Below are 111,393 nucleotides of genomic sequence, written 5' to 3' on the forward strand. Positions count from 1 at the left end.
TTGAAACCTCCTATTTTATTCAGAAGTCTCATACCTTCACTTGATAACCGGAAATCCAAAACCTCTTCGATCGAAATCTAAAGGCCTGGCTTCTCTCATTATCTGATCGAACCCCACACCGATGTCTTTCGACAAAGGTCTTGGAGTTCCGGCTATCGAAGGTGGGTTTCCCCATTCGGAAATCCATGGATCAAAGCTTCTTCGCAGCTCCCCACGGCTTATCGCAGCGTAGCACGTCCTTCATCGCCTCTCAGCGCCAAGGCATCCACCGAACACCCTTAAGGCACTTGATTGCTCTCATTATCAATGTCCACACACTCGGCAGAATGTTGTCTGCATAATTGCCTTGCGGCGCGCGCCCTCGATGAACGCTATATGCAGCCGGACATTGACTAGAAAGACCAGCTTGCTTCGTAAGATCGTTCCGATAGCGAGGCGGTCAAGCTTCGCTAAAAGGATCATTTACAACTCGCTCGTCTCTCAACGCAGCCTTGTGAGCTACCCTGGAAGACGCACGAGCGCCGAAATGATCCGGAGATAATGAAGTCTCGCGCAGATATTCTCTGCACGATCCAACTCGGATCGATCTCCTCTTTACGATGTAAGAAATCACGCAACTTGCTGTCTATCCAGACTAGCAAGATGCGAAGTGATGTTTCGCGGACGATTTAGGTGCACGATCAGTCGATGATCAAACCATCTGGTGGAGCCAGACGGGATCGAACCGACGACCTCATGCTTGCAAAGCACGCGCTCTCCCAGCTGAGCTATGGCCCCGTAACCAGAAGACGAATGCTCGCTCGATGAAAGTGGTGGGCCTGGGAAGACTTGAACTTCCGACCTCACGCTTATCAAGCGCGCGCTCTAACCAACTGAGCTACAAGCCCTAACGCTATCCTCTCAAGGACTAGGGGCATGCTCGCGTGCAGCCGGCGACCAGCGCCGAATGCAATCGCACAGCGCAGCCCCGGCGCGTGTTCGTCCGCGAAGAAAGAGAAACGTAGACGGCGAAATCCCGCCAATGGAGCTCAACGATCTGGCGATCTGTTGGCCCCTGATGTTTCTAAAACGATCCGATAGTGAGCGTGAGCTCTCTGAAGGATCATCCTTAGAAAGGAGGTGATCCAGCCGCAGGTTCCCCTACGGCTACCTTGTTACGACTTCACCCCAGTCGCTGACCCTACCGTGGCCGGCCGCCTCCCTTGCGGGTTAGCGCACCGTCTTCAGGTAAAACCAACTCCCATGGTGTGACGGGCGGTGTGTACAAGGCCCGGGAACGTATTCACCGTGGCGTGCTGATCCACGATTACTAGCGATTCCAACTTCATGGGCTCGAGTTGCAGAGCCCAATCCGAACTGAGACGGCTTTTTGAGATTTGCTAGGGGTTGCCCCTTCGCTTCCCATTGTCACCGCCATTGTAGCACGTGTGTAGCCCAGCCCGTAAGGGCCATGAGGACTTGACGTCATCCCCACCTTCCTCGCGGCTTATCACCGGCAGTCTCCTTAGAGTGCTCAACTAAATGGTAGCAACTAAGGACGGGGGTTGCGCTCGTTGCGGGACTTAACCCAACATCTCACGACACGAGCTGACGACAGCCATGCAGCACCTGTGTTCCAGGCTCCGAAGAGAAGGTCACATCTCTGCGACCGGTCCTGGACATGTCAAGGGCTGGTAAGGTTCTGCGCGTTGCGTCGAATTAAACCACATGCTCCACCGCTTGTGCGGGCCCCCGTCAATTCCTTTGAGTTTTAATCTTGCGACCGTACTCCCCAGGCGGAATGCTTAAAGCGTTAGCTGCGCCACTAGTGAGTAAACCCACTAACGGCTGGCATTCATCGTTTACGGCGTGGACTACCAGGGTATCTAATCCTGTTTGCTCCCCACGCTTTCGTGCCTCAGCGTCAGTATCGGGCCAGTGAGCCGCCTTCGCCACTGGTGTTCTTGCGAATATCTACGAATTTCACCTCTACACTCGCAGTTCCACTCACCTCTCCCGAACTCAAGATCTTCAGTATCAAAGGCAGTTCTGGAGTTGAGCTCCAGGATTTCACCCCTGACTTAAAGACCCGCCTACGCACCCTTTACGCCCAGTGATTCCGAGCAACGCTAGCCCCCTTCGTATTACCGCGGCTGCTGGCACGAAGTTAGCCGGGGCTTATTCTTGCGGTACCGTCATTATCTTCCCGCACAAAAGAGCTTTACAACCCTAGGGCCTTCATCACTCACGCGGCATGGCTGGATCAGGGTTGCCCCCATTGTCCAATATTCCCCACTGCTGCCTCCCGTAGGAGTTTGGGCCGTGTCTCAGTCCCAATGTGGCTGATCATCCTCTCAGACCAGCTACTGATCGTCGCCTTGGTAGGCCATTACCCTACCAACTAGCTAATCAGACGCGGGCCGATCTTTCGGCGATAAATCTTTCCCCGTAAGGGCTTATCCGGTATTAGCACAAGTTTCCCTGTGTTGTTCCGAACCAAAAGGTACGTTCCCACGCGTTACTCACCCGTCTGCCGCTGACGTATTGCTACGCCCGCTCGACTTGCATGTGTTAAGCCTGCCGCCAGCGTTCGCTCTGAGCCAGGATCAAACTCTCAAGTTGGACTTGAACTTTGAACCGGCTGATCACAACGTTTGACGAGGTCCCACCATTTTTCATCAACCGAAGTCGACGAGCTGCCTGCGATTCACATCGCTGGCAACGATGGTGTAACCTTTGAAACGTGTACCGCCGAAGTCTTTCGTCCGGTCTCGATCAGAAAAGCCGAAGCTTTTCAGAAGCGAGACCCGCAAGGACTCCGCCGTCCACGTTTCTCTTTCTTCATCTTCACTTGTCAAACAGCCCGGGACCGGAGAGGCCCCAACCTTCCTGGGAGGAAGGGTTCCGACACCCTTACCGACGATGAATGAACTCCAACCGATTTGTGTCGGCTGTTGTGCACTCAACAAGGTGAGGAGCATCAGTGGCGCGTTCGCTCGCCTTGGTCAGTGACCCGGCGGCGCCGCGCTCAGTGGTCGGGTTATAGGCCCCACCCATCGGGATTGTCAACGGCCATTGTCAACAAATCGTCGCACGCCGAAAACCGTTGTGCATTGCGGAAAAAGTCCGGTGTTTTCCGAGGCTTACACGACGCGCGCTTTCGCCTCGGGCGACGCGTTCGGAGAAAATCCGGAAAAAAAGTTTGGTCCGCGAGAGAAAAAAATTGGGGTTCCGAAGGGGTCCCAAGCAGCCCTCCCGGCGGCAGCGCTCGCCCTGGCCCGATCGGGAAACTTTTTCAGGATTTGGCGCCGTACTAGAGCCACAATCCCGCGGCGTTCTGGTATGACACAAGCTTGAATCGTTGGATGCCTGTGGGGGCTGCCGGCGGTTTGCACTGGTCAAGGGGAGGCGATCTGAAAGATGCAGCTGCCTTCCCGGGACATTCGAGAGACATCGAAAGACTTTCATCCGCTTCGCTGTTCGTGAGCTCGGCCGGCCCCTTGAGGGCTTTCTGGCCGACGAGCGTCTTCAGGCGGCGCGCCTTGGTCCGAAGATCCCCCTTGAAGAGGGCGAGGTCGGCAAGGCGCGAGAACAGGCTTCGCGCATGTCGGTGATATTGGGGGACTTGGGTTGAACCATAGGGCGTCACGCGGGGGTTATGGGCGTGAGACCGGGATCATTGATCTCGGCCACGAGCCGCCGCTTTCCGTCGATGGTTCCGAAGCTGCCGTCATCGATCGCCGTCGCGTCTCCGTACAGTGGTTCAGCGGCACGATTCTGACCGGACTCTGCGGCGCGGCCTTGATCGGCGGCGCCGTTTTCGCATCTCTCGACGGCGAGATGACCTTTGCCAAGGTGCCGGAGCGCGTCGAAGGCGCGCTGCGCGGCGCATTCGGTGCGGCAGATCGCGCCGCTACGCTGCACAAGAGCGACCGCCTGCCGCCGCCCAACGAATCCACCGCCTCGCGCAACATCGTGCGTGTCTCCACCGTTGCCCGCGTCGGCAACCGCGACGTGATGCGGGTACGCCCCTTCGTCCGGATCGCCGGCAATCTGTCGATGACGACGAGCGATCTGTCGGCGAAGATTCCGCCGTTCAACGCCCAGCGCATGCTGACCGACGTCGGGTCCGATCCGAAGACCGCATCGGACGACCCGAACAATCCCGAAGCCGTCGAACCCGACGCCGAGGTCTCCTTCGTCACCAAGGACCTGTCGCCGGTGCTGCCGAAGGCCAAGATTTCCGCGGTGGTGGCGCTCGACGATATCCTGATGCGGGTGCGGGATGCCGCCAACTGGCGCGGCAATGGCGGGGTGCGCTACGCCGCGCTCGCCAACGCCACGGCCGACGTTTCTGGCGCGACCGGCCAGTCCGACATGAAGATGGCCTACGCCACCGAGGCGTCGACGTCCGATCCTTACGCCGGCTTCGAGACGCGCGTGGTGCCGGAAAACGTCACGCTGCTGCCGAAGACCAAGGAACAGATCACCGGCGGCAATCCCAATGGCGAGCGCGTTCACGTCGTGAAGAAGGGCGACAACGTCGCTTCCGCGCTGCGCGATCTCGGCGCGACGCCCGAAGAGATCAAGGCGATCGTCGCGATGCTCGGCCCGCGAGGCCGCGACGGCGGCCTGAAGGAAGGTGAGAAGCTGCGCATCCTGATGGCGCCGGCAAGCCCGGGCGCAAGGCTGCAGCCCTACCGCGTCGTCGTCGCCAACGACACCATGGTCGAGGCGATCGCGGCGCTGTCCGATCTCGGCAAATACGTCGCGGTCGACGTCTCCAGCATGAACACCATCGCCGACGCCACGACAAACGCCAACAGCGACGACGATGACGAAGACGATGGCACTGGCGTGCGGCTCTACCAGAGCATCTACGAGACCGCGATGCGCAACAAGGTGCCGATGCCGGTCATCGACGACATGATCAAGATCTACTCCTACGACGTCGATTTCCAGCGCAAGGTGCAGCCGGGCGATTCCTTCGACGTCTTCTACGCCGGCGAGGACGAAGGCGTGACGGCGACCGACAAGAGCGAGGTGCTGTTCGCCTCCCTCACGGTCGGGGGCGAGACCAAGAAATACTACCGCTTCCAGAGCCCCGATGACGGCGTCGTCGACTACTATGACGAGACCGGCAAGAGCGCGAAGAAGTTTCTGGTCCGCAAGCCCGTCAACACTGCCATCATGCGGTCCGGTTTCGGCGGTCGCCGCCATCCGATCTTCGGCATCGTGAGGATGCACACCGGCGTCGACTGGGCCACCGCCTACGGCACGCCGATTTTCGCGGCCGGCAACGGCGTGATCGAGAGAGCCCAGCTCGAGGGCGGCTACGGCAAATATGTCCGCATCAAGCATAACAACGGCTACGAGACGGGCTATGGCCACATGTCGGCCTTTGCCAAGGGCATGGAAGCGGGCAAGAAGGTGCGGCAGGGCCAGGTGATCGGCTTCGTCGGTTCGACCGGCGCGTCGACCGGACCCCACGTCCATTACGAAATCCTGGTCAACGGCCGCTTCGTCGACCCGCTACGCGTCAAGCTGCCGCGCGGTCGCTCGCTCGAAGGGCCGATCATGGCGGGCTTCGAGAAGGAGCGCGACCGCATCGAGGCGATGATGAGCAACCGCTCCAGCGGCATCGCGCGCATCTCGGATGCGACCGGCGGCCCGCTCCAGGTCACTAATCGCTAAGTCACCAACCGGTAATTTTCTCCGGACCCGGCCTTTTCACGGCCAGGTTCCGTCCTACCTCCCCAATTGCGGAACTGATCGGCGGCGTCTCGATTGACCCGCGCGACCTGTTTGAGCCGTTAAGCAGAGGAGGACCAACCATGCGCCTCTCACGCGACGACGTCACAAAGGCCGTCAGCGGGGCTGACGACGTCACCATTGCCCAGATCATCGGAACCGGCGCGACCATCGACGAGCTCGCCGAAGCCCAGGCCTGGCTCGCCAATGACGAGCCCATGATCAACGACCTGCGGCCGCTGGCCCATGGCCGCGTGCGCGAGCTGGTGGATATCCTCTCCGAGCTTGACGAGGGCGGCGACGAGGATGACGCGGCCGATTCAGGTCCCGCTCCCGCGATCAGCTAGAGCGGCCGAATAATTCACCCCGGAGAGGAGGCCTCTTCCGGGGTGCATGTTGTACCTGACGAACGCGAAAATCAGTTCAGCTTGCGCTTCGGCACCGGCGCCTCGAACTGAGCGATCTCGGCCGTCTGCGCCGCCTTGCCGTTGAAGGTCAGCACGTTGCCCTCGGTGGAGATCGCAACGGTGTCGCCGTCCTTCACGTCGCCGGCCAGGATCATCTCGGCGAGCGGATCCTGGAGATAGCGCTGGATCACCCGCTTCAGCGGCCTTGCGCCGTAAGCCGGATCCCAGCCCTTGGCAGCGAGCCAGTCGCGGCCTGCGCCATCCAGCGTCAGCGCGATCTTGCGATCGGTGAGCAGCTTCTGGAGTCGCGCGAACTGGATCTCGACGATCCGGCCCATCTCGCTCTTCTGCAAGCGATGGAACAGGATGATCTCGTCGACGCGGTTCAGGAATTCGGGGCGGAAATGTCCCCGCACCATTCCCATCACCTGCTCACGCACGGCGGATGTATCTTCGCCCTCGGGTTGATTCACCAGGAACTCCGATCCGAGATTCGAGGTCATGATGATCAGCGTGTTACGGAAATCGACGGTACGGCCCTGGCCATCGGTCAGGCGGCCGTCGTCGAGCACCTGCAACAGGACGTTGAAGACGTCCGGATGCGCTTTCTCGATCTCGTCGAACAGCACCACCTGGTAGGGCCGGCGCCGCACCGCTTCGGTGAGCGCGCCGCCCTCGTCATAGCCGACATAGCCCGGAGGCGCGCCGATCAGGCGCGAGACCGAGTGCTTCTCCATGTATTCGGACATGTCGAGGCGGACCATCGCGGTCTCGTCGTTGAACAGGTACTCGGCGAGCGCCTTGGTCAGCTCGGTCTTGCCGACGCCGGTGGGGCCTAAGAACATGAACGAGCCGATCGGCCGGTTCGGATCCTGCAAGCCCGCACGCGAGCGGCGTACCGCGGTCGCGACCGCGTGCACGGCCTCGCTCTGGCCGACGACGCGCCTGCCGAGCGCCTCCTCCATCTTGAGGAGCTTTTCCTTTTCGCCCTCCAGCATCTTGTCGACGGGCACGCCGGTCCAGCGCGAGACCACTTGCGCGATGTGGTTGGCGGTGACCGCCTCCTCCATCATCTCACCAGAACCTTCGCGCGCCTCGATATCGGCGAGCTTCTTCTCCAGCTCAGGGATCCGGCCATAGGCCAGCTCGCCCGCCTTCTGGAATTCGCCGCGCCGCTGCGCATTGGCAAGCTCAACGCGCAGGGCATCGAGCTCGGCCTTGAGCTTCTGGGCGTTGGAGAGCTTGTTCTTCTCCGCGCTCCAGCGCGCCGTCAGCGCCGCCGATTTCTCCTCGAGATCGGCGAGCTCCTTCTCCAGTGCCTGGAGGCGCGTCTTGGAGCCGAGATCACTTTCCTTCTTCAGCGCCTCCTGCTCGATCTTGAGCCGGATGATCTCGCGATCCAGCGAATCCAGCTCTTCGGGCTTGGAATCGACCTGCATCTTCAGCCGCGCCGCGGCCTCGTCCATGAGGTCGATCGCCTTGTCGGGCAGGAAGCGGTCGGTGATGTAGCGGTTGGACAGCGTCGTCGCCGCCACCAGCGCGGAATCGGTGATCCGCACGCCGTGGTGCTGCTCGTACTTGTCCTTCAGCCCGCGCAGGATCGAGATGGTGTCCTCGACCGAGGGCTCGCTGACGAAGATCGGCTGGAAGCGCCGCGCCAGCGCCGCATCCTTCTCGACGTGCTTCTGGTACTCATCGAGCGTGGTCGCGCCGATGCAATGCAACTCGCCGCGGGCAAGCGCCGGCTTGAGCAGGTTGGACGCATCCATCGCGCCGTCGGCCTTGCCGGCGCCGATCAGCGTGTGCATCTCGTCGATGAACAGGATGAAGGTGCCTTCGGTCGCGGTCACCTCCTGGAGCACGGCCTTCAGCCGCTCCTCGAACTCGCCGCGGTATTTCGCGCCGGCAATCAGCGCGCCGAGGTCGAGCGAGAGCAGCTTCTTGTCCTTGAGGCTTTCCGGCACGTCACCGTTGACGATGCGCAGCGCCAGGCCCTCGACGATGGCGGTCTTGCCGACGCCGGGCTCGCCGATCAGCACGGGATTGTTCTTGGTGCGGCGGGAGAGCACCTGGATGGTACGGCGGATCTCCTCGTCGCGGCCGATCACCGGATCGAGCTTGCCGTCGCGCGCGGCCTGGGTCAGATCGCGGGCGTATTTCTTCAGCGCGTCATAGGCGTTCTCGGCGGTCGCGCTGTCGGCCGTACGGCCCTTGCGCAGCGCCTCGATCGCGGCGTTGAGGTTTTGCGGGGTGACGCCGCCCTTGTTCAGGATCGTGCCGGCCTCGCTGGACTTCTCCAACGCGAGCCCGAGCAGCAGGCGCTCGACCGTGACGAAGCTGTCGCCGGCCTTCTCGCCGGCCTTTTCGGCAGCATCAAAGGTGCGCGCAAGCTCGGGCGCGAGATAAATCTGCCCGGCGCCGCCGCCAGAAACCTTCGGCACCTTGTTCAGGGCGTCCTCGGTCGCCTTCAGAATCGCACGGGAATTGCCGCCGGCGCGGTCGATCAGACCGGCAGCCAGGCCCTCATTGTCGTCGAGGAGAACCTTCAGGAGGTGGAGAGTCGAAAATTGCTGGTGCCCCTCGCGCACAGCGAGCGACTGTGCGGACTGGATGAAGCCCCTGGAGCGTTCGGTGTATTTTTCAATGTTCATCTTGTCTTTCCCTCGGCCTGCCCCTGGAGCCCTCAAAGGCACTCCAAACGGCATCTTCATTGGGTTTCCGCTGGCCGCATTGACGTTCCTCAACCAGCAGCGGTCGTTAGCAGCCGACGCTGGCGCCGGCCTGACGCAGATGTGGGAACCAAGTCACGGGAACGGAAGAGGCTTCTTCACAAATTCGTGCACGAACCGGCCATCTTGGCGGCAGCAGGTGGAATCCCTTAACTTGTCACCATGATTGCCGAGCCGACTGCCGAGATCACCGGCCTTTACCGCTATCCGGTCAAAGGCCTTACGCCCGAGCCCCTGCCCCGCGTCGCCTTGCGGGTCGGACAGACCCTGCCGGCCGACCGCCGCTACGCCATCGAGAACGGCCCGAGCGGGTTCGATCCGGAGGCGCCGCAATGGATGCCCAAGACCCAGTTCCTGATGCTGATGCGCAATGAGCGGCTGGCGGCCCTGCATAGCCGGTTCGACGACGCGACCAATCTTCTGGCCATCCGCAAGGACGGCCAGGTCGTCGCGAGCGGCGACCTGGAGACCGCGAGCGGGCGCGCCGCCATCGAGAGCTACTTCACGGGGAATTTCCAGAGCGAGCTGCGGGGCCCGCCAAAAGTGCTGTCGGGACGCGACCACAGCTTCTCGGACGTCGCCCGCAAGGTCGTCTCCATCATCAATCTCGGCAGCGTCCGCGCCATCGAAGAGATGCTCGGCGGCGCCGCCGTGAATCCCCTGCGCTTCCGCGCCAATCTCTACCTCCAGGGCTGGCCGGCCTGGCACGAGCTCGACCTCGTCGGCCAGACACTTGCGATCGGCGCGGCGCGGCTGAAAATCGTCAAGCGCATCGTCCGATGCGCGGCCACCAATGTCGATCCGGAGACGGCGATACGCGACCTCGAGATTCCACCCACGATCATGCGCCACCTCGGCCACATGGATTGCGGCATCTATGGCGAGGTGATCGCGGGAGGCGAGGTCGGCGTTGGCGATCAGGTTGCGATGGAAGAGCCGGTCCCGGCGTGAGCTGCGGTATGGTGGGCAAAGGCGCGAAGCGCCGTGCCCACCATCACTCCACGCGAGCAGAAGTGGTGGGCACGCTTCGCTTTGCCCACCCTACAACTTCGTCGCTTCTCAGTTCGGCATCACATACGCGTAGATTCGCCCGCGCGAGATCGGTGCCTCGCGGACGCGATTGCCGTTGTTGCCGGAGATCATGATCGGATTGCCCTGCGCGTCGATGCCGGTGATGATGCCGACATGGCCGCCGCGGCGGCCGCGCGACATGACCGCAATCGCGCCGACCTGCGGGCCGGAGACGCGCGTTCCGTAATGCGCGAACGAGCTCGCCATGTCGGAGCCGGAGCCCTGATGGCCGGTATGCTGCAGCACCATGTTCATGAAGCGCGCACACCACAGGCTGCCGCGCCCGGTCGGATTGCCGCCGAGATAGCGGCGCGCTTCCGAGACGAGGCCCGAGCCTCCACCGAAGCCGCCTGCCACGGCCGCGGCATTGGCGCTCTGATCATAGCTGGCCTGCGTATCCATGAAGCCGTTCGCCTGCAATTGCGCGGCGCCGCGCTCGAAGCGCGATGAGCCTGCGTGGCGATAGTGATGATGCCTGCCCGCATGGTGCGCAGCGTGATGCACGTGAGCGTGCCGCTCTGCGCTGTGACGATGAGACCGTGCTGATGCTGGAGAGACAGATGCGGCGAACGCCGCGGAGAAGAGAGCCAGCGCGATGACGTGACGCAGCCGGCCGAACGCAAACAACTCAAACATTCTTCATCCTTCGTTGACACCCCCAATTTCCCATCGGCCCGTGCGGTGGCCGACATCCGCGGGCTTATCAGAATCCTGATGTGGCGAGATCAAGACACGTCGACAGAGATTTTGCGCACCGGTTAACGGGTGTTAGAACCTTCATGCGTGAAATGCAGAACGGCATTCCAATGCCGCAACAGTGCGGGGAGGATTTCTATGCCTTACGCGACAACCAAGGACGATTGCCGCCTCTACTTCGAGGAAGCAGGCCACGGCACGCCGATCATCTTCCTGCACGAATTCGCGGCCGACTGCACCAATTGGGAGCCGCAGATGCGCTATTTCTCGCGCGGCCACCGCTGCATCAGCTATTCGGCGCGGGGCTATACGCCGTCGGACGTGCCCGCGTCAGCCGACGTCTACACCTACAAGCACTTCACCACTGACGCGCTCGCGGTGCTCGACCATCTCGGCATCGACAAGGCACATCTCGTCGGGCTTTCGATGGGCGCCTATTCGTCGCTTCAGATCGGATTGAACGCGCCACAGCGTGCGCTCTCGATGACGCTCGCCGGCGTCGGCTCCGGCTCGGAGCTCGACAATCTCGAAGCCTGGCGCAAGCAGTGCCGCGCCAATGCCGAGCAGTTCGAGACCCTGGGCGCCGCGGAAGTTGCGAAAGTCACGCGCGAGGCGCCGAGCCGGATTCCCTTCCTGGTCAAGGACCCGCGCGGCCACGCCGATTTCTATGCCGCACTCGCGCGGCACGATTCCAAGGGCTCGGCCAACACCATGCGCGGCTTCCAGGGCGGTCGCCCCTCGATCTACACCATGACGGATGCGATCAGAGGCGTTGCCACGCCCGCGCTGATCATCTGCGGCGACGAGGACGACCCGTGCATCTCGCCGAGCCTGTTCCTGAAGAAGCATCTGCCTGCCGCGGGGCTCGCGATGTTTCCGAAGTCCGGCCACGTGCTCAATCTCGAGGAGCCCGCGCTGTTCAACGAGACGGTGGCGCGGTTCATCACGCTGGTGGAGGCGGGACGCTGGCCGGTGCGCGATCCGAGGTCGGTTGCTGCTAATTAGTTTGCTGTCGTTCCGGGGCGCTCGAAGAGCGAACCCGGAACCTCGAGATTCTCAGGTGCGCAATTGCGCACCACAGTTCGATGCTTCGCATCGCCCCGGAATGACGCCAGAGGCGTCACTTCCCGCCGCCGCGGCTCAGCAGAAACACGCCCTGCTCGCCGAACAGATTCCACACCCACCATGGCAATCGCAGCCGCAGCGGGCGGCCGTAGAGATCGAGCGCTTCGGCGCGCTCCATCTTGACGCCGATCTCGTCGCAGAGCTGGACGAAATCCTTGATGGTGCAGAAATGGATATTGGCGGTGTCGTACCAGGTCGCCGGCAGATTCTCCGTGCGCGGCATGTGGCCGCCGATCAGGAGCTGCAAGCGCATCTTCCAGTAGCCGAAGTTCGGGAACGACACGATGGCGCGGTGGCCAATGCGCAGAAGATTTTCCAGCACCACCTTCGGCTGCCGCGTCGCCTGGAGCGTCTGCGACAGGATGACGTAGTCGAAGGCGTCGTCGGGATAGTTGATGAGGTCGGTGTCGGCATCGCCCTGCACCACCGCAAGGCCCTTGGCGACGCAGCGGTTGACGCCCTCGCGCGACAGCTCGATGCCGCGGCCGTCGATGCCGCGGGTCTCCAGAAGCTGAAGCAGATCGCCGTCGCCGCAGCCGACGTCGAGCACTTTCGAGCCGCGCCTGACCATCTCCGCGACCAGCAGATGATCGGCGCGGTAGTGACCTCCCTGCTCAGCCGCAAGGCCGTCGAGTGGCAGAACTTCCTGCACGGACATTCTAGCCGCCTTTGCCGTTGAGCCCGCGCGCCTTGCCTGCCGATTGCAGGAAGGCGCGGGAGATATCGAAGAATTCGGGGACGTCGAGCAGGAAGGCGTCGTGGCCGCGATCGGTCTCGATCTCGGCGAACGACACCCGCGCGCTCGACGCGTTGAGCGCGTGCACCAGCGCGCGCGATTCCGCGGTCGGGAACAGCCAGTCGCTGGTGAAGGACACCACGCAGAAGCGTGTCTTGACGCCGGCGAACGCCTTCGCCAGCACGCCGTCATGGTCGCCGGCGATGTCGAAATAATCCATCGCCCGCGTCAGATAGAGATAGCTGTTGGCATCGAAACGCTCGACGAAGGACGAGCCCTGGTAGCGCAGATAGCTCTCGACCTGGAAATCGGCATCGAACGAAAACGTCGGCAGCTCGCGGTCCTGCATGCGCCGGCCGAACTTGCGGTGCAGCGCTGCATCCGAGAGATAGGTGATGTGCGCAGCCATCCGCGCCACCGCGAGCCCGCGATGCGGATGGATGCCGTGATCGGTATAGCGACCGTTCTGCCAGTCGGGATCGGCCATCACGGCCTGGCGGCCGAGCTCGTGGAAGGCGATGTTCTGCGCGGAGTGCCGCGTCGAGCAGGCGATCGCGAGCGCGGAGAACACGCGCTCGGGATAGGCCGCGGTCCATTGCAGCACCTGCATGCCGCCCATCGAGCCGCCGACCGCCGCAAACAGCGTGTCGATGCCGAGGCGATCGATCAGCATCGCCTGCGCGCGCACCATGTCGGGGATGGTGATGATGGGAAAATCCAGGCCCCACACCTTGCCCGTCGCCGGATTGAGCGAGGCGGGTCCCGTCGAGCCCATGCAGCCGCCGATCACGTTGGCGCAGATGATGAAGTAGTGTTGAGGATCAAGGGGTCGGCCGGGCCCAACCAAGGTCTCCCACCATCCGGGCTTGCCGGTGACGGGGTGCACATTCGCGACATGCTGGTCGCCGGTCAGCGCATGGCAGATCAGCACGGCGTTGGAACGCTCGGCATTGAGCTCGCCATAGGTCTGGTAGGCGATCTGGAACGGGCTGAGGTCGATACCGCAATCGAGCGACAACGGCTGCTCGGCGCCGAAATACGCAACCTCGGAGCTCGGATGATCTGCCTCGTGCGAGCGCTCTTCGGCGATCGCGGGGCTCGGTACTGACGTGACGGCAACCATCTGACCATCGACCTCGTTGGCGACGGCTCTCAAGCCGCCGCTGACATCAGGCCATGAAAAACCCGGCCTGAACGATAGGTTCGGCCGGGATCGGATGCGTCCCCGGCCTGTTTAGCGAGTTTTTTAACGTGGCTGCAAGCCGGCCGGCTCAAATGACCACGGAACAGGCAAAAGTTAGTGGCTTAAGCGGTTTTCGTCAAGCCGAGGCCGCGGGTTAACCAAATGAGGCCTTGCGAAGTCAGGCCAAATGACCGTCATTTCTCTTTGCTTTCGGCGTCCATCCTGCCTAATCAAGACCCATAGTGCCCGCGGATCCGGCTCAGCCGATCCGCCTTTCACGAGCCCCTGACAGACTGACAGATATGTCCCAGCGTCCGCCCGCGCCACCGTCGTTGCAGGAATTGCGCAAGGAGATCGATGCGATCGACGAGGACGTGCATCGCCTTTTGATGCAGCGCGGCGACATCATCGATCGCCTGATTCAGGCGAAGCAGACGCAGGAGGTCGGCTCGGCTTTCCGGCCGGCGCGCGAGGCCAGCATGATGCGCCGCCTCGTCGAGCGCCATCGCGGCATCCTGCCGCTCGACACCATCGAGAGCATCTGGCGCGTCATCATCTCGACCTTCACTTATGTGCAGGCGCCGTTCTCGGTGCATGCCGACGTCTCGGTCGGCGAGTCCGCGATGCGGGATTCGGCGCGATTTCATTTCGGCTTCACCACGCCCTATGTGCCGCATTTCAGCGCACAGGCCGCCGTCGAGGCGCTGGCGAAATCGAAGGGTGATTTGGCTCTGGTCTCGGCGATCTCGAGCCGCACGCCATGGTGGAGCGAACTCGAGGCCGAGGGCGCGCCGAAAATCATCGCGCGGCTGCCGTTCCTCGAGCGCGCCGACCATCCGGCCGCGCTGCCCGTCTTCGTGATCTCGCGGGTTGCCGACGACGCCATGGTCACGGAGGTCCAGACCTGGAGCGTGCGCGTGTCTGGCTGGAACGCCGACACGGCGAGGGCGCTGGCGCCGCTGGCCGACATCGTCGCGGTGCCCGATACCGCCTTCGACGGCGCTGCGCTGTTGGTGTCGGAGACCGGCATCGGCTTCGAGAAGATCAAAATCGCCCTGATCCGGGCCGGCGCCTCGGTCCGCTCGTCGGCTCTCGTCGGCGGCCACGCAACACGCTATACGGTGCCCCCGAACGGGTCGGCCAAATCTGATGTGAAGGCTTAAGGCCACCCGCATCCTTTCCGGAGTAGACGATGTCCCGCCCCGTGCCGAATCCCGGCATTCTCGATATTGCGCCCTACACGCCCGGCAAGAGCCCGGTGCCGGAGCCGGGCCGCAAGGTGTTCAAGCTGTCGGCGAACGAGACGCCGTTCGGGCCCTCGCCGAAGGCGATCGAGGCCTTCACGCATGTGGCGACGCATCTGGAGGACTATCCGGAAGGCACCTCGCGCGTGCTGCGCGAAGCGATCGGCCGCACCTATGGCCTCGATCCCGACCGCATCATCTGCGGCGCCGGCTCGGACGAGATCCTCAATCTGCTCGCCCACACCTATCTCAGCCAGGGCGACGAAGCGATCTCCACCACCCACGGCTTCCTGGTCTACCCGATCGCGACCATGGCGAACGGCGCCAGGAACATCGTGGCGGCGGAAGCGAACTTCACCGCCGACGTCGATGCTATTCTCAAAGCGGTGACGCCGCGCACCAAGCTCGTCTGGCTCGCCAACCCCAACAACCCGACCGGCACCTACCTGCCGTTCGACGAGGTCAAGCGCCTGCGCGCCGGCCTGCCATCGCACATCCTTCTGGTGCTCGACGCCGCCTATTGCGACTACGTATCGCGTAACGACTACGAAATGGGGATCGAGCTGGTCGCGACCACCGAGAACACGGTGGTGACCCACACCTTCTCCAAGATCCACGGCCTCGCCGCGCTCCGTATCGGCTGGATGTTCGGACCTGCGCATATCATCGATGCCGTCAACCGCATTCGCGGCCCGTTCAACGTTTCGACGCCGGCGATGTATGCCGCGGTCGCCGCGATCGAGGACACCGCGCATCAGCAGATGTCGAAGCAGTTCACCGAGACCTGGCGCAACTGGCTGACCGAGGAGATCGGCAAGCTCGGGCTGAAGGTCACGCCGAGCGTTGCCAACTTCGTGCTGATCCATTTCCCGACCGACAAGGGCAAGACCTCGGATGATGCCGACGCCTTCCTGACCAAGCGGGGACTGGTGCTGCGGGCGCTGAAGAATTACGGCCTGCCCCATTCGCTGCGCATGACCATCGGCACCGAGGAGGCCAATCGCCTCGTGGTCGAGGGCCTGCGCGACTTCATGGGCGGCGGCAAATGAGCGTGGCCCCGCATTTCCAGCGCGTCGCGCTGATCGGCTTCGGCCTGATCGGCGGCTCGATCGCGCGTGCCGCAAAACTCCAGGGCCTGGCGTCCGAGATCGTCACCACCGCGCGCTCGGAGAAGACGCGGGCCCGCGTCGCCGAGCTCGGCATCGTCGACCACGTGGTCGCGACCAATGTCGAGGCCGTGAAGGACGCCGACCTCGTCATCCTCTGCATTCCCGTCGGCGCCTGCGGCCCCGTGGCGCAGGAGATCGCTGCGCATCTGAAGCCGGGCGCGATCATCTCCGACGTCGGCTCGGTGAAGGGCGCGATCGTCAGGGACATGGCGCCGCATCTGCCGCAGGGCATTCACTTTGTACCCGCGCATCCGGTGGCGGGCACCGAGCATTCGGGCCCGGATTCCGGCTTCGCCGAGCTGTTCATCAATCGCTGGTGCATCCTCACGCCACCGGAGGGCGTCGACGCAGCCGCCGTCGATCGCTTGCGCGCGTTCTGGGCCGCGCTCGGCGCCAAGGTCGAGATCATGACGCCGGATCATCATGATCTCGTGCTCGCGATCACCAGCCATCTGCCGCATCTGATCGCATACACCATCGTCGGCACCGCCGATGAGCTGCAACAGGTGACGGAGTCCGAGGTGATCAAGTTCTCCGCCGGCGGCTTTCGCGACTTCACGCGCATCGCGGCGTCCGATCCGACGATGTGGCGCGACGTATTCCTCGCCAACAAGGAGGCCGTGCTGGAGATGCTCGGCACCTTCAACGAGGACCTCGCAAAACTCACGCGCGCGATCCGCCGCGGCGACGGCGAAGCGTTGTTCGACCACTTCACCCGCACCCGCGCCATCCGCCGCGGCATCGTCGAGATCGGCCAGGATTCGGCGGCGCCTGATTTCGGCCGCCAGCATCCGCCGCTGACGAAGCAGTAATTTTTCGCTGCGTCATTCCGGGGCGACGCGTTAGCGTCGAACCTGGAATCCAGAGATTGTGGCACAAGATTCCGGGTTCGCGCTCCGCGCGCCCCGGAATGACGGGGAAATCAATACAGCGGCGGGAGCTGCGCGACCTTCAGCGCGCCGAGCATCACCGCGCCATCGGCGAAGCGAAGCGGGAAGCTGCGCGCCTTCTTGCCTTCCAGCGTGCTTTCGGTGCCGAGCGCGTTGATGCCGGCGGCGACGCCGACATTGGCGTTCTGCTTCACGACCTTGCCGAGACCGGGAATGGCGCGGTCGAGCGCACCGAAGAGGTTGTTGAGGTCCTGCGACTTCACGCCCGGCGCGACGCGGTCCAGCGTTGCCTGCGGCACGCCCTCTTCCAGCATCTTGTCGATGCCGAGCGCTGGGATCACGCGCTCGAGGCCGGTCACCGTCATCTGCAATTCGCCGTCGAGGCGGCCGTTCGGCGAGATGCCAAGCGTGCCGGCCGCGACCGCGATCATCTCGCCCTGCTGAATGCGCGACTGTACGATCTCGATATGGCCGCCGGCGGCCTGGAGCTCGCGGAAACGCTGCGGCCACGGCTTTGGCGCAAAATCCTTCAGCCCCGAGATCTTCGAACGCACGTCCGCTTCGAACGGCTCCGCGAGCAGCGGATGCACGCCCTGGATGCTGCCTTGCGCGATCTGCAGCACGGTTTCGATGATGGGATTGTCGCGCGAGGATCCCTCGGCGAGGCGTCCGTGCAGCTCGACCTGCCTGGCCTTTGCAACCGGCACCTGCACCGAGCCGTCGACGCGGTTGATGGCGGGATCGTCGAACACGATCGAGGCGCGATCCGGCACGGCCGGCAAGCCGACCACGCTGCTGCGACCCTTGCTCCAGTTCACGACGAAGGACGTCTGCGTGACGCCGTCGGTCAGCGTCGCCGGCGCGGTGAATTCGGCGATCACAAGCTTGGGATCATAGACCTGGGCAACGACCAGAATGTTGTCGAGCTTGGCCGTGAACGGCGTCTTGCTCGCGGTCTGCGAGACCAGCGATACGCTGGCGCCGGAGCACTGCACCTCGAAGCGGAACGGGAAGCCGGCGATCGAGCGCCTGGCGCAATCATAGATGCGGCCCGACTTGGCCTCCTGGGCGCGCCAGGCGTCGGCCGCCACTTCGGCCTGGGAAGCGGCATAGAACCAGAAGCCGCTCCAGGCGACGGCCAGAATCAGGAGGAGGACGGGCGCGATGAAAAGCCCCCAGCCGGAGCGTCGCCTGGCGGCAATGGTCATATCGGACATGCGGCGACCCTTTGACCCCAGATGATGGCAAATGTAAGCGAGGTCGGCTTACGGCAAAAGGTGGAGAATTCGCTTCGCCTGGGCGGCGGGGTCTGGTAGCGGTGCCAAACATGTCCGAAATCACCCTCCCCTCCGTCACGATGGCCGCCGGCGACCTCTGGGTGTTCGGCTATGGCTCGCTGATGTGGCGGCCGGGCTTCGAATTCGAGGAGCGCCTGCCGGCGCGCCTCGTCGGCGAGCATCGCGCGCTCTGCGTCTATTCCTTCGTCCATCGCGGCACGCCGGAGAAGCCGGGCCTCGTGCTCGGGCTCGACCGCGGCGGCGCCTGTCGCGGCATCGCCTTCCGCGTCGCGGCAAAGAACCGCGCCGATGTGGTCTCCTATTTGCGCGAGCGCGAGCAGGTCACCTCGGTCTATCGCGAGGTGATGCGCTCGGTGTGGCTCGAGAACGATGCGCGGCAGCGCGTCAGCGCGCTCTCCTACGTCGTCGACCGCGGCCACGTGCAATATGCGGGACGCCTGTCGCTTGCCGAGCAGCACCGCCACGTGCTGCAAGGCCATGGTCAGTCCGGCGCCAACCGCGACTATGTCACCGCGACGGTGAAGGCGATCGAGGCCGAAGGTTTTCGCGATACGCAGCTGCATCAGCTTGCGGCTCTCCTGCACAACGATGCGCACTCCCTGCATGATCCGGCTCCGAGCAGCGAGCAAGACGAGCGCTAGCTGCTTGAAGCCACGTAGCTCGGCGCACTGCCAATGAGCTGCTCCTGCTCCTTCCGTCCGGCTTCGACGATGCGCCCCGTGGCCTCCTCGATCGCGCCGCGCACGCGCGCGATGTACTCGTCCTTCGGCAGGCCCGGCGGCAGCGGATCCAGGAATTCCACCACCAGCGTGCCGGGGTAGCGCATGAAGGTACGGCGCGGCCAGAACAGGCCGGAGTTGAGCGCGATCGGCAGGCACGGCACACCGCAGGCCGAATAGATCTGGGCAAAGCCCGTCTTGTAGTCGGGCGGCGCGCCCGGCGCGCGGCGGGTACCTTCCGGGAAGATCACCAGCTGGCGGCCGGAGCGCACCGCATCGCGTGCCCGCCGCGTCATGTCCAGGAGCGCCTTGACGCCGGCGCGGCGATCGATCGCGATCATGCCGGTCTTGCCCAGGAACTGGCCGAACACCGGAATGTGCATGAGCTGGCGCTTGAGGATGAAGATCGGGCGGTCGAAGAAGCGCAGCAGCGCGAATGTCTCCCAGAAGGACTGATGCTTCGCAGCGATCACCAGCGGCCCCGTCGGGATCTTCTCCACGCCTCTGAATTCCACCTTGATGTTGCAGATCGCCCGCATCAGGAACAGCGTCGAGTTCGCCCACCATGCGGCGACCGTCAGCGTCGCGCGGGGCGACATCAGGAAGGTCGGCAGCGCGATGATCGCCAAGAACACCAGGACGGCGTAGAACAGCACGTTGAAAACGAGCGAACGCAGGAAGAGCAAGAACATCAATGATCCTAGTTGGCCTGTGCGGTAGCGGGCCGTTTCGGCTGCACGCCTGAAGGCTGCTCCGACACTTCCGGCGAAAGGTCAATCCCGAAATCCTCGAGCCGCACGCGCAGCTCGGCGGCAATATATTTGACATACTCCGACAACAAGAGCCGTAGCGTCGAAGACGAAGTCCACCACGGCTCCTCGCGCCACTTGTCGCCGACCACCGCAAACGGGATCAGCGCAATCTCCGGCATCGCGTGCGAGAACTCCACCAGCGCGCGCGGCATGTGATAGTTCGAGGTCACCACGATCAACGACTTGAAGCCGCGCTCGTGCGCCCAGCGCCGCGTCTCCGCGGCATTGCCGCGGGTCGAGACGGCATAGCGGTCGAGATCGACGCAGCAGCGCATGTAGGACTGGTTCTCCGGCAGCGTCCGCGAGATATCGCTGACCGTGGAGGTCGGGTGCACGCCGGAGATCAGGAGCCTTTGGCCGTAGCCCGCAGCGAGCAGCTCCATCGCATCCGACACCCGTGACGATCCGCCGGTCAGAACCACGATGCCGTCGGCCTTGCGGTCCGGCGCGAGCTCGGCGCCGCGCATCTGCGACAGGAACGCAACGAACCCCGCCGCCGCGCCGACGAAGGCGACCGCGAGCGTCGACACGAGGGCCGCACGCAGCCAGCCGTGCGGCAAGTTCGGCGATCGATCGGCGGTCGGCGAGGTCATATGATGTGGTGATCCCTTCCCCTGGCAATTTTAGGACGTTTTTCGATGAAGTGGAGTCCGGTTTGACGCGCAGCGCCCTATTCGACGTCGTTCAGCGTCGCGAACAGCGTCTGGCGCGACGCCACCGCGGTGATCGCGCCGATCAGGACCGCCTGCACCGCGAGCACGACGTAGCCGGATGGCCGCAGCGAGAAAGTGCCTAGCAGGGCGGCGAACTGGTCGCCGACCGGCGTGCCGGAAAACCAGCCGGCGATCGACTCGGAGAAGCCGAACACCAGCATGGCGATGCCGCCGCCGATCACCCCGCCTTCGAGGCCGAGGCGGAGGAAATGCCGCAGGAAGCGGTTGGCGATGTAGCGATCGCCGGCGCCGACGAAATGCAGGACCTCGACGATCGGGCGATTGGCGGCCATGGCACCGCGCGTCGCGAACGACACTGAGATGATGGTCGCGACGATGACGAGCGCGAGGATGCCGAGGCCGGCGAGCACGGTGGCGTTGGTCATCGAACGCATGCGCTCGATCCAGGCGCGGTGATCGTCGACGCTCGCGCTTGGCGCGACCTGCGCCACCCGGCTGCGCAGGGCGGCGAGATCGAGCGCCGTGCCCGGCTGCACGCGGGCGATGATCATGCGCGGCACCGGAAGATCGTCCATCGACAGGCCGGTGCCGAGCCAGGGCTCGAGCAGCTTGCCGGATTCGTCCTTGCTGAACGGCTTGACCTCGACGATGCCCGGCTGGGCGCGCATCGCTTCCGTCACAGCAGTGGTGTCGCGCTCGATGTCGCGTCCGGCCTGGGGACGGACCTGGATGGTGATTTCGCTCGCGACGTCCGACTGCCATTCGGCCGCCGACGCACTCACCAGCAGCACCGTGCCCGTGGTCATCGAGGCAAGGAAGGTCATGATTGCGACGACCGCGACCAGCGCGCGGCCATGGATCGAGGCGCGCGGCACGATCGGCGACATGTTGCGCGCCCTGGCCGGGACCTGCGGACGCTCCTGTCCGAGGTCGACGAAGACGCCGCGCTCGTCGGTGCTATTCATAGACGTGCAGTCGTCCCTGGTGCAGCACGAGCCGGCGCGCCTCGTACTGGTCCATCAATCCGATATCGTGGGTCGCGATGATCACGGCGGTGCCGGACTTGTTCAACTCGATGAAGAGCCGCAGCAGGCGCCGACCGAGCGTCGGATCGACGCTGCCGGTCGGCTCGTCCGCAAGCAGGAGTTGCGGCCGCGAGATCACCGCGCGCGCGATCGCCGCGCGCTGCTTCTCGCCGCCCGACAGGATCGGCGGCAGCGCGTCCATGCGCTCGCCCAGGCCCACCCAGCGCAGGAGATCGATGACCTCCTTGCGGTAGCTGGATTCGCTGCGGCCCATCACACGGAACGGCAGCGCGACGTTCTCGTAGGTCGTCATGTGGTCGAGCAGGCGAAAGTCCTGGAGCACGATGCCGATGCGCTTGCGCAGGTCGGCGATCTCGTCCTTGCCGAGCAGCGAGATGTCGTGGCCGAACAGATTGACGAGGCCGCGCGTCGGCCGATGCGACAGGAACAAGAGGCGCAGCAGCGACGTCTTGCCGGCGCCGGACGGGCCGGTGAGGAATTGGAAGGAGTGCGCCGGGATCTGGAAGCTCAGGTCGCGCAGAATCTCCGGCCCCAGACCGTAACGCAATCCGACATTTTCGAACCGAACCAAGCTCAGCTCCGTTCGAGGTGGGGCGCGGCGCACGCCGCAAAGCTCTGCCGCACGCGATGAAAGCGTTGTGCGGCCGTTATGGTTTCCGATTCGTTAACGGTCGCCTTGTAGCATCGAAAGAGCCCGGTTCCGCTACGGCTGGGTCATCGCCGAGGCTGGTCCATGCACATCGTATGCCCCCATTGTACGACATCCTACGCCATCAAGCTCGCAAGCCTTGGGGCGAATGGGCGCACGGTGCGCTGCTCCCGCTGCAAGGAGACCTGGGTGGCGCGGCCCGAGGATGCCGTCGAGGAGGTGCAGGAGAAAGCCAACGCGCCGGCCATGGCTGCGGCGAGCCAGCCCGAGGACCAGTCCGACATCGCGGAGCAGTGGAACACCTACGCCCGGGAGGATGCCGCCGCTACGCCGGTGGTCGACAGCCCCTCGATCGCCAGTGACTGGCCCACCGAGGACACCAGGGACGACGACTGGTCGGAGGCAGAGGCCACCGACGAATTGGCCGGAGAGCCGCACCAATCCTGGTTCCGCGGGTTGTTCCGCCGCCGCGCCCGGGTCGCCCGTCCGGTGAGCCGGCCGCCGCGAAGATCCTATTTCGGCCTGCCGACCGCCTGCGCTGCCATGGGCGCGCTGGCCGTTGCGCTGGTGGTCTGGCGCGCAGACATGGTCCGGCTGCTGCCGCAGACCGCGGCGTTCTACAAGATGGCCGGCATGGATGTGAATCTGCGCGGCCTCGCCTTTAGGGACGTCAAGGTCACTTCGGAGACCGTGGACAGCAAGCAGGTGCTGGTGATCGAAGGCGCGATCGTCGGCGAGACCAGGAAGGCGGTCGACATCCCCCGCCTGCGCTTCTCCGTGCGTGACGCGCAGGGCGCCGAGATCTACGCCTGGAACGCGGTGCTGGAGCAGACCGTGCTGCATCCCGGCGAGCGCGCCTTCTTCAAGTCGCGCCTCGCCTCGCCGCCACCTGAAGGCCGCAATATCGATATTCGTTTCTTCAACCGGCGTGACATCGCCGGCGGCAGCGCGTAACCGGCTGCCCGCTGCCGCAAAGGTTTGGCCCGATGCCAAAGGTGCTGATCGCCGATGACGAGGAGTCCATGCGGACGCTGGTGGCGCGTGCCATCGCAATGGACGGCCACCAGACAGTCACCGCGCAGGACGGCGCCGAGGCGCTGGAGATCTTGACGCGCGAGGATGGCGCCTTCGACCTCCTGCTCACCGACATCCAGATGCCCGTGATGGACGGCATCGCGCTCGCACTCTCGGCCGCGCGCGATTTTCCGGACCTCACGATCTTGCTGATGACCGGCTTTGCCGACCAGCGCGAGCGCGCGTCGAACCTGAATGCGCTGGTGCATGACGTGGTGACGAAGCCGTTTTCGGTGGCGGATATCCGCACCGCAGTCGCCGACGCGCTCGCGGCGAAGAAGAGGTAGCTGCGGCGAGCCCGCAACATCCTCGACGCAGTGACACGAGTCCGGTCCCACACATACGGTGTCGTCCTGAAGGCCAGGACCCATACCGCGTGATGTGTCCGTCGGGGATCGCTAGCAGTACCGGACGACGGGTCTTCGCCAAACTACTCCCTGGGGTAATCGCGACGAGCGTAGGCGCTCGCGCGGGGGTCCTGGCCTTCGCCAGGACGACCTTGGGGGAGACATCGCGCGTCAATATACCGAGCATACCCAGCGCGGCTGGTGAGGCCCGATCGCCTCAAAAATCCTTCAGCAGCCGCTCGAGATAGTCGAGCTCGAGCTGCGGACGGGACGGATCGCCCAGGCGGCGGCGGAGCTCTTCGAGGATGCGGCGGGCGCGCTGGACGTCGATCTCGCCGGGGATCTTCACCGTGTAGTCGTCGCTGAACTCGCGGCCGTGCAAGGGACGGCCGAGCGGGTCGGTCTGGTTACCGCCGCTCTGCTGCCGGCCGGCACGATTGCCGGGGCCGTCGCCCTGACCGTCGCCGTCGCCCTGCTGCATGGCTTCGGCCATCTTCTGCGCGCCCTTGCGCAGCGCGTCGAGCGCCTTGCCTTGCGAGTCCACGGCGCCGTCGGCATTGCCTTCGCCGAGCTTGGAGCCGGCATCGCCCATGGCGTTGTCGGCGGTATCGAGACCGCCGTCATCATCGCCCTGGTCGGCATCATCATCGCCGCCCTGGCCCTGCTGGCCCGGTTGTCCCTGCTCGCCTTGCTGACCCTTTTGGCCTTTCTGACCCTTCTGACCCTTTTGGCCGTTCTGCGCGAGCCCGCGCTTCTGAAGCTCCTCCTGGAGCTTCTTCAAGCGGTCGCGCAGCGCCTGCTGGTCCTGCTGCAGGTCGGACATCGACTGATCGCCCTGCTGGCCCTGCTTGCCGCGCATGCGGTCGCGCCGGGAATCCTGGCCCTGCTTGAAGGTCTTGTCGCGCAACTGCTGCTGCTTGCGGATCATGTCGCCGAGCTCGTTGAGCGCCTGCTCCATGTCGCTGTCGCCGCTCTGGCCCGGCTGCGCCATTTGAAGACCCTCCAGCATCTGCTGGAGCTGGTCGAGCAACTGTTTCGCCGCATCCTTGTCGCCGGAGCGCGACAGGCGCTCCATGCGGTCGATCATGTTGTTGAGATCCTGCTGGCGCATGATCTTCGTGTTGGGATCAAGCGGACGGGCGAGCTGCTGCGGGTTGTTGCGGAACTGCTCGGCGAGCTGGCGCATGAAATTGTCCAGCGCCTGGCGCAGATCCTGGGTGAGCTTCTTGATCTCCTCGTCGCTCGCACCGCGCTCCAGCGCCTGCTTGAGCGCGTCCTGCGCCGCGCGCAGCGCCTTGTCGACATCGGTGATGTTGCCGTCCTCGATCGTCACTGCAAGCGCCCAGAGGCTCGCAACGACGTCGCGCAGCGCATCGTCGGTGCGAGCAGCCTCCAGCTGCCTCGCGATGTTGTAGAGGCCGAGATATTGCCCGGTCTCGGGCGTGAACAATTCCGGCGCAATCATCAGCGCATCGAGCGCGGCATAGACGTCGGAGTTCTTGTTGCCGTCGAGCGCCAGGATGCGACGCTGCTCGATCAGCGCGCGCGCCAGCGGCTTGGTGAAGAGGCGCTCGGGCAAACGCATGTTGAAGGGTTCGCTCTTCGCCTCATTGCCTGCCTCGTCCTTGGCAGTCAGCGTCAGCGTGACGTCGGCGCCGGCATAGGGATCCTCGCTGAGGTCCTTGACGGTCTGGCCGAGGCCGTTGCGGGTGCGCGCGTTCGGCAGCACCAGTGCGAATTGCGGCGGCTGGAACAACGGCCGCGACGCGGCCTTCTCGTCGGACTTCTGAGCGTCTGACGGACGCACGGCGAATTGCGCCTGGGCGCCGGTGACGCCGTAATCGTCCTCGATCTTGTAGGACAGCTGCAGCGCGCCTCTGGCCTGACGCTCGGGATCCTTGGCCAGCGAAATCGTCGGCGGCCGGTCGGGCGTTGCGGCGAACCTCCATTGCGGCTGGCCGGAGGGCGCGCGGACATGCGCGGTGCCGTCGCTCGCGATGGCAAAATGCTTCTCGTTGGTGCCCTTCGGAGCCTGCTCGTTCGGCGCAACTTCCTTGAGGCCGCCGGAGACCACGACATCGAGGCTGCCGCCGGAGGAGCGCACGATCAGCGTCGAGCCGGCGGGAACGGCGAGCGGGCCGCTCGCGGGAAGTGCGGCGGCCTCCTTGTTGGCGGCCGACAGGATGATCGGCGGCTTGGAGGTGTAGACCGGCGGGGTGACCCAGGCGTCGACGCGAATATTCGTCGGCGCCAGCACGCCATTCCAGTCGAAGGCGGCGCCCATGCGCATGGCGCGCTCGTCGCCGGCGGCGAAGAAGGTCGCAACCAGCATCACCATCACCAGGGCGCGCAACGCCCAGGGATCGTGGATCGCGAGCCGCGGATGCGGCAATCCGGCGCGGATGCGCTTGAGCGAGGCCAGCGTGCGCTCGCGCTGCGCCTGCCACAGCGCCTGTGCGACCGGATCCTGCGTGCTCAGGGTGTCGGTGAGCGTCGTCGCGGGCCGGTGGCGGATGCCGGACCCATTGTCCAGGCGGCTCAGGCTCTGCTCGCGGCTCGGCCAGCGGAAGCGAATCAGCGGGAACAGGGCGGCGAGCGCCGCGACGGCAAACAGGCCGAGCCCGACCGCGCGGGCGATGAAGGGCAGCGCCAGCCACAGGCCAGCCCAGGATACCACGAGAAACAGCCCGACAACGGTCGAAAACCGCGCCAGATGCGGCCAGGCGCGCTCCCAGGCGATCGCATATGTGGCCCGCTTGAGGGCCTGCGCCAGCTTGAGCCGCGACAGGGCGTTGCCATCGCGGATCGGGTCTGACGGGTCGGGGGTGACGCCGTTCAATCAGCTCTCCAGGTTGCCCGGTACGACAGCCTAGCACAACGGCAGCACTGAGGCACCCGTTCCTCTACGGGATCCCGCACCCAAGCGGTGCATAACACGAAGGCGTGACTGGTTGTGTTCGTCACCGTAGGTTTCGGTCGCAAATCCTTCAAGGCAAGACACGAGGAACGCCATGGACAAGAAGATGCACGACAAGGGGCTGGAAGTTCGCAAAGCGGTACTGGGCGAGGCCTATGTCAACAATGCCCTGAAGAACGTCGACGACTTCAACCGGCCGTTCCAGGAGATGCTCAACGAATATTGCTGGGGCACGGTGTGGGGTCGCGAGGAGCTGCCGCGCAAGACCCGCAGCATGCTCAACATCGCGATGATCGCGATTCTCAACCGCCAGCACGAGTTCCGCGCGCACCTGAAGGGCGCGCTGACCAACGGCGTCACCCGCGACGAAATCCGCGAGATCCTGATGCAGGTCGCGATCTACGGCGGCATGCCGGCCGCGGTCGACAGCTTTCGGATCGCGCGCGAGGTGTTTGCGGAGATTGACGGCAAGACGTGAGGGACACCACCGTCTCTCCTCCGTCGTTGAGTGACGCAACCCCACCTCCCCAACGCCGTCCTGGCGAAAGCCAAGAGGTGGATTCGGACCCATAGCCACCGGCAGACGCGGTTACGGGCACTCGGAGTTACTACGTCGCGCCACAACTCCTCCCTGGGGTAATGGGTCCTGGCTTTCGCCAGGACGACCTCGGAGAACGTGGCGCGCTTCCGTCCATCACCCACAACAACAAGCACAAGGAAACACCATGGACATCGGATTCATCGGGCTGGGAAACATGGGGTTTCCGATGGCGCGGCGGCTGATCGAGGCGGGGCATCGGCTCGTTGCGTTCGATACGCGGAAAGAGGTCCTCGATACGCTGGTTGCGCGTGGCGCCACCGCGGCGACGTCGCCGAAGGATGTCGCCGACCAGGTCGAGACGGTGATGGCGAGCCTGCCGTCGCTGCAGGCCTCGCTCGAGGTCGCAACCGGTGCGAATGGCGTGATCGACGGCAAGCGCGTCAAACGCTTCGTTGATCTGTCGACCGTCGGCTCGCAGATGGCGGTGAGGATTCACGGCCTGCTGGCGACGCGCAACATCGTGCAGATCGACAGCCCGGTCTCCGGCGGCGTCGCCGGCGCCGAGAAAGGCACGCTGGCCGTGATGGCGTCCGGACCTAGGCGCGAGTTCGACACGATCAAGGCCGCGCTCGACGTGATCGGAAAGGTGTTCTTCATCGGCGAGAAGCCGGGCGCGGCGCAGACCATGAAGCTCGCCAACAACTTTCTCTCGGCGACCGCGATCGTCGCGACATCGGAAGCGGTGGTGATGGGCGTGAAGGCCGGGCTCGATCCGGCCGTGATGATCGACGTCATCAATGCGGGCTCGGGCATGAACACCGCGAGCCGCGACAAGTTTCCGCGTTCGGTCCTGCCGCGCAGCTTCGACTTCGGCTTCGCGACGGGGCTGATGGTGAAGGACGTGCGGCTGGCGCTGGAGGAGATGAAGCAGCTCGGCCTGTCGATGGAGGTCGCGGATGCGGTCGGGCGTCTCTGGGAGACCGTGATCAGCGAGGAAGGCGCGGGTTCGGACTTCACCGCGGCGATCAAGCCGATCGAGAAGCGAGCCGGGGTGGTGGTCGGCGGGAAGACATAGCCTTCGCGGCGATCGCGCGAGTCCCGCAGATTTGCCCGACGCGCCAAACGGTTCCGCCGAGCGACCGTGCGTGAGGCCGACAACCCCGGGCTACTTTGCATGGGGTTGTTTTGCGGCTTTTCGCTACGACAGCCTCACAGCCACGGCGCGGGCGTGTCCATGGCGATGAGCTGCTCGACATCGATGCGGGGACGCACCACCGCATACTGGTCACCCCTCACCAGCACCTCCGGCACCAGCGGCCGTGTATTGTACGTGCCGGCCTGCACGGCGCCGTAGGCGCCGGCGGTCATGATGGCGAGGAGGTCGCCCGGCTTCGGCGTCGGCAGCGTGCGGTCGAGCGCGAGGTAGTCGCCGGTCTCGCAGACCGGGCCGACGACGTCGGCCAGGATCGTCGGCGCGCCTGCAGCGGGCTGCGTAACCGGCAGGATGTCGTGATGGGCTTCATACAGCGTCGGACGGATCAGGTCGTTCATCGCGGCGTCGATGATGACGAAGTTCTTGCCGTCGCCGTGCTTCACGTAGATCACCCTGGTGACCAGGATGCCGGCATTGCCGACGATCATGCGGCCCGGCTCGAACATCAGCGTGCAGCCGAGGTTGTGCGTGATGCGCCTGACCATGGCGGCATAGGCGTCGGGCGCAGGCGGCGCCTCGCGGTCCATGTAGTAGGGAATGCCGAGGCCACCGCCGAAATCGACATGCGAGATGTTGTGGCCGTCGGCGCGCAGCGCCTGAACGAATTCGGCGAGGATGCGGAACGCGATCTCCATCTTGGAGAGATCGGTGATCTGGCTGCCGATATGCACGTCGGTGCCGGTCACCTGAATCCCCGGAAGCTTGGCGGCGCGCGCATAGACCTCGCGGGCGTGGACGATCGGGATGCCGAACTTGTTCTCGGACTTGCCGGTGGAGATTTTGGCGTGCGTGCCGGCATCGACGTCCGGATTGACGCGCACGGAGATGCGCGCGGTCTTGCCCATCTCGCTGGCGAGCCGCGACAGCAGCTCGAGCTCGGGCTCGGATTCGACGTTGATGCAAAGGAGGTCGGCGGCGAGCGCCGCGCGCAGCTCGGTCTCGGTCTTGCCGACGCCGGAGAACAGGATCTTGCTCGCCGGAATGCCGGCCGCGAGCGCGCGCTTCAACTCGCCGCCCGAGACCACGTCGGCGCCGGCGCCGAGCTTGGCCAGGGTGCGCAGCACCGACTGGTTGGAGTTCGCCTTCATGGCGTAGCAGACCAGCACCTTCTCGCCGGCGAAAGCATCCGTGAAGACGCGGTAGTGCCGCTCGAGGGTTGCGGTCGAATAGCAATAGAAAGGCGTGCCGACGGTCGCGGCGAGATCGGAAAGGTTCACCGCTTCGGCGTGCAGGACGCCGTTGCGATAGTCGAAATGGTTCATGGTGTTCGCTCAGTCATCCCGGCTCATCTGCCGGGCTTTTCGTCCAGCAGCGGGTCGAGGACAAACGATTTCTTCTTGCCCTTGGTGGCGGCGGGCGCGGCATCCGCGCCGTAGGTGGGATTGAACACGCTCGGCGTCTTCTGGGCCTCGGTCTCCGTGTCGGTGGGAGCCGGGGCGACATTCGCCGTGGACGCGTTGGAGGCGGTCGGCGGCAGATCGAGCGGCCCCTTGCGGCCGCAACCGGCCAGCGCCAGCGCGCTCAGGCTCAAGACAATGATGGCCCACCCCGAACCGGTCGGGCGAAACTTTAACGTCACGACGAGATCCCCACTACGCGGGCCGCACCATACAGAGATTGGCTCGCTCTGGCGAGAGCCGGATGACCATGAAAAACAAGCGAAATTTTGCCCTCAACGCGATTTTCGCTCTTTTTCCAACCGCTTCGCCCAGGCCTTGGCCTGCGCCGTCACGTTCTTCGGCGCCGTGCCGCCAAAGCTGGTGCGGCTCTTTACCGACGATTCGACCGAAAGCACGCCGAGCACATCCTTGGTGATCTTTGGCTCGATCGCCTGCATCTCCTTGAGCGGAAGCTCATGGAGCGCGACGCCGTCGCCCGCGGCCTTTGCCACGATCCGGCCGGTGACGTGATGGGCCTCGCGGAACGGCATCTTCAGCGTGCGCACCAGCCAGTCGGCAAGATCAGTCGCGGTGGCATAGCCCTCGCCCGCAGCAAGCCTCATCTTGGCTTCATCCGGCACGAGATCGCGGACCATGCCGGTCATGGCGCGGATCGCGAGCGATAGCGCGGCAAAGCCCTCCATCGCGCCCTGCTTGTCCTCCTGCATGTCCTTTTGATAGGCGAGCGGCAGGCCCTTCATCACGATCAGGAGGCCGTTGAGCGCGCCGATGACGCGGCCCGTCTTGGCGCGCACGAGCTCGGCTGCGTCAGGATTGCGCTTCTGCGGCATGATCGAGGAGCCGGTCGTGAACTTGTCGCTGAGGCGGATGAGGCCCACCAGCGGCGAGGTCCAGATCACGATTTCTTCCGCAAAGCGCGACATGTGCACGGCGCAGATCGAGGCCGCCGACAGCGTCTCCAGCACGAAGTCGCGGTCGGAGACCGCATCGAGCGAATTCGCCATCGGCCGGTCGAAGAGAAGTGCTTTCGCAGTGGCGTGGCGGTCGATCGGGAACGAGGTACCGGCGAGCGCTGCAGCACCCAGCGGCGATTCATTCAGCCGCTTGCGGGCATCCTGAAAGCGGCCGCGATCGCGTCCGGCCATCTCGACATAGGCGAGCAGGTGGTGGCCGAACGTGACGGGCTGCGCGGTCTGCAAGTGCGTGAAGCCGGGCATCACGGTCCCGGCATGTTCCAGCGCGCGTTCCACCAGCGCCTGCTGGAACGCAGCGAGCGCAGCGTCCGTCTCGTCGATGATGTCGCGGACGAACAGGCGGAAGTCGGTCGCGACCTGGTCGTTGCGCGAGCGCGCGGTGTGCAGGCGGCCGGCGGCGGGGCCGATCAGCTCGGACAGGCGGCTCTCGACATTCATATGGATGTCCTCGAGCGCGCGCTTGAACGTGAAGCCGCCCTTGCCGATCTCTGACAAAATCGTGTCTAGACCCTTGCCGATATTTTTCGCATCAGAGGCCGTGATGATGCCCTGCGTGGCGAGCATCGCGGCATGGGCCTTGGACGCGGCAATGTCCTGGGCGAAGAGGTGACGATCGACGTCGATGGAGACGTTGATTTCCTCCATGATCTCGTCGGGACGTTCCGAGAACCGGCCGCCCCACATCTTGTTGCTCATGATCCCCTGCTCACGCCTTGCTTCTAGCTGCGCGGCCTGTGCCGCACGTTTGCTGACTGCTGCCAGCCGTATTAAGAGGCCCCTGATAGCCATATCTGCGACCGGATGACAAACGATATGCTCGACCCCAACGACATGCTCGACCAACGGAAAGCGCGGGCGGCCACGCGCCGGATCCCCCTCGTGATCGCCACCGTGGCGGTCGGGGGCCTGGTCGGCTTTGCGGCGCTGTACGGGTTGGGCCTGAAGCGGGGGCCGGCGGGCGATCCGGCCTGCCGCGCCGCGGTCCAGACCGCCAGCAGGATCGCCCCGCTCGCCCATGGCGAGGTGGCGGCGCTGACCATGGCGACGGCGCCGTTAAAACTGCCGGACCTCACCTTCGAGGACGCCGACGGCAAGCCGAAAAAGCTCTCCGACTTCCGCGGCAAGACGGTGCTGGTGAACCTCTGGGCGACCTGGTGCGTGCCCTGCCGCAAGGAGATGCCGGCGCTGGAAGGGCTCCAGGCCACGCTGGGCAGCGAGAATTTCCAGGTGGTCGCCATCAATATCGACACCCGTGACCCCGAAAAGCCCAAAAACTTTCTGAGAGAGGCCGGCATCACCCGCCTCGGTTATTTCAACGACCAGAAAGCCAAGGCTTTCCAGGACCTTAAAGCCATCGGTCGGGCGCTGGGCATGCCGACCTCGGTGCTGGTCGACCCGCAGGGTTGCGAGATAGCGACGATCGCCGGCCCCGCGGAATGGTCCAGCGACGACGCGCTGAAGCTGATCCAGGCGGCCATGAAGCAGGTCGCCGCGGCGCTGTAGGGCTGATTTCAGGCGGTCACGTTGAGATTGTTGCCGATGCCGGCGCCAACATTGGCGAGCGAGGGCTGGCCGGCACCGAGCAGCGTCAGGACGGCGGATTTCTCCGCATCCATGTTCTGCTTCGTCACGGTCGCAGCGATGTTCGACTGCAACGCGCCTTGCTGCGCGGTCAGCATGCTGCTGACCATGGCCATCATGTCCATACGCATACCCTCGTACGGGCGGCAGCCTAGGCCGCAGAGGTTAACGAGGGGTGGAGATCAGCGCGTCGGGACCGGCTTGGCGCCGCGGTAGTCGTAGAAGCCGCGCTGCGTCTTGCGGCCGAGCCAGCCGGCTTCGACGTATTTCACCAGCAGCGGGCACGGGCGGTATTTCGAGTCGGCCAGCCCCTCATGCAGCACCTGCATGATGGAGAGGCAGGTGTCGAGGCCGATGAAATCGGCAAGCTCCAGCGGGCCCATCGGATGATGGGCGCCCAGCTTCATCGCCGCGTCGATCGCCTCGACGTTTCCGACGCCCTCATAGAGCGTGTAGATCGCCTCGTTGATCATCGGCAGCAGAATGCGGTTGACGATGAAGGCCGGGAAATCCTCGGAGACCGCGACCTGTTTGCCGAGCTTGGCGACGAATGCCTTGGAGGCCTCGAAGGTGGAATCATCGGTGGCGATGCCGCGGATCAGCTCGACCAGCTCCATCAGCGGCACCGGATTCATGAAATGAATGCCGATGAAGCGCTCGGGGCGGTCGGTGGCCGCGGCCAGGCGGGTGATCGAGATCGAGGAGGTGTCGGAAGCGACGATCGCTTCGGGTTTCAGGACCGCGCAGAGCTCGTGGAAGATCTTGCGCTTGACCTCCTCCTTTTCGACCGCGGTCTCGATCACGAGGTCGCAGTCGGCGAGGTCATCGAGCTTCTCGGCGAGCGTGATGCGCGACAGCGCCTTGGTCTTGTCGTCCTCGCTGACGGCCTTTTTGGAGACCTGGCGCAACAGATTGCCGTTGATGGTGGCCATGCCCGACTTCAAACGGTCGGCCGAGATGTCGTTGAGCACCACGTCGAAACCGGCCAGCGCCGCGACATGGGCAATACCATTGCCCATCTGCCCCGCGCCGATCACGCCGACCTTCTTGATCTCTGCCATAATGTCATCCACCGGAACGGCGCGGATGCCGCGCCCTGCCTATCCCCCGTGAGCCGGGGGTCCGATTTAATCAGAACCCGGGCTCGAAACCTAGATTGGATCGCCCTCTTCCGCGTCCCCCGCGAAAGAAAGCGCCTCAGAAATGAAACACCGGCCGGAGTTTAGGACATCCGGCCGGTGTTTCTACGGTGTTTTACTTGCCGAGCTTGCCGAGTTCGGCCGTGAGCTCAGGAACCGCCTGGTAGAGGTCGGCAACCAGGCCGTAGTCGGCGACCTGGAAGATCGGCGCGTCCTCGTCCTTGTTGATCGCGACGATCACCTTGGAGTCCTTCATGCCGGCGAGATGCTGGATCGCGCCGGAAATGCCGACGGCGACATAGAGCTCGGGGGCCACGACCTTGCCGGTCTGGCCGACCTGCCAGTCGTTCGGCGCATAGCCGGCGTCGACCGCCGCGCGCGAGGCACCGACGCCGGCGCCGAGCTTGTCGGCGAGCGGCTCGATGTACTTTGCGAAGTTTTCCCGGCTCTGCATGGCGCGGCCACCGGAGACGATGATCTTCGCCGAGGTCAGCTCGGGGCGGTCGCTCTTGGCGACTTCCTCGCCGACGAAGGACGACAGGGCCGGATCGGCCGCCGCCGCGACGCTCTCGACGCTCGCACTGCCACCGGCTGGCGCTGCAGCGAAGGTCGAGGTACGCACCGTGATGACCTTCTTGGCGTCCTTCGACTTCACCGTCTGGATGGCGTTGCCGGCATAGATTGGCCGCTCGAAGGTGTCGGGCGCGACGACCTTGATGATCTCCGAGACCTGCATGACGTCGAGCAGGGCTGCGACGCGCGGCATCACGTTCTTGAAGCGCGAGGTCGCAGGCGCGACGATCGCGTCATAGCCGGACGCCAGCGAGACGATCAGCGCGGCCAGCGGCTCGGCGAGATCGTGCGCGTAGGGCTCACCGTCGGCGAGCAGCACCTTCTTCACCCCGGTGAGCTTTGCGGCGGCATCCGCCGCGCCCTTGGCGTTCTGGCCGGCGACCAGCACGTCGACGTCGGTGCCGAGGGCGACGGCCGCCGTCAGAGCCTTGTTGGTCGCATCCTTCAGCGACGCATTGTCGTGTTCAGCAATCAGAAGCGTCGTCATCAGAGCACCCCGGCTTCGTTCTTGAGTTTCGACACCAGCTCGGCGACGTCCTTGACCTTGACGCCGGCCTTGCGGCCCGGTGGCTCCGTCGTCTTGAGAACCTCAAGGCGCGCGGTGACGTCGACGCCGTAATCGGCGACGGTCTTCTCCGCGATCGGCTTCTTCTTCGCCTTCATGATGTTGGGCAGCGAGGCATAGCGCGGCTCGTTGAGGCGGAGATCGGTCGTGACGATCGCAGGTCCCTTCAGCTTCACGGTCTGCAGGCCGCCGTCGACCTCGCGGGTGACCTTGAAGTCAGACCCTTCGACCTCGAGCTTGGAGGCGAAGGTCGCCTGCGACCAGCCGAGCAGCGCGGCCAGCATCTGGCCGGTCTGATTGCTGTCGTCATCGATCGCCTGCTTGCCGAGGATGATCAGGCCGGGCTGCTCTTCGTCGGCGACCTTCTTCAGGATCTTGGCGACCGCCAACGGCTCGACGGTGCCCTCGGCCTTCACCAGGATGCCGCGGTCGGCGCCCATGGCGAGACCGGTGCGGATCGTCTCCGACGCCTGCGCCGGTCCAATGGAGACCACCACGACCTCGGTGGCCTTGCCGCCTTCCTTCAGGCGCAGCGCTTCCTCGACCGCGATTTCGTCGAATGGGTTCATCGACATCTTGACGTTGGCCAGTTCAACACCCGATCCATCGCCCTTGACGCGGACCTTGACGTTGTAATCGACCACCCGCTTTACCGGCACTAAGACCTTCATCGATCCTCTTTCACTTGAATTCTTGAGGGGGGTTATCAACTGGCGCGGAACCTAATGGCCCGGCCCAGTCCGGTCAACGCGCGCGGAGGCCCAAAAATTGGCTTTGCGAGCCAATCTTGGCGGTTGCTTAGCGGTTCTGGCCCGGCACCCAGAGCACGTCGCCGGCGCCATTATGATTGGCCGCGCGGCTCGCGACAAACAGGAAATCCGACAGCCGGTTCATATATTGGATGCCAGCCTCCCCGACTGGCTCGTCCGGCTTTGCAGCGAGTTCCACCATCACGCGTTCCGCCCTGCGGCATATCGTGCGCGCGACATGGAGGTGGGCGGCGGCTGGGGTTCCGCCCGGGAGCACGAAGGAGGTTAGCGGAGCGAGCTTTTCGTTCAGCGCGTCGATATCGCGCTCAAGCCGCTCGACCTGGCTCGCCACGACCCGCAACCGCTCCGCCTTGCCTTCACGCTCGGGCACCGCGAGATCGGCGCCGAGATCGAACAGGTCGTTCTGGATCCGGCCGAGCATCGCATCCAACTCCGGCCAGTCCCGGACATGCAATCGCACCACGCCGATCGCGGCATTGGTCTCGTCGACGGTGCCATAGGCTTCGATCCGCAGATCGTATTTCGGACGGCGCTCGCCAGAGCCGAGCGCCGTTGTGCCGTCGTCACCGGTACGGGTGTAGATACGGTTGAGAACGACCATGTTTGCCTCTCTAGCCGCCGGCTCTCAATGCCCCATCGCCCAGACCGCGAGCATGGCGACGACGATCGCCACGAACTGAAACAGCACGCGCAGCCGCATCAGCTTCTGCGAGGTGTTGGGCGAGCCGCCGCGCATCATGTTGACGAGACCGAGCAGCAGCACCAGCGCCACGGCGCCGACAGCCACCGGCAGGATGAAAGAACTCAGGAAGGATGCCATTAGGGGTAGATAACACTGTGTTTGCCGCGGCGCCATCGCGGCGCGATCTGGCTTTTAGGCCAATAATATCAGAAGCTAAGCGGATGATTTTTGATTTGAGCCAGCACGCACGCTCCCCCTCTCGCCGCTTGCGGGGAGAGAGAGCAGAGCAGCGCCGGGGTACGCCGTGAGGCAGATCCGCTATCTCTACCTCGTCGTGATGGACGCGTTCTACACGTTCCTGGCCGATGACGGCTGGGCGATCGCGAGCCATATCGCGCTGTCGAGCCTGATGGCGCTGTTCCCCTTCCTCATCGTGTTGACCTCGCTGGCAGGCTTCTTCGGCTCCAAGGAGCTCGCCGATCAGGCGGCCGGGCTGATGCTCCAGGTCTGGCCCAAGCAGGTTGCCGATACCCTGTCCGGCGAGATCCACGACGTGCTGACCACGACCCGCACCGACGTGCTGACCATCGGCGCGGTGCTGTCGGTCTATTTTGCCTCGAACGGCGTCGAGGCCTTGCGGGTCGCGCTCAACCGCGCCTATGCGGTGGTCGAGATGCGGCGCTGGTACTGGCTGCGGCTGGAATCGATCGGCTATACGCTGGTCGCGGCCTTCACCGCGCTCGCCATGGCGTTCCTGATCGTGCTCGGACCGCTCATCATCGAAGCGGCGCGGCGCCACATCCCGCTGTTCGTCGAGTCCAACGAAAGCATCCTGACCTGGGTGCGCTACGGCATCACCATCGGCGCACTGATCGTGGCGCTGTTCATCCTGCACGCCTGGCTGCCGTCGGGGCGACGCGGCTTCCTCCAGATCCTGCCCGGCATCGTCTTCACCATGGTGGCGTCGCTGATCTCCGGCATCGTGTTCGGGCAATACCTCGCGCGCTTCGCCAACAACTACGTGACGATGTATGCGGGGCTGGCCTCGGTGATCATCGCGCTGGTGTTTCTGTATTTCATCGCCGCGATCTTCGTCTATGGCGGCGAGCTCAACGCCGCGATCATCAAGTCGCGGCTTCCTCACGGCGTGTCGCTTCAAGCAGCGCAGTCGCTAGCGCACGCGGAGACACAGGCTTGACCAGGAAGGCATCGGCGCCGGCCTCGCGCGAGGCCGTCTCGTCCTCGCCGCGGCCGGAAATGCCGATGATCGGGATCTGACCGAGCGGCGGACACATCGTGCGAATGCGTTTGATCGCCTCGATGCCGTCGATGCCCGGCAGCACCATGTCCATCAGCACCGCATCGAAAGCACCTTGCGCAAGGCGGTTTTCCGCGTCCTCGCCACGACCGATGAACTCCGCATGATGGCCGAGCTCGGTCAGTATGGTGTTGAGCACGACGCGGCCGAACGGATTGTCCTCGACGCTGAGCACGCGCAGCGATCCCATGGCATTCGACGGCTCACCATCACCGCTTCCGTCCGAAGTATCGATGTCCTCAGCGGAGCTCAACGCGACGGTCAAGATGAAGGTGGCGCCGCGCGTTGGCCGCGTCTTCGCGGTGACGTCGCCGCCCATCGCGCGGGCCAATTGCTTCACGGAGGAGAGCCCCAGCCCGGCACCGCCGAAGCGCGAGGCGATCGTGACATTGGCCTGCGTGAACGGACGGAACAGACGCTTGATCTCGGCCATGGTCAGCCCGATGCCGCTGTCCGAGACTCTGAAGGAAACACCGATCTTGCCTTTGCCCTTCGGCGGACGCCAGGGCAGGACCTGCAGCGCCACCCAGCCCTGTTCCGTGAACTTCACGGCATTGTCGATCAGGTTCTCCAGCGCCGCGCGCAGGCGAACGGAGTCGCCCACCACCAGGGCTGGAAGCCGTGGGTGGATATCGATCTCGGCCTGCAACCCCTTGGCGGCCGCGCGGCCGGCAAGCGAGTCGCCGGCGGCCCGCGCAAGGGCGCGCAGATCGAACAGATCCTGGCCGAGGCCATTGCCCCCATCCTTGGCTGTCTTGGCAGCGTCCACGAACAGGGTCGCAAGGCTCGCCAGATGCTCCGCGCCGGCCTTGATGGTGTCGGCCCAGCGGCGCTCGCGCTCGCCAAGGTCCGAGGTCGCAAGCAGATCGCTGATCGCGAGGATTCCGGTCAGGGGGGTGCGGACCTCATGGGCAAAGGCCGCAAGCGCGGCCTGGATCACATCCGCCGCGGCAGATTTCGTGGTCGCCTTGGCGCTGCGCTTGCCTGCCGCCCCGGTACGCCGCTTTTCACGCGTGGCAGCAAGCGGCTTTGCACGCGACTTCACACGCGACTTCCCAGGCGACTTGGCACGCCTCTTGGGCAGCCGCCCGGACGACCGCGTGGTGCGCGCGATGCGCGTTTTCGCCGCCATGTTTCCCCTTGAACCCCGGCTCGAAGTCAGCATGGCACGGAGCGGCCCAGGGAGTCACGGAGGCGTTTAGCTAAACCCCAGAGAAACTTAACGTAATCCCACCAACGCGCGGATGTCGGCAGGGCGCGCTCCCGCCGCGCGCAACTCGCGCAAACCCGTCGCGCTGCTTGATTTGGAGAGCTTTTGCCCAGCCGTATCGCAGATTAGCCGGTGGTGGCGATAGGCGGGCGCGGGCAGGCCGAGCAGTTCCTGGAGCAGGCGGTGGACCGACGTGGCCTGAAACAGATCCTGACCGCGCACCACCTCGCTCACCCCCTGAAGCGCATCGTCGACGACGACCGAGAGGTGATAGCTGGTCGGCGTCTCCTTGCGCGCCAGGATGACGTCGCCCCAGGCCTGCGGTTGGGCAGGAATGCTGCCTTGCTCGCCGGCAGGCCCCTTGCCGTCCTCGCGCCAAATGAGGTCCGCCACGCGGCGGCAGGCGGCAGCCATGTCGAGCCGCAGCGCATAGGGCGCGCCGGATGAGATCAGCCGCGCGCGCTCGTGGGCGGGGAGCGATTTCGCGGTGCCCGGATAGAGCGGCGCGCCATCGGGATCGCGCGGACAGGCTTGATCAGCCTCGCGCTGCGTCACCAGCTTTGCGATCTCCGCTCGGCTTTCGAAGGCGGGATAGACGAGGCCAAGCGCGGTGAGCCTGTCCAGCGCGGCGCGATAGGCGCCAAAATGCTCCGACTGCCGCCGCACCGGCGTCTCCCAGGCGATCCCAAGCCAGGCGAGGTCCTCGTAGATCGCCGCCTCGAACTCTACCCGGCAGCGCGTCGCGTCGATGTCCTCGATGCGCAGCAGGAGGCGCCCGCCCGTCTCGCGCGTGCGATCGAAGTTCAAGAGCGCGGAGAAGGCATGTCCGAGATGGAGATAGCCGTTCGGGCTGGGGGCAAATCGGAAAACGGGTGGCATCATTCTCGGGGTACTCGTCATTGCCGGACATAGCAGTCTGAAGGACGGCGTCGCTTCCGCTCGCCTATGACCCGGCGGTCGACGTAACTTCGTCATTCCGGGTTCGATGCTTCGCATCGCCCCGGAATGACGGAGTAGGATAATCAACACCGGGTCAAGCCCGCACATGACGAGTTTGATAGCCATGACCATCCACCTCGAAACCCAGTCCGATCTCGAAGAGGCCATTCAGGCACTGGTCAAGCGTGATACTCGGCTGAGGCCGGTGCTGGAGATCGCGGGCATGCCCAGCCTGCGGCGGCGCGAGCCGGGTTTTGTGGGGCTCGCGCACATCGTCTGCGGCCAGCAGCTCTCGACTGCGAGCGCCGGCGCAATCTGGGGGCGGCTCTCCGCCGCCTTCGATCCGTTCGACCATGACGCCGTGCGCCGCGCGCGCGCCGACCGGCTCGGACGGCTCGGCCTGTCCGCCGCCAAGATCAAGACGCTGAAACATCTCGCGCGCGAGCTCGCGGCCGAACGGCTGAACCTCGACGTGCTCGCCGAGGAGGACGCCGACGCCGCGCATCATACGCTGATCGCGCTGCCCGGCATCGGACCGTGGACCGCCGACGTCTATTTGTTGTTCTGTCTCGGCCATGGCGATGCTTGGCCGGCCGGCGATCTCGCCGTGCAGGAGGGCATCCGCATTGGGCTGGGTTTGAAGACGCGCCCCACCGAAAAGCAGATGGCCCCGCTCGCCGAGCCCTGGCGTCCCCTGCGCGGCGCGGCTGCTCACCTGTGGTGGAGCTATTATCGCGCGGTCAAGAAACGCGAAGGCGTCATCGCCGGCGAGGGGCAGGCGAACGCCGTTTTAAACAATGTTGCTGTTGCAAAGCGCTCGCGGGTGAAAGAGAAGATGCCGGCACGGAAAAAGCCGGGACCTACACCATGACATCGACCGACTTCATCGTTGCGCGCAACGACCTCGAGCAATGCAAGCTGATCGAGACCGCAATTCCCGATCCAGCCGCGCTTCCATTGGATGCGCTGCTCGTGAAGGTCGAGCGCTTCGCGTTCACCGCCAACAACATCACCTATGCCGTGATGGGCGACGCGCTGAAATACTGGCAGATCTTTCCGGCGCCGCAAGGCTTCGGCAACATCCCGGTGTGGGGCTTTGGCGAGGTCATCGCCTCAAAACATCCTGGCGTCTCCGTCGGCGAGCGGCTGTTCGGCTATTTCCCGATGGCGACGCATCTCGTCATCGAAGCCACGGACGTCAGCAAGCGCGCGCTTCGCGACGGCGCCGAGCATCGCAAGCAGGTGTCGCCGGTCTACAACCTCTATTCCCGCGTCACCGGCGATCCCGCCTTTGCCGGGCATCAGGGTGATCTTCAGGCGCTGCTGCGGCCGCTGTTCATGCTGTCGTTCCTGGTCGACGATTTCCTCGCCGAGAACGACGACTTTGGCGCGCGCAGCGTGCTTCTCTCGAGCGCCTCCAGCAAGACCGCGTTCGGGCTCGCGCATCTCTTGCACAGCCGCGGCCGCAAGGTGATCGGGCTGACCTCGGCGGGCAACACCGGCTTCGTCGGCTCGCTGCCCTGCTACGATGAGGTCGTCACCTATGATCGCGTCAGCTCGCTGCCGACGGATATGCCGGTCGCCTTCGTCGACATGGCCGGCAGCAGCGCGTTGCGGGCCGAGCTTCACAATCATTTCCGCGACCAGATGACTTGCTCGGTGCGTGTGGGATTGACACATCGCGCGACCGACGCCGACGAAGGTAGCCTGCCCGGCGCAAAACCGCGCTGGTTCTTTGCGCCCGACCATATCCGCAAGCGGGCGAAGGACTGGGGCCCGGGCGGTATCGACCAACGCTTTGGCGTGGCGTGGTCGGGCTTTGCGCCGATGCTCGAAAAATGCCTCACCGTGATCGAGAACCGCGGGGCTGAGGCGGTGCAGCAGATCTATCTCGACACATTGAAGGGTCGTATTCCACCTGAGCAGGGCCACATGCTCTCCTTACTGGGGTAGTCGGCTTTTGGCTCCCGCTAAAACAGTATAGCGTCGATCTCAGAGGAAACGCCGCGAAGACGGCCCTTCATGAGGTCGCGCAATGCTGGACAGGACGAAGGACATCCTTGTGTCGGCGCAAACCTGGCTCGATCAGTTCGAGCAGGCGCTTGCCGACCCAGATCATGGCGTGCTGCATAAGCTCTTCCTCGGCAAGAGCTTCTGGCGCGACGTGCTGGCGCTAAGCTGGAATCTGCAAACGATCGCCGAACGCGACGCGATCGTGCGGGAACTAGGTGCTCTCGCTGCAAGAGCTGCCGCGACCAATTTCGAGATCGCATCCAATCGCGCGCCGCCACGCCGGGTCATGCGCGCCGGCACCAACACCATCGAGGCGATCTTTGGTTTCGAAACCGCGGTCGGACGCGGCAGCGGCATCGTTCGGCTGCTGCCCGATGCCGATGACGGCGACCGCCTGAAGGCATGGACGCTGCTCACTGCACTGGAGGAGCTGAAGGGATTTGAGGAGCAACTCAACCGCACGCGGCCGCGCGGCCAGGCCTATTCGCGCGACTTCCGCGGGCCGAACTGGCTCGATCTGCGCAAGGCATCCGGCTCCTATGCCGATCGTGATCCAGCCGTGCTGGTGATCGGCGGCGGCCAGGCTGGGCTGGCGATCGCGGCGCGGCTGAAGCAGTTGAATGTCGACACGCTGATCGTCGATCGCTGGCCACGTATCGGCGACAATTGGCGCAAGCGCTATCACGCGCTCACCCTGCACAACCAGGTTCAGGTCAATCACCTGCCCTACATGCCGTTCCCGCCGAACTGGCCGGTCTACATCCCCAAGGACAAGCTCGCGAACTGGTTCGAGGCTTACGTCGATGCCATGGAGCTGAACTACTGGACCGGCACCGAGTTCGAAGGCGGCGCTTACGACGAGGCGGAGGCGCGCTGGACCGTGCGGCTGCGCCGTGCCGATGGCACGACGCGCACCATGCATCCGCGCCATGTGGTGATGGCGACCGGCGTCAGCGGCATCCCGAGCATGCCCGATATTCCGAGCCTGAAAGATTTCAACGGCACGCTCGTGCATTCCAGCCGCTATGAGGACGGCGAGAGCTGGGCCGGCGAGCGCGCGATCGTCATCGGCACCGGCAATAGCGGCCACGACATTGCGCAGGATCTCTACTCCAGCGGCGCGGAGGTGACGCTGGTGCAGCGCTCAGCCACGCTGGTGACCAATATCGAACCCTCGGCACAGCTCGCCTACGCGACCTACAACGAGGGCACGCTCGAGGACAACGATTTGATCGCAGCCTCGATGCCGACGCCGCTCGCGAAGAAGACCCATGTGATGCTGACGGAGCAGTCGAAGGCGCTCGACAAGGAGCTGCTCGACGGCCTCACCCGCGTCGGCTTCAAGCTCGATTTCGGCGAAGGCGGCACCGGCTGGCAGTTCAAATACCTCACCCGCGGTGGCGGCTACTACTTCAACGTCGGCTGCTCCGATCTCATCGTGAAGGGCGCAGTCAGGCTGAGGCAATTCGAGGACATCGAAAGCTTCGTCGCCGAGGGCGCACGGATGAAGGACGGCGCGATCATCCCCGCCGATCTCATCGTGCTCTCAACCGGCTACAAGCCGCAAGCCTATCTGGTGCGAAAGCTGTTCGGCGATGCCGTTGCCGACCGCGTCGGACCGATCTGGGGCTTTGGCGACGGCTTTGAGCTGCGCAACATGTATGCGCGCACGAAGCAGCCCGGCCTGTGGTTCATCGCCGGCAGCCTCGCGCAATGCCGGATCAATTCGCGCTTCCTGGCGCTCCAGATCAAGGCGATCGAGCAAGGGATGTTGCCGCAGGATGTGGAGACCCCGGCGCGCACGACCTGAGCCAGCAGCAAGGGAGGACACCAATGCCAGCCATACTCGGCTCGGGCGAGCATCGTTACCGTGTCGTCGAGAACTGGGCAAAACTGCCGAACGGCTGGCAGCTCACCGACGTCGCGTCCGTCGCGGTCGACAGCAAGGACCGCATCTACGTCTTCAACCGCGGCGCCCATCCGATGGTGGTGCTCGACCGCGAGGGCAATTTCCTGCGGAGCTGGGGTGAAGGACTGTTTGCCCGCGCCCACGGTCTGCATATCGACGCCGACGACAATCTCTATTGCACCGATGACGGCGATCACACCGTGCGCAAATGCACGACCGACGGCAAGGTGCTGCTGACGATCGGCATCCCCGAGAAGCCTGCGCCGTTCATGAGTGGCGATCCGTTCCACCGCTGCACCCACACCGCGCTGTCGCCGAAGGGCGAGATCTACGTCTCCGACGGCTACGGCAACGCGCGCGTCCACAAGTTCACGCCAGACGGCAAGCTGATGATGAGCTGGGGCGAGCCCGGCACCGACCCCGGGCAGTTCAACATCGTTCACAACATCGCCACCGATGCCGACGGTTATGTCTACGTCGCCGATCGCGAGAACCATCGCGTGCAGGTGTTCGACGGCAACGGCAGATACGAGACGCAGTGGAACAACCTGCACCGGCCTTGTGCGCTGTGCTGCTGTGGCGGCAAGCAGCCGACCTTCGTGATCGGCGAGCTCGGACCCGGCATGGCGGTCAACCGCAAGGTGCCCAATCTCGGGCCGCGGCTGTCGATCGTCGATGCCAAGGGAAAGCGCATCGCGCGGCTCGGCGGCGAGGAGGGGCCGGGCCTCGCCAGCGGAAAATTCCTGGCACCGCACGGCATCGCGCTGGATTCGAAGGGCGACATCTATGTCGGCGAGGTCGGCGTCACCGACTGGAAGACGAGCTTCCCCGACGATGAGATGCCGGCCGTCGTGCGCGCCACGCGGTGCCTGCAGAAGCTGGAGCGGGTGCGCTGACCACACGCGTCATTGGGAGAGCCGCCGCGGGGTCACTGCCCCCTCCCGATCACGACCTGTTGTCCGGGACCGGTGCGCAGGCTATTCGCCCGGGAACGGAGCCACCGCATCGGTGGCGCGCCAGCGGGCAACGGTACGATCGGGCAGACGGCGCGCGGCGGTGACGCTTCCCCGAAAAGCGGCTTTTTTGCAGCGTGCTCCGACCCGCGGTCGGCCTGAATAAGTCGCTCAACGGGCTTCACAATCCCGTCACGCTGCATGTAGTATGTCAGTACATGCTGCTTCGCAGCGATATGGAGGCCAGGAGCGTTACTTGAACGCACATGTCTCGCAAGGCAGTTGGCCGGTCTTGGTGCTGAATGCGGACTTCCGGCCGCTGAGCTACTACCCGCTGTCTCTCTGGTCGTGGCAGGACGCGATCAAGGCGGTGTTTCTCGATCGCGTCAACATCGTCGCACATTACGACCAGGCGGTACGAAGTCCGACGTTGGAGATGCAATTACCGAGCGTCGTCTCGCTCAAATCCTTCGTCAAGCCGACCACCCATCCTGCCTTTACCCGTTTCAACGTCTTCCTTCGCGACCGCTTCAATTGCCAATATTGCGGCTCGCCCGAGGATCTCACCTTCGATCACATCATCCCGCGCAGCAAAGGCGGCCAGACCACCTGGGAGAACGTGGTCGCGGCCTGCTCACCCTGCAATTTGCGCAAGGGCAACCTCACGCCGGCGCAGGCAAAGATGTTTCCGAGGCAGACGGCGTTCGCGCCGACCGTGCACCAGCTCCACCGCAACGGCCGCCTCTTCCCACCGAACTATCTGCACGATAGCTGGCTCGACTATCTCTACTGGGATACGGAGCTGGATCCATAAGATCCGTACGTCAGATGCACGGTGGAACCACGACGTGGAACCATCCGGCCTGCCGTGCGTTATGTTCCCATGACAGTCGATCATTCGGTACGCCCGCCCCGGATTCTCACGCCCGACGAGCGCAGGGCCCGCGACGAGGCGCGGCGGGCTGATGCGGAGCAGGCCATGCGTGAGCATGAGGCCGCGCAGAAGGCGCTCTATTCCAACATGGAGCGGCTGAGGGCGGAACGGCTGGCGCGCGAGGCCCGATCGCAAGGTGGATAGGCTGCGCCTCGAGGTTCAAGGCCGCAAAAATCCTTTCCGATTCGTTACAGTCCTTTAAGCCTCGAGACGGCAATCTCGGGCCTGATGGGCGATGCAGGCTCCTGCACGCCGCCACCGGGCCCGAGATCGTCATGCTTGCCGAAGCGCTGGAGCAGATTCAGTCCTCGCCGTCGAGGCGGGCGATCTATGTGCGCGTCATCCTCGTAGCGCTGGCGGCGATCGTTGCCGTCAAGACGTTCTGGTTCGCGCGCGTCGGCATCTGGGGCTTTCGCGAGCTCGCCGACTTCGACGCGTTTCACATCGTGGCGCAGCGGGTCTGGCTCGGCGACGTCGGCGAGGTCTACCGGCTCGCGACCTTCGGCAAGATGCAGGCAGATGCCGCCGGCGGCACGACCGGCGTGATGCCCTGGACCTACCCGCCGCAATTCGACCTGCTGCTTGCGCCGCTCGCCTTCCTTCCGATCGGCGCGGCGTATCTGTTGTTCACCGCGGTAACTCTCGCGCTCTATCTCGTCACGTTGCGAGCGATCGCGCGAGAGAATTTCTCGCAACTCCTGATCATCCTGTTTCCTTCGCTCGCAGTCACGATCGGCTGCGGCCAGAACGGCTTTCTCACCGGTGCCCTGATAGGCCTGTTCTGTCTCAACCTGCAAAAGCGTCCGGTGCTAGGCGGCCTTGCGCTCGGCGCGATGGTGATCAAGCCGCACCTTGCGATTGCCGCCGCCGTCTATCTGCTGGCGACGCGCCGCTGGACTGCGATCGCCGCTGCCGCAACGGTGGTCCTGGTGAGCTCGCTTGTTTGCACGTTCATCTTCGGGCCGCAGATCTGGAGCGCGCTGATCGGCTCAGTGAAGGAATCGACGGGCTATCTCGATCAAGGCTACTATCAGCTGTTCCGGATGATCTCGGCCTTCGCGGCACTGCATACGGCAAGCATTCCCGCTGCGGGTGCGTTCTGGGGACAGGTCGGCGTCGCCGCCCTTGCGCTGCTTGCGGTCGTGCTCGGCGCCTTGCGCGGGCCCTCGCCAGGCTTCGCGCTCGGCGTCACGGCGATGGCCTCGGTGATGATCAGCCCCTACGCCTACGACTACGACCTGCCGATATTGGGGATCGGTCTCGCGCTCGCGCTTCCGGATCTTGTCCACATCGCGTCGGCACGCGAACGCAGCGCGATGTACGGGCTGATCCTGCTCGCCGGCGCCTATGGGCTCGTGCTGTCGACGCAGGTGGGTCAACAGGTGGCGCCGGCCATGGCCGGGTTTGCGCTGATCGCGATGCTGGCGCTGCTGCTGCGATGGCTGTTGCGCGCTGAGGCCGCCGTTCGCGACGGCAGCACGGGTCACCTGCCGCGCAATGCGCTCCATGTGCCCGACTAGAAACCTCCGGACAGGCTGCGCGTTCACCCCGAGTTCACCCTTGGACTTCGTTCAGGCGCAGTTTAGTCTCTTCAGACGGAAATCCTGACTTGCGCCCTGCCGTCACTCATGGAGGTTCGTCATGCCCGCTCAAGACAAGGACCACGTCTACAAGATCCTGGAACTGGTAGGATCGTCGGAAAAGTCGATCGAGGATGCGATCCAGAACGCGGTCAGCCGCGCTGCAAAAACCATCCGCGAGATGAAATGGTTCGAGGTCGTGCAGACGCGCGGCCATATCGAGAGCGGCACCGTGCGCCACTACCAGGTCACGCTGCGCGTCGGCTTCACGCTCGAAGCGTGAGAGGGGGACACGAGGCGCCGCCGCAGCGCGAGCCGCGGAGTGGTTAACATCGTCCCACGATAATCCGTCGAAATATCGGGGAATCCCCCGGTCGAGTACGGACTCCGTGCAATCAGCGCGGATGAAGCAACAAGCCGTTAAGGCGATGGTGAGAGGTTTGCGCCGGATTGGAGCAAACCGGATGGTCACGAGCCGCGATCTCGGCAAAACCCGTCTCCCGTTTTGGGCGGCGGGATTCGTGGTACTGATCTGCATTGTCATCCTGGCCTTGAGCGGGTGGCGCGAATGGGAGACGCGCAACGCCGAGCTCAGGAATGCCGAGGTGGACGTGGCCAACCTCGCCAAGTCGCTGGTCCAGCATGCCGACGACACGTTCGAGCTCGCAGATACACTCCTGGTTGGCCTCGTCCATCGCCTCGAGCTCGACGGAATGGGCCCTGACACGATCGCAAAGCTCCAGACGTATCTGCCGACCCGCAAATCGTCTAACCGCATCCGCGGCATCTTCGTCTATGACGAGACCGGCCGATGGCTTGCCACGACCGAACAGATCGATCTCTCGAAGTTCAACAACAGCGACCGCGAATATTTTCAGCACCATCGCGCCTCGCCGGATCGCAACACGCTAATCGGCCGGCCCGTCAGGAGTCGCGCCGGCGGCCAATGGATCATCACCGCGTCTCGACGGATCAACAACCCCGACGGCAGCTTCGCCGGCGTCGCCTTGGTCACGATCGACGTGGCCTACTTCGTCAAGTTCTATGAGCGATTCGATGTCGGGGCAAACGGATCGGCGTCGCTGCTCAACAATGACGGCATCATGCTGGCGCGCAGCCATGACGAGAGCGGAAGCTATGTCGGGCGTGACTTGTCCAATGCGCCGTTGTTCAAACAATGGAGCAGCCGGCCAGCCGCTGCCGTCTACTATTTCAAGTCGCCGCTCGATGGCGTGCAGCGCTTGAGTTACTATCAACGAAGCGATCAACACCCCCTGATGGTACTCGCGAGCAGGTCGCAGGATGACGTGCTGGCCCCCTGGCGCCGGGCGGCCGCCGTGCGAATGACCTACGTCGTTGGCCTCGTCCTGCTGATCGCGGTGATCGGCTTCTACCTGGTCCGCCAGCTTCTGCAGCGGCAGCGCATGGCGCAGGCCCTGGCCGCCAACGAAGCTCACTTCCGCCTGCTGGCCGAGCAATCCAGCGACATGGTGACCCGGATCGGGCTCGACAACCGGCTGCTCTACGTCTCCCCGTCATGCGCCCGCGTCGTCGGCTGGTCGCCCGACGAACTCCTGGGCAACTCGGCCGTGGCCGGCATCCACCCGGAGGATCTGGAGCGGATCGAGCAAACCATTGCCGCGCTGAAGAATGGCGAAGCCGAGGAAGCGCGGTTCGTCTATCGCCAGCGCCATCGCGAGAAGGGCGAGATCTGGGCCGAGTCGGCCCTGCACGTGACACGGGCATCCGACACCGGCGAGATCGACGGCGTCGTTGCGATCATGCGAGACGTGACCGAGCAGAAGGATCTTCAGGACAGGCTCGCCTCGCTGGCGACGACCGATGGCCTGACCGGGCTAGCCAACCGCCGCGCCTTCGACGAGCGGCTTGCCGAGGAATGGACGCGCGCCCGTCGCGACGGCACGCAGATCTCGCTGCTCCTGATCGACGTCGATCATTTCAAGAAGTTCAACGACCATTACGGACACCTCGCAGGCGATGGCTGCCTGCGCGCGCTGGGCAAGATTCTGGCCGCGCATGCGAGGCGCCCCGCTGACCTCGCGGCGCGCTATGGCGGCGAGGAATTCGCCCTGCTGTTGCCGAACACCGGCGCCGACGGCTGCGCCCAGATCGGCGAGGAAATTCGCGATTCGCTGCACGAGCTCGCCATGCTCCATGCGCAGAATCCGCCCTCGCGCCTGGTGACCGTGAGCGTGGGTGCGGCGACGGGCCTTCCGTCGCAGACCGCGACGGATTGCAACGCGCTGGTTGCGGCCGCCGATCGCGCGCTCTACGCCGCCAAGGACAGCGGCCGCGACCGGCTGGTGATGTCGGGCCAGGTCGTGCCCTGGCCGGCGAAGAGCGCGTGAAGAAATCGACCACTCACCACGCGTAGCGAACGAGGCCCTTGCCGGCATAGCTGCGCGTGACGCTCGAGAACTCGCCTTCGAAGCTTGCCGCCGCCGACCAGCCGCTCAGCCACTTCATCTCGACAGACACGCTGGTGAGTGCTGCGCGCTTGCGCGGCGCCGTTGACCACGAAGCTCGCGCCGGGCAACGCTTGGAAGGTCGCGGCGATCGAACGGTCCGGATCGAAATCATGCGCCCAGGCGAAGCGGCCGCGCAGCGTCACCACGCCGTCCTGCATGGCGGCTGCATCAACTGGCCCGACACCGCGCATCGTAGCGGCGGCGTACGCCGCGCCCGACACGAGTACCGCGGGCTCGGGTATGGCCCTCATTGCGGCGGACTACTGCAAGCGTAGTGAAACGCGCGCGGCGCTCAGGCAAGCTCCACGCCACCTCGCTCGGGGATCAGCGCGAGCAGCGCCACGATGTCGAGGATGTAGAGCAGCGCGAGCCCGGCGATCGCGGTCGGGAAACCGTAGGCCGCGCTGACGATGCCGACCACCAGCGGACCGAAGCCGGCGACCGCGCGACCGATATTGAAGAACACGTTCTGCGCGGTGGCGCGCGCCGCGGTCGGATAGAGCTCGCTCATCAGCGCGCCGTAACCGCCGAGCATGCCGTTGACGAAGAAACCCATCACGGCGCCGCCGATCAACAGCGCCGTCGCGGCCGTCAGTTGCGAATAGACCACCACCATGATGGCTGCGCCCAGCATGTAGCTCAGGAATGCAGGACGGCGGCCGAAGCGATCGGCGGCGTGGCCGAACCGCGTTGAAAGATAGTTCGGCAGCCAGATCATGATGCCGTAGTAGCCGAAATTCTGCACCGAGCAGAGGATGATCAGCCCGAGGCTGATCCTGGTCGTCTCCCTGTCGGCCACGAGCGCGCGAAGCGAGGAGGCCGCATCCGCCGGCTTCGCCTTGTGCGCCACGAAGACATCGGGCTCGTGCAGCCTGCGCCGGATCAAATAGGCGACCAGCGCCGGAAACACGCCGAGTGCGAACATCCCGCGCCAGCCGATGAGGGGCAGCAGGATCGGCGTCACCAGCGCCGCAATGAGCACGCGAACTGCCAGCCGAGACCGACATAGGATGTGGCTCGCGCGCGTTTCTCCGCCGGCCAGGCCTCCGCCACCAGCGCCATGCCGATACCGAACTCGCCACCGAGACCGATGCCGGCGATGGCCCGGTAGGTCAGCAGGTCCCAATAGCCCTGCGCCAGCGCGCACAGTCCGGTAAAGATCGCGAACAGGACGATGCTCCAGGTCAGGACGCGGACCCGGCCAAGCCGATCCGACAGCATGCCGAAGACGAAGCCGCCGAGCACCGCGCCGACCAGCGTCCCCGTCACCAGCGAGGCGGCCTGGGGCTGCGTGAGATGGAGGTCCTTCGAAATCGCGCTCAGCATGAAGCCGAGGATCAGAAGATCGAACCCATCCATGGCGTAGCCCAGCGCCGAGCCCCACAGCGCCCGGCGTGCCATGGCGTCGACATCCCCTGCACGGGACGCCGACAGTGCTTCGGCTCCAGCGAGACTGACATCCTGTATCTGGCTCATGGCCCCCCGCTCGCCAAACGATCCCTCGGGACGATCCCTTGGGATGATCCCTTGGGATCGCGTCCCCGTTACGTCCTCACCCTACATCTCACACCAGATGACACGCCACGGCGTGCCCGCCCGCACCTTCCTTCAGCTCCGGCGCGCTCTCCGAGCAGCGCGGCTGGGCGATCGGGCAGCGGGTGTGAAAGTGGCAGCCCTTTGGCGGATTCATCGGGCTCGGCACGTCGCCCTTCAGGCGAATACGGTTGCGCTTGAGCTTGGGGTCGGGCACCGGCACGGCGGAGAGCAGCGCCTTGGTGTAGGGATGTTGCGGGTTGCGGTAGAGATCGCTCGCCTTCGCCAGTTCGACGATGCGGCCGAGATACATCACGGCGACGCGGTCGGAGATGTGCTCGACGACCGAGAGGTCGTGCGCGACGAAGAGATAGGTGAGGTTGAGCTCGGCCTGGAGATCCTCCAGCAGATTGATCACCTGCGCCTGGATCGAGACGTCAAGCGCGGAGACCGGCTCGTCGCAGACGATCAGCTTCGGCTCGACCGCGAGCGCGCGCGCGATCACGATGCGCTGGCGCTGGCCGCCGGAGAATTCGTGCGGGTAGCGTCGCATGTGCTCGGCCTTGAGCCCGACCTTCACCAAGAGGCCCGCCACGCGCTCCTCGCGCTCCCTGGCCGACGACGCGAGGTTATGGATGGTGAAGGCCTCGCCGAGGATCGCGCCGACCGTCATGCGCGGATTGAGCGAGGCGAACGGATCCTGGAACACCAGCTGCATGTTCCGCCGCATCGCGCGCAGATCGTTGCCGCCGAGCTTGCGCACGTCCTGGCCGTCGAAGGTGACCTCGCCGTCGGTCGGCTCGATCAGGCGCAGCACGCAGCGCCCCGTCGTGGACTTGCCGCAACCGGATTCGCCGACGAGACCGAGCGTCTCGCCGCGATTGACCGAGAACGACACGCCGTCGACCGCGTAGACGCTGGCGACCTGGCGCGACAACAGGCCGCCGAGTACCGGAAAATGCTTCTTGAGGCCCGAGACGCGCAGCAAGGGTTCGCTCATGACGCGTCTCCCAGATGACAGGCCATGCGGTGGCCGGGCGCGATTTCGCGCAAGCGCGGCTCCTTCTCGGTGCAGATGCTCATGGCGTGGCGGCAGCGCGGCGCAAAGCGGCAGCCGACCGGCGGGTTGATCAGGATCGGCACCGAGCCGCCGATCGCCTCCAGCCGCGTCTTGTGCTCGCTGTCGAGATCGATGCGGGGGATCGAGCGGATCAGGCCTTGCGTATAGGGATGACGGGGATCGCCGAACAGGTCGTCGACGAGCGCCTCCTCGACCACCTTGCCGGCATACATCACCACCACGCGCTGCGCGGTTTCGGCGACGACGCCCATGGCGTGGGTGATCAGCATCACCGCCATGCCAAAGCGTTCCTTCATGTCCTGCAAGAGGTCGAGGATCTGCGCCTGGATGGTGACGTCGAGCGCGGTGGTGGGTTCGTCCGCGATGACGAGCTTGGGCTTGCAGGCGAGCGCCATCGCGATCATCACGCGCTGACGCATGCCGCCGGAGAACTGGTGCGGATAATGGTGCACGCGGCCTTCGGCATTCGGGATCTGCACCAGCTTCAGCATTTCGATGGTACGCTCGAGCGCCTGCTTCCTGGTTACCGCCTCGTGGCGGCGCAGGCTCTCGGCGATCTGCTCTCCGACGGTCAGAACCGGATTGAGCGAGGTCATCGGCTCCTGGAAGATGAAGCCGATCTCCTTGGCGCGGATCTCGTCGAGCTGCTGGCTCGTCAGCGGCACGAGATCGCGGCCCTCGAAGATGATCTCTCCCGCAGCGATGCGGCCGGGCGGCATCGCGATCAGCTTCAGGATCGACATCGCGGTCACGGTCTTGCCGCAGCCGGATTCGCCGACGACGCAGAGCGTCTCGCCCTTGTTGATGGAGATGTCGACGCCGTCGACAGCCTGCAAGATGCCATCGTCGGTCGAAAAGTGGGTCTTGAGACCTTTGATTTCGAGCAGCGGCGCCATCAGATCACCCGTCGCGCATCGAGCGCATCACGCAGGCCGTCACCGATGAAGTTGATGGCGACCACCGCGATGAAGATCGCACCGCCCGGAAACAGCGCCCAGTGCGGGCCGATGTCGAGAAAATCCTTGGCATCATAGAGCAGCCGTCCCCAGGTCGGCGTGTCCGGCGGAAAGCCGAGGCCGAGGAAGGACAGCGTCGATTCCGCGATGATCGCCGCAGCAACGTCGATGGTGCCGGCGATGATCACCGGCCCCACCGCATTGGGCAGGATATGCCGTACCACCTGGCGCACCGGGCTTGCCCCGAGCGCGCGCGCCGCTTCGACGAACTCCTTCTCGCGGATCGACAGAAACTGCGCGCGCACCAGACGCGCGACAGGCATCCAGCGCAGGCCGCCGATAACGAGCACGATCAGGATGAAGATGCCGCCTTCGGGTCCGAACATCGCCTTCAGCCCGTCGCGGAAGAGATAGATGAGGAGCAGCAAGAGCGGCAATTGCGGCAGCGACAGGAAGAGGTCGGTGAGCCACATCAAGCCATGTCCGAGCGCGCCGCGCGACATGCCCGCGAGCGCGCCGATCAGCGTGCCGACGAACACCGAGACCAGCATCGCGGCAAGCCCCACCGCAAGCGAGATGCGACCGCCATAGATCATGCGCGCCAGCAGATCCTGGCCGAGATCGTCGGTGCCGAAGGGATGGGCGAGCGAGGGCCCCTGCATGCCCGCCACGATGTCGATATCGTTGATCTTGACCCGCCAGAGGAAGGGGCCGACCAGCACCGCCAGGATCAGGAGCAGCAGCAGGAACGCGCTGAGCACGGCGAGCCGATGGCGGCGAAAACGCCGCCAGGTCTCGCGCCATGGCGAGTAGACCGCCCGCTCGGCGGCCTTCTCAGCGGAGGGAGATGCGAGGGTCAAGCCAGCCATACAGAACGTCCGCGATGAGATTGAACAGCACAACGAGGCAGGCGAACACGAAGGTGACGGCCATCACCACCGGCGTGTCGTTGGCGAGAATGGAGGAGATCAGCAGCGAGCCGATACCGGGGATGCGGAAAATCTGCTCGGTGACGATGGCGCCGCCGAACACGGCCGGCATCTGCAACGCAATGAGCGTGACGACCGGGATCATCGCATTGCGCATGACGTGCTTGACGATCACCTTGGCTTGTCCGAGCCCCTTGGCGCGGGCAGTGGTGACGTAATCGAGCCGTATCACGTCGAGCATCGCCGAGCGCACGAAGCGCGTCATGGACGCGGCCTGGAACAGGCCGAGCACCGCCACCGGCATGATCGCCTGCCGGATCATCTCGAGCACCCAACGGATGCCGGTCCCCTTGACGTCGGTGGTGTAGACCAGGGGCAGCCAGTCCAGCGTGACCGAGAAGATCAGGATGAACAGGATTCCGGTGAAGAAGGTCGGCAGCGAGAAACCGACGAAGGCGAGCGTGTTGGCGATCTGATCGAACAGCGAATAGGGCTTGGTCGCCGCAAAGACGCCGACCGGGATCGCGACCAGGAGCGCCAGGATCTGCGAGGAGCCGACCACATAAAGCGTGGCCGGCAGGCGCTGCAGGATGAGCGCATCCACGTCCATCCGACTGACGAAAGAGAAGCCCCAATCGCCGTGCGCCATGGCCGAGAGCCAGTGCAGGTAGCGAAGATAGATCGGATCGTCGAGGCCGAACTTCGCCCGAAGCGCGGCAGCGACTTCGGGCGGCACGTTCGGATTGGTCGCCAGCTCCGAGAAGGGATCGCCGGGTGCGAGCGCCAGAACGACGAACAGCACCAGCGAGATGCCGAGCAGGCTCGGAATGGCGATCAGGACTCGACGCAGGACATACTGACTCATACGGAAAGACCCCGTCTACGCCCGCGCGATCATGCCTCCCGGTACCAGTCGAACAGGTTGTCGGTCTCGTTGGCCCAGCCGCTGACGATACACACCAGATTGTTGGCGGCGGCTTCCACCTTGAGGCGATGCTGCACGGGGATGAACGCGGTGTCGCCAATCAAGAGATCGTTGGCTTTGATATAGAGCGCCGCGCGCTTGATCGGATCCATCTCGCTTTCTGCGGCCTCGATGATCGCATCGTACTCCTTGTTGGCGTAACGCAGGAAGTTCGGCCCCTGCCACTTGTTTTCTTTCGTCGCCACGTTGGCCGAGGTGAAACGCCGCATGATCTGGAGCGGATCCGGCTGGGTCAACGGAATCTGGAACATCTCCATGTCGGCGTAGAACTTGGGATAGGTATCCGGATTGCCGACGTCGGAAGAGAAGAACACCGAGGCGACCACCGACTTCAGTTCGACGTCGATGCCGGCCTTCTGGCAGGCTTGCTTGATGATGGCCTGGGTCTTCTGGCGCGGGCCATTGATCGAGGTCTGGTAGAGAAGCTTGAGCTTCTTGCCATCCTTCTCGCGGATGCCATCCGCGCCCGGCTTCCAGCCCGCGTCGTCAAGGATCTTGGACGCCTTCTCGACGCTGAATTCCCAGGTCGTGTTCTTGGAGACGAACTTCTCGGGACCGTTGAGGAAGTTGGCCGTCGTGCGGCCGGCGCGGCCATAGATGACTTTCTTGATCGCTTCGCGATCGACGAGCAGCGAGAGCGCCTTGCGTACCGCCGGGTCGGAGAACAGCGGATGCTTGGTCTTCATCGACGAACGTTCGCCGTCGACCTCGGTGTTGGGGTCCGTGAAGTTCAGCGCGATGAACTCGGTATCGCCGCCCACGGCATAGATGGTCTTTCCCTTGCCGCCCTTCTCGAGGCGCAGCAACACGTCGTCTTCCACCTGGATAAGGTAGCCGAAATCATACTCGCCGGTCTGGATGACCGCGCGCGCCGCCGAGACGGCATCACCGCCGCCCTTCATCTCGAGCGTATCGAAGTACGGGCGATTCGGCATGTGGTAGTCGGGGTTGAGTTCGCCACGGATCAGATCGCCCGGCTTGAACTCGATGAACTTGTAGGGACCAGTTCCGACGGGAGAAAGATTGTTCGGTGCCTCGCGGGATTTGGCGCCCTTGTAGTCCGCAAAGAGATGCTTGGGGATAATTGGCCCAAAGCCAGCACCCACGAAGGCATCGGCCCAGAACGGGGTCGGCTTGGGGAACAGGATACGGACGGTCAGATCGTCGACCTTCTCCACCGTGATATCGCGATAGACGGCAATGCTGGTCGCTGCAGTCGCGGGGTCCTTGGCATATTCCCAGTTGAACACGACGTCGTCGGCGGTGAACGGCTTGCCGTCATGCCATTTGACGCCGGGCTTGAGCTTCCAGGTCACCGACTTGCCGTCGGCGGCGAGCCCGCCGTTCTGGATCGAGGGGATTTCGGCGGCGAGCACCAGCTTCATGTTGCCGTCGGGATCCCAGCAGGCGAGCGGCTCATAGAACAGGCGCGAGCCGTCCTGGTCCTTGGTGCCGGTGGCGAAATGCGGATTGAGCAGGGTCGGGCCCTGCCACCACAGCAGCTTCAGTGCGCCGCCGCCGCCACGCTTGGTGGGCTTGTAGGTCGAGGGGCCCTCGGCCATGGCGACGCCGCCGAGCGCGAGGATCTGGTTGGCCAGCGGGGCGCTCAGGCCAACAGCGGCCATGCGCTTGATGAAGGCGCGGCGATCCATGCGGCCGTCCGCCACCTTGTCGATCATTGCGCGCAGTTTCTTGTCCAGCATGGTGGTCCCCCGTCTGGTTCCGATATGGATGCAGGCGGCCGCAAGGTGCGGCCGCCCAGGTTGGCTGGCGGTAGATGGCACACCGAATGGGGCGCACGTCAACTGCGACCGTGTGTATGCAAACGGTCTTCTGGCTGTCCGTTGGGCAAAACTCCGTTTCGCCGCCCAACCGTTCGGCAATTCGGTGCTAAAACGCCCGTCAGTCAACGCTGCACTGCAGAAAATTTGTTCGGCAGATCAGACGAAGTATCGAGATGAAATTCTACGCCACGGACATGTCCAACGGTGGCGCGACATGGTCCGGCAGCGGGCAGACATAAGGCGTCTTCGCCGTCCGCTTCGTCAGATCCGCTTTCGCGGCCTTGATCAGCTCCGGCTCCGTGAGCGCCTTGATGCCGAGACCGGCCATCGCCTTGGCGGCCTGCACCATCGCCTTGTGGGCGTGCGGGCTCTTGCCCTGCGCCACCACCTGCCAGGTGTGGAACGGCGTGCCGATTGCAACCGTTGGTGCGTGGACCTGCACGGTCGGCACCACCCAGCTCACGTCACCCACGTCGGTCGAGCCGACCAGCGGATTACGCTTGGCATCGAGCGGCACCAGGAAGTCGGCGAGCGGCCGCTCGGTCGGCTCCATGCCGATCGCGTAATAGACCGAGGAGATGTCCTTATCGGTCAGTGTGGCGCGAATCTGGCCGGCGAAATTCTCGTCGGCATCGTCGAAATGCGGCGGCCCGAGCTCTTCCATGACCCTGTGCAGCGCCTGCTCCAGCGGCGCATTGGGCAGGATGTTGGAGACGGCGGAAATGATCTTCATCTCCACCTTGGTCTCGGTCATCAGGGCCGCGCCCTGCGCGATCTTGCTCACGCGCTCGACCAGCTCGTTCATGCCGGGCAGATCGCGGGCACGAATGGAGTAGCGCACGCGGGCATGGGCCTGCACCACATTCGGCGCGATGCCGCCGGTGTCGAGCAGCGCGTAGTGCACGCGCGCGTCGCTCGGCATATGCTCGCGCATGTAGTTGACGCCGACGTTCATCAATTCGACCGCGTCGAGCGCGGAGCGACCGAGATGCGGCGAAGCCGCCGCATGCGAGGTCCGGCCGGTGAAGGTGAAATCGGCGCGCGTATTGGCGAGCGACGGTGTCACGGCGACTTCCCAGAAGCTGTGCGGATGCCAGGTGATGGCGATGTCGGCATCCTCGAACGCGCCAGAGCGCACCATGAAGGCCTTGGCCGCGCCGCCTTCCTCCGCCGGGCAGCCATAATAGCGCACGCGGCCAGGCACCTTGTGCTCGGCGAGCCAGTCCTTCACCGCGGTCGCCGCAAGCAGCGCCGCCGAACCAAGCAGATTGTGACCGCAGCCATGGCCATGGCCGCCCGTCTCGACCGGACGATGCTCGGCAACGCCCGCCTCCTGGCTGAGGCCCGGAAGCGCGTCATATTCACCAAGGAAGGCGATGACCGGACCGCCCTCGCCCCACTCGCCCATCAGCGCGGTCGGAATATCAGCGACATTCTCGGTGATGCGGAAACCCTGATGCCGCAGCTCGGCGAGATGTTCGGCGGCGGAGCGTGCCTCGGTGTAGCACACCTCCGGCGTTCCCCAGACCTTGTCGCTCAAGTCGATGAAACGCGCCTTGATCGTATCAATGCCACGCCAGATATCGCTGCGGTTGTCCATGCTTCGGTCCGTGATCTCTTGGTCAAACGAAGCGCCAATGGTTAGCAGCTTCGCTTGAGCCCGCCTAGCACCGACCGGGACACCTGCCATGCGGTCGATGCGGCACGCGAGTTGTGACACCAATTTCATCAATTCGCGTTGGCCAACTGTTCCAATGGTCTTTCAAGACAGCCCTTCGAGGCATACATTGCCCCTGCTTCGCGCCTTGATCGTTGCTGCAAATGCTGGAACGCCCAGGCCAAGAGACTCGCAAGGAGAGAACTCCATGCCCGCTCTGACCGAATGGAGAGTGCCGCCGGCACATCAGCCGCGTGCCGGCGATTACGGATTTGATCTCGACCGCGCACTCTCCTCCGTCGTCGGCCTGCATTCCATCATCCCGTCGGACGCCTTCAGCGCGGAGACGCTCGGCACCGAGCGTGCCGGCAATGGCATCGTGATCGATGACGGGCTGGTGCTGACCATCGGCTACCTCATTACCGAGGCGGAAGCGGTATGGCTGCATCTTGGCGACGGACGCGTGATGGAGGGCCATGTTCTGGGTTTCGACCAGGTCACCGGTTTCGGCCTGGTGCAAGCGCTCGGCAAGCTCGATCTCGCGCCTGTTCCGCTCGGCTCATCGGCCGCGACCGGGATCGGCGACCGCGTCGTGGTCGGCGGCGCCGGTGGGCGCACCCGCTCGGTCGCGAGCCAGATCGTTGCCAGGCAGGAATTCGCCGGCTATTGGGAATATCTGCTGGACGAGGCGATCTTCACCTACCCTGCCCATCCGAACTGGGGCGGCACGGGGCTGTTCAACGATCGCGGCGAGCTGATCGGGATCGGCTCGCTGCAGCTCGAGCGCGAGCGCGACGGCAAGGCCGAGCACGTCAACATGGTCGTACCGATCGACCTGCTCACGCCGATCCTGGACGATTTGCGTAAATTCGGCCGCGTCAACAAACCGGCACGGCCGTGGCTCGGGCTGTTTTCGACCGAGATCGATCGCCGCGTGGTGATCATCGGCATCTCCTCGAACGGGCCGGCGGCGCGCGCCGAGCTCAAGACCGGCGACGTCATCCTGGCCGTCGATGGTGAGAAAGTGACGAGCCAGACGGGCTTCTATCGCAAGCTGTGGGCGCTCGGCACGGCAGGCGTCGATGTGCCCCTGACGGTGCACCACGAAGGCGTCACCTTCGACGTGACGGTGACCTCGACCGACCGAATGAAGCTGTTGAAGGCACCAAGGCTGCACTGATCAAGCTGCACAGACAAGGCCCCACTCAAGCAGAACAGGAACGCGAGCCGATGAGCGAGGCCGTGGTGGACGACATCGTGGCCGTGCTGCCGCCACTGCTCAACGCGCTGGAGGCGCTCGGTTTCGTCGCACGGCACTTGCACCCGCCGGCCTTCGACTCCGTCATGTCCGCGATCGGCACGCCAGATGAGGCGTTGCAGGCCGCGCGGTCGCAGCTTTCCGAATGGCCTCACGCCTTCGCCGACATGCGGAGTTCGCTTGATCGGGCGTGCGAGGAAACGCTCGCCGCATTCGTTGGCCTGCGGACCGTCCAAGCCGGCAATGGCGATCTCGTCGCCGTCTTCCGCGCGATGCGTCACGTGCCGCGCGCGCAGGAAGCGCTCTATCCGCTCGCGATGAAATTTCCGCCGGTGAGCAGCTTCTTTCTCAACGCCGCAATGCGCGAGGAAGAGGATCTGCTGACCCGGCTATCAGGGGCTCCCACCGGGCAGACCGGCATCTTCCATCGCAACAACGAGCCCGGCAGCCGCGGCGGCTACTCGCTCTACGTGCCGGAATATTACACGCCCGATCGGTCCTGGCCGCTGGTGATGGCGCTGCATGGCGGCAGCGGCAATGGTCGCGGCTTCCTGTGGAGTTGGCTGCGCGACGCGCGCAGCAACGGTGCGATCCTGATCGCACCGACCGCGACAGGTCCGACCTGGGCACTGATGGGCGACGACGCCGATACGCCGAATCTGATGCGCATCCTCGAAACCGTCCGCAGCCTGTGGAATGTCGATCCGTCGCGCCTGCTTTTGACCGGCATGAGCGACGGCGGAACGTTCTGCTATGTCAGCGGGCTCGAAGCCGCCTCGCCCTTCACACACCTTGCGCCGGTCTCCGCAACCTTCCATCCGCTGATGGCAGAGATGGCAGACGGCGCGCGCTTGCAAGAGCTGCCGGTCTTCATCACCCACGGCCGGCTCGACTGGATGTTTCCCGTGCAGGTCGCACGGCAAACGCAATCAGCCCTGTCTGCCGCCGGCGCTGACGTCACCTATCGCGAGATCGATGATCTCAGCCATTGCTACCCGCGCGAGATCAACGCGGAGCTGCTGAAATGGCTGAATGGGGCGTGAACAGGTCGTCCTTATCCTCGCCGCACTGACCGGGAACTCTCGTCCGGCACTGAACGTTATTGCCGGTCACCGGAGGTTCGCTATGAAGACTTTGTTCGGAATGATCCTGGGCGCGCTGCTGCTTGGGGTAGGCGTCTACATTCACGATTCGATGCAGACGTCCGCCAATGGCGATGTCGCTGCTACCAATCGGACGATCGTGAACTGGGATGTCGCCAAGGCCGACTGGGACGCGCTGGTGGACCGCGCGCACAAGGACTGGGTGAGAATTTCGTCGAAGTAACGGCTTGCGCTCAGCAAGCCATCGACTAGGCGCCGTCGCCATCCGCGACGGCGCCTTTGCCTTGCCGAAGCGCAATCAGTTGCTCTTGCCCGCCTTCGCCTTGCGCGCGTCCGCGATCACCTGCTCGAACTCGGCCATGGTCAGCACGCCGGGCACGCGGAATTTGCCGACGATGAAGGACGGCGTGCCGCGGAAGCCGAAGGCCTCGGCCTGATCGTTGTTGCGCTTCAGGATCGCGTCGATGTCCTTGGCGCGGCCGGTCAGATCGCGCTTCAGGCGATCCATGTCGACGCCTGCGCCCGCCAGCAGCTCGTTGATGCGCGGCTCGGTCAGACGCGAATTCACACCCATCATCGCATCATGCGCCTGGTCGTACTTGTCCTGGAATTTGGCCGCGAGCGCCATCCGCGCCGCGGTCACCGAGACCGGTCCGAGGATCGGCCAGTCCTTCAGCACCAGCCGGACCTTGCCGTCGTCCTGGACGATCTGGCGCAGCTCCGGCTCGACGCGGCGGCAATAGGGACATTGATAGTCAGACCATTCGACGATGGTGATGTCGCCGTCGCGGTTGCCCATCACGGGCACGTCGGGATCGCGCAGCACGGCGGCTTCGGTCAGGATGGTATCTTCGTCGGCCGTCGCGGCGCGGCCGGGGCGGAGGCCACCTGCGAGCACCGCGCCGGCCCCAATCAGCGCAAGTGCCTCGCGACGCGTCCGTTTGCCTGTAAGTCCGATCATAAACCCGTTCCAATTCGGCCGTTCTGTGCTTCTACGGCCTGAGGCGCAGAAACGTTACGCACCAGCATATAGAGTGCCCCGCCGGTAATGACAGCCGAAAAATCCGTATGCGGGCCATCCCGCCTGCTCGGATCAGGCGGGGGAGGCGCCCTGGGCCGCGTCGCGGCGGATCAGCGCCATCAGCGTGGCAGTCATGGTCGCAACCAGCGTCGTCGCACCGTCCTGCCGGGCGAAGGCCTTGGCCTCGCAGAAAGTGAGCGTGCGGCCCGGCTTGACCACCTCGGCCCTGAAGACAAAGCCCTCACCCCGCGCCGGCGCGAGCAGGTTCGTCTTGAACTCCACGGTGAGGATGTCCGCCTCGCACGGCATCAGCGTGAAGGCGGCAACGCCGCAGGCATTGTCGAGGCCTGCGGTGATGATGCCGGCATGCACGAAGCCGTTCTGCTGGGTGAAACCGGCCGCATATCCCATCGCCAGCTCCGCCTCGCCCGGCGCAAGGCGCGCGAGCGAGATGCCGAGCGTGCGCATCGCCGGCTGGCCCTCGAACAGCCGGGCTGCGGCCGCGCGAAAATCCGGATTCTTCGGCTCGAAGGTGGCCATCGCGTCACGCCATGGCCGGCTCGGCGAGATGCCGCATCGCGGTCTCGCGGATCACGGCTTCGAACGGCGTCGATTTGCGCGCCTCCCGGTCCATGTGCACGCCGGTGATCTCGCAAGTTGCTGATATCTCGCCGGTCTCGGCGTTGGTCATGTCGTGCCGGAAGCGGATCGATTTCTCGCGGACCTCGAGCAGGATGCTGCGGATCTCGATGATGTCGCCGGCGAGCAGCTCGCGCTTGTAGGTGATGTTCTGTTGCACCGCGGCCATGCCGCGGCCGGAGGTGCGCAGATAGCTCGGCGTCAGCCCGAGGCGCGCGAACAGATTCCAATTGGCCTCATCGAACTTGCCGACATACCACATGATGTTCATGTGGCCGACATGGTCGCATTGCCACGGATAGACCGTGCCGCGATAGGTCGCCTCCTGCATCGCCGTTTCCCGCCTTTTTGATTTTGATACGGTAGCGTATCAGGGCCATGACGGGTTAGCAATACGGCACCGTATCAAACCTCGGTGAGAGGCGAATTCATGAGTGATGCCAAAGGTGATGTCTGGGTGGAGGCGACCTTCGCGGAGCTTGCCCGCACCGGGGTCGAGGGCGTGCGGGTCGAGGTGCTCGCGAAAAATCTCGGCGTCACCAAAGGCGGCTTCTACCGCCGCTTCGCCGACCGCGCCGCACTGCTTGGCGCGATGCTGGAACGCTGGCGCGAGGGGCGCACGGAAGCGATCGCGCAGCAGACGAGTCTCGACGGACAAAGCCCGCGCGAGCGGCTGAAGGCGTTGATCCAGCTTTATTCCGAACGCATGAACCCGGCCGCCATGGCGATCGAGCTTGCGATCCGGCAATGGGCGAGAGCCGACGAGACTGCGGCATCAGCGGTGGCAAGCGTCGACGCGGCGCGCCTCAAACATGTCGCGGAACTCTATCGCGCGACGGGCCTCAGCGCCGATGAGGCCGATGCGCAGGCTTTCCTGTTCTACTGCTTCGTGTTCGGCCAGAGCCTGCTCTTCGTCGAGCGCGGCCCGCGCAAGCGGGCGCAGATGATTGCGAGATCGGCCGAGAAGCTGCTCGCGAACGACTGAACGGCCGGAGCGTCGCCCCGGCCGCCGATATCGATTCAAGCCTTAAGCCTTAGGCGGCGCCCTTCAGCTTCTTGTTGCATTCCGAGTAGTAGCCACCGCCCTTCTCGATCCACTTCATGCCGCCATTGGCGTTGGTCGTCTTGTTGGCGTTGTACTGGTCGACGCAGGTGTGCAGTCGGGCCTTGCCGGCGCTCTCCTTGGCATATTTCGGATCCACCGCGCTCGGATAGATCGCGTTGCCCATCGGCATCGTCGGCGCCGGAGCGGCGGCGGGCGCGGCCTCCTTCTTCGCAGCCGCAGGCGCGGGAGCGGGAGCCGCCGGGGCCGCAGCGGTCGGCGTTGCATCGGCGCCGCACTGCGCCTTGCGGAAATCGTTCCATTTCATCGTGCCGAGCGTGCCGTCCTTCTTGGCCGCCTGATATTTCGCGCTGCATTCTTGCGTGGTCAGCGCCTGGGCCGGAACGGTTGCGAGCAGCGCGGCAAAGCCGGACGCCGCAATTGCGCAGAACAATCTTGTCTGAATGGTCATCCTTCGTCTCCTCCTTGATCTGCCCCGGGGGAAGCAAATTGGGACCACTATCCTAGCGTGTCGGCGGCATCCGACAAGGAAGCGATGCTTTTCGCGGCCAAAATTTAGTGATCGCGGCGCGCCGTCCATTCATGTGGCGTTCAGCAATGCGGGCCGACGTTCTGCCCCTCTCAATTTCAACCAAGAGTGCACCACATGACCCTCGCCTCGCGCATCGCCGTCGTCGCCCTCGCCTCCCTGTTCGCCACTGGCACCGCCTTCGCGCAGACCACGGCGCCGGCCGCCAAGAGCGATACTGCGGCCACCACGACCGACAAGAAGGCGCCGAAGCAGCACTCGGCCGAATCGCTCGAATGCTCCAAGCAGGCGGATGCCAAGGGCCTGCACGGCAAGGAGCGCAAGAAATTCCGCTCCGAGTGCATGAAGGAAGCGAAGGCCGGCACCGCCGCCCCCGCTGCGAAGTAATCCCGTCACATTCGCCCCCGGAAGCGCGCGCATTGCGGCATGACATGGCCGCAATTGTGCGCGCTTGTCCGATTTGCCATAAGGCGGTGTGAAGCAAATCACCGCCTCCGTGCCCATTGAGCCGCCCTCCCGCGCCAAGATCAGAAGCGCGGTCGAGACGCTCGTCATCGGCGCGGCCGGCGGACTGGTCTTCCTGTTCGCCAACCTGCCGGGTGGACTGATCTCCGGCGCCATGATCTCGGTCGGGATCGCCGCGATCGCCGGCCGCCCGCTCGCGGTGCCGCCGATCCTGACGCAGACCGTGCTTGTGCTGCTCGGCATCTCGCTGGGGTCCGTCGTCTCGCGTCATCTGATCCAGCAGGTCAGCGCCTATCCGCTGACGATCGGACTGCTCGCGCTTGCGACCTTCTGCTCGACCTTCGGCTCGAGCTATTACCTGCAACGCATCCATGGCTGGGACCGCACCTCGGCTTTTCTCGCCGGAAGCCCCGGCGCGCTGTCGCAGATCACGATTCTTGCGGTCGAGCGCGGCGCCGACCTGCCGGGGATCGCGGTGGTGCAGACCATGCGCGTGATCATCCTCACCGCAGCGTTGCCGATGGTCTTGGCGATTGCTGGTGTGGCGCCCTCGGCGGCGCCGTCGCTGACGACCACGATCGCCTCGCCGTTCGAGCTCCTGATCCTCGTCGTCGCTTCGCTCGCGCTATCGCTGCTGTTGCGGCTCGCCAAATTCCCCGCGAGCTGGATGTTCGGCGCGATGATCGCCTCCAGCGTGCTGCACGGGGCGGGTTGGATCGAAGGCGGCCTGCCGAACTGGATGCGGGGCGTAGCGCTGGTCGGCATCGGCGCGCTGATCGGCAGCCGTTTTGCGCGGATGAAAATCAAGACCCTGGCCGGCCACATCAACGCGGCGCTCGGGTCGTTCGCGATCGCGATTGCGATCTCCGGCATCTTCGTCGCGATCGTCGTGCTGACGACCCATGTGAAGTTTTCCGACGTCATCGTCGCGTTCGCGCCGGGCGCGATGGACGCGATGCTGGCGCTGGCGCTGACCCTGCACATCGACCCGATCTTCGTCGGCGCGCATCATCTGTCACGCTTCGTGTTCGTGACCATCGCAACCCCGGGAATCGTGCACCTGTTCGGACGCACGCAGGACGATGTGGACGATTGACGGATTCACGGTGCCGTAGGGTGGGCAGCAAAGCGAAGCGTTCCCACCTCTTCTGTCGCAATCGTGGAAATATGGTGGGCACGGCGCTTGCGCGCCTTTGCCAACCCTACGCAGCTAGCTGCGCTTCGCCGTCGTCACAAATCCCCATGCGGCGATCGCCGCCATCGCGAGCGAGATCAGCACGTTGTAGCCGGCGAGCGAGAGGCCGAGGAAGCGCCATTGCACCTCGTCACAGCGGATCACCTTCACCGTATCGAGCCGCGACAACAGATCGGAGGCCGAGCCGAGATTGACGACGGGACCGGAGCAATCGGTCGGGCCCTTCCAAAAACCCCATTCGACGCCGGCGTGATAGGTGCCGAGGCCGGCATTAGCCAGTGTCGCCAGCGCGAGCAAAGCGAGCCCGGCCAGCAGCAGCAGCCGCGGCGCGCCACCTCTCGCGGCAAGCGCCGTAAGCGCGCCGAGCGGGATCGCCAGGTAATAGGCGTAGCGCTGCTCCAGACACAGGGGACAGGGCAGGATCTCCAGCACGAGCTGGAAGAACCACGCGCCCGCGATCGTCGCGGCCGCAATCAGGGTGACGGCCGCCGAGGCCGTGAGCGCCGGATTGGCGGCGGCCGGGCGGGACGCTGGTATTGCAGCACTATTCGTCGTCACGACGGCCTCAGGGGTGAAGGGGCAAGTCTAGCCTCTAGCCTTCGCCGACGGACCTGTCGAGAACACCGAACATCACTTTGGCGCGGGTTGACCCCGCCTTTTCCATGGCTATAGTCCGCCGGCTTCGCGACGCCCAGCCACGGGCCGACCGAGGGCCCCTGTGGCGGAACTGGTAGACGCGCTCGACTCAAAATCGAGTTCCGCAAGGAGTGCTGGTTCGATTCCGGCCAGGGGCACCAACTAGGCTGTTCAAGCCAGTTCTAAAGCGTCCGCAACCGTCCGCGCAGTGCTCGGAAACCCTTGAAAAACAGGCATTTCCGCGTACATCGGTGTTCGTCACCGTTTGTTCTCATCCGATCCCAGCCGCCGGATTTGTTGGTATTTTTGTTGGTATCGGGAGAACAAACGTTCACGGTGACTTTCGCTATTTCCGAACGAAGGGAATGAGCAGATGGCCGGCAAGAACGATGGCACGAGCGCCACCCCGAAACAGATCAAGAGAGCTGGCTCCGCAAATTCGGACAGTAGCTTGAGTGGATTTTCTGCCTGAGAGCGGCGAGGCTTCTTGCCGCGAATCAGGAGCGAAGATGACGAAGAGGAGTCGCCGGACGCATTCTCCGGCATTCAAGGCAAAGGTGGCTTTGGCGGCCGTGAAGGGGGAGAAGACGTTGGCCGAGCTGGCGCAATTGTTTGATGTCCATCCGAACCAGATCACGACCTGGAAGACCCAACTCCTGGAAGGCGCCGCCGGAGTGTTTGGGCAGGACAACGGACCGGCCGAGGCGCCGGTCGATTTGAAGGCGTTACATGCCAAGATCGGCGAGCTTGCGTTGGAGAACGATTTTTTGTCCGGCGCGCTCACCAAGGCGGGCCTGCTGAGCGCAAAGCGATGATCGACCGCGACCATGATCTGTCTGTCGTGCGCCAGGCGAAGGTCCTGAACCTTGCCCGCAGTACGGTTTACTATGAACCTCGGCCGGTTTCGGCCGAGGACCTTGTCTTGATGCGCCGGCTCGATGAGCTGCACCTCGATTATCCCTTCGCAGGGGCGCGCATGCTGCGATCGCTGTTGCAGCGTGAGGGCATGCAGATTGGCCGCCGCCACGTCGCGACGCTGATGAAGCGCATGGGGATCGAGGCGATCTATCGCCGTCCGAACACGAGCAAGCCCGCACCGGGCCACAAGATCTACCCGTACCTATTGCGCGGATTGAAGATCGAGCGGCCGAACCAGGTCTGGGCAATGGACATCAGCTACATTCCGATGCGACGTGGATTCGTCTACCTCGCGGCGGTCGTCGATGTGTTCAGCCGACGGGTGTTGGTCCATCGCGTATCGATCACGATGGAGACGATATTCTGCGTCGAAGCGCTCCAGGAGGCGTTGGCGAAGCACGGCAGGCCCGAGATCTTCAACACGGATCAGGGTAGCCAGTTCACCAGCCTCGACTTCACCGGCGTGCTGCTGGACGCGAACATCGCCATCAGCATGGACGGCAAGGGTGCCTGGCGCGACAACGTGTTCGTCGAGCGGCTGTGGCGCACTGTCAAATACGAGGAAGTCTATCTGCGTGCTTACGACAGCGTGCTCGAGGCGCGAGCATCGATTTCCAAATATCTGGCGTTCTACAACCGAGGACGTCCTCACTCGAGCCTTGACGAACGCACGCCCGACGAGGCTTACTTCGGCGCGCAAACGATGGTGACGGCCGCATGATCGTCGCCAACGATTTTGCTGCGGCTCTGGTCGGGCTTACGCCCTCCCGACGCCACAGCAAAATCGTAAAGCCCCGCCTTCAGCATAACCCGGCAGGAATCCACTTAATTTTCGCGGGGCGCTGTCCAAACAACCGGGGCCAGCTCTCAAGACCGACGTCGACTGTCGAGCCGCCCGACCCAAATGCGACAAAGGCGCGTGGAGTCCCGCCAAGATTTCCGACGCGACCGGTGGTGGTCTCTATCTCTTCGTCACGCCGGACGAGAACAATCCCGGCAACGCTGCCTCCAAGCTCTGGCGAATGGGCTACCGATTCCATGGTCGGCAGAAAACGTACTCCATCGGCCCTTACGGCAACGGCAAGGGCGGCACGTTCTCACTCGCCGACGCGCGTCGCGAACGTGACAAAGCCAAAGACCTGCTCAAGGAAGGCAAAGACCCAAGCACCGAAAAGCAGCTCGACAAGCATAGGCAGTCGGCCGCCCGGCCCTTCGGGCAATGGGCCGACGAGTGGCTCGCGAAGAAGAAGGTGGAGAAAGTCAAACGCGGCAGAATTGTCGCGGTGCGCGACCCCAAGACGATCGAGGTGCTCGAGCTGCGCGTCGGCTACGTCAAGGCTCGCTTCGGCAAGTTGTGTAGGCAAGACATCAAGCGTCCAGACGTGCTCGCTTTCATGCGTTCATACGAAGTCGAGGGAAAGTTGGAAACGCGCGACCGCGTGCGCAGCATCGGTGAGCAAATCTGCGACTATGCCGATGTGGAAGGCGACGGCCACAATCCATTTCGCAACCTGAAGGGACAGATGATTGCCAACATTTCGACGCCGCGTCCCGGCGTCACCGAACCACGTGACGTGACGCGCGTCTTCAAGCTCATCAGTGCACCATGGACGAGAGCGAGGTTTGGCGACGTTGTCGGCCTTGCCTTGCGCTTCGATGCGCTGACCATTCCCCGCCCCGGCATGGTCAATGAAATGGAGTGGAGCGAGGTCGATTGGGATGCCGAACGCTGGACTATTCCAGCCGCCAAGATGAAGACTGGTTGGGACCATGTCGTGCCTTTGTCACGGCAGGCACTCGCAATTCTGCGCAGCGTTCAGAAGCTGACCGGCCATCGCCGGTATGCGTTTTCCTGCTCAAAGGACGCTCCGCTATCAAACAATACGCTCAATAAGCGCTTGCGGCTGCTTGGGATTGACACCAAGACCGATCACTGTGCCCACGGATTCCGGACCACGTTCTCGACCCTGTCTCACCACGAAGAGATCAAGGACGCCAAAGCATGGGATGGCGATGTCGTCGAGCTGCAGCTTGCGCATCTCGATAACTCTACTGTGGAAGGTCTCTACAAAAAGCACGGACCGCTCGCGCTGATCGGCTCGCGCACGAAGCTGATGCAGCACTGGGCTGATCGGATCGACCACTGGCTCGATCCCAAGAAGGTGACGCCGATCAAGGGAGGCGCGCTTGCTTGAGTCACTTAAAGGCGCTCCATCCAGGTCGCCTGCGCCGCTAGAATGGGTGGTTGCGGGGAGGCGCAACCACCGATACCGGCATTCGATTCAAGTTGCGATCTGAGGGGGGTCCCCTGCGTGTCCAAACGAAAATAGCAGACGAAAAAATCAACAAAAACAATGAATTTTGCTCGTAATTGACCAGCTTTGTCGCCGTTTGTTGGCGGGTTTTCAGTGGTTGATCGGTGGTCAGCCTCCGACCTCTCGCGCGAAAAGCAAAGTAGCTTCCTGGGGGTACTCACAGGGTTTTTCATTGCGGCGCTCGCGGCGGTAGCGACTTTCGGCAAACAGGAGATGGATGACCCGATGCCTGGCGAACCGCCTGTTCGGCTCGAGCACACGGTCAACACGGAAACCTATTTCGAGAATCTGAGCCGTCGCCGCTTTCTATCGTTCTTGTTTGGTTATATGGCCTTCCTGACACTGGTGCTCTACGTGGTCGGTTACGTCTATCTCATCACCGATAAATATTGGTTATCTGAAGCGGCTCCGAGTTGGCGACCGACCATCTTCCGGGTTTTCTGGTGCATGTACGTGTTTGCCTTGGCGAACCTGTTGTCGAACACACTTCTCGGCCTTTTCTATTTGACGGATCGAATTCATCGACCGAACCGGGTGGCTCGATGGGGGCCTCCGATGATGCCCCCCAGAACTGACTCCTTAGATCGGGGATCGCCGTTCAGGAAATTGGTGGGCTTAAGACTGCTCATTTCTTTGCCATCCGCCCTATGTCGACCAGCAGTCAACTTCCCGCAACCGGCGGCGAGCTCAAGGGCGCGGCGCTGAGTTTGTCCGCGGAGCCGGATTCGATCGCGTCATTGCCGCCGCTGTTTGGCGCTTCGAAGTATTTCTTTGCTTTGAGATGTTTTTGCAACGCGACAGGTCGGTAGGGCCCGAAGCTCGTGAAATTGCGCACCGACTTCATTGCCAGCCGCTCGTAGACGGAGGAGTGAAGTTGCGCCGTATCGGGCACCTCCCGAACCGCCTTCGCCCATCTAAGAGCAGTCCCGCCCATTCCCACCATACATTCGTCGTGCATCATGCCATCGGCCGACGGATATAATCGTAGCAAGTTCCTGTCGACGATGACTCGACCTGCCTCCGGAATCTTCTCGGTGATGAATTCCGCCATCCAAGCCAGCGTGATGTCCGACAGGCGCGACTCGTTCTCGGGATAGCTTCCGCCGATATCGGCATGATTGCCGGCAAACCAGATCTGGTCGAATTGCTCCGGCTCACCCTGCCTTTCCGGCCACTTTACGGTACCGCTTCCGCCCCAGGGTACCCGCTTGAAGTCCTTTCGGCCTTCATCGATTGATTGCAGATGCCGCGCGTATTGGATGTCGGATGGAAAATGCCGATCGTAAGCCCAGTCGGGAAAGAAGCGTTGCCAGCCAATCGCGGCGACCGCGTCCCAAATCCCGATGAAATAGGCGGAAGCCCCTGCCCCGCGCCCGACCTGTGAACAGTAGGCATCGCGAAACTGGGCTGCTCTCTTTTCCGCCTCCGCGCCTTCCCTGGGCATTCCAAGCCAGTAGATGGAGGACACCGCGTCCTTGGCGACTTTCCTCAACGAATTCGGATCCAGACTAATCGGCTGGCCATTCCGCTCCTTCGTCGGAATACCGCAGAGCTCGAGCACATGCGCGAGGCACCTGGCGGTGTAGGCGCCGCGGCTGAAACCAAATAGGTAGATGCGGTCTTCCGGCGCCCAGACGCCGACGATTGCGACGTAGCAATCGATTATCTTCTTCGTAATTCCGAATCCGAACATCTGCTGGACCGTCTCTTTCAGCCCATTCCAGCTGTTGTTATGTCCAGGCATCGGCGTCCCAATACCGGGAATGTAGAGCGCTAACTGCTTGCTCGGGTCGATCATCGATTCAGGCCCCGTGCGCGTTGCCCGATAAAGTTTGTAGACGTTTGTGCGACTCTCGTCCGGCAGGAGACCGCCTTCGTTGCCCGTGCCATCCGCGAACACCAGGATGTTCTTAGTCATTTCAGTCCCCTTTATCACGTGACGAGAGGCTCGAGCGTGGCATCTGCGACGATGATGCCGGTCGCATCGGTGAAGATGGCAGCGACGTCCCTCGCCTTCTGACGGTACGCATCGTACGTACTTTGGCCAACCAGCGGGATCGCCTCTGCCAGGCTCATCACCTGCCCCTGCTTGGCGGCCACCGCGGCAGCCTTCAGTTTCTGCTCATCGGAACGGAGACCGGAAATAGCCGCATTGAGGTCGGAAATGTTGGTCGGCGTCACCAGCTTGCCGCCGATGTAGACGAGTTGGCTAAGTCCAACGATACCCAGGATCGTGTCCGGAACAACGAACGTCGAAAGCTGATTCACGCCCGCGGCGATCAGGCCTCCGATCACGACCAATCCGAAAATGAAACTCTGATAGCGATATACATCGAAGACGCCATCGGTGGAGAAGAAGTCACGCCAGGTCGCGTTCGACGGGTCGACGATCGTCTTGGCCATCGGAAGCCAATTGCGTCGCAGTAGCCATGCCCGGTTTTCCGCCGACAGCGTGTTGCGTTGGCTATCAGTGCCCTTGGCTATGGTGGCGCCGACCCCGCTGATGCCCAGCAGCGTCAGGATCGATCCCGAGAGATCGACCAACGTCCCAGTCTGAAGCAGCAGCAACGTGATCAGAGCGGCAACCGCCAGGGAGAAGGCCAGCGTCTGGAAGGTCGAAAGGCTTCCTTTTCCATCCGTCCCCGCCGAGACCTGTGCGGGGTTCAACGCGCGGAAGAAGGATCCCAACGTGTGATCCTTCTTGCGGAGCGCGAAGGCTATCCAGATGTAGAGAACCAGCACCTCGAGAAGAACAGCACCGATGCTGAACCAATAGGGACTGAGGCGGACGCTTACGGACGAGACTCGCCATGGAGACTGCCCGACCGGACTGTTGCAGGTGTAAAGATAAAGATCGACCTGTTCCAAAACCAAGCCAGATCGTCTCCCATGTTTAGTGTGACGATGGTCTGGTCGGGCTCAAGCAGATGCTTCTTTACCAGCGTGTCCGATTCCGTCGCGCGGTGCGTGACGACGTCCTGCCTCTTGAACAGATAGGTTTCGTCTCCGTAGTCGATCCCGGCGAAATAACGGACGCCATCGACGAACGGCGCGCGCACGCCGACGTCAACGCGCTGGTTCGTGGGCAAGAAGTTCGTGGCCAGCACGATTGGTGCGCCTACCGGATTGCGACCAGATCGAAGCTCGATGGCGAACTCTCCGGGTTTTACGCACTGCTTCTGAGGATCGCTTGGCGATGCCTGAACGCTCGCAGGGGCGCCGGCCCCCGTCGACTGCGCTGACTTTTGAACCGAAGGATCGGATCGCGGCTCGCCAGATGTCGATTGCGTCGCCGAAGGGTTCTGCCCGTCGCCTTGGGCCGGTTGAGCCTGCTGCACTCTCGCTGGCGAAGAGAGAAGGGCAGTTGTCAGCGCCGCGACGCAAACAGCGAGGATGCGGGATTGAGCCATTTTTCACCGGTGGTAAGCAAACCACCAGATCATTACCCATGGTTGCTTATGCCCCGCAAGCCAACTTCTATGATTCGTTGCGCTTCTCCCCGTGTAAAGCAAGAGGTCGAACCAGGATTCGGTCAGTCGGTCTCTCGAGCTCGGCTTCGCCAATTGGCGGAGGAGTCTTGAACATGAATTCGACGGCCGGAAACATCTCATCATTGCTACCGACAAGCGCGGCGAGCGCCGCGACCTTGGCGCCCGTCGTGGGCTGACTTCGGCATGACAACAGCTTCGGATCAATGCTGCGCATCCTGATTCGATAACAATTGCTGGCGGCAAGAGGGACGATTTTGCCGGAAATCTGCATCCTGTACGTGTTAGCGGATTCAAACTCGAACAGGCCGCGCCGAAGGCACTCGCGACGGAATGCAGGTGCATCCGAGGGCGGGAGTGACATTGAATGACGGTACACCTATCTGTTCTCGCCCGAGCTGATGGGGCCCGTTGCAGGGATCTGCATTGCACGAGATTGTCGGCCTGACCAGACTTCCAATGACGAGGGAAAACCCAAGACCATCACACGCTCTCGATATTGCTGCGTGTCGCCTGAATGGCTGTCCGCCGGAAGTGCGCGGCGCATCGGCAAGGGCCCCGCGCAAGGCAAACAATTGTGCCTGCTCCGGACCTTAGCGACGTAGGTCTTTATCACCGGAAATAGCAGGATCCTCGCTCGCTCAAAAATCGTATGGAAAGTAGGCAATGGCCACTTACCGCATTGATTGTGTTCACAAGCCTAATCGGATGAGTCGGCATGAGCACATCACGGATGTCGGTGGGCCCAAGCCCGAAGGAGGAAGATGGCAGGACAAGGTGGAAAACGTTGTCCGCTTTATCGAGAACAAGCAACACAGGTTCTACACGCAAGATGGTAATTCAACCGCCTGGGTTGCCGTGCGAAAAAGCCCGTGGGACGCAAATTCATTCAGACCCACGCAGATGGTGTCTGGACTGACAATCTGCTCGCCCTCGACGAGTGCTCGACCTAGCTCAACCGCAGCAGACGCCCACAAGCGGTTTCTCGTCAATACGCGCGGGGCGATGCAATTCTCCAGCCCCGATCCGATCACAAAGATGATCCTGCGCAGACGCCAGTAAAAAACCGAGCAGCGGGCTCGGCACGCGGCCGCCAGGAACCGATGCGGGGGAGGTGCGGCGGGCTCGACGGACTTCGACTGCGTCGCGATCCAGCGCGACTTGGCGCATATGCGCCGCATTCCGTTGCCGAATGCGAGATAAGAGCAGCGATCGTCACGCCAAGTTGTACCAAACTTGATGATCTTTAAGCGACTCTTTTAGGGCTTCGATATGAAGAAACTTCTGGGACTTTTGCTGCTCGCCCAATCCTTCTTGCTTTCCGCCGAGGCCATGGCGCAGGGGCTTCCTGCTCCCTCATACTGGAAAAATGAACGAGGTTCGGAACTGCTGATTTGGTCCGCCAATAGCGGCGCAATACAAGGGATTTTCACAAACCATGCTCAAGGGTTTGCTTGCCAGGGTCTCCCTTATCCTGCATCGGGAGCCTTTAGTCCAACCGGCTTGTATTTTGTTGTTACTTTTGCCCAGTGCAATTCCTTTACCCGCTGGGTTGGAAAAATTCAGGGGTCTCACATGCCAACGTCTTGGACGCTGTTCTACGTTGATAAGAAAGGTAAGCCTAGCAAGTTGAAGGGCGCGGATATATTCACGCGGCTCTGGTAGTTTTCAATCTTCTTGCAACGCCGCGACCTTCAATTGGAAAATCGCTCTCGCGACGTTTGCATTGCGAAGCGGCGCGTGACGCTGAGCCCGACGCTCGAGGGCCCAGCGGCGCGGCGCATTTAGGCCTATTCTCCGCTCTCATAGAAGAGCTCGAGCGGCAGGCCGACCAGCGCCTTAACCGAGCGGCCGGACGAAGGAGTGCGCCTTGCCCTACGAGATTGATTTTCTCCGTCCCGGTGATAGCAGCGGTGACGCCATCATTGTGAAGTGGGGCGAGACCAAGGAAAGCGGATTTTGGCTGAACGTTGTCGATGGCGGCTTCACCGACACCGGCGACCAGATCATCGAGCACATCGAGAAGTTTCACGCTAAAGACGCCAAGATCGCCAACGTGGTCCTTTCGCACGCCGATAACGACCATGCCCCGGGCCTCATCAAGGTGCTGGAACACGAGACGTTCACCATTTCGACCCTCTGGATGAACAAGCCCTGGGATTACGTCGATGAAGTCATCGACAAATTCCACGGCGCCTACACTCGCGAGGGGCTCATCAAGAAGATGCGCGAGATGCATCCGTACTTGGTCGAGATGGAGAAGATCGCCAACAGGCGCGGCATCGCAATCAAGGCGCCATTGCAAGGCTCGCAGATCGGCGCGTTCACGGTTCTCGCACCCAGTCGCGCACGCTACGTCGCGCTGATCCCCGATCTCGACAACAACCCGCCGGCTACCTCGGCCTCCAACGAGACCTCGGTGGTGCAGTGGGCTTCCTTCGGCAACAAGCGCGTGCTGCTCACTGCCGATGTCGGCCCCGAAGGACTCGCTGAGGCGGCCGACTACGCCGAGCAGATCAGCCTGCTGATCCAGCCTACGCTGGTGCAGATTCCTCACCACGGCAGCCGCCGCAACGTGACGCCCGCGGTGCTCAATCGCTGGCTTGGCAAATACCCCGCCGACAATCAGGGGAGCGCCATCGCGTCGGTAGGGAAGAATGCCGACATTTACCCGCGCAAGAAGGTCGTCAATTCCTTCACGCGCCGCGGCTACCACGTCTACGCCACGCACGATGGCTGGATCAACTTCACCTACGGATACGACAACCGGCGCGGTATGAAGGACGCTGACGTCATTCCGTTCACCTCAGACGTCGAAGACGATGATTAAAGTGCTCCCGAAGTTCGACAAGTATACCCTCTACGCCCGTCTCTTCCCGGCAGTCATCGCAGCAGCCCCTGCCATCGCGTTGGTCTGGGCGGTGATTGCGAGCAAGGAGGTGATGTTGGTGCAGGCCATTGCAGGCACCGCCCTGGCCGTGCTGCTGATGGTGTTCGCCGACGTCGCCAGAAGGAGAGGCAAGGCCATAGAGCCGCGCCTGATCGAGCAGATGGGCGGCCTGCCAAGCGTCACGATGCTGCGACACCGCGACACGACGTTTGACGCAGCGACCAAAGCCAGGATGCATACGTTCGTGGCCGAAAAGCTGGCAGAGCCAGCGCCGGCAGCAGAACAGGAGGTCGCCGCCCCTGAAGCCGCGGACGACTTTTACATGCGCGCCGGCAATTGGCTGCGCGAGAATACGCGCAGCAAGAAGAAGTTCGACATTCTGTTCAACGAAAACATCACTTATGGCTACCGGCGCAATCTGTTTGCGCTCAAATGGCCGGCCTTGATCCTGAACGTCCTGATCGTCATCGGCAGCGCCGCCTACCTGTGGCTTCAGCAAGGCCCACTTGATCTGCTGCCCGTTTTTGTGATCGCGTTCCTGCACGCAGCCTATTTGACGATCTTCTCAACCCCTTCGGCCGTCGAAGAGGCGTCCCGCATCTACGCGCGCCAGCTACTGCTAAGCTCGGAATCGGCAGAACTTCGGAAGTCGCCGCCGGCGGCCGCCAAACCGCGCACTCGCAAGAAGAAAACTGAAGAGCCTGGTGCTCTCGCGACCTAGATCGTGAACCCTATCAACCAAATGATCGAGAATGGTGGAAAATGGCTAGATGCACAGCACCAGTAGAAGGCCATCGGTCAGCGAGCGCTGCAGCGAACTGCCCTGCATGCCGTGGCCGCTATCGCGGCTTCAGGTCGTCCCCGTCCTATACGCCATCCTTTTCCCCGACCTACACACCGTCCTACTCCTCGTCGGGGAGCAGCGGGGGCGGCCGAAGCAGCGGCGGCGGGTCTGGCAGCCGCGTAAGGGCGAGATGGTCGCGACCCGGTTCGTCCGTGATGTACACGCCGACCGAGGTGCGGGAGCTCACGCCGGTCCGCGAGGCCGTCGAGAAGCAAGCATCCCTTGACCTTCGGGACGTCTTTCTTTGCCATGCGTGGGACGACCGGCAGGGGGCAGCCAAACAATTGCACGATCTGCTTGAGGCACGTGGTGTCAAAGTATGGTTCAGCGAAAAGGACATTGGCCTCGGCGTGCCATTACTCCGCGCCATCGACAAGGGTCTAGCGAACTCGCGGATTGGGATCGTATTGGTGACCCCTGCGTTGCTGCAACGCCTCCCAAAAGAAGGCATCGCCGACAAAGAACTTTCGGTACTCCTCGCTGGTGCGCGTCTCGTTCCCGTTGTGCATCAGACGACGTATGAAGCTCTCCGGGAAGTCAGCCCTATGCTCGCCTCGCGAACCGGCCTCGACACTGCAGAAGAGACAATGGCGGGCGTCGCAGCCAAGCTCGCTGAGCTGGTCGCTATCTAGCTCTATTGCCGGGTTGGCCGGCCCCACGTCGCACTATTTCACTGGCAGAGGTATCCTTTTTAGATATTGCTACCGATAGTATGGAGCGACAAACAGGGGTTCTTCCGCATATTTGGTGCAGGTCCCTTTTGCTTTTCATCGTGCGCATCATGCATCGTCAGGCGGCTGCAAGTAGCTTGTTTCTGAGCAGTGCATATCCTGAACGCCCATACATTTGGCGCTTGATCGTCTTGGGACGATTGATCTGTCCCTCGACGGGGCTGGTGCTCCATGGTTGGGTGATGGCTGCGCGGACAGCTGCAATGTCGCAGCCGATGCCTTGTGCAAGCGAGGCCAGTTCGCTGGTCGAAGCATCCTCGATCCATTGATCGAGACCCGCGTCATCGTCGCCCCGTATCAATGCCGCAAGCCGTCGAGCGAGCTCACCGGCATTCGAAAGCTCCGGCGCATTCTCATAGAGATGATGAAGGAACCGCTCGGTCTGCTCATCGAGCGATGTAGGCTCTTTGCTCGGGAGCCATGCACAGTTGCGGCGCGAGGGCAGTCGCCACCGCACATTTGGCGCAGCCGTCGATGAACCCTGCTGGCGGGCAGCAGTCCACCGGTAGACGGTCGCTTTGCTGCCTTCAAAGCTGCGGAGCTTGATTTCGGTCCACAATTGCAAACCGTGCCGTTCACCTTCCTCCCAGCGCTTTTCCAGATAATCTCGAAAAGGATCAATGAGGACAGAGTCCGCGGGTGGCCGCCGGTGCTCAGGCTCACCGCCCGCATCAAGCCACCGTTCGACCGTCCTCACGCTCATGCCGATCCGCGGCACGATCCCGCGCGGCGACAGGCCGGCGGCGCGCAAATCGAGGATGGCGGAGATGGCCGGGGTTTCGGTGCGCCCGGCCTCCTCCGCTGGCACCTGGCACATCATTGGGTTGTTGTGCCCTCGTGCCTCAGCAGCGCTTTCTCCGCAGGAACGAACAATAACCCGTTCGCTTGCTCGCTGCGCCAGGATTTAAGCCGACGTTGAAGCGTCATCGGTGCCTCCGCCGCTACCCACCGAATTCTCCAATTTTGCAGCTTCTCCGCAACCGACGGCACCTCCGACCGCAGAAGCGCTTGCACAAGATGAAGCCGACGCACCGCTGAACGCCTACGCCAAGGCGCGCAATTTGCGTCTCTATCGCCAATTAAACGGCGCCTATTACTTCGTCAACCTCGGACCCGGCGACACGTTGGTACGCAATCCGGCTGATCCATGCAGCCACGATTTCTCGCGCGAAGAGGTCATTCGCTATCTCGGCCAGATGCCCGATCGATCGCCTGAGATTGAGCGAGGACGCAACACTTGCTGAAATCCATTCAGCGATTCGAGATGGCCGGTCCGCCTCGTTCGAGAAGATGACGGCCATCGTCGAAGCGCCGTAAGCGAAGCTCATTGCGCCGGGCCTTCATCATCCAGCTTCAAGTGGTAGCGCGTGTGTCTGAGTTCACCAGTTCGGGTGAGAGCACCTTTCGCGACCAGGTCCTGAAGGTCACGTGTCGCCGTTGCGCGAGGAGCCTTGGTGATGCTGATGTAGTTTTCGGCGCTCAAGCCGCCCTTGAATCCATCGATGCCCTCTTTGAACATGCGGGCAATGGCCTTCTCCTGGCGGGCGTTGAATTGCCCGCGCAGACGCTCATAGAGCTTCGTCTTCGCAATATAGAAGTCGACGCGCTTATTGGTGTTCTCCTGCGCTTCGAGGACTGTGTTACCGAAGTACATCAGCCAATCGGTTGTCTCCATGTCCTTGTTGTTGTGTTCAAGAGCCTCGTAATAGGCTTTCCTCTTGCGTTCGATCGTATGGGCCAACGCGATGAGCGTTGGCTGGCCGAGATTTTGCGCCAGCGACTTTTCTGCGAGCGCACGTGCAATTCTGCCGTTTCCGTCCTCAAAGGGATGAATGCTGACGAAGTACAAATGAGCGATGGCGGAGCGCGTGATCGCCGGCAACGGGTGAGCGCCGTCGGGTCCGGTGTCGTTGAACCACTCGACAAAGGCGGCCATCTGTTTCGTCATGGTTTCGGAAGGCGGCGCCTCAAAGTGAGCCTTGCGCTGACCGACGGCCCCGGAGACCACCTGCATGGGTTCGGGATGAGTGCGGTAAGCCCCGATCGTCTTGATGGTGCGGTCTCCGCTCATCAACATGCCGTGCCACCCGAACATGGTCTCGTCGGCCAGGGGCTTCGAGAAGTTGAGGTACAGGTCGACCATCATTTGCGCGATGCCGCGCTCGGCAGGAGGCACGCCGGCTTGCTGCTCGCCGAGGCCGAACTGGTGCCGCAACGATGACTGAACGCTGTCACGGTTGAGGATTTCGCCCTCGATTTCTGAGGTCTTCAAGGCCTCATCGCTGATGAGTTCGATGCGCAGGTTCTCCTGGTCGTCCGGGCTGACATGCTTGAACGCGCCGATGAACTCCCCTGAGCGTAGCAGGAATTCCGCCTCCAGCGGCTCTAGGGCGGTCGCGTCATAGGTAAAGCGGGGCCAGGTCGGCTCCTCCCAGTTCCAGGCCATGAGTTATAGGGCTCCTCTCTATAACTCATATTGGCGTCTTAAGTGAGCTATAGCAAGCTCCCCTATAGCTCATCCGGACCCTCTGCGGAATAACGCCTGACCGGTCCGACCTGACCAGTTGTGTGCGAGTCCTTCCCGGAGCAGCGGCGAGCTGCGCAGTATTGGGGTGAGCCAAAACCAACCTCGTCTCCCCCTTCGGGCCGCAATCCCTCACGCAAGGTCCAATTCACGTCCTGCCGTTCAAGCCCTGCCTTCGGCACCCCAGCTGGCAAGGGGCTTGAACGCCAAGCCGTGACCGGTCGGGCTCGGCATGGCTTGAGCCGTTGTTACGGAAGGCCGCTCCTTGGCCCCTTCCCCAACAGATTGACACGTCACGCTGGGATCAACGCGGACCGGCCCATTCCGGGCCGGCTGTGCCAATGTGGTGTACGGAGATCGTCATGAACAAGCTCGTCACTCTGCCAATCGTTGATGCGGCGCTGATCGTACCGACGGATGACAAGGCAGTGCGCCTCGCGAGAGAGGTGCAGGACACCGAAAAGCGCGTGCGCCTGAGCGGCGTGGCGCGGAACTTGCTGGAGCGCGACGGACTTTCAGAGAGCGCCTATGCTGCTCTTTGTGAGCTTAATGTGCTTGCCGGGAAACTGACCAAATCAAGGCCGACGACAGTGGCAGGCCTCCTCGCCAAGGCCAACGCGGCTCAGCTTCTCGATGGTTACGGAGAAGGCTTCTCCGCGGAAATCCAGAAGGAACTCGCTCGCGACGTACTGCGGCTGCTTGCGCCAGGCTCTGCAGCCCATATCTCGGCCGAACTCTCGATCCGGCATGGTTCTCGGCGAACCAGCGCTATCGCTGAAGCCGTCTCAGAATATCGGCTCGCTGTACGCGCGGAGGCCAGAGCGCGGCAGGCCCTTGAGCAGACTGGTGGAGGAGCATCCGGAGTTGGAGGACGTACGCCCGGCGGTCGCCGCAGGCATCCGGGACTGCAAACCGATCTTCGTTCGCTGCCTTGCCGACTGGCATATGTGTTTTGGTACTCAGCATGATAGCGAGTGGCCGAAACTCAGCCGGGCGCTCGATGAAGCCAGACCTGCCCATGCACTTGCGCGCAAACGCGTGGGCATCACGAAGGCCGCAATTGCAGCCTACGAGGCCGGACGCGCCACCGCCCGTGCGTTTGAGAAGATATGCAGCCTGAAGCCGGAGACGCCTCATGAAATGAAGGCATACGCAGGCGCCATTGTCCGGCATATGGAAAGGGAGGAAAAAAGGAGCCGATCAGCAACACCTACCCTTATTCGGATGACCGTGACCATCGGGCCTGGAAAGGCCGTCGGCATTACGCCATGTACACGGCATTGCGCATCCTCAATCACCTTGCCCGCGGACAGAAGCCCGCAAGTGATCCAACTCTTGCTGAGGCTGCGCTTGTATGTGCAGCCTCTCATTCCTTGTCTCTTAGTCAATGATCGCCGTTCCGCTCTTGGCGAAGCGGGCGCGGGCGTTTCTCTTTAAGAGCTGGTAGGCCGTCATGATGGTGCCATCCTTCACGACGAGCCGCTTGCCGACGAGACGGCGGAAGCTGTGCAGGACCTTCTTCAAGCGGTGCTCGGCCTCCCGGTAGCCTCCCTCCTAGACGAGATAGCCGTCATCGAGTTGAGTGCCCATTAGGACGATCAGATCAGCGTCTCTTGGCATGATGCCGCGCTACGGCATGCGCGTCGCCGCATGCTTTGTGATGGTGAGCGTGTTCATGGCGTTGCCTTCTTTGCGCCGCTCGTGAGCTTCGATCTGTGCGTGCACAAATGCATCGGCCTGCACCCACGCACCGCGACCCGTTGTGTTGCCGACAACGCCGGGTCGGTTCGTCCTATTTGTACGCCACAGCTACCTAGCAGCCATACCTGCGCACTTGATTTCTTTCTTGCTGGAGCAGCCTACGATCTTATTGCGTCAGACCCGCAGTCGTTTGGGGCGGAGGCATGCGCGGCAAGGACGAAATGGCTCAGATCGGGGCACTAGGGTCGCCAAATGGTCGGAAGATGCCGGACGCCACGAAGCGCCATCGCAAGAACCGTGGCATGCCACCGCCCGCGAGCTTCGATATCGATACGCTACCGGGCAGCTCTAATTTGACGGCATTAGAGGCGGCCGCGGTCATCCGACGCACACCCGGAGCGCTGGAGCAGTGGCGGCGCGATCCGAACCACCCGCTGAAATGGCGCTACGTCGACGGCCGCCCGCTCTATCGTGTCGATGCGGTGCGCGACTATCTGGCCAAGTGCGATAAGGCGACTAAGACGCCTCAGCCGCATAATGCTCACGTAGACGGTCGAGCAGCTCGGCCTTGATCGGGTCAAGCGGATTCGTCCGCTGCAGGCGCACGATTTTGCCGACCCGTCTTGCGCCTACCAACTCCGCAATATAGTCGTGAGCCGCTTCGAACGCCATCTTGCGGATGATCCACTGTTCGTCGTGATTGTAGACCTGATCGATTCCGCTTGGCTTTTGCCCAACACACAGCCGCTGGATTTCGTTGTCATAGCCACAGCGTGACATGATGGTGCGTAAGCTGCGCCTTAGGTCATGCATGGTGAACTTGGCGACGCTCGCCTCCTTGACCAGTCGGTTGACCATCTTGGTGAAGCCGGACATCTGGCCGCCGGTCTTTGGTGACGGGAAGACATAGTCGGAGGTTGCCCGCTGGAAATGTTTTGCGGCCGTGAGCACCTCGTCAACCAGGTGAGTGCGCGGGACGTCGTGGTGTAGCCCCATCTTGGTCCATGCCGCATCGAAGGTGATGCGGTCGTCCATGATGTGCTTTTGCCACTCGATGATGGTCGGCTCGCTCCGGCGCGCGCCGCCGAGCAAGCACATCCTTGTCAGGAGCCCAAAGGTGCCGAGCTTGCCGGACGCTTGCCAAACCCTGATGATTTCTTCATCGCTCAGTGCGCGGCCCTTCGTTCGGCGTCCCACTCTTTGCGCACGAGTTTCCTTGGGCTCGCGATAGCCAGCGAGCACATTGTGGTCGACGTAGCCCTCGCCGACGCACCATTCGAGGAACGTGTGGGTGTGCTTGCGCAGGTCCTTGGCCGCGCCGCGCTTGCCGGTCTTTGCGACGCGGTCGACTGCCGCCATGATTTGCCGCCGCGTCAAGTCGCCCACGCCGATTTCGGCCTGCTGCTTGAGTCCGCGCCGCAGTGCCGACATGGCTGGCTTCCAGTTGACGACCTGACGTCCGGTCAAGGACGTCTGGTAGGGACCATCTTCGACGATGAGGTCCGCCAGGATGGTGCGTTGCTTCTCGGTTGCCTGTTGCCGCCTCGCCTCGCGTTTCGCATCGTTGGGGTCCGTGCCCTTGACCACCTCGCCGGCGGCGATGGTGGCAGCCTTGCGCGCGGCCTTCTCATTGTACTTCGGCCACGGGCCAAGGGTCTTGCGCTGGGTCCCCCTCACCCCCGGCTTGGTGAAGAGGTAGACCCAGGTCCGGCCGCCGGTGGCGCGCATGCGCAGGGCGAGGCCGGGCAGCTTGTCGTCGTGGAGATAATGCTGAGTCTTGCCGAGTGGCAACGTGGCGTTGCGGATCACTGCATCGGTGAGTGTTAGCTGGTTGGTCGGCTCTGGCATGACTCTTTCCCCGCCTTTTGTGCCCCGGTGTACCCCGCGAGGGGAAAATCGCGCCCTATCAGAACCGGCCCTCCAAGCTTCACTGTGTGCCCCAAAAAGGAAGGACCGAGAGACCGTAGCTCGAACCCTCCCTCATTTTTGTGCCCCAAGGGAAAAATCTGAGGGGGCACAACAGGGGCACACAAAATGCAGTATGGCCGCTTATGGCTCACTGGGGCTTAAAAAGACATAAAGCACTGTAATAAAATGAATTATTTCGACATAACTATGGCCACGCGCGGCCCGACTTGATCTACATATTGTGGTTCACACGGGAGAGGTCCAAGGTTCGATCCCTTGTGCGCCCACCATTGATCCTAGATTTCGAGAGCCGCTGAAAGCTCCCTTGCCGAGGCCGGCGAACGTGCGCCTTGCCCTCGCAAGCAGAATTCAGGCAGCCGACCGACATGGTCCGCGAAGTGCCACGAACCGACATTGCAAACGCAACTACTTGAGATCGCCTACCGGCTCGCTCGTAGCTAGTTCGGGAGAGCGGCATCTCCCCCACATTGAGAGTCAAGGATCAGCAGATCGAGCTGGTGAAGGTGTCAGAGGCAATTCAGATCGTCTCTATATCCACGGGAGAGTCGCAGCAGCGGCGGATTGCAATTCTGCAGCGTGACGACGGGTATCTCACGTTCGTAGAAGAATACTACTGCAGGTCGCAATACGGGGGCGAAATCATAGCTGAAGGTTGGCATCGACTTCCGCTCGAAGGCATTTTCGAGAGCGCAGAATCGGCTGAGGTGGCGCGCGGCTAGGACCTTGGAGGACGCGAGCACATTCGCGACGAGCCTCTTCCATCCAAGATCGGTGTAGTGAGCAACCATAATGCGCTGCCATTCAATGGGGGTCACACAGTCCTTCGCTGCGTGCTCAACGAAGGTCGCCAATAATTGTCGAGTGACGGGGCGTTCCACAGTCTGTAGCAACCAGAACCTGCCGTCACAAATCTGTGGCATGATCGATGCATGTTGAGGCCAACTGGGATTTCAGTGCCCAGTTCGAGAACAGATCGCTGCGGGGACCTGTCCCATTTCGAGCCCGGCAGCCTGATTTTTTTTGCTCCATGGCGCACGCATGCGTGCGCCAGGTAAAAACAAGAGGGCAAGAACATGAGCGATAAGCTACCGTCTGCGGCAAGATTTATGGTGCGGCAGGCATCTCAGGGTTGGATGGTCTACGATCGACAACGTAAAGGCCCCGCATTGATCGGGACTAATCTGGCTCTGGCGGTCAATCTGACGAAAGAGCAAGCCGAGCGCATCCAGCGAACGCTGGCTGCCGGCCTTGGGCCACAGGCCATCATAGTTTCAAATAGATCCGATTGCCTGTTCGTCAGTCGTTAGCCCAATGTGGGCCCGCTCCGGTTTTAGTCTCTAGAGCCCCGTTAATACGTCGCCAAAGCTCCCCCGGGGTGCCAGCCAACACCTTCTGGGCCTTCCGTTTTGCCGCCGCGTCGTTGGCGCATTCAAACTCCACCGCGCCGACCAAGTCACCGCGCTCATCCAAAATGTGGAGACGATAGCAGGTCATTGCCCATCCGTGCTTAGGCCCGACATTTTCTATCCCCCTGCTCAGCGAGCTTTGCAGGCCCCACGCATTCCAACTGGGACGCTCACGCGGAATGAAGCCCGCCATTCGCGACGGGCTCAAGGTTAAGGGAGAAAAGCGCCATGAAGACGCAGCAAAAGCCTACGACGAGTCGCGCCGATGCTGTGTGTCGCGATTGACACTGTGGACAACAAACCGCCCCCAGCGCGACACGCGAGGAATGACGGATCGGGGCTGGGGCAGCCCATTTGACGATCGGGTCAAGGTTCGCGGGCGCAAGCTCGTCACGCTGCGCGAAGCCGGCGAGTACATCGCCGCGTTGCCGAAGAAAGTGCACGACACGCCGGAATGGCAAGCGGCGATGGAAGCCCTGTTCCTGGTGGCAGAGCAAGGCGGAGCGACGATGCTTGCGCGCATTGGCATCATGCGATGCGCTGAACCGAAAGAACTGGGCCAGCAATGACCGCCAGCGTTTTCAACCTTGCGGACTTGTAACGACATGAACACCAAGGCGCCGCCCCCACGGCCAAATGCTGGCGAAATGTGACGGCTTATCAGCGGCTCACCCTTGGCCCCACAGAAACCACTCCGATGTTACTTCAAGCCGCAATTGTTTGCCTGATGGTACTCAGCATGAGCATTCTCATCGCCCACGCGGTCGACGCTCTTAGGACGTAGCAAGCCCGCCAGCGTGGACCGGTGGACCGTCGCTCGCCAATGTAGGGCAAATCAATCACGGCCGTCTTAGCGACATCCTGGGAAAAACTGGCAAAAGGCATTTGAAAGCCAAAAATGCCGTCTAATCTCTGCATGATGAGTCGGGGGTTAGTTGTGGGCGTTTATTTGTTATCCCTCGCCGCCTGCCTGGTCGCGATGCTCCTCTTTCTGGCATTCAGCCGATAAGGCCGACAGCGGACACATTTGTTGCCGCCAATCCTCAACCGGACGCGGAAATTGCGGTTCCTCGAGGATGGTTTTTGACTGTGCAGGAATGAGCGCATTCACTCCGCGAGGAGGTGGATGCTTTGCTCGCCTGGATCTTCACTCTTGTCGTTGCCTTAAGCGTGGCGGTTCTCATCGCTCACGTGATCGACGCGATGCGGACCTGATTGCTCGGTTGCAGATACAGGGTGTTCTCGGATCGTCGAAGTTGGCCTGGCTGTCGAACAGACCTGATCGAAGGCCCGGTCGAGGGCCTTGTGGTTCTTGGCGTGGTTGGTCTTGGCGTGGTGACCTTCTGATCCGCTTGTCCCGTGTCACGGAGACGCGGAAGTGCAAGCTCTCGCGCTGAGGCCTCTAGCGGCTCGTCCTTCATTCCATTGCGGAGCTGCGCCTTAATCCTCCCAGAGGCGCTTTCCGCACCCGCATTCGAACATGTGAGTGATGCCTCCGGTCTCGGAGTCCACCACTGTGCGTACGAGCTTCATTTTCTCGCCACAGATACGGCAGGTTCTGCTTGAGTTGTCCTCGACAACGCAAATCTTCTCAGCGCGAAATATTTCCATGAGTCCCGCCCCCCGGTCCGAGGTGACCGTAGCTGGAAATTACAACTTATTGCAGCAGGGAAACTGGAAGAACTAGGTACGAAGTGGCGTCAAATTTGCGACTGTACACGGGGCAAATTAAGACGCGTCAGCGAGTCTTGACGACCCCTTTTCAAGCGTTCCTCTCCGAGGAGGTAGCGCGATCGGATTGCGGAAAAGGTGCTTATTAAAAGACGGACAAGCCAATAAGGAATTTGCATGGGCCAGCGCACTACTAGACTACCGAATACGCTTGCAACGAGCCTGTTGTCTTATTCTAGGCCGATTCCGACGCGACGCTCAGGTCGGGCGGCGCTCGGGACCAACCGGCATGATCAGGATTGTTGCCGTTTGCACGATGTGCGTAGTCGGCATGGCTTCCCCGCTCGGCCCAAGCCGCGCGCCAGCACCAGTCGCCGAAGTTGGTATGGCGTCGGATTTTCCAGCGGTCAGCGGCAACAAAGGCGATCGGCTACCGATCCACACCGAACCAATTGCGCCGAAGGTCGACGTCGAGGCCGATAGGCCGGCCGTACCGACATCCCAAATCGCTGTTGCCCCGCCGCCGGCCGAACCCAAGGCGGAACGAAAGCTGCCCGAGTTCATTCCTCGTCACTGGCACGATCCGACGGCTTCGAAAAACAAGATCCAAAACCGCGGTGTCGCCGATGCGAAGAGATCGCAGACGCGTCCGATCGAAAAACCCAAGGAAGTCAGCGAAACGAAGAATTGCAGTTCAGACGGACTGGCCCCCCTTCTGCGGCAGCTTAATCTGCAGCCGCGCTGCGAGTGACAAGCTCGAACGCAGCTGCATGAATCGGTTGAGTGAGCTTCGCAAATCCGCTTCGTCGCGCCGGTCGGCTCAACCTGCCTTGCGCACCGTCTGCAAAAACTCCGCGACGTCGCGCTTGAGCGCGTGGGCCTGGTCCTGCAGGGCGGCGGCTGCAGCGAGCGCGGCTTCAGCGCCGGCATCGGTTTCGCCCGCGACGTTGCGGACGGAGCCGACCTGATCGGTCACGGCCGCGGTACCGTTGGCCGCCTGCTCGACATTGCGAGCAATCTCGGCAGTCGCGGCGCCCTGCTCCTCGACCGCCGAGGCAATCGTGGTCCCGATCTCGGTCATGGCGGCGATGGTCTTGCCGATCTGGCCGATCGCCGCGACCGACTGGCCGGTCGAGCTCTGGATCTCGGCGACGAGGCCCGAAATCTCTTCGGTGGCGCGCGCCGTCTGCGTCGCGAGGCTCTTCACCTCGTTGGCGACCACGGCAAAGCCCTTGCCGGCCTCGCCGGCACGCGCGGATTCGATGGTGGCATTGAGCGCGAGCAGGTTGGTTTGGCTCGCGATCGCCTGGATCAGCTGGACCACCGAGCCGATCCGCTCGGCCGAATTGGACAGCGCGCGCATCAGCGCCTCGGTGCGCGACGCCTCTTCCTTGGCCTGGTCGGACACCGAGACGGAGCGGGCCACCTGGCTCGAGATTTCCTTGATCGAGGCCGCGAGCTGGTGCGTAGCGGCCGCAACCGTCTGAACATTGGAGGAAGCCTGAGCCGAGGTCGTGGCGACCTGCTCGGCGAGCGAGCGACCGCGCTCGGCGACGCGGGCGAGGCTCTCCGCGCTCTGTCCCATCTCTTCGGCACGGCTCGATACGCCGCCGATGACGCCTTCCATGCCACGATCGAAGCGATCGGCAAGCGCCCCCATCATCGCCGCGCGCTCGGTCTCGGCCGCGGCGCGCTGCGCGGCGGCGTCCTGCTCCATACGGCGGACGGTCTGCGCACTTTGCCGGAACACTTCGACGGCACTGGCCATATGGCCGATCTCGTCGCCACGTTCGCCACCGGGGATCGCCTGGTCGAGCTCGCCGGCCGCAAGCGTCTGCATGCGCAAGGTCATCTGGCCGATCGGTCGCGACACGCTGCGCCCGATCAGCCAGGCAAGCAGCGCGCCAAGGACGAGTGCGGAGCCTGCGACCACCATCACCATGCTGTGCGTGCGCTCGACCGCTTCCGCCGTCAACCGGCTTTGCTCCGTGCGCGCCGCGCCAAGCGCCTGGCTGATCGTGCCGGTCTGCGCGTCAATCGCTTTGCTTGCCTTGCCGAGATCGGCCTGGCTCTTGCGCAGCTCGCCGACGGCGGCGACGAGATCGGGGAGTGTCGCCGATTGATCCGCAAGCGACTTTTTGAGCACCGCAACCAGGTTCTTCAGACGCGGCGCGTCGGCGCCACCGATCTCTGCCTCGCTATTGGCAATCGCGCCTTGCGCATACCCGATGGCAAGCACGGCATCGTCGGCGTCGGCTTGGGCCTGGGTCGCCATGTAGTGAAGCAGCGCAACACGCACCGCTTCGACCGAGCCGGCCAAACGCAGCGGGTTCAGCAAATGGTCCGCCCCGGACTGGTTGGCGAGCGTCACCTGGATCGCGGCGACGTCGAGACCGGCCGAAGCGCCGAGCGCCTCGCTCCTGGTGCTGGCGTTGCGCAAATGATCGACGGCGGCAGCGACTGCCGTGAAGGACTTCCTGTAAGTGTCGAGCGCTTCGACAAGCACGCCACGGCCGGCCGCAATTGCCGGTAGGCGGCCGAATTGCTGGTCGATCTGCTCGAAGACCTGGCCGAACTTATCGATCGCCTTGGCCGCGCTGTCGCGATCGCCGAGGTTGCGCGTCCGGATGAATTTTTCTACCGCGAGATCGGTCGAGAGCAGCGCGGCATGGACGCGGGCCATGCCTGCATCGCCATCGGCACTGGTGACGAGATCTCGGACCGTGCCGCCGATACCGGAGAGCCGCATCACGGCGAGCAGCGCCAGCACGGTGAGCAAGCCAAGGATCAGCGCGAAGCCGCCGAAAATGCGTGGGCGGATTCCAATGCGCGACAGGAGCAGGGACAGGGTCATGGCTTTTGAGGCCTTTTGATTGAGCATGATCTTTTCGGAAGACCGCTGCACGCGCTTCGGGCCAACGGCGCCCTTCGGATTCATCTGGTGCTCTACGGCGTAGCCCGGATTTGCGCGAGCACGTCCTTGCCGAAACGCTTCTCGAATTCAGGCTCCAGCGGCTTCACCGCATCGATGAAGGGCTGGCGATCAACTTTTTCGATGATCTCCATGCCGCCTTTGCGCAGCTCGTCGAGTTTCTTCGCCTCCTCTTCAGCACCGGCCTTCCAGGTGGCTTCGGCACCAGCCTTGGCAGCGGCGATGATGGTGGCCTGATCCGCGGGCTTGAGGGCCTGGAACATGTCGCGATTGGCGACGAAGGCGATCGGCGCGAAGAAATGCCCGGTCAGGCTGACATGTTTCTGGACTTCCTCGAGATGGCTGGTGGCGATGGTCATGACGGGATTCTCCTGCCCGTCGATGCGGCCATCCCTCAGCGCCGAATAGACCAGCGTGAACTCCATCGGCACGACCTCGGCGCCCAGCGCCTTGAAGGTCATCTGATAGACCTCGTTAGGCAGCACGCGGATCTTCAGCCCTTGGAGGTCGGCGGGCGAGCGGATCGGCCGTTTTGAATTGGTGATATTGCGAAAGCCCTGCTTCCCGATCGCGAGCAGCACCAGTCCCTTATCGGCGAAACGTTTAGCGAGCGCAGCGCCGACCGGCCCCTCCGCGACTGCCTTGGCTTGCGCAGCGTCGCGGAACAGGAAAGGCACGTCGAAGACGCCGAATTCCGGCACGGCGGAACTCACCACCGAGCCGGAGAGAGTTGCCATGTCGACCACACCGCCGCGCAGCGCGGCCAGGATAGCCGTCTCGCTCCCCAGCGTGTTGCCACCGCGTTCATCAAGGATGATGCGGTTCTCCGCAAGCTCAACGAGCTTGCGGCGGAATTCGTCCGAACCGATCTGCTGCGGCGCCTGCTGTGCCGAATTGAACACCAGCGACACCATCTGCGGCGTCCCGGTGGCGGGCATCAGCCCAAGAACCGACAGCACCAGGACAGCGCTGATCAGACCAACAGATTGCCGCTTCATCCAACGATCTCCCCCAGGCGCCGCGACGATAGCGGGATACGTTGTACGAAATGTTAACCTTGAGCGGCGCGCGGTCATACGGTGCATCAGGGTCGCAGGTCGGCGCCTCGCCTTCGCCTGTCGTCGATCCCGTCGCGAAGCCGACTTACCTTCTCTTCCAAAGCGCGATGAGATGAGGGTGAATCATCATCGCGCTTCGGGTTGTTGCTTGAGCATGATCTCGGCGCAAACGCGATCCGCTGATGTCGCGAGGGAGGACCGCTTCACGCACTTTGCGCCAACGCGGCCCTTCGGGTCCGGATCATGCCGTAGAGGCCGCCATCAAAGATTCTTGTTGAGGTAATCGCGGACCAGCAGCTTGTTTTGATTCGGCGTGAGACTGAAAAAGAACTTCACCGTTCCTTCGCCGTCCAGGGTCACCGACGGGGTGGACGCGCCACCGCAGGTCAGCGTCTTGACCTTTGCGCTCAACGCTTCCTTGCCGAGAGAATCCGAGCAAATATCCTCCATCGCAGCCAGGGCCGCGGTACACCACGAGACGACGTTCTGGCTGGCGGTCTGCGCGGAGTCGAAGCCGCTCCAGTCGAAGCCAGTCTTCAGATGCGTGCCACAAGCGCGGTCCGTGAGCTCGGCGGCATGCCCCAGCTCAGCTTCGCGTGAAGCGTGCATCCGCCGGTCTTCCAACGATTCCGCCGCCGCGATACGTACCCCAAGGCAGCAAAGCGCGAGCGCAAGCGCCGACCACTTGAGGCCACGGATCCTTAGTCTAGGCATTGAATTTCTCCTTTGCATTCGTGCGATTGCCAAGCTTGGTCGCAAGTCACCCGTATCGGGTTCGAACAACAGCAAGGCTGCAAGCGGATTTGACGTCGAGAAGGATGCCTCCGCGGAAACATGAATCAACAGCTCTCGACGTCCCGCAGAGCGTAGGGCCTCGTTTCCGCCTTCCCGCGGACGGTTGATTCCGTCTTCGCGGCCCAGAGCGTCAAGATCCATGCCGTGTCGATCGGATTGAGAGGGCTCAACTGCAAGTTGCCGGATAAAATTATGCTTATATGAAATAACAATGTTTGCTCTGACCTAATCAAGCGATTACGGTCCTCATCCCTTTTTGGTAATGAGTTCGGGGCCCGCCAATGACCGGTTTCCAAGCCAAGCTGGAACGCTTTGAATGCCTTGCTGACGAATGCGAGTTGATTGCCAAGCGGGCGGATGGAGGCAACCGCGAGCTATACCTGCGGATGGGCGAGCACTATCGCGGTTTGGCAAATGATATGCGCGCCCTCATTGCGTCGTTCGACGTCGCCGCCTGATCGCTCGCACCCCGGCCACGGCAGCGCGCCGTCACCCGGTCAGCGGACATTTTGCCCGAGCGCCCAGCCCTCAGCTGGTAGCTGATCCGCGCGCCCTCGGCCAAGCCCGCATAGCCGCTGATTTGCCACCGAAATCCTCCCCAGCCGTACACTCTGGCGATAGGAACGTTTTGATCCGCTGCGAGTCACTACAGGCGCAATCGATCCGGTGTTGCCTGAGGGTCGACCAATGGACAAAGCAGCCAATTACGCCATCTCGGCTCTCATCATGGGAACCGGTATCTGGATCTTTGTCACCGGCCTGTCCTCCACCTCACCCGCCCTGTGGACTGTCGTCGCGCTAGACCATATCTTGATCGGTCTCATAAGCGCCGTCGGCCCCAGCTAGCAATTTCGGTGAGGCCTAAAGGATGCTCGACAAAGCGATGCAGCTTCAGCTTCCTCACTGGCTGATGATCGCCGGCATGTTTCTGGTGATCATCGGGACTCTGGGCATGCTCATTCCGCGGCGAAAGGAGCCGTCTTCGAAGCAGTCGGCCAATGACCGATAGCCAAGCCTCACGGGCGCCCAATTGCGCTCTCCGCATGCCTTGAATGTGCGGGATTAGATCCCCTCGAGCGAAGTGCCGTTGCGCTGCCGCCAGAATGGCGCGTCGGGAAAGCGATGTTCGGATGCGTAGATTGCGCGCTGCGTGACGAGATAGGACGCGATCCCTTCCAAGAACTGTCGTTCATATTGCCGGAATGCGGTGCAATCCTGAGCCAGGAGGCCCGTTGCACTCCCGGCAGCCTGGATGCCGCTCCATAGCGCGGTGGCAAGACCGTTCGCGCCCAACGGATCGAGGGCACTCGCGGCATCACCAGCCCGGACGATGCGATCGTCCATCAGCTTTGACAATGTTACGGTGCTCGCCGGCGCGAATTGCAGTTGGGCGCACGTGGCCGCGTCGATACCGAGGCTCGTCAGCCGCGCCGAGACCGCGCTGGTCTGCGAGGCCATGTGTGCCCACAGATTCATGTCTCTGCGCAGTCCCGCCGGCAGCAAATCCGAATCCGTGAAGAAGCCGAGCAGGATCCGGTCGCGGGGCATCACGGACATGTACCACCATCCCGTCGCCACAGCCTCGACAAGAGTCGCCGGCACGGCTTCGGCCTCGTCCTCGAGGTCGAAGATACCGTAACAGGCCACCAGCTTGTCGAGACGGCGAAGCTGCGCTTCGGATCCAGACGTCACGGCGGAGCGGCCGGAGCAATCGACGACGAACTCCGCTTCGATCGAGGAACCGTCGGCAAGATCAACAGCGACGTGTGTCGGCGATCTCGATAGCCGGCGAGCCTCGGAGGAGAGCCGCTCGACGCCGTCGGCATCAAGCGATTCCGCCATGCGCTGTTCGAGCCGTTGCCGATCGATGTGCCAGCCCGACTCCTGGTGAAACGTGTCGCGCCGCAGCGCGGCCCGGCCCCACAGGGAATAGCGCCCCTGACACGCGATCGCGGTCTCCGCGTCAAGCAAACCTGACCAGCCGAGGCTTTCCAGATAGGGCGACGCCCGAAACGAGAGCGTTTCGCCGCGACTGGCGACATCGTGTCCGGGCGCAATGAGAAGGGGACGGCATCCCCGCCGCAACAGGGTGCGGGCGCAGGCCATTCCTGCCATTCCCGCGCCCAGAATCACGACCTTGCGCATTCTCGTTCAGGTGGGATCTTTGCTCGCAGAGAGATCGAGCGTACCGCGCTGCACTTCGACAAAGACATCCCGGGGAATGCCGGGGAGATCCTTCGGTCCGGTGCGGCGCACGACGACGCCCATTTGCGTCCACAACGCGATCATTCGCCGCAGTCCATCGGTGTAGCTCGCCTCGACATGCAGACCGATTCCAGTCGCCCCCCGCGACCATGCAACTCGCGCGTGATAGAAGCGAAGTCGCTCTTCCGCGGAAAGATCCGCCCGCATCATCTGTTTGTAGAAACCTTCCGGCAGCACATCGACCGGAAGCAGTGCGGGCCACCATACGGGCGTCGGGAACCCCTCTCCGGTGAGCACAGACTGGCAACTGAACGCATCGCCCTGCCAGGGAACGCCCATCCATCGCGTGAGATCACCGGGCGCCTGTGGCCCCACGGGGGCACCATCTTCGGGCCGGCCGGGATGACCGGAGAAGACATTTTGCGGATTGAGCTGCAAGCCCACATCCTGAACGAGGCTTTTCCTTTTGGAGATGGCGATGCGGAAGGGCAGCGCCGTTTCCTTCGTCGAACGATAAAGCGCAGCGTGACGGACCGGCCATGTAATTTCCACGCCCGGATGGAACGCACCACCCGAACACGCATCCAGCGCCGCGCGGGTGAGCGCTTCCGGCCGCAGCGACAACGGCATGTCGTCGAGCTGCCCGACGGCGTCGGCTGCTGAATCGTCGAAGTCGTTGGTGAACGCACCTTTGGCCCAGTGGCTCAGGATCTGGTATTGCGTGGAAGTCAGCGTGAGCCAGCCGGTCGGGCTTCCCGGGAAGTTGACGCCATCACCCAGCATTGGCGGCAGCGCGTCGGGGCGCCGATCTTCGCCGCCGGGTTTGCGGAACGCCGCGAGAATCTTTTCGCGTGCGGGACGGGCTTTTTCCGTGGGGTCGGCAAGCGTTTTGATGACAGCCGGATCTGAAAGATCGTCAAGATCGTTCCAGGCTTTGCTGAGATAGGACGCCTGCACGATCCACTGCATCATGCCGGAGCGCCGCAGGATCGGAAGGACATCCCGGCGGAAGGACACTGGCGCGGCCAGCATTTTCATATGCCCGGACGCGATCATCGCTTCACGTGCGGCGTCGTAGAGGCTGACGATCGGTTCGATCTGGGGCGCGAATTTCGGACCGCAGCAAACCACCCAGGCCGGCTCGCAATCCACGTCCGCATCGCCGATCCGGGCCGTGGCCTTCACCCAGCCATCACACCAATCGTCATGCCATCCGTCGTTGTTGGTGAAATCGCGCACCGGATTCTGTGGCAAGGCGGAATTCGAGACGCCATCGGCAGGAAACACCAGAAGACGACCGGATTCGTCGGTGCGCAGATGGCCGAGCGTCACCGGCATCTTCTTCCAGAACTGACCAGCCATGCGGTAGGTCGCGTCGCGCCCGTCCGCGTTCTTCGAAGCGCCGTCAATCCGAACCGGGCCAGCGTCGATGACCAGCATCTCTTCGCGGCGAGCCTGCGCTATTTGGGCGTTACGCAGCGCGCCGGGAATGCCGGGCGCGCTGTCGCCACCATCCATCGCGTTCGAGTAGCCGTACCAGGCCGCCTTGCTGTTGGCCACGTGCACCGTCCAGCGCAGACCATCGGATGCACCCAGCTCGCGTACCACGCGTCCCTGATCGTCATAGCCGTACACGCGAAAACGCTGGACTTGCTTCTTGAGACGGCCCGGTCCCTGCTTGAAACCGCCCGGCGGCTCGTTCATCAGCCCCGGAACCTCGGGTGCGAAAAACCATTCGTCGCCATTGCCGACGCGCGAAAAGCCGATCGCCGGGAAAATCGCTGCACGCACGATGCGCGCGCCAGCCGGCGCCGGCTCCTGCGCTTGCACCGGCAACACCGCCGCCTTGAAAAGCGCAGGCGCGGCAAAACTGAGGGCGGATGCGCTGATCAGAAAATCGCGGCGCTTCATGAGCAAGAATCTCCGGCTGTGATCTGCTATTGCCGACGGGTTCTCTAGCGGTTGCGAAAACCGGGAATCAGCGACCAGCGCATCGCCCGAATTCATCAGATCGATGAGCTGAACAGAACAAGCACTAGGTAGAATTATTTAACGGGTGATTATCATCGCTTCGGTCCGCTTCGACGACGGCCGCGCTGCGATCCGACGAGATATTCTCACCTAGCGCACGTCGTGAGCGCACCTTCACGCGATCGAAAGAATCTCGAGCTCCTGATTGCCCGAACCGACGACGTCGCCGACCGCCTTCCCGATCAGCGATTTCGCGACCGGAGCTACGAAGGAGATCGACCCGGCCTTCGGATCGGCTTCGTCTTCCCCGACGATGCGATAGGTCTGCACGCGGCCATCGGCCCGGCTGAACGTCACCGTGCTGCCGAAGGCGACCGTATCGGTCGACGCCGGATCGGGGACCAGCTGGGCCGTGCGCAGCCTTTCTGCGAGGTAGCGAACGTCGCGCAAGGGCACCGCCGACTGCCGGCGCTTTTCGTTGACATCTTCGATACGCTGCGCGGCCTCATAGGCCTCGCGCGCCTGCCGAAGCTGCAACTCCAGAGCTTGCAATCCTGATTGCGTCACCAGGTTGGGATGCGGCGAAATCGGGCGATCCGGCAACAACGTCTCGGATGCGGTTTCGGCACTCTCTTCTTTGGTAAAGGCGACGCTCAATCCAGGACCTCATCGATGTCGAGGGGCGGCGCAACGTGGTCGCGTCGCACCGCTTGCCAGCATGCGCTACTTCTTATCAAACGGAATGTACCGCTGATACTCCTTCGGCACCGAGCTGCGGTAGCGCGAGGGAACCGTGCCGGTGTCGATCGAATGATCGATTTCCTGCTGCCGCGTCATCTGCTTCTTCCTGGCCGGCTTCTTCTCGGTGGTCTTCTTCGAATCCGTTGACGGGGTCGCGGTCGTCGCAGTCGCGGCGGCCGGAGGCGTCGTTGTAGCCGGCGCGGTGGTCTGGGTCGTCGCAGCCGGCGCCGTCGTGGTTTCGGCAGGCGCAGGGGTCGTGGCTTGAGGTGGCGGCGTGGTTGCCGCAGGCGGTGTGGTGGTGCCGTCGGTGCCCTGCGCCAGCGCGGTCGGCATCTGCAATATGAGCGCGACTACGGCACTCGCGGCGAGCAAATATGACCTTTGCATCAGAACCTCCAAAAGTTCCTGATCCGAATGATGAAAGCTAATCCCGCGCGATGGGCGTGCGCAAGTCGCCGAGCATAGGCCGCAAGACCGGCGCGAAATTTGGCCGGCCTCACACAACGGACGTTGCCGCGCCGCCTAATGCGGCGGGCCCAGACCGGTCTCCGTTAGCCGTTCCATGAGCCAGACGGTCTGTGTTCGGTCGAGCACGCCGCCGACATAGACTTCCGCCATCGTGACGTTCGCCCTCGAAAGCACGAACAGCACACCGATCCAATAGGCGAACCAGACATCGGGATCGGTCAGCGCCTTCAGCTTCTGCTGGTCGTGCTCGATCGCGGTGTGATTGCTCACATTGCGGATTTCGATGGCGAGCAAATTGTTCGGGATCTCGCGCTGATGCACAACGACGTCGGGATAGATCGATTTTCCCAAATGATCGTCGGTTGAGATGATCGTGCCGCGCGGCAGGTGCAGCGTGCGCTCGCCGAGCCGGTCGTAGTTGCAATCGACCGACCAGCCGGAGAACTGTTTCTCGAGATAGACGGCGAAGCGGTGGGTAAGCGTGCGCTCGCCGACATCCTTCTCGAACAGGAAGTCTTCCTGGGCGTAGAAATCCTGGAGCGCCGCGATCACCTTGTTCAGCTCGGTCCGCATCGTGCCCCCGCCCCAAGCGCTCTAATCTTGCCGCGTTACGAGACCCTCATAGTGAGGAGCGCGGAACGCGCGTCTCGAACCATGAAGGCCCGGATCTCGCCCGCGGCCATCCTTCGAGACGCCCGCTCGTCGCGGGCTCCCCAGGATGAGGGGAGAGTACGCATGATACAATCGAAGCAATCAGAGCTTACCTCACATCACGACTTCGATCAGCCGCGGCCCCGGCTCGGCGACGGCTTCCGCAAGCGCCTTGTTGAGCTCGTCGGCGTTGGTGACGGCGCGGCCCGGCACGCCCATGCCCTTGGCAAGCGCCACGAAGTCGAGGGTCGGGCGATCGAGTCTGAGCATATCGGTCGCGCGCTGGCCGGGCTCGCCGGCGCCGACGCCGTCGAACTCACCACGCAGGATCTGGTAGATGCGGTTGGCGAACACGATGGTGACGATGTTGAGTCCCTCTCGGGCCTGCGTCCAAAGCGACTGGATCGTGTACATCGCGCTGCCGTCGCCGACCATGCACATGACCTTGCGGTCAGGACAGGCGATCGCAGCACCGATCGAGAGCGGCGTCGAGAAACCGATCGAGCCGCCCATGTTCTGGATCCAGTCGTGCGGTGCCGCTGCCGCCGTCGGCGGAAAGAAGCCGCGCCCGGTGGTCAAGGATTCATCGATCAGGATCGCATTCTCGGGGATCGCATAGGCGATCGCCTGCGCGATGGTGGTGAAATCGAGCGCGCCGGTCGGTTTGACCAGCTCCTGGAGTTTTTGCGGCTTGACGTCGTTCGAGGTGGCATGCAGCGCGCCGGCAAGCGCTTCCAGCGCCGCGACCGAGTTCTCGCCCCAGTCGGTCATGCGGTGAACCTCGCAGCCCTCGGGCTTCAGAAGGCTCGGCTTGTTCGGATAGGCGAAGAACGCCACAGGATCGTTGGCCTCGACCAGGATGATGTGGCGGAAATCCTTCAGCAGCGGCAGCGCCTGGTCGATCACATAGGGAATGCGGTCGATCGAGAAGCGGCCGCGGCCGCGCGCCATGCGCGGGCGGAAAGTCGGGCCCATCACGTGGCATCCGGTCTTTCCTGCGATGCGCTGCGCCAGCGCAAGCCCCTGCTCGGATAGCGCGCTGCCAACCATCAACAGCAGCGTGCGACTGCCGTCATTGCGGAGGATTTTGGCAGCAAGCTCGACCGCCTGCGGCGAATAGGACGGGCGCTGCTTCTCGGCCGGCACATCGGCGACACCGTCGGCCTCGTTCCAGGCGGTGTCAGCCGGCAGGATCAGGGTCGCGATCTGCGCCGGCGAGCTCTTGGCGGCGGCGATCGCCGCGGCGCCATCGGCGGCAACCGACCTGGCATCCGGCGAGGTCCGCACCCAGGACGACATCGGCCGCGCCAGGCCCTCGATGTCGGAGGTGAGCGGCGCGTTGTAGCCGATGTGGTAGCCGGCGTGCTGGCCGACGATGTTGACGATGCCGGAATGCGCCTTCTTGGCGTTGTGCAAGTTCGCAAGACCATTGGCGAGGCCGGGGCCGAGGTGCAGCAGCGTCGAGGCGGGCAGGCCCTTCATGCGGTAGTAGCCGTCGGCTGCGCCCGTCACCACGCCCTCGAACAGGCCGAGCACGCAGCGCATGCCGGGAACACGGTCCAGCGCCGCGACAAAGTGCATCTCGGACGTCCCGGGATTGGTGAAGCAGATGTCGACCCCGCCCTTGACCAGCGTCCGTACCAGACTTTCCGCACCGTTCATTGTTTCGCTCCCGCGGCCTCTTTGCTTCGGATCCGTAATCGATCAACCATTGTTCGCCGTTTTCGTCAAAGCAATAGCGGACATTGCTGCCCTGCCGGATGCAACGACGAGGCTTCTTGGCTAATACAGCTTTGCGGTCCTGCGAGGTTTCCGGGTTTGGCAATCGTTAAGGATTGCACGTGCTCACGCTGCCGTGGCTTGCGAAACGCCGGCAAATATGGCCTGTGGTCGTCCATTGAATCGTTTTTTTGCTGGGGGAAAGAATGAACCGGTTTTTTGCCGCACCGATCGCCGCCATCGCGGTCCTGACCATCAGCGCAGGCGGGGTGTCCGCGGCGGGGATGTTTGACTTCACTGGCACCAGCTCCACCGGCTTTCTCGGCGGCGGGGCGAGCCCGATCCCCCGCAGTACCGTCATGTATCCCACCAACTACGCCCCCGGCACGATCGTCATCAACACCGGGGAGCGGCGGCTCTACCTCGTGTTGTCGAACGGCCAGGCACTGCGCTACGGTATCGGCGTCGGCCGTGACGGTTTCCGCTGGGGCGGCGTGCATCACATCAGCGCCAAGAAGGAGTGGCCGGATTGGACGCCGCCGGCGCAGATGATTGCCCGCCGGCCGGACCTGCCGCGCCACATGCGCGGCGGTATCGAGAACCCGCTTGGCGCCCGCGCGATGTATCTGGGCTCGACCCTCTACCGCATCCACGGCTCCAACGAGCCGGAGACGATCGGACAGGCGGTCTCCTCCGGCTGCTTCCGCATGACCAACGACGACGTGACCGACCTCTATGGCCGCGTCTCGGTCGGCACCACCGTCGTCGTCCTGAACAACTAGCGCATGCGCGGTCGAGGGAACCCGATGGGCTCCCTCGAAGGTGGTCTTGTGCGCCCGGCCGGATTCCGGCAGCGTCGGCTGACAATGATCGCATCGCGCCCGCTTTCGCATTTCTCGCGCACCGCCCTGCTGGCCCTGTCGGTGCTGGGCTGCACCGCCGACGTCTGCGCGAATGCAGGCGCGGGAGGCGAGCTGCCGGCGATCGTCTCGCGCCAGCGCAGCGAGAAAAAGAGCTTTACCGACGGCGAGATCGTCGACGGCTTCCTCAAGACCGCGTTCGGCGCCGAGTATCATCTCGCCGGCCGCGTCGACCGCATCCGCAAATTCGACGCGCCGGTGCGCGTCTTCGCCGAGAGCGACGGCCGCGCCGACCGCAAGGCGCAGCTCGCCAAGGTCGTCGCCGATATTGCGAGGCGCGTGCAGCATCTGGACATCGCCATGACCGACGATGCCGAAGCCGCCAATGTCCGCGTCAAGCTGGTGCGCGACCGCGACCTCTATCGCACCATCTCGACCTTCTATGGTGCCGAGAAGGCGCGCGAGATCCGCTCCTCGCTCGATCCGCAATGTCTCTCCGGCTTCCGCAAGAACGAGAACTTCGAGATCGAGCATTCCGACGTCATCCTGACTGTCGACAATGGCGACTTCGTCTTCCTCGACTGCGCATATGAGGAAGTGCTGCAATCGCTCGGGCCGATCAACGACACCGCGAGCGTGCCCTGGACCATGTTCAACGACAATGTGTCGATGGGCTATTTCGACGTCTATGATCAGTACATCCTCAATCTGCTCTACGATCCGCGCATCAAGGCAGGCATGACGGTGCTGGAGGTCCGCGGCGTTCTGCCCGAGGTGCTCGCCGACGTCCGGGCCTGGGTGAAGCAGGTGAATAATCTGGCGGAGTAGAGCGGCGTCGGCGCGGGATCCCCATCATCGGTCGGACCACGATCTGATCGAGATGCAACGCCTCGATTACTGACGAGAAAAGGATGTCGGATGAGTGAGAGCAGCGGCGGTCAGGCAAGCACGCAACAAGCCGGCTTTGCGGGTGTCACACGCAGGGTTCTCGAACGCCTTGCCTTGCCGGGTGATCGGCGGGAGCTCGTCGTGGTCGAGGTGACCTATCCGCCCGGGGGCGTCGCGCCGCTTCACCGGCATCCAGTCGGCGGCGTGATCTTCATCGTCGAAGGCGTTGCCGAGTCGGCCTATGGCGACGATGAGACGCGACAGTATCGAGCCGGCGAGACCTTGCAGGATCGCTCCGACAGTCCCCACACGCTGTTTCGCAATTGTGACTCGGAGCGCCCGCTCCGCTTTCTGACTATCTACGCTCTTGAACCCGGGCGCTCCTACACAACGGATCCCTGAGATCCGTTGAAGCCGCTGCAGTTGCTGACGTCTCACCCCTTCTGCGCCTTCGTCATCAGGAACTGCATGCGCATGATGTTGTTGCCGGGGTCGAAGTATTCCGTGATCAGCGCTTCGAACTCGCTGCGGAAGCTGCGCAGCTTGTCCGGCTCGTCCTTGTATTGCTGGACCAACTTCGTCAGCGGGCCGGCGGTTGCCTCCATCAAGCGGCGGAAATGCTGCGGGCTGAGCGCGGACGGCGTCATCATGTCCATCTCGTAGGCGAGGCCCTTGACCTTACCGGATAGACGCTCCGCGATGATCTTCGGATCGCCCCACAGTACCGGCGAGGCTACGCCCTCCGGCGGCGGGACGTGGCGCGCGACCAGCGCGAACATCCGCCCGGTGTAGAGATGCGGCGGCCATGTCGAGAAGGCGATCGTTCCGCCACCTTTCAGGACGCGCAGCATCTCGCCGACCGCAATTTCGGGGCGCGGCGCGAACATGTGGCCGAACTGGCTCAGCACCACATCGAACTCGCCGTCGCCGTAGGGCAGCTTTTCGGCATCGCCCTCGGTGAAATCGATATCGAGCTGAACGAACCCGGCATGCTCGCGGGCCCGCTCGAGCAGGACGGGAGAGAGATCAAGCCCCCTCACCTTCGCACCTCTGCGCGCCGCAGTGACCGCGACCACGCCGGTTCCGCAGCCGACATCGAGCAGCTTCTGGCCGGGCTTGACGCCGGCGAAGTCGACGAGCTTGGCGGCCGGCGGCGTCGTGAACGCTTCCATCGGCGAGAACAGCGACCAGGCTTCCTTCTGGATCGCCTTGAAACCTGCAAACGGATCCTGAGCGGCCATGGAACTCTCCCTTCGGCTTACGTCGGTCTCTATGGGGCAGGGGAAGGCGTGTGAAGGTTCAACGGGGACGGCGACCGGCGGCCACGGCGGACATCGCCCTCCCGCTGCCCTCTCACCGCCCTTTGATTTGGATCAAGAGTAGTTCGCGTGATTGTATTTGATTCCCGTTAAACCAATCGTCACGGGAGGCCGGCCGTGCGGTTTTCTGTCCTGGTCGCCGTCCCGGCACTGGCTGCACCGGGCTTGGCGCCGGTTGCGCCTCTCGCGGCCGACTGCCGGGTCACGGGCTCGCCATCCAGCTTCGGCATCGACATGACGGCCTACTTCGCCGTCAGGTCGCGCGAAACATGCAAATTCCCGATCAGAATACCGGGCGTGATGAAGAGCTCGGGCATTTCGCAAAAGCCCGAGCGCGGGGCGCTGAGGCAGCTCAACGTCACGACCTTCACGTACACGGCGCCGCGTGGCTACAAGGGCGGCGATACCTTTGCCATCTACGGCTCTAGAGAAGGTCCGTACGGCTCAGGGAGGTCGGTCATCAGGGTGAACGCAACGATCGAGTAGTGGCGATAGCCACGTCGAAACCTGGAAGGAGACGCAACATGCGCATGCTTCATTCGATGATCCTGGCGGGCACGATGGTGCTGGCGGTAGCACCGGTGGAGGCGCAACGCTATGACCCGCGCTACCCGGTGTGCCTGCAGTCTTGGCATGAGCACGGCATCACGTTCTTCGACTGCAGCTATATCTCGATAGATCAATGCCGGGCGACGGCCTCGGGACTTAACGCCATGTGCCTGGAGAACCCGTATTGGCAGCGATGGCAGGCGCTCAGCTCGCGGCGTCAAGGCCGAGACTATTAGGCCGCGAGGATCGGGCTGAGCGATGGATCCCGCGAAGCGAAGCTATCCTGCGCGCTACCGCGCTCCGCCCTCGTCGACGAGATGCTCCCGGAAGAACCGCATAACCCTCGGGTTGAACTCGCGGTGGAAGCCGGCCCTGTCGAAATCTGCCGGATTGTCGGTGCAGATGCGCGGTACGGCGGCTGCGAGCTCCGTCGAGCAGGGAGCGAGGAAGGCGTAGTGGCCGGCTGGCACGACGTGCAGTTCGGGCTTGCCCGGCAGGCTACCAGCGATACGCGCGTCGCCCGTACCGTCGCCGACGCCCGGTCCTCCCAGCTCTGATCGCCAGAACTGCAACGGGATCCGGATCACAGCAAGATTTTCCGACGTGAAGACGGGTGGCGCCGGATCGACGATCACTGCGGCGCGAACGCGCGCATCATGCGGCGGATCGGGCCGCAGTGCGCCGCCGCGAAGCTCGGCGCAGATTCCGGTCTTCTCCTGGCAAAGGCTTGCGAGCCTCTCGAAGTCCGGCTTGGTCCCGGCCAGCACCAGGCCGGCAGCGCCGCCCAAGGAGAAGCCGAACACACCGACCCGTGCGGGATCGACGGCCGCCTTGTCCTTCCAGTCGTGCAGCATGAAATCGAGCAGGTGAATCATCTCGACCGGGCGCGTTGCCCAGACGGAGAGCGTATCGCGCCGCGAGGAGTCGTTGGCGTTGTCGCCGGGATGATTGATGGCGGCGACGATGAAGCCGGCGTCGGCCAGCGCCTCCGCCGTGTCATGATGCGCGCCGAACCATGCGCCGCGGCCGTGGGAGAACACGATCAGCGGCAGCTTGGTCCCCGCGACGGGACAATCCTTCGCACCCAGCAGGCCGAATTCGGCCGGCACCGAAAGATTGCCGAGCGCCACGACCTTGGGCTCGCTCGCGCAAGGGTACCAAATGGCGCCCTGGAGAGCGGGATCTGAATCGAGAAGCTGGATGCCTGCAGCGTTTGCGGGAAAGACCAGACCACAGAAGATCAAGGCACAAGCGATAGACGTCTTGAGTCCCACGACAGCCCCCTACATTCGCGCGGCGGAGCTGATCAACGAACGGCGACGGAATTGTGTCGGGATTTTCTTGCACGCGGAGTGGTATCGACGCGGGCGGCTAGACTTTCCCGGCCCCGCCGCAAATGCCCTTCAGCGCCACCCACTCCTCCGCGGTCAGCAGCGGCTCGCCGCTGGCGGGGCGGTCCTCCCTGGTCATGCGGGCGAGGCGGTCTTCGGTCAGCGGGTGGCTGGCGAGGATCGTGAAGCCGCTTCCGCCTTCCTTGCCGGTGATGCGGAACATCAATTCGGCCGCGGGTTTTGGTGAGCGGCCGAGCGCGTGCATCAGGTCGATCGCGAAGGTGTCGGCGGCCGTCTCGGCCTCGCGCGAGTAGGAGGCTTCGACCACGCTGCGCGAGGCGAAGATCACGGCGCTTGAGCCGGTGACGTCGCCGAACAGCAGCCCGATCAGGAAAGAGGTGCCGCCGTTGTAGATGATGCCGCGCATGTTGTCGTGATGCTTGAGATGCCCGAGCTCGTGCGCAAGGATGCCCGCGACCTCATCGACATTCTCGGCCTTGTTGAGCAGCCCGCCGAGCAGATAGACCTTTCCGCCGGGCAGCGCGAAGGCGTTCGGAATCGCGGTCGGCAGCACCGCCGACGTCACGGTGTCGTCGAGGCCTGCTGCGTCGCGCAGGCGCTTCATGAGCTTGGCGAAGGCCGCCTGCCCCGCCGGGTTGTCGCACACGCGGCCGCCGAACGCGGCCTTGACCTGCACCTCGGCGGCATCTCCGATCCGCCGCTGCAGCGGCTCCGGCACCAGCGGTGCAAGGCGGTCCGCCGCGAGTGGCACGCCGAACAGGATGACCGCGAGAATCGAGACCGCCGCGGCCAGCGACCACCCAACGATCTTTGCGACACCGTGGCGGCTCGCCTGGTGCTCGTCGAGCCGCAGGCAGCGCGCGGCGATCTCGCGCGCAAGCGGCGCCTCGCGCACTTCGAGCCGCGCCAGAGGCGGCGCAGAGGTGCAGGACAGGCGCAACACGCCGGGCGGACTGTCGGCGCGGCGGATATCGGCATAGGCCCAGCGTGTCGGCGCTTCGCCCTCTTCGCGGATCTCGAGCTGGTCGTCGAGGCCGAGCGTGACCTTGCGGCGGCGGCTCGACACGCCGTCGAAATAGACGGTCGGCGAAGCGGCGTCCTGCGCAACCTCGATCTGTCCGGACAACTCGCTCACGACCTAGAAGCCCGCAACATCCAGCCCGTCGGCAAGGCCCTCGCCCAGCGCGCTGGCGAGCTCGCCGCCGGCCTTGGCGTTCGCAGCCGCCTCGATGCCATGCACATGCGTCGTCTCGAGCACTTTCACCCAGAGGTCCCGCTGGAGATAGACGCGCATCACGATGTTGAATGCAAGGGCCGTGGCAAGATAGCCGATTGCCATCAACAGCAGCAGCGGGATGCTCGTGCCCGCCTCGGGCCCGAACAGCTGCTCGATCGAGAGCCCGGTGAGCCTCATCACCAGCGCGGTGCATCCGGCGATCCAGGATCCAAGCAGCGTGAACAGCAGCAGGGACCAGCCGACCACCTTCCAGTAGAGGCCGTAGAACGCGTCATGCGGCAGCTTCGAGGAGAGGCTCACGCCATCGATGCGGATGCCAGCCAGCCACCAGCGCCATTCACGCGCCTTGAATTCGGCATAGAGGAAAGGCGCGAGCAGCGGGATGGCGAACGCCAACGGGGTCAGCAACCACAGCCCCCAGGCGCGCTTGAAGAACTCCCAGCCGGTCCCCTCGAAATCGCCGGAGAGGTCACCGTAATGGGAATGCCGCATCTTGTAGCGCTCGAGCGAGGCTTCACGCCACGGCAAGGCAAGGCCAAGCGTCAGGAACACGAGCAGTCCCCAGAGCATCGCGCGAAGCGAATAGGCCCAGCCCGATCCGTCCATCCAGAAGCGCACACCGCGCCACACCGTGCGCGTCAGGCGATAGCGCCGCGCGCGAAAAACCGCGAACTGGCCGAAGGCGTAGAAGGCGATGAACAGAGGCGTCGAGGCAAAGCTCTGCCAGCGTTCGAACTCGATGCCGACGAGGAAATAGGCGAGATAGATCGGCACCAGGATTGCGAGCGCAAACAGGAAGCCGATCAGGAGCTCCTTGGCCCGCCCGGTATATTCGGCGGCATCGCCGTCGACCGAGGTGTTCGACCAGAGATGCCGGCGCATGTCGGTGACGAGCCAGAAGCGGTAGAAGCCGAATGTGACGAGCTCGAGCGCGGCGCCCCTCGTGACCAGCCGGCGAAACTCGCCGCGGTCGCCTGTGAAATCGACCCGCGCCGGCGGCAATGGCGGCGGCACGGGCGGCGGAAAGACAGTCATTTGGTTCACGGCAATCAATCCTGGGTGTGCGGACCCGATACGATCAAATCATAAGGCAGAGGTTAGTCGGCCCCCAAGATGGGGCGGTTCGATTTCGCGGCGGTTTCGGTCGGTTTCTCCGATACTTCCCGAGCATTAAACGTGCTGCAGATCACGCTCAGCCGCAGGGCGGCCGCCTCGCTCACAAATCCGGGTGTGGCAAAACTCGCCCTTGCCCCGACGCACGCAACGGGCTGTAATTGCAGGGACAAATACCGCAGCGCAGAATTCAAAAAAACCGCGCGGGGCTGCAAGGGAGAGCCGGTCATGCATGGGACCATCGAGAGCACAGTCACGCGCGCGAGCTTGCATGAGCGCGCCGCATCGCTGCCGCTGGAGCAGCTCGATCCCGGCCATCCCGAACTGTTCAGGACCGATGCGCTCTGGCCCTATTTCGATCGCCTGCGCCGCGAAGACCCCGTGCACTATTGCAAGGACTCGATGTTCGGCCCGTACTGGTCCGTGACCCGGTACAACGACATCATGGAGATCGAGACCAACCATTCGGTGTTCTCCTCCGCCGCTTCGCTCGGCGGCATCACCATCCGCGACATCGATCCCGATTTGCGCCGCGAGAGCTTCATTGCCATGGACCCGCCGCGTCATGCAGCCCAGCGCAAGACCGTGGCGCCGATGTTCACGCCGACGCATCTGGACGAGCTCGCGCTCAACATCCGCAAGCGCTCGGCCGAGTGCCTGGACAATCTGCCTCGAGGGGAGGAGTTCGACTGGGTCGACCGGGTCTCGATCGAGCTCACCACGCAGATGCTCGCGGTGCTCTTCGACTTCCCCTGGGAAGACCGCCGCAAGCTGACGCGCTGGTCCGATGTCGCGACCACCATTCCCGGCTCCGGCGGTCTCGTCGCCACCGAGGACCAGCGGCAGGCCGAGCTCCTGGAATGTGCAACTTACTTTTCGCGGCTGTGGAAGGAGCGCATCGCGCAGCCGCCGAAGAGCGATCTGCTCTCGATGCTGGCGCATGGCGCGGCGACACGCGACATGGACGCGAAGAATTTCCTGGGCAACCTGATCCTTCTGATCGTGGGCGGCAACGACACCACGCGCAACACCATGTCCGGCTCGATCTACGCGCTCAGCCAGCATCCGGAGCAGTATCGGAAGCTGCGGGAAAATCCTGCGCTGCTGGACAGTTTCGTGCCCGAGGTGATCCGCTGGCAGACGCCGCTCGCCCATATGCGTCGCACCGCGCTGGCCGATTTCGAGTTCCGCGGCAAGCAAATCAAGAAGGGTGACAAAGTCGTGATGTGGTACATCTCGGGCAACCGCGACGAGGAGGCGATCGAAAGACCCTACGAATTCATCATTGACCGCGCCCGGCCACGCACGCATCTCTCGTTCGGCTTCGGCATCCACCGCTGCGTGGGCTTGCGGCTCGCCGAGCTGCAATTGAAGATCATCTGGGAAGAGATTTTGAAGCGCTTCGATCATATTGACGTGGTTGGCGAACCCAAGCGGGTTTATTCGAGTTTCGTGAAGGGCTATGAGACTCTGCCGGTCAGGATTGCGGCGTGATCGGCGAAAACTGGAGCAACCAGCCATGAACATCCAAACTCCGGTCAGGACCGACAAGGCCGAACGCATGCGCCGGGCGCGCGAGGAGGCCTATGCGACGCCATTGAAGGACTACCATCCGGGTGCGCCGCGGCTGTTCCAGGACGACACGCTGTGGCCGTGGTTCGAACGGCTGCGCAAGGAAGAGCCGGTGCATTACTGCACCAACGCGCCGATCGAACCCTACTGGTCGGTGGTGAGATACAACGACATCATGCATGTCGACACCAATCACGGCATCTTCTCGTCCGACTCGACGCTCGGCGGCATCTCGATCCGCGACGTGCCGGCCGGTTATGACTGGCCGAGCTTCATCGCGATGGACCAGCCCACCCACTCGGCGCAGCGCAAGACGGTGTCGCCGATGTTCACGCCCACGCATCTGGACGAGCTGGCAAAGCTGATCCGCCAGCGCTCGCAGACCGTGCTGGACAACCTGCCGCGCAACGAGACCTTCAATTTCGTCGAACGCGTCTCGATCGAGCTGACGACGCAGATGCTGGCCACCCTGTTCGACTTCCCCTGGGAGGAGCGGCGCAAGCTGACGCGCTGGTCGGACGTCTCCACCGCGCTGCCCAAGAGCGGCATCGTCGCCTCCGCCGAGGAGCGGCGGAAGGAGATGGACGAGTGCTACGCCTACATGTCCAGGCTGTGGAATGAGCGCGTCAATTCCGCGCCGCGCAACGACCTGCTGTCGCTGATGGCCCATAACGACGCCACGCGCTTCATGGACCCCGACAACCTCATGGGCAACATCATCCTGCTCATCGTCGGTGGCAACGACACCACGCGCAACACCATGACCGGCTCGGTGCTGGCGCTGAACGAGAACCCCGAGCAGTACGACAAGCTCCGCGCCAATCCGGCGCTGATCGATTCCATGGTGCCGGAGGTGATCCGCTGGCAGACGCCGCTCGCGCACATGCGGCGCACCGCGCTGCAGGACACCGAGATCGGCGGCAAGGAGATCAAGAAAGGCGACCGCGTCGTGATGTGGTACGTCTCCGGCAACCGCGACGAGGAGATGTTCGAAAGACCGAACGACTTCATCATCGACCGGCCGCGGCCGCGCACGCATCTGTCCTTCGGCTTCGGCATCCACCGCTGCGTCGGCATGCGGCTCGCGGAACTCCAACTCAGGATCATCTGGGAGGAGATGCTCAAGCGCTTCGACCGCATCGAGGTGGTCGGCGAGCCCCGGCGGATCTATTCCAGCTTCATCAAGGGCTACGAGACGCTGCCGGTGAGGATTCCGGGCTGAGGGCAGTACTTTCGCTGTAGGCAAGGCACAGCTCATTCTGTCTCCTCACCCTGAGGAGCCACGCAGTGGCGTCTCGAAGGGCGAGGCCACCGGCGGGGCCTTCATCCTTCGAGACGCGCGCAAGGGCGCGCTCCTCAGGATGAGGGTCAGACAGCGGTGGCCCGCTATAGAAAATCGGCATGACAGGGTGAGCCAGATGCGAAGGGAAGGCTGCCCGCACTTGGCGTAAGTCCCGCAACATGGCTGCCCATTGCAGCAACTGTTATGCCAATTTGATGTCCCAGACGCCGTCCTTGCGGCAGGCTGCCACTTCCTCGCGCAGGAGCGCTGCGACGGCAACAGTCGCCGTCGAGACGGTGCGGTCGATCGGAGAGGCAACAATGAGCTCGCGCGTCATCGGCTTCGAGACACCGGCGGTTTCCAGTCGCCCATCAGCGACCTCACCATGCACCGACGAGGGCGGCAGCAGGGCAAATCCGAGGCCCTCCTCGACGAGGCTCGTCAGCACGCGGAACGAATCCGCCTCGAGCTGGACGTTGAGCTTGATCTTGCGCTGCGCGGCCGCGTGCTCGATCAGCGCCCGGAGACCGTGCGAATGACTGGGCAGAACCAGCCGCTGCCTGAGCAGCCACCCGATCTCGACGCTCTTCTTGCGGGCGAGCCCGCAGCCGCGCGGACCGACCGCGACGATGTTGTCGCGTCCCAGGCTCTGCACGGTGAGATGCAGATCGGCCGAGCGCCCGTAGAGGATCGCAAGATCCATCTCCCCGCGATGCAGCCATTCGACCAGATGGCCGCTGTAGCTTTCGACGATGCGCAGCGTGATGCCTGGATAGGTTTCCACGCAGCGGCGGGCGAACCGCGCCGACAGCACGCAGCTCACGGTCGGAACCAGGCCGAGCACGACATGGCCCGAGAGCGGTCCCTGCGCGGACTGGATGTCATCGCGGATCTGGTCGATCTGCCGGACGATGCCGGAGGTGCGCGCGAGCAGCAGGCGACCGGCGTCGGTCAGCACCATGCCGCGGCCGTTGCGGGTGAACAACTCGGTGCGCAGCTCGTGTTCCAGAAGCTTGATCTGGCGGCTCAGCGCCGGCTGCGCCACGCGCAAGGTGTCGGACGCCTTGGAAAGGCTGCCGAGCTCGGCCACGCAACTGAAGGTCCTGAGCTGACGGAAATCCATGCTTGCCAATCTTTGAACGCTACTCCATACGCTATAGCAAATGAGCATAGGGGGTTGGCGCTGTCCAGACAACGCCGGAGGATCGTCCTGCGTTATCCTCTCGAACGAACCCAACGGGAAACGCCATGACCCAACAAGAACAACACAACGACGATCACGCCGATATCCGCGAAGCCGTCGCAAAGCTCTGCGCACAGTTTCCCGGCGAATACTGGCGCAAGCTCGATCGCGAGATGGCCTATCCAAAAGCCTTTGTCGATGCGCTCACCGAGGCCGGCTACCTCTCGGTGCTGATCCCCGAGGAATATGGCGGCGCAGGGCTGAAGCTGTCGGCAGCCGCCGCGATCCTCGAGGAGATCCAGCGCACCGGCTGCAACGGCGGCGGCTGCCACGCCCAGATGTACACCATGGGCACGGTGCTCCGGCACGGCAGCGACGCGCAGAAGGCCAAGTATCTGCCGAAGGTCGCGACCGGTGAATTGCGCCTGCAGGCCTTCGGCGTCACCGAGCCGACCAGCGGCACCGACACCTCCTCGCTCAAGACGTTTGCGCGTCGCGAGGGGGATCACTACGTCGTCAACGGCCAGAAGATCTGGACGAGCCGCGCCGAGCATTCCGACCTGATGATCTTGCTCGCGCGCACCACGCCCAAGGAGAAGGCCAAGAAGCGCACCGACGGGCTCTCGGTCTTCATCGTCGACATGCGCGAGGCCAGGGGCAAGGGCCTCGAGATCCGCCCGATCCGCACCATGATGAATCACGCCACCACCGAAGTGTTCTTTACGGACATGAAAGTGCCCGCGGAGAACCTGATCGGCGAGGAAGGCAAAGGTTTCCGCTACATCCTCTCCGGCATGAATGCCGAGCGCATCCTGATCGCGGCCGAATGCGTCGGCGATGCAAAGTGGTTCATCGCAAAAGCCTCGAACTACGCCAAGGAGCGCAGCGTGTTCGGCCGGCCGATCGGCCAGAACCAGGGCATTCAGTTCCCGATCGCCAAGGCCTATG

At 63.4% G+C, this 111,393-nt stretch carries 112 protein-coding genes, 3 tRNA genes, 2 rRNA genes, 1 pseudogene and 1 riboswitch (2 of these 119 cut by a window edge); of the genes and pseudogenes, 54 read left to right on the forward strand and 64 right to left on the reverse strand.

Annotated elements, in window-relative coordinates; translation table 11 throughout:
- From NLM33_RS22780 to NLM33_RS22800, 5 genes are all read right to left on the reverse strand, one after another.
- Positions 1–293: ribosomal RNA gene (locus tag NLM33_RS22780) — 23S ribosomal RNA — on the reverse strand (it extends 2,581 nt beyond the left edge of the window).
- Positions 294–701: 408 nt separating this feature from the next.
- Positions 702–777: transfer RNA gene (locus NLM33_RS22785), tRNA-Ala, on the reverse strand.
- 33 nt (positions 778–810) lie between these two features.
- Positions 811–887: transfer RNA gene (locus NLM33_RS22790), tRNA-Ile, on the reverse strand.
- 225 nt (positions 888–1,112) lie between these two features.
- Positions 1,113–2,601: ribosomal RNA gene (locus NLM33_RS22795) — 16S ribosomal RNA — on the reverse strand.
- The 16S and 23S rRNA genes sit together here with 2 tRNA genes alongside, the layout of an rRNA operon.
- Positions 2,602–2,657: 56 nt before the next feature.
- Complete coding sequence (locus NLM33_RS22800; RefSeq protein ID WP_254098935.1) at positions 2,658–2,960, reverse strand: hypothetical protein; 303 nt, start codon at positions 2,958–2,960, stop codon at positions 2,658–2,660.
- Positions 2,961–3,609: 649 nt separating this feature from the next.
- On the opposite strand from NLM33_RS22800, the gene NLM33_RS22805 reads away from it, so the two are divergent.
- Both NLM33_RS22805 and NLM33_RS22810 read left to right on the forward strand, forming a co-directional pair.
- Positions 3,610–5,673: a M23 family metallopeptidase gene (locus NLM33_RS22805; RefSeq protein ID WP_254098937.1), complete on the forward strand. Its 2,064-nt coding sequence runs from the start codon at positions 3,610–3,612 to the stop codon at positions 5,671–5,673.
- 140 nt (positions 5,674–5,813) lie between these two features.
- Positions 5,814–6,077: a hypothetical protein gene (locus tag NLM33_RS22810; protein WP_254098939.1), complete on the forward strand. Its 264-nt coding sequence runs from the start codon at positions 5,814–5,816 to the stop codon at positions 6,075–6,077.
- Between the two features lie 71 nt (positions 6,078–6,148).
- On the opposite strand, the gene clpB is transcribed toward NLM33_RS22810, so the two are convergent.
- Positions 6,149–8,788, reverse strand: a complete 2,640-nt coding sequence (gene clpB, locus NLM33_RS22815; RefSeq protein WP_254098941.1) for an ATP-dependent chaperone ClpB — start codon at positions 8,786–8,788, stop codon at positions 6,149–6,151.
- A gap of 240 nt (positions 8,789–9,028) precedes the next feature.
- Between clpB and NLM33_RS22820 the strand changes: the two genes are divergently transcribed.
- Complete coding sequence (locus tag NLM33_RS22820; RefSeq protein WP_254098943.1) at positions 9,029–9,817, forward strand: MOSC domain-containing protein; 789 nt, start codon at positions 9,029–9,031, stop codon at positions 9,815–9,817.
- Positions 9,818–9,925: 108 nt separating this feature from the next.
- Here the strand turns inward: NLM33_RS22820 and NLM33_RS22825 are convergent, their stop codons facing one another.
- Positions 9,926–10,573, reverse strand: coding sequence for a TIGR02594 family protein (locus NLM33_RS22825; protein ID WP_254098945.1), 648 nt, complete (start codon positions 10,571–10,573; stop codon positions 9,926–9,928).
- Positions 10,574–10,771: 198 nt separating this feature from the next.
- On the opposite strand from NLM33_RS22825, the gene NLM33_RS22830 reads away from it, so the two are divergent.
- Entirely contained in the window at positions 10,772–11,638 is an 867-nt protein-coding gene (locus tag NLM33_RS22830) for an alpha/beta fold hydrolase (RefSeq protein WP_254098947.1), read from the forward strand.
- A gap of 115 nt (positions 11,639–11,753) precedes the next feature.
- Here the strand turns inward: NLM33_RS22830 and metW are convergent, their stop codons facing one another.
- Complete coding sequence (gene metW / locus NLM33_RS22835) at positions 11,754–12,416, reverse strand: methionine biosynthesis protein MetW (RefSeq protein WP_254098949.1); 663 nt, start codon at positions 12,414–12,416, stop codon at positions 11,754–11,756.
- A gap of 1 nt (position 12,417) precedes the next feature.
- On the reverse strand, positions 12,418–13,617 hold the full coding sequence (locus tag NLM33_RS22840; protein WP_254098951.1) for a homoserine O-acetyltransferase: 1,200 nt from the start codon (positions 13,615–13,617) through the stop codon (positions 12,418–12,420).
- Between the two features lie 90 nt (positions 13,618–13,707).
- A riboswitch (SAM riboswitch) is annotated at positions 13,708–13,787 on the reverse strand.
- 192 nt (positions 13,788–13,979) lie between these two features.
- Between NLM33_RS22840 and NLM33_RS22845 the strand changes: the two genes are divergently transcribed.
- From NLM33_RS22845 to NLM33_RS22855, 3 genes are read left to right on the forward strand one after another with little or no spacing between them, the layout of a single operon-like run.
- Entirely contained in the window at positions 13,980–14,840 is an 861-nt protein-coding gene (locus NLM33_RS22845) for a chorismate mutase (protein ID WP_254098953.1), read from the forward strand.
- A 29-nt stretch (positions 14,841–14,869) separates the two neighbouring features.
- On the forward strand, positions 14,870–15,970 hold the full coding sequence (gene hisC / locus NLM33_RS22850; RefSeq protein ID WP_254098955.1) for a histidinol-phosphate transaminase: 1,101 nt from the start codon (positions 14,870–14,872) through the stop codon (positions 15,968–15,970).
- Complete coding sequence (locus tag NLM33_RS22855) at positions 15,967–16,902, forward strand: prephenate/arogenate dehydrogenase family protein (protein WP_254098957.1); 936 nt, start codon at positions 15,967–15,969, stop codon at positions 16,900–16,902. The genes hisC and NLM33_RS22855 overlap by 4 nt, the downstream gene beginning before the upstream one ends.
- Positions 16,903–17,012: 110 nt before the next feature.
- On the opposite strand, the gene NLM33_RS22860 is transcribed toward NLM33_RS22855, so the two are convergent.
- The gene (locus NLM33_RS22860; protein ID WP_254098958.1) at positions 17,013–18,197 is read right to left on the reverse strand and encodes a DUF2125 domain-containing protein; all 1,185 of its coding nucleotides are present in this window, start codon (positions 18,195–18,197) and stop codon (positions 17,013–17,015) included.
- A 110-nt stretch (positions 18,198–18,307) separates the two neighbouring features.
- On the opposite strand from NLM33_RS22860, the gene NLM33_RS22865 reads away from it, so the two are divergent.
- Positions 18,308–18,919, forward strand: a complete 612-nt coding sequence (locus NLM33_RS22865) for a gamma-glutamylcyclotransferase (RefSeq protein ID WP_254098959.1) — start codon at positions 18,308–18,310, stop codon at positions 18,917–18,919.
- On the opposite strand, the gene NLM33_RS22870 is transcribed toward NLM33_RS22865, so the two are convergent.
- The 4 genes from NLM33_RS22870 to ftsE form a co-directional block, all read right to left on the reverse strand.
- Positions 18,916–19,689 (reverse strand): 1-acyl-sn-glycerol-3-phosphate acyltransferase, encoded by a 774-nt coding sequence (locus NLM33_RS22870; RefSeq protein ID WP_254098960.1) that lies wholly within the window; start codon positions 19,687–19,689, stop codon positions 18,916–18,918. The genes NLM33_RS22865 and NLM33_RS22870 overlap by 4 nt on opposite strands.
- Positions 19,690–19,697: 8 nt before the next feature.
- Positions 19,698–20,402, reverse strand: a complete 705-nt coding sequence (locus NLM33_RS22875) for a YdcF family protein (protein ID WP_254098961.1) — start codon at positions 20,400–20,402, stop codon at positions 19,698–19,700.
- A 77-nt stretch (positions 20,403–20,479) separates the two neighbouring features.
- Entirely contained in the window at positions 20,480–21,448 is a 969-nt protein-coding gene (locus NLM33_RS22880) for an ABC transporter permease (protein ID WP_254098962.1), read from the reverse strand.
- Positions 21,441–22,100 (reverse strand): cell division ATP-binding protein FtsE, encoded by a 660-nt coding sequence (ftsE, locus tag NLM33_RS22885; protein ID WP_254098964.1) that lies wholly within the window; start codon positions 22,098–22,100, stop codon positions 21,441–21,443. The genes NLM33_RS22880 and ftsE overlap by 8 nt, the downstream gene beginning before the upstream one ends.
- Positions 22,101–22,262: 162 nt before the next feature.
- On the opposite strand from ftsE, the gene NLM33_RS22890 reads away from it, so the two are divergent.
- Both NLM33_RS22890 and NLM33_RS22895 read left to right on the forward strand, forming a co-directional pair.
- The gene (locus NLM33_RS22890; protein ID WP_254098966.1) at positions 22,263–23,132 is read left to right on the forward strand and encodes an MJ0042-type zinc finger domain-containing protein; all 870 of its coding nucleotides are present in this window, start codon (positions 22,263–22,265) and stop codon (positions 23,130–23,132) included.
- Between the two features lie 32 nt (positions 23,133–23,164).
- Complete coding sequence (locus NLM33_RS22895; RefSeq protein ID WP_254098968.1) at positions 23,165–23,539, forward strand: response regulator; 375 nt, start codon at positions 23,165–23,167, stop codon at positions 23,537–23,539.
- Positions 23,540–23,816: 277 nt separating this feature from the next.
- On the opposite strand, the gene NLM33_RS22900 is transcribed toward NLM33_RS22895, so the two are convergent.
- Positions 23,817–26,438 carry a TIGR02302 family protein gene (locus tag NLM33_RS22900; protein ID WP_254098970.1) on the reverse strand — a complete coding sequence of 874 codons (2,622 nt, stop codon included), beginning with the start codon at positions 26,436–26,438 and terminating at the stop codon, positions 23,817–23,819.
- A 172-nt stretch (positions 26,439–26,610) separates the two neighbouring features.
- Between NLM33_RS22900 and NLM33_RS22905 the strand changes: the two genes are divergently transcribed.
- Both NLM33_RS22905 and NLM33_RS22910 read left to right on the forward strand, forming a co-directional pair.
- Complete coding sequence (locus NLM33_RS22905) at positions 26,611–26,994, forward strand: carboxymuconolactone decarboxylase family protein (protein WP_254098972.1); 384 nt, start codon at positions 26,611–26,613, stop codon at positions 26,992–26,994.
- A 247-nt stretch (positions 26,995–27,241) separates the two neighbouring features.
- A complete protein-coding gene (locus NLM33_RS22910; protein WP_254098974.1) occupies positions 27,242–28,132 on the forward strand; it encodes an NAD(P)-dependent oxidoreductase in 891 nt (296 codons plus the stop codon).
- A gap of 134 nt (positions 28,133–28,266) precedes the next feature.
- Here NLM33_RS22910 and lysA read toward each other — a convergent pair whose 3' ends face one another.
- From lysA to argH, 3 genes are all read right to left on the reverse strand, one after another.
- Positions 28,267–29,532, reverse strand: coding sequence for a diaminopimelate decarboxylase (lysA, locus tag NLM33_RS22915; RefSeq protein ID WP_254098976.1), 1,266 nt, complete (start codon positions 29,530–29,532; stop codon positions 28,267–28,269).
- Between the two features lie 23 nt (positions 29,533–29,555).
- A complete protein-coding gene (locus NLM33_RS22920) occupies positions 29,556–29,849 on the reverse strand; it encodes a lipoprotein (RefSeq protein ID WP_254098978.1) in 294 nt (97 codons plus the stop codon).
- A gap of 93 nt (positions 29,850–29,942) precedes the next feature.
- On the reverse strand, positions 29,943–31,340 hold the full coding sequence (argH, locus tag NLM33_RS22925) for an argininosuccinate lyase (RefSeq protein WP_254098980.1): 1,398 nt from the start codon (positions 31,338–31,340) through the stop codon (positions 29,943–29,945).
- 117 nt (positions 31,341–31,457) lie between these two features.
- On the opposite strand from argH, the gene NLM33_RS22930 reads away from it, so the two are divergent.
- Positions 31,458–32,147, forward strand: coding sequence for a TlpA family protein disulfide reductase (locus NLM33_RS22930; protein WP_371929977.1), 690 nt, complete (start codon positions 31,458–31,460; stop codon positions 32,145–32,147).
- Between the two features lie 8 nt (positions 32,148–32,155).
- Here the strand turns inward: NLM33_RS22930 and NLM33_RS22935 are convergent, their stop codons facing one another.
- The 6 genes from NLM33_RS22935 to NLM33_RS22960 form a co-directional block, all read right to left on the reverse strand.
- Positions 32,156–32,350: a hypothetical protein gene (locus NLM33_RS22935; RefSeq protein ID WP_254098982.1), complete on the reverse strand. Its 195-nt coding sequence runs from the start codon at positions 32,348–32,350 to the stop codon at positions 32,156–32,158.
- A gap of 57 nt (positions 32,351–32,407) precedes the next feature.
- The gene (locus tag NLM33_RS22940; protein WP_254105857.1) at positions 32,408–33,289 is read right to left on the reverse strand and encodes a 3-hydroxybutyryl-CoA dehydrogenase; all 882 of its coding nucleotides are present in this window, start codon (positions 33,287–33,289) and stop codon (positions 32,408–32,410) included.
- Positions 33,290–33,479: 190 nt separating this feature from the next.
- Entirely contained in the window at positions 33,480–34,424 is a 945-nt protein-coding gene (locus NLM33_RS22945) for an electron transfer flavoprotein subunit alpha/FixB family protein (protein ID WP_254098984.1), read from the reverse strand.
- The gene (locus NLM33_RS22950; RefSeq protein ID WP_254098986.1) at positions 34,424–35,173 is read right to left on the reverse strand and encodes an electron transfer flavoprotein subunit beta/FixA family protein; all 750 of its coding nucleotides are present in this window, start codon (positions 35,171–35,173) and stop codon (positions 34,424–34,426) included. The genes NLM33_RS22945 and NLM33_RS22950 overlap by 1 nt, the downstream gene beginning before the upstream one ends.
- Before the next feature lie 127 nt (positions 35,174–35,300).
- Positions 35,301–35,873, reverse strand: coding sequence for a cob(I)yrinic acid a,c-diamide adenosyltransferase (locus tag NLM33_RS22955; RefSeq protein WP_254098988.1), 573 nt, complete (start codon positions 35,871–35,873; stop codon positions 35,301–35,303).
- A gap of 24 nt (positions 35,874–35,897) precedes the next feature.
- Positions 35,898–36,092, reverse strand: a complete 195-nt coding sequence (locus tag NLM33_RS22960) for a twin transmembrane helix small protein (RefSeq protein WP_254098990.1) — start codon at positions 36,090–36,092, stop codon at positions 35,898–35,900.
- A gap of 199 nt (positions 36,093–36,291) precedes the next feature.
- On the opposite strand from NLM33_RS22960, the gene NLM33_RS22965 reads away from it, so the two are divergent.
- Positions 36,292–37,152: a YihY/virulence factor BrkB family protein gene (locus NLM33_RS22965; protein WP_371930129.1), complete on the forward strand. Its 861-nt coding sequence runs from the start codon at positions 36,292–36,294 to the stop codon at positions 37,150–37,152.
- On the opposite strand, the gene NLM33_RS22970 is transcribed toward NLM33_RS22965, so the two are convergent.
- Entirely contained in the window at positions 37,079–38,404 is a 1,326-nt protein-coding gene (locus tag NLM33_RS22970) for an ATP-binding protein (RefSeq protein WP_254098994.1), read from the reverse strand. The genes NLM33_RS22965 and NLM33_RS22970 overlap by 74 nt on opposite strands.
- An 87-nt stretch (positions 38,405–38,491) precedes the next feature.
- On the reverse strand, positions 38,492–39,364 hold the full coding sequence (gene gluQRS, locus NLM33_RS22975) for a tRNA glutamyl-Q(34) synthetase GluQRS (RefSeq protein ID WP_254098996.1): 873 nt from the start codon (positions 39,362–39,364) through the stop codon (positions 38,492–38,494).
- 181 nt (positions 39,365–39,545) lie between these two features.
- On the opposite strand from gluQRS, the gene NLM33_RS22980 reads away from it, so the two are divergent.
- The 9 genes from NLM33_RS22980 to NLM33_RS23020 all read left to right on the forward strand — a co-directional run bounded on the left by NLM33_RS22980 (position 39,546) and on the right by NLM33_RS23020 (position 49,179).
- Complete coding sequence (locus tag NLM33_RS22980) at positions 39,546–40,292, forward strand: DNA-3-methyladenine glycosylase (RefSeq protein ID WP_254098998.1); 747 nt, start codon at positions 39,546–39,548, stop codon at positions 40,290–40,292.
- Positions 40,289–41,374, forward strand: coding sequence for a DUF2855 family protein (locus NLM33_RS22985; RefSeq protein ID WP_254099000.1), 1,086 nt, complete (start codon positions 40,289–40,291; stop codon positions 41,372–41,374). The genes NLM33_RS22980 and NLM33_RS22985 overlap by 4 nt, the downstream gene beginning before the upstream one ends.
- A gap of 82 nt (positions 41,375–41,456) precedes the next feature.
- Positions 41,457–43,244: an NAD(P)/FAD-dependent oxidoreductase gene (locus NLM33_RS22990; RefSeq protein WP_254099002.1), complete on the forward strand. Its 1,788-nt coding sequence runs from the start codon at positions 41,457–41,459 to the stop codon at positions 43,242–43,244.
- 23 nt (positions 43,245–43,267) lie between these two features.
- Complete coding sequence (locus NLM33_RS22995; RefSeq protein WP_254099004.1) at positions 43,268–44,239, forward strand: peptidyl-alpha-hydroxyglycine alpha-amidating lyase family protein; 972 nt, start codon at positions 43,268–43,270, stop codon at positions 44,237–44,239.
- Between the two features lie 313 nt (positions 44,240–44,552).
- Positions 44,553–45,110, forward strand: coding sequence for an HNH endonuclease (locus NLM33_RS23000; protein ID WP_027522133.1), 558 nt, complete (start codon positions 44,553–44,555; stop codon positions 45,108–45,110).
- Between the two features lie 69 nt (positions 45,111–45,179).
- Positions 45,180–45,374, forward strand: coding sequence for a hypothetical protein (locus NLM33_RS23005; protein ID WP_254099006.1), 195 nt, complete (start codon positions 45,180–45,182; stop codon positions 45,372–45,374).
- A 131-nt stretch (positions 45,375–45,505) separates the two neighbouring features.
- Complete coding sequence (locus tag NLM33_RS23010; protein ID WP_254099007.1) at positions 45,506–46,750, forward strand: glycosyltransferase family 87 protein; 1,245 nt, start codon at positions 45,506–45,508, stop codon at positions 46,748–46,750.
- Positions 46,751–46,871: 121 nt separating this feature from the next.
- Positions 46,872–47,093 (forward strand): dodecin, encoded by a 222-nt coding sequence (locus NLM33_RS23015; RefSeq protein ID WP_254099008.1) that lies wholly within the window; start codon positions 46,872–46,874, stop codon positions 47,091–47,093.
- Between the two features lie 181 nt (positions 47,094–47,274).
- Entirely contained in the window at positions 47,275–49,179 is a 1,905-nt protein-coding gene (locus tag NLM33_RS23020) for a diguanylate cyclase domain-containing protein (protein WP_254099009.1), read from the forward strand.
- 13 nt (positions 49,180–49,192) lie between these two features.
- On the opposite strand, the pseudogene NLM33_RS23025 reads toward NLM33_RS23020, so the two are convergent.
- The 9 genes and pseudogenes from NLM33_RS23025 to NLM33_RS23065 all read right to left on the reverse strand — a co-directional run.
- Positions 49,193–49,460 (reverse strand): annotated as a pseudogene (locus NLM33_RS23025) (autotransporter outer membrane beta-barrel domain-containing protein); the annotation flags it as partial.
- Positions 49,461–49,591: 131 nt separating this feature from the next.
- On the reverse strand, positions 49,592–50,281 hold the full coding sequence (locus NLM33_RS23030; RefSeq protein ID WP_254099012.1) for an MFS transporter: 690 nt from the start codon (positions 50,279–50,281) through the stop codon (positions 49,592–49,594).
- Entirely contained in the window at positions 50,260–50,775 is a 516-nt protein-coding gene (locus tag NLM33_RS23035; protein ID WP_254099014.1) for an MFS transporter, read from the reverse strand. The genes NLM33_RS23030 and NLM33_RS23035 overlap by 22 nt, the downstream gene beginning before the upstream one ends.
- 88 nt (positions 50,776–50,863) lie before the next feature.
- On the reverse strand, positions 50,864–51,832 hold the full coding sequence (locus NLM33_RS23040; protein WP_254099016.1) for an ABC transporter ATP-binding protein: 969 nt from the start codon (positions 51,830–51,832) through the stop codon (positions 50,864–50,866).
- Positions 51,829–52,809, reverse strand: coding sequence for an ABC transporter ATP-binding protein (locus tag NLM33_RS23045; protein ID WP_254099018.1), 981 nt, complete (start codon positions 52,807–52,809; stop codon positions 51,829–51,831). Before NLM33_RS23045 ends, NLM33_RS23040 begins: the two co-directional genes overlap by 4 nt.
- Complete coding sequence (locus NLM33_RS23050; protein ID WP_254099020.1) at positions 52,809–53,738, reverse strand: ABC transporter permease; 930 nt, start codon at positions 53,736–53,738, stop codon at positions 52,809–52,811. The genes NLM33_RS23045 and NLM33_RS23050 overlap by 1 nt, the downstream gene beginning before the upstream one ends.
- Positions 53,704–54,663, reverse strand: a complete 960-nt coding sequence (locus tag NLM33_RS23055; RefSeq protein WP_254099022.1) for an ABC transporter permease — start codon at positions 54,661–54,663, stop codon at positions 53,704–53,706. Before NLM33_RS23055 ends, NLM33_RS23050 begins: the two co-directional genes overlap by 35 nt.
- A 29-nt stretch (positions 54,664–54,692) precedes the next feature.
- On the reverse strand, positions 54,693–56,486 hold the full coding sequence (locus tag NLM33_RS23060; RefSeq protein ID WP_254099024.1) for a peptide ABC transporter substrate-binding protein: 1,794 nt from the start codon (positions 56,484–56,486) through the stop codon (positions 54,693–54,695).
- 262 nt (positions 56,487–56,748) lie between these two features.
- Complete coding sequence (locus tag NLM33_RS23065) at positions 56,749–58,167, reverse strand: M20 family metallopeptidase (RefSeq protein WP_254099026.1); 1,419 nt, start codon at positions 58,165–58,167, stop codon at positions 56,749–56,751.
- A gap of 265 nt (positions 58,168–58,432) precedes the next feature.
- On the opposite strand from NLM33_RS23065, the gene NLM33_RS23070 reads away from it, so the two are divergent.
- From NLM33_RS23070 to NLM33_RS23080, 3 genes are all read left to right on the forward strand, one after another.
- On the forward strand, positions 58,433–59,404 hold the full coding sequence (locus tag NLM33_RS23070; RefSeq protein ID WP_254099028.1) for a S1C family serine protease: 972 nt from the start codon (positions 58,433–58,435) through the stop codon (positions 59,402–59,404).
- Positions 59,405–59,454: 50 nt separating this feature from the next.
- Positions 59,455–60,525, forward strand: coding sequence for a phospholipase (locus tag NLM33_RS23075; protein WP_254099030.1), 1,071 nt, complete (start codon positions 59,455–59,457; stop codon positions 60,523–60,525).
- 82 nt (positions 60,526–60,607) lie between these two features.
- Complete coding sequence (locus NLM33_RS23080; RefSeq protein ID WP_254099032.1) at positions 60,608–60,808, forward strand: hypothetical protein; 201 nt, start codon at positions 60,608–60,610, stop codon at positions 60,806–60,808.
- 75 nt (positions 60,809–60,883) lie between these two features.
- On the opposite strand, the gene NLM33_RS23085 is transcribed toward NLM33_RS23080, so the two are convergent.
- From NLM33_RS23085 to NLM33_RS23095, 3 genes are all read right to left on the reverse strand, one after another.
- The gene (locus tag NLM33_RS23085; protein ID WP_254099034.1) at positions 60,884–61,546 is read right to left on the reverse strand and encodes a DsbA family protein; all 663 of its coding nucleotides are present in this window, start codon (positions 61,544–61,546) and stop codon (positions 60,884–60,886) included.
- A gap of 132 nt (positions 61,547–61,678) precedes the next feature.
- A complete protein-coding gene (locus tag NLM33_RS23090) occupies positions 61,679–62,146 on the reverse strand; it encodes a PaaI family thioesterase (RefSeq protein ID WP_254099036.1) in 468 nt (155 codons plus the stop codon).
- 4 nt (positions 62,147–62,150) lie between these two features.
- Positions 62,151–62,576, reverse strand: a complete 426-nt coding sequence (locus NLM33_RS23095; protein ID WP_254099038.1) for a thioesterase family protein — start codon at positions 62,574–62,576, stop codon at positions 62,151–62,153.
- Between the two features lie 99 nt (positions 62,577–62,675).
- On the opposite strand from NLM33_RS23095, the gene NLM33_RS23100 reads away from it, so the two are divergent.
- Positions 62,676–63,230, forward strand: coding sequence for a TetR/AcrR family transcriptional regulator (locus NLM33_RS23100; RefSeq protein ID WP_254099040.1), 555 nt, complete (start codon positions 62,676–62,678; stop codon positions 63,228–63,230).
- A gap of 49 nt (positions 63,231–63,279) precedes the next feature.
- On the opposite strand, the gene NLM33_RS23105 is transcribed toward NLM33_RS23100, so the two are convergent.
- A complete protein-coding gene (locus NLM33_RS23105; protein WP_254099042.1) occupies positions 63,280–63,759 on the reverse strand; it encodes a hypothetical protein in 480 nt (159 codons plus the stop codon).
- Between the two features lie 195 nt (positions 63,760–63,954).
- Here NLM33_RS23105 and NLM33_RS23110 point away from each other — a divergent pair, with 195 nt between their 5' ends.
- Both NLM33_RS23110 and NLM33_RS23115 read left to right on the forward strand, forming a co-directional pair.
- A complete protein-coding gene (locus NLM33_RS23110; RefSeq protein ID WP_254099043.1) occupies positions 63,955–64,224 on the forward strand; it encodes a PsiF family protein in 270 nt (89 codons plus the stop codon).
- An 88-nt stretch (positions 64,225–64,312) separates the two neighbouring features.
- The gene (locus NLM33_RS23115) at positions 64,313–65,398 is read left to right on the forward strand and encodes an AbrB family transcriptional regulator (protein WP_254099044.1); all 1,086 of its coding nucleotides are present in this window, start codon (positions 64,313–64,315) and stop codon (positions 65,396–65,398) included.
- A gap of 114 nt (positions 65,399–65,512) precedes the next feature.
- Here NLM33_RS23115 and NLM33_RS23120 read toward each other — a convergent pair whose 3' ends face one another.
- Positions 65,513–66,055, reverse strand: coding sequence for a disulfide bond formation protein B (locus NLM33_RS23120; protein ID WP_254099045.1), 543 nt, complete (start codon positions 66,053–66,055; stop codon positions 65,513–65,515).
- 154 nt (positions 66,056–66,209) lie between these two features.
- On the opposite strand from NLM33_RS23120, the gene NLM33_RS23125 reads away from it, so the two are divergent.
- The 4 genes from NLM33_RS23125 (at position 66,210) to NLM33_RS23140 (ending at position 70,071) form a co-directional block, all read left to right on the forward strand.
- Positions 66,210–66,294: transfer RNA gene (locus NLM33_RS23125), tRNA-Leu, on the forward strand.
- A 348-nt stretch (positions 66,295–66,642) separates the two neighbouring features.
- A protein-coding gene (locus tag NLM33_RS23130; protein ID WP_254095161.1) for an IS3 family transposase occupies positions 66,643–67,772 on the forward strand; the annotation gives its coding sequence in 2 pieces (ribosomal slippage) (positions 66,643–66,895 and positions 66,895–67,772; 1,131 coding nt in all).
- Positions 67,773–67,893: 121 nt separating this feature from the next.
- A complete protein-coding gene (locus NLM33_RS23135) occupies positions 67,894–69,246 on the forward strand; it encodes a site-specific integrase (RefSeq protein WP_254105858.1) in 1,353 nt (450 codons plus the stop codon).
- Positions 69,247–69,459: 213 nt separating this feature from the next.
- Positions 69,460–70,071, forward strand: a complete 612-nt coding sequence (locus NLM33_RS23140) for a hypothetical protein (protein ID WP_254099046.1) — start codon at positions 69,460–69,462, stop codon at positions 70,069–70,071.
- On the opposite strand, the gene NLM33_RS23145 is transcribed toward NLM33_RS23140, so the two are convergent.
- From NLM33_RS23145 to NLM33_RS23160, 4 genes are all read right to left on the reverse strand, one after another.
- A complete protein-coding gene (locus NLM33_RS23145; RefSeq protein ID WP_254099047.1) occupies positions 70,028–71,284 on the reverse strand; it encodes a DUF2235 domain-containing protein in 1,257 nt (418 codons plus the stop codon). The genes NLM33_RS23140 and NLM33_RS23145 overlap by 44 nt on opposite strands.
- Positions 71,285–71,298: 14 nt before the next feature.
- The gene (locus NLM33_RS23150) at positions 71,299–72,234 is read right to left on the reverse strand and encodes a hypothetical protein (protein ID WP_254099048.1); all 936 of its coding nucleotides are present in this window, start codon (positions 72,232–72,234) and stop codon (positions 71,299–71,301) included.
- A complete protein-coding gene (locus tag NLM33_RS23155) occupies positions 72,159–72,776 on the reverse strand; it encodes a hypothetical protein (protein ID WP_254099050.1) in 618 nt (205 codons plus the stop codon). The genes NLM33_RS23150 and NLM33_RS23155 overlap by 76 nt, the downstream gene beginning before the upstream one ends.
- Before the next feature lie 67 nt (positions 72,777–72,843).
- Entirely contained in the window at positions 72,844–73,128 is a 285-nt protein-coding gene (locus NLM33_RS23160; protein WP_254099052.1) for a hypothetical protein, read from the reverse strand.
- Between the two features lie 598 nt (positions 73,129–73,726).
- On the opposite strand from NLM33_RS23160, the gene NLM33_RS23170 reads away from it, so the two are divergent.
- From NLM33_RS23170 to NLM33_RS23190, 5 genes are all read left to right on the forward strand, one after another.
- Positions 73,727–73,807, forward strand: a complete 81-nt coding sequence (locus NLM33_RS23170) for a DUF3892 domain-containing protein (RefSeq protein WP_254105859.1) — start codon at positions 73,727–73,729, stop codon at positions 73,805–73,807.
- Between the two features lie 319 nt (positions 73,808–74,126).
- Positions 74,127–74,519, forward strand: coding sequence for an avidin/streptavidin family protein (locus NLM33_RS23175; RefSeq protein ID WP_254099054.1), 393 nt, complete (start codon positions 74,127–74,129; stop codon positions 74,517–74,519).
- 205 nt (positions 74,520–74,724) lie between these two features.
- Positions 74,725–75,684 (forward strand): ComEC/Rec2 family competence protein, encoded by a 960-nt coding sequence (locus tag NLM33_RS23180; protein WP_254099056.1) that lies wholly within the window; start codon positions 74,725–74,727, stop codon positions 75,682–75,684.
- The gene (locus NLM33_RS23185; protein WP_254099058.1) at positions 75,677–76,465 is read left to right on the forward strand and encodes a hypothetical protein; all 789 of its coding nucleotides are present in this window, start codon (positions 75,677–75,679) and stop codon (positions 76,463–76,465) included. Before NLM33_RS23180 ends, NLM33_RS23185 begins: the two co-directional genes overlap by 8 nt.
- Positions 76,466–76,506: 41 nt before the next feature.
- Complete coding sequence (locus NLM33_RS23190; RefSeq protein WP_254099060.1) at positions 76,507–77,220, forward strand: toll/interleukin-1 receptor domain-containing protein; 714 nt, start codon at positions 76,507–76,509, stop codon at positions 77,218–77,220.
- Positions 77,221–77,377: 157 nt separating this feature from the next.
- Here NLM33_RS23190 and NLM33_RS23195 read toward each other — a convergent pair whose 3' ends face one another.
- From NLM33_RS23195 to NLM33_RS23205, 3 genes are all read right to left on the reverse strand, one after another.
- Positions 77,378–78,022, reverse strand: a complete 645-nt coding sequence (locus tag NLM33_RS23195; protein WP_254099062.1) for a transposase — start codon at positions 78,020–78,022, stop codon at positions 77,378–77,380.
- 376 nt (positions 78,023–78,398) lie between these two features.
- Positions 78,399–78,647, reverse strand: a complete 249-nt coding sequence (locus NLM33_RS23200) for a hypothetical protein (RefSeq protein WP_254099064.1) — start codon at positions 78,645–78,647, stop codon at positions 78,399–78,401.
- Positions 78,644–79,765, reverse strand: coding sequence for a Fic family protein (locus NLM33_RS23205; protein WP_254099066.1), 1,122 nt, complete (start codon positions 79,763–79,765; stop codon positions 78,644–78,646). Before NLM33_RS23205 ends, NLM33_RS23200 begins: the two co-directional genes overlap by 4 nt.
- Positions 79,766–80,205: 440 nt before the next feature.
- Between NLM33_RS23205 and NLM33_RS23210 the strand changes: the two genes are divergently transcribed.
- Complete coding sequence (locus NLM33_RS23210; protein ID WP_254099068.1) at positions 80,206–80,811, forward strand: hypothetical protein; 606 nt, start codon at positions 80,206–80,208, stop codon at positions 80,809–80,811.
- A gap of 412 nt (positions 80,812–81,223) precedes the next feature.
- On the opposite strand, the gene NLM33_RS23215 is transcribed toward NLM33_RS23210, so the two are convergent.
- The gene (locus NLM33_RS23215) at positions 81,224–81,367 is read right to left on the reverse strand and encodes a hypothetical protein (protein ID WP_254099070.1); all 144 of its coding nucleotides are present in this window, start codon (positions 81,365–81,367) and stop codon (positions 81,224–81,226) included.
- 380 nt (positions 81,368–81,747) lie between these two features.
- On the opposite strand from NLM33_RS23215, the gene NLM33_RS23220 reads away from it, so the two are divergent.
- Positions 81,748–82,116: a hypothetical protein gene (locus tag NLM33_RS23220; protein ID WP_254099072.1), complete on the forward strand. Its 369-nt coding sequence runs from the start codon at positions 81,748–81,750 to the stop codon at positions 82,114–82,116.
- On the opposite strand, the gene NLM33_RS23225 is transcribed toward NLM33_RS23220, so the two are convergent.
- Together NLM33_RS23225 and NLM33_RS23230 are read right to left on the reverse strand one after the other, a co-directional pair.
- Positions 82,061–83,392, reverse strand: a complete 1,332-nt coding sequence (locus NLM33_RS23225; RefSeq protein ID WP_254099074.1) for an integrase arm-type DNA-binding domain-containing protein — start codon at positions 83,390–83,392, stop codon at positions 82,061–82,063. The genes NLM33_RS23220 and NLM33_RS23225 overlap by 56 nt on opposite strands.
- 587 nt (positions 83,393–83,979) lie before the next feature.
- A complete protein-coding gene (locus NLM33_RS23230) occupies positions 83,980–84,288 on the reverse strand; it encodes a hypothetical protein (RefSeq protein WP_254099076.1) in 309 nt (102 codons plus the stop codon).
- A gap of 258 nt (positions 84,289–84,546) precedes the next feature.
- Between NLM33_RS23230 and NLM33_RS23235 the strand changes: the two genes are divergently transcribed.
- The 3 genes from NLM33_RS23235 (at position 84,547) to NLM33_RS23245 (ending at position 87,301) form a co-directional block, all read left to right on the forward strand.
- Positions 84,547–84,780 carry a hypothetical protein gene (locus tag NLM33_RS23235; protein ID WP_254099078.1) on the forward strand — a complete coding sequence of 78 codons (234 nt, stop codon included), beginning with the start codon at positions 84,547–84,549 and terminating at the stop codon, positions 84,778–84,780.
- 278 nt (positions 84,781–85,058) lie between these two features.
- Positions 85,059–85,448, forward strand: a complete 390-nt coding sequence (locus NLM33_RS49690) for a hypothetical protein (RefSeq protein ID WP_371929978.1) — start codon at positions 85,059–85,061, stop codon at positions 85,446–85,448.
- A 1,391-nt stretch (positions 85,449–86,839) separates the two neighbouring features.
- The gene (locus NLM33_RS23245) at positions 86,840–87,301 is read left to right on the forward strand and encodes a hypothetical protein (protein ID WP_254099080.1); all 462 of its coding nucleotides are present in this window, start codon (positions 86,840–86,842) and stop codon (positions 87,299–87,301) included.
- A 69-nt stretch (positions 87,302–87,370) separates the two neighbouring features.
- On the opposite strand, the gene NLM33_RS23250 is transcribed toward NLM33_RS23245, so the two are convergent.
- The 3 genes from NLM33_RS23250 to NLM33_RS23260 form a co-directional block, all read right to left on the reverse strand.
- Positions 87,371–89,404: a methyl-accepting chemotaxis protein gene (locus NLM33_RS23250; RefSeq protein WP_254105861.1), complete on the reverse strand. Its 2,034-nt coding sequence runs from the start codon at positions 89,402–89,404 to the stop codon at positions 87,371–87,373.
- A gap of 92 nt (positions 89,405–89,496) precedes the next feature.
- On the reverse strand, positions 89,497–90,480 hold the full coding sequence (locus tag NLM33_RS23255; RefSeq protein ID WP_254099082.1) for a TRAP transporter substrate-binding protein: 984 nt from the start codon (positions 90,478–90,480) through the stop codon (positions 89,497–89,499).
- Positions 90,481–90,801: 321 nt separating this feature from the next.
- Positions 90,802–91,254 (reverse strand): hypothetical protein, encoded by a 453-nt coding sequence (locus tag NLM33_RS23260; protein ID WP_254099084.1) that lies wholly within the window; start codon positions 91,252–91,254, stop codon positions 90,802–90,804.
- A gap of 362 nt (positions 91,255–91,616) precedes the next feature.
- Here NLM33_RS23260 and NLM33_RS23265 point away from each other — a divergent pair, with 362 nt between their 5' ends.
- The 3 genes from NLM33_RS23265 to NLM33_RS23275 all read left to right on the forward strand — a co-directional run bounded on the left by NLM33_RS23265 (position 91,617) and on the right by NLM33_RS23275 (position 92,344).
- Entirely contained in the window at positions 91,617–91,793 is a 177-nt protein-coding gene (locus NLM33_RS23265; RefSeq protein ID WP_254099086.1) for a hypothetical protein, read from the forward strand.
- A 229-nt stretch (positions 91,794–92,022) separates the two neighbouring features.
- Positions 92,023–92,181 carry a hypothetical protein gene (locus tag NLM33_RS23270; protein ID WP_254099088.1) on the forward strand — a complete coding sequence of 53 codons (159 nt, stop codon included), beginning with the start codon at positions 92,023–92,025 and terminating at the stop codon, positions 92,179–92,181.
- 22 nt (positions 92,182–92,203) lie between these two features.
- A complete protein-coding gene (locus NLM33_RS23275; RefSeq protein ID WP_254099090.1) occupies positions 92,204–92,344 on the forward strand; it encodes a hypothetical protein in 141 nt (46 codons plus the stop codon).
- Between the two features lie 53 nt (positions 92,345–92,397).
- Here the strand turns inward: NLM33_RS23275 and NLM33_RS23280 are convergent, their stop codons facing one another.
- The 6 genes from NLM33_RS23280 to NLM33_RS23305 all read right to left on the reverse strand — a co-directional run bounded on the left by NLM33_RS23280 (position 92,398) and on the right by NLM33_RS23305 (position 99,033).
- Positions 92,398–93,480 (reverse strand): NAD(P)/FAD-dependent oxidoreductase, encoded by a 1,083-nt coding sequence (locus NLM33_RS23280; protein WP_256570546.1) that lies wholly within the window; start codon positions 93,478–93,480, stop codon positions 92,398–92,400.
- A gap of 6 nt (positions 93,481–93,486) precedes the next feature.
- Positions 93,487–95,451 carry a CTQ-dependent glycine oxidase GoxA gene (goxA, locus tag NLM33_RS23285; RefSeq protein ID WP_254099094.1) on the reverse strand — a complete coding sequence of 655 codons (1,965 nt, stop codon included), beginning with the start codon at positions 95,449–95,451 and terminating at the stop codon, positions 93,487–93,489.
- Between the two features lie 234 nt (positions 95,452–95,685).
- Positions 95,686–96,168 carry a transcription elongation factor GreA gene (gene greA / locus NLM33_RS23290; RefSeq protein WP_254099096.1) on the reverse strand — a complete coding sequence of 161 codons (483 nt, stop codon included), beginning with the start codon at positions 96,166–96,168 and terminating at the stop codon, positions 95,686–95,688.
- Positions 96,169–96,234: 66 nt separating this feature from the next.
- Positions 96,235–96,639 carry a hypothetical protein gene (locus tag NLM33_RS23295; protein WP_254099098.1) on the reverse strand — a complete coding sequence of 135 codons (405 nt, stop codon included), beginning with the start codon at positions 96,637–96,639 and terminating at the stop codon, positions 96,235–96,237.
- A gap of 135 nt (positions 96,640–96,774) precedes the next feature.
- Positions 96,775–97,293 carry a hypothetical protein gene (locus NLM33_RS23300; RefSeq protein WP_254099100.1) on the reverse strand — a complete coding sequence of 173 codons (519 nt, stop codon included), beginning with the start codon at positions 97,291–97,293 and terminating at the stop codon, positions 96,775–96,777.
- Between the two features lie 192 nt (positions 97,294–97,485).
- Positions 97,486–99,033, reverse strand: a complete 1,548-nt coding sequence (locus NLM33_RS23305) for an acetolactate synthase large subunit (RefSeq protein ID WP_254099102.1) — start codon at positions 99,031–99,033, stop codon at positions 97,486–97,488.
- A gap of 263 nt (positions 99,034–99,296) precedes the next feature.
- Here NLM33_RS23305 and NLM33_RS23310 point away from each other — a divergent pair, with 263 nt between their 5' ends.
- The 3 genes from NLM33_RS23310 to NLM33_RS23320 all read left to right on the forward strand — a co-directional run bounded on the left by NLM33_RS23310 (position 99,297) and on the right by NLM33_RS23320 (position 101,240).
- A complete protein-coding gene (locus tag NLM33_RS23310) occupies positions 99,297–99,872 on the forward strand; it encodes a L,D-transpeptidase (RefSeq protein ID WP_254099104.1) in 576 nt (191 codons plus the stop codon).
- 84 nt (positions 99,873–99,956) lie between these two features.
- Positions 99,957–100,778, forward strand: a complete 822-nt coding sequence (locus tag NLM33_RS23315; RefSeq protein ID WP_371930130.1) for a DUF2927 domain-containing protein — start codon at positions 99,957–99,959, stop codon at positions 100,776–100,778.
- A 90-nt stretch (positions 100,779–100,868) separates the two neighbouring features.
- Positions 100,869–101,240, forward strand: a complete 372-nt coding sequence (locus NLM33_RS23320) for a cupin domain-containing protein (protein ID WP_254099108.1) — start codon at positions 100,869–100,871, stop codon at positions 101,238–101,240.
- Between the two features lie 32 nt (positions 101,241–101,272).
- Here NLM33_RS23320 and NLM33_RS23325 read toward each other — a convergent pair whose 3' ends face one another.
- Complete coding sequence (locus NLM33_RS23325) at positions 101,273–102,079, reverse strand: class I SAM-dependent methyltransferase (protein ID WP_254099109.1); 807 nt, start codon at positions 102,077–102,079, stop codon at positions 101,273–101,275.
- A 195-nt stretch (positions 102,080–102,274) separates the two neighbouring features.
- On the opposite strand from NLM33_RS23325, the gene NLM33_RS23330 reads away from it, so the two are divergent.
- Both NLM33_RS23330 and NLM33_RS23335 read left to right on the forward strand, forming a co-directional pair.
- Complete coding sequence (locus NLM33_RS23330; protein WP_254099110.1) at positions 102,275–102,643, forward strand: hypothetical protein; 369 nt, start codon at positions 102,275–102,277, stop codon at positions 102,641–102,643.
- Positions 102,644–102,681: 38 nt separating this feature from the next.
- Positions 102,682–102,942, forward strand: coding sequence for a DUF3551 domain-containing protein (locus tag NLM33_RS23335; protein ID WP_254099111.1), 261 nt, complete (start codon positions 102,682–102,684; stop codon positions 102,940–102,942).
- 54 nt (positions 102,943–102,996) lie between these two features.
- On the opposite strand, the gene NLM33_RS23340 is transcribed toward NLM33_RS23335, so the two are convergent.
- The 3 genes from NLM33_RS23340 to NLM33_RS23350 all read right to left on the reverse strand — a co-directional run bounded on the left by NLM33_RS23340 (position 102,997) and on the right by NLM33_RS23350 (position 106,330).
- On the reverse strand, positions 102,997–103,980 hold the full coding sequence (locus NLM33_RS23340; RefSeq protein ID WP_254099112.1) for an alpha/beta fold hydrolase: 984 nt from the start codon (positions 103,978–103,980) through the stop codon (positions 102,997–102,999).
- 97 nt (positions 103,981–104,077) lie between these two features.
- On the reverse strand, positions 104,078–105,193 hold the full coding sequence (locus tag NLM33_RS23345) for a M48 family metallopeptidase (protein WP_254099113.1): 1,116 nt from the start codon (positions 105,191–105,193) through the stop codon (positions 104,078–104,080).
- Between the two features lie 3 nt (positions 105,194–105,196).
- Positions 105,197–106,330, reverse strand: a complete 1,134-nt coding sequence (locus NLM33_RS23350; RefSeq protein WP_254105862.1) for a YjgN family protein — start codon at positions 106,328–106,330, stop codon at positions 105,197–105,199.
- A 306-nt stretch (positions 106,331–106,636) separates the two neighbouring features.
- Here NLM33_RS23350 and NLM33_RS23355 point away from each other — a divergent pair, with 306 nt between their 5' ends.
- Together NLM33_RS23355 and NLM33_RS23360 are read left to right on the forward strand one after the other, a co-directional pair.
- On the forward strand, positions 106,637–107,902 hold the full coding sequence (locus tag NLM33_RS23355; protein WP_254099114.1) for a cytochrome P450: 1,266 nt from the start codon (positions 106,637–106,639) through the stop codon (positions 107,900–107,902).
- Positions 107,903–107,927: 25 nt separating this feature from the next.
- Complete coding sequence (locus NLM33_RS23360) at positions 107,928–109,202, forward strand: cytochrome P450 (RefSeq protein WP_254099115.1); 1,275 nt, start codon at positions 107,928–107,930, stop codon at positions 109,200–109,202.
- A gap of 262 nt (positions 109,203–109,464) precedes the next feature.
- On the opposite strand, the gene NLM33_RS23365 is transcribed toward NLM33_RS23360, so the two are convergent.
- Positions 109,465–110,385: a LysR substrate-binding domain-containing protein gene (locus tag NLM33_RS23365; RefSeq protein ID WP_254099116.1), complete on the reverse strand. Its 921-nt coding sequence runs from the start codon at positions 110,383–110,385 to the stop codon at positions 109,465–109,467.
- Between the two features lie 125 nt (positions 110,386–110,510).
- Between NLM33_RS23365 and NLM33_RS23370 the strand changes: the two genes are divergently transcribed.
- Positions 110,511–111,393: the 5' portion of an acyl-CoA dehydrogenase family protein gene (locus NLM33_RS23370; RefSeq protein ID WP_254099117.1), read on the forward strand. Its footprint extends 287 nt past the window's final position; only the first 883 of its 1,170 coding nucleotides appear in the window; it begins with the start codon at positions 110,511–110,513; its stop codon lies off the right edge, out of view.

This window comes from Bradyrhizobium sp. CCGUVB1N3 (assembly GCF_024199925.1).
Taxonomy (GTDB): domain Bacteria; phylum Pseudomonadota; class Alphaproteobacteria; order Rhizobiales; family Xanthobacteraceae; genus Bradyrhizobium.

Excerpts from the sequence above, each read along its gene's own strand:
- NLM33_RS22845 (WP_254098953.1), top strand. The coding sequence starts at position 13,980 with ATGTCCCAGCGTCCGCCCGCGCCACCGTCGTTGCAGGAATTGCGCAAG.
- NLM33_RS23040 (WP_254099016.1), bottom strand. The coding sequence starts at position 51,832 with ATGAGCGAACCCTTGCTGCGCGTCTCGGGCCTCAAGAAGCATTTTCCG.
- NLM33_RS22810 (WP_254098939.1), top strand. The coding sequence starts at position 5,814 with ATGCGCCTCTCACGCGACGACGTCACAAAGGCCGTCAGCGGGGCTGAC.
- NLM33_RS49690 (WP_371929978.1), top strand. The coding sequence starts at position 85,059 with ATGAAGCCCGCCATTCGCGACGGGCTCAAGGTTAAGGGAGAAAAGCGC.
- NLM33_RS23045 (WP_254099018.1), bottom strand. The coding sequence starts at position 52,809 with ATGGCGCCGCTGCTCGAAATCAAAGGTCTCAAGACCCACTTTTCGACC.
- clpB (WP_254098941.1), bottom strand. The coding sequence starts at position 8,788 with ATGAACATTGAAAAATACACCGAACGCTCCAGGGGCTTCATCCAGTCC.
- argH (WP_254098980.1), bottom strand. The coding sequence starts at position 31,340 with ATGAGCAACAAGATGTGGGGCGGCCGGTTCTCGGAACGTCCCGACGAG.
- hisC (WP_254098955.1), top strand. The coding sequence starts at position 14,870 with ATGTCCCGCCCCGTGCCGAATCCCGGCATTCTCGATATTGCGCCCTAC.
- NLM33_RS23100 (WP_254099040.1), top strand. The coding sequence starts at position 62,676 with ATGAGTGATGCCAAAGGTGATGTCTGGGTGGAGGCGACCTTCGCGGAG.
- NLM33_RS23200 (WP_254099064.1), bottom strand. The coding sequence starts at position 78,647 with ATGAGCTTCGCTTACGGCGCTTCGACGATGGCCGTCATCTTCTCGAAC.
- lysA (WP_254098976.1), bottom strand. The coding sequence starts at position 29,532 with ATGAACCATTTCGACTATCGCAACGGCGTCCTGCACGCCGAAGCGGTG.
- NLM33_RS23360 (WP_254099115.1), top strand. The coding sequence starts at position 107,928 with ATGAACATCCAAACTCCGGTCAGGACCGACAAGGCCGAACGCATGCGC.
- NLM33_RS23075 (WP_254099030.1), top strand. The coding sequence starts at position 59,455 with ATGAGCGAGGCCGTGGTGGACGACATCGTGGCCGTGCTGCCGCCACTG.
- NLM33_RS22865 (WP_254098959.1), top strand. The coding sequence starts at position 18,308 with ATGTCCGAAATCACCCTCCCCTCCGTCACGATGGCCGCCGGCGACCTC.
- NLM33_RS23160 (WP_254099052.1), bottom strand. The coding sequence starts at position 73,128 with ATGCAGATTTCCGGCAAAATCGTCCCTCTTGCCGCCAGCAATTGTTAT.
- NLM33_RS22985 (WP_254099000.1), top strand. The coding sequence starts at position 40,289 with ATGACATCGACCGACTTCATCGTTGCGCGCAACGACCTCGAGCAATGC.
- NLM33_RS23250 (WP_254105861.1), bottom strand. The coding sequence starts at position 89,404 with ATGACCCTGTCCCTGCTCCTGTCGCGCATTGGAATCCGCCCACGCATT.
- NLM33_RS22950 (WP_254098986.1), bottom strand. The coding sequence starts at position 35,173 with ATGAAGGTCTTAGTGCCGGTAAAGCGGGTGGTCGATTACAACGTCAAG.
- NLM33_RS23090 (WP_254099036.1), bottom strand. The coding sequence starts at position 62,146 with ATGGCCACCTTCGAGCCGAAGAATCCGGATTTTCGCGCGGCCGCAGCC.
- NLM33_RS23280 (WP_256570546.1), bottom strand. The coding sequence starts at position 93,480 with ATGCGCAAGGTCGTGATTCTGGGCGCGGGAATGGCAGGAATGGCCTGC.
- NLM33_RS23055 (WP_254099022.1), bottom strand. The coding sequence starts at position 54,663 with ATGAGTCAGTATGTCCTGCGTCGAGTCCTGATCGCCATTCCGAGCCTG.
- NLM33_RS22990 (WP_254099002.1), top strand. The coding sequence starts at position 41,457 with ATGCTGGACAGGACGAAGGACATCCTTGTGTCGGCGCAAACCTGGCTC.
- NLM33_RS23035 (WP_254099014.1), bottom strand. The coding sequence starts at position 50,775 with ATGAGCCAGATACAGGATGTCAGTCTCGCTGGAGCCGAAGCACTGTCG.
- NLM33_RS23255 (WP_254099082.1), bottom strand. The coding sequence starts at position 90,480 with ATGAAGCGGCAATCTGTTGGTCTGATCAGCGCTGTCCTGGTGCTGTCG.
- NLM33_RS23325 (WP_254099109.1), bottom strand. The coding sequence starts at position 102,079 with ATGGCCGCTCAGGATCCGTTTGCAGGTTTCAAGGCGATCCAGAAGGAA.
- NLM33_RS22930 (WP_371929977.1), top strand. The coding sequence starts at position 31,458 with ATGCTCGACCCCAACGACATGCTCGACCAACGGAAAGCGCGGGCGGCC.
- NLM33_RS22800 (WP_254098935.1), bottom strand. The coding sequence starts at position 2,960 with ATGCTCCTCACCTTGTTGAGTGCACAACAGCCGACACAAATCGGTTGG.
- gluQRS (WP_254098996.1), bottom strand. The coding sequence starts at position 39,364 with ATGATGCCACCCGTTTTCCGATTTGCCCCCAGCCCGAACGGCTATCTC.
- NLM33_RS22855 (WP_254098957.1), top strand. The coding sequence starts at position 15,967 with ATGAGCGTGGCCCCGCATTTCCAGCGCGTCGCGCTGATCGGCTTCGGC.
- NLM33_RS23260 (WP_254099084.1), bottom strand. The coding sequence starts at position 91,254 with ATGCCTAGACTAAGGATCCGTGGCCTCAAGTGGTCGGCGCTTGCGCTC.
- NLM33_RS23245 (WP_254099080.1), top strand. The coding sequence starts at position 86,840 with ATGATCAGGATTGTTGCCGTTTGCACGATGTGCGTAGTCGGCATGGCT.
- NLM33_RS23355 (WP_254099114.1), top strand. The coding sequence starts at position 106,637 with ATGCATGGGACCATCGAGAGCACAGTCACGCGCGCGAGCTTGCATGAG.
- NLM33_RS22825 (WP_254098945.1), bottom strand. The coding sequence starts at position 10,573 with ATGTTTGAGTTGTTTGCGTTCGGCCGGCTGCGTCACGTCATCGCGCTG.
- NLM33_RS23110 (WP_254099043.1), top strand. The coding sequence starts at position 63,955 with ATGACCCTCGCCTCGCGCATCGCCGTCGTCGCCCTCGCCTCCCTGTTC.
- NLM33_RS23060 (WP_254099024.1), bottom strand. The coding sequence starts at position 56,486 with ATGCTGGACAAGAAACTGCGCGCAATGATCGACAAGGTGGCGGACGGC.
- NLM33_RS22995 (WP_254099004.1), top strand. The coding sequence starts at position 43,268 with ATGCCAGCCATACTCGGCTCGGGCGAGCATCGTTACCGTGTCGTCGAG.
- NLM33_RS23210 (WP_254099068.1), top strand. The coding sequence starts at position 80,206 with ATGAACAAGCTCGTCACTCTGCCAATCGTTGATGCGGCGCTGATCGTA.
- NLM33_RS23190 (WP_254099060.1), top strand. The coding sequence starts at position 76,507 with ATGGCTAGATGCACAGCACCAGTAGAAGGCCATCGGTCAGCGAGCGCT.
- NLM33_RS22895 (WP_254098968.1), top strand. The coding sequence starts at position 23,165 with ATGCCAAAGGTGCTGATCGCCGATGACGAGGAGTCCATGCGGACGCTG.
- NLM33_RS23085 (WP_254099034.1), bottom strand. The coding sequence starts at position 61,546 with ATGATCGGACTTACAGGCAAACGGACGCGTCGCGAGGCACTTGCGCTG.
- NLM33_RS22905 (WP_254098972.1), top strand. The coding sequence starts at position 26,611 with ATGGACAAGAAGATGCACGACAAGGGGCTGGAAGTTCGCAAAGCGGTA.
- NLM33_RS23145 (WP_254099047.1), bottom strand. The coding sequence starts at position 71,284 with ATGACTAAGAACATCCTGGTGTTCGCGGATGGCACGGGCAACGAAGGC.
- NLM33_RS23225 (WP_254099074.1), bottom strand. The coding sequence starts at position 83,392 with ATGCCAGAGCCGACCAACCAGCTAACACTCACCGATGCAGTGATCCGC.
- NLM33_RS23020 (WP_254099009.1), top strand. The coding sequence starts at position 47,275 with ATGGTCACGAGCCGCGATCTCGGCAAAACCCGTCTCCCGTTTTGGGCG.
- NLM33_RS22910 (WP_254098974.1), top strand. The coding sequence starts at position 27,242 with ATGGACATCGGATTCATCGGGCTGGGAAACATGGGGTTTCCGATGGCG.
- NLM33_RS23235 (WP_254099078.1), top strand. The coding sequence starts at position 84,547 with ATGAGCGATAAGCTACCGTCTGCGGCAAGATTTATGGTGCGGCAGGCA.
- NLM33_RS22970 (WP_254098994.1), bottom strand. The coding sequence starts at position 38,404 with ATGGCGGCGAAAACGCGCATCGCGCGCACCACGCGGTCGTCCGGGCGG.
- NLM33_RS23105 (WP_254099042.1), bottom strand. The coding sequence starts at position 63,759 with ATGACCATTCAGACAAGATTGTTCTGCGCAATTGCGGCGTCCGGCTTT.
- NLM33_RS22860 (WP_254098958.1), bottom strand. The coding sequence starts at position 18,197 with ATGTCCGATATGACCATTGCCGCCAGGCGACGCTCCGGCTGGGGGCTT.
- NLM33_RS22945 (WP_254098984.1), bottom strand. The coding sequence starts at position 34,424 with ATGACGACGCTTCTGATTGCTGAACACGACAATGCGTCGCTGAAGGAT.
- NLM33_RS22880 (WP_254098962.1), bottom strand. The coding sequence starts at position 21,448 with ATGAATAGCACCGACGAGCGCGGCGTCTTCGTCGACCTCGGACAGGAG.
- NLM33_RS22955 (WP_254098988.1), bottom strand. The coding sequence starts at position 35,873 with ATGGTCGTTCTCAACCGTATCTACACCCGTACCGGTGACGACGGCACA.
- NLM33_RS23185 (WP_254099058.1), top strand. The coding sequence starts at position 75,677 with ATGATTAAAGTGCTCCCGAAGTTCGACAAGTATACCCTCTACGCCCGT.
- NLM33_RS23015 (WP_254099008.1), top strand. The coding sequence starts at position 46,872 with ATGCCCGCTCAAGACAAGGACCACGTCTACAAGATCCTGGAACTGGTA.
- NLM33_RS23175 (WP_254099054.1), top strand. The coding sequence starts at position 74,127 with ATGAAGAAACTTCTGGGACTTTTGCTGCTCGCCCAATCCTTCTTGCTT.
- NLM33_RS23310 (WP_254099104.1), top strand. The coding sequence starts at position 99,297 with ATGAACCGGTTTTTTGCCGCACCGATCGCCGCCATCGCGGTCCTGACC.
- NLM33_RS22840 (WP_254098951.1), bottom strand. The coding sequence starts at position 13,617 with ATGGTTGCCGTCACGTCAGTACCGAGCCCCGCGATCGCCGAAGAGCGC.
- NLM33_RS23005 (WP_254099006.1), top strand. The coding sequence starts at position 45,180 with ATGACAGTCGATCATTCGGTACGCCCGCCCCGGATTCTCACGCCCGAC.
- NLM33_RS22830 (WP_254098947.1), top strand. The coding sequence starts at position 10,772 with ATGCCTTACGCGACAACCAAGGACGATTGCCGCCTCTACTTCGAGGAA.
- NLM33_RS22820 (WP_254098943.1), top strand. The coding sequence starts at position 9,029 with ATGATTGCCGAGCCGACTGCCGAGATCACCGGCCTTTACCGCTATCCG.
- NLM33_RS23365 (WP_254099116.1), bottom strand. The coding sequence starts at position 110,385 with ATGGATTTCCGTCAGCTCAGGACCTTCAGTTGCGTGGCCGAGCTCGGC.
- NLM33_RS22870 (WP_254098960.1), bottom strand. The coding sequence starts at position 19,689 with ATGTTCTTGCTCTTCCTGCGTTCGCTCGTTTTCAACGTGCTGTTCTAC.
- goxA (WP_254099094.1), bottom strand. The coding sequence starts at position 95,451 with ATGAAGCGCCGCGATTTTCTGATCAGCGCATCCGCCCTCAGTTTTGCC.
- NLM33_RS23320 (WP_254099108.1), top strand. The coding sequence starts at position 100,869 with ATGAGTGAGAGCAGCGGCGGTCAGGCAAGCACGCAACAAGCCGGCTTT.
- NLM33_RS23155 (WP_254099050.1), bottom strand. The coding sequence starts at position 72,776 with ATGGCTCAATCCCGCATCCTCGCTGTTTGCGTCGCGGCGCTGACAACT.
- NLM33_RS23195 (WP_254099062.1), bottom strand. The coding sequence starts at position 78,022 with ATGAGCGTGAGGACGGTCGAACGGTGGCTTGATGCGGGCGGTGAGCCT.
- NLM33_RS23300 (WP_254099100.1), bottom strand. The coding sequence starts at position 97,293 with ATGCGGACCGAGCTGAACAAGGTGATCGCGGCGCTCCAGGATTTCTAC.
- NLM33_RS23205 (WP_254099066.1), bottom strand. The coding sequence starts at position 79,765 with ATGGCCTGGAACTGGGAGGAGCCGACCTGGCCCCGCTTTACCTATGAC.
- NLM33_RS22875 (WP_254098961.1), bottom strand. The coding sequence starts at position 20,402 with ATGACCTCGCCGACCGCCGATCGATCGCCGAACTTGCCGCACGGCTGG.
- NLM33_RS23305 (WP_254099102.1), bottom strand. The coding sequence starts at position 99,033 with ATGAACGGTGCGGAAAGTCTGGTACGGACGCTGGTCAAGGGCGGGGTC.
- NLM33_RS23265 (WP_254099086.1), top strand. The coding sequence starts at position 91,617 with ATGACCGGTTTCCAAGCCAAGCTGGAACGCTTTGAATGCCTTGCTGAC.
- NLM33_RS23080 (WP_254099032.1), top strand. The coding sequence starts at position 60,608 with ATGAAGACTTTGTTCGGAATGATCCTGGGCGCGCTGCTGCTTGGGGTA.
- NLM33_RS23270 (WP_254099088.1), top strand. The coding sequence starts at position 92,023 with ATGGACAAAGCAGCCAATTACGCCATCTCGGCTCTCATCATGGGAACC.
- NLM33_RS22960 (WP_254098990.1), bottom strand. The coding sequence starts at position 36,092 with ATGGCATCCTTCCTGAGTTCTTTCATCCTGCCGGTGGCTGTCGGCGCC.
- NLM33_RS22890 (WP_254098966.1), top strand. The coding sequence starts at position 22,263 with ATGCACATCGTATGCCCCCATTGTACGACATCCTACGCCATCAAGCTC.
- NLM33_RS23275 (WP_254099090.1), top strand. The coding sequence starts at position 92,204 with ATGCTCGACAAAGCGATGCAGCTTCAGCTTCCTCACTGGCTGATGATC.
- NLM33_RS23220 (WP_254099072.1), top strand. The coding sequence starts at position 81,748 with ATGCGCGGCAAGGACGAAATGGCTCAGATCGGGGCACTAGGGTCGCCA.
- NLM33_RS22980 (WP_254098998.1), top strand. The coding sequence starts at position 39,546 with ATGACCATCCACCTCGAAACCCAGTCCGATCTCGAAGAGGCCATTCAG.
- NLM33_RS23065 (WP_254099026.1), bottom strand. The coding sequence starts at position 58,167 with ATGGACAACCGCAGCGATATCTGGCGTGGCATTGATACGATCAAGGCG.
- NLM33_RS23070 (WP_254099028.1), top strand. The coding sequence starts at position 58,433 with ATGCCCGCTCTGACCGAATGGAGAGTGCCGCCGGCACATCAGCCGCGT.
- NLM33_RS22965 (WP_371930129.1), top strand. The coding sequence starts at position 36,292 with ATGGACGCGTTCTACACGTTCCTGGCCGATGACGGCTGGGCGATCGCG.
- NLM33_RS23095 (WP_254099038.1), bottom strand. The coding sequence starts at position 62,576 with ATGCAGGAGGCGACCTATCGCGGCACGGTCTATCCGTGGCAATGCGAC.
- metW (WP_254098949.1), bottom strand. The coding sequence starts at position 12,416 with ATGTCCGTGCAGGAAGTTCTGCCACTCGACGGCCTTGCGGCTGAGCAG.
- NLM33_RS23295 (WP_254099098.1), bottom strand. The coding sequence starts at position 96,639 with ATGCAAAGGTCATATTTGCTCGCCGCGAGTGCCGTAGTCGCGCTCATA.
- NLM33_RS23335 (WP_254099111.1), top strand. The coding sequence starts at position 102,682 with ATGCGCATGCTTCATTCGATGATCCTGGCGGGCACGATGGTGCTGGCG.
- NLM33_RS23315 (WP_371930130.1), top strand. The coding sequence starts at position 99,957 with ATGATCGCATCGCGCCCGCTTTCGCATTTCTCGCGCACCGCCCTGCTG.
- NLM33_RS22935 (WP_254098982.1), bottom strand. The coding sequence starts at position 32,350 with ATGGACATGATGGCCATGGTCAGCAGCATGCTGACCGCGCAGCAAGGC.
- NLM33_RS23050 (WP_254099020.1), bottom strand. The coding sequence starts at position 53,738 with ATGGCTGGCTTGACCCTCGCATCTCCCTCCGCTGAGAAGGCCGCCGAG.
- NLM33_RS23350 (WP_254105862.1), bottom strand. The coding sequence starts at position 106,330 with ATGACTGTCTTTCCGCCGCCCGTGCCGCCGCCATTGCCGCCGGCGCGG.
- NLM33_RS23010 (WP_254099007.1), top strand. The coding sequence starts at position 45,506 with ATGCTTGCCGAAGCGCTGGAGCAGATTCAGTCCTCGCCGTCGAGGCGG.